This is a genomic window from Bacillus sp. ISL-39 (assembly GCF_018613295.1).
Classification (GTDB): Bacteria; Bacillota; Bacilli; order Bacillales; family Cytobacillaceae; genus Mesobacillus.
This window is the reverse complement of sequence record NZ_JAGGQM010000001.1, coordinates 249,758-338,505: the sequence shown is the minus strand read 5'-3', so window position 1 is coordinate 338,505 and position 88,748 is coordinate 249,758. Positions and strand designations below refer to the sequence as shown.

The window sequence follows — 88,748 nt, the reverse complement described above, 5'->3', positions numbered from 1 at the left end:
AAGTTTTGTCCGAACTTGGGCCTACTTGGGACAACTTTTCCTCTTCCACACGAAGTTTTGTCCGAACTTGGGCCTACTTCGGCCAACTTTTCCTCTTCCTCACCAAGTTTTGTCTGAACTTGGGTCTACTTCGGACAACTTTTCCTCATCGACACGAGATTTTGTCCGAACTTGGGTCTACTTCAGACAACTTTTCCTCTTCCACACGAAGTTTTGTCCGAACTTGGGTCTACTTCGGACAGCTTTTCCTCCTCGACTCGAGATTTTGTCCGAACTTGGGCCTACTTCGGACAACTTTTCCTCCCCGACACGCGATTTTGTCCGAACTTGGATCTACTTCTGACAACTTTTCCTCTTCCACACGAAGTTTTGTCCGAACTTGGGTCTACTTCGGACAACTTTTCCTCTTCCACACGAGATTTTGTCCGAACTTGGGTCTACTTCGGACAACTTTTCCTCTTCCACACGAAGTTTTGTCCGAACTTGGGCCTACTTCGGCCAACTTTTCCTCTTCCTCACCAAGTTTTGTCTGAACTTGGGTCTACTTCGGACAACTTTTCCTCTTCCTCACCAAGTTTTGTCCGAACTTGGGTCTACTTCTGACAACTTTTCCTCTTCGACACGAAATTTTGTCCGAACTTGGATCTACTTGGGACAGCTTTCCTCTTCATCACGAAGTTTTGTCCGAACAATTCCTGAACTACAAAAAAAACCAAAGGCATGCATATTTATGCCTTTGGTTTGATGGTTAAACTTCTTGTTCGATTTCTGGTTCTACTTTTTGGTTTTCGAACTGGACGCCGACAACGTGGATATTGACTTCTGTTGCATCAAGCGCGGTCATGTTCAATAATGCCTGGCGGATATTGTCCTGGATTTTTTGCGCAACCACAGGAATCGATACGCCAAACTTCATGACACAATACACGTCAACCTTGATTCCTTCTTCTGCAAGCTCGACTTTGACACCTTTGCCGTGGTTCTTCTTGCCAAGTCTTTCGACTACTCCAGCTGCAAAGCTGCCGCGCATTTGCGTGACACCTTCTACTTCGGATGCAGCGATGCTGGCAATGACTTCAATTACTTCAGGTGCGATTTCAACTTTCCCCAGACCATTCTCATCATGGCTCATTTCAAGTAAATGTTGCTGTTCACTCATGGCTAGACCCTCCTATTATTCTTCTGACATTACATCATACATTTCCAGGAATTTCGTATTGAACTGCCCTTCCACGAATTTTTCATGGTTCAGCAGCTTAAGGTGGAACGGGATGGTGGTGTGGATTCCTTCAACCACAAACTCACCAAGCGCTCTCTTCATACGGTCAATCGCTTCTTCCCGGCTGCTTCCATAAGTAATGACCTTCGCGATCATTGAATCATAGTAAGGCGGGATTGTATAACCAGGATATGCCGCTGAATCTATTCTAACACCAAAACCGCCTGGAGGGAGATACATTTTGATTTTGCCTGCCGATGGCATGAAATTTTTCGCTGGATTTTCTGCATTGATCCGGCATTCGATCGCCCAGCCGTTGAACTGGACATCTTCTTGCTTAAGGCTAAGCCTTTCGCCGGACGCAATCTTGATCTGTTCCTTGATCAAATCGACGCCGGTAACCATTTCAGTTACAGGATGTTCAACCTGGATGCGGGTATTCATCTCCATGAAATAAAATTTGCGATTGCGGTAGTCATATATAAACTCTACCGTGCCGGCACCGGTATAATCAACTGCCTTCGCAGCCTTTACCGCAGCTTCGCCCATTTCAGCCCTGATTTCCCCGTCAAGCGCTGGAGAAGGTGTTTCCTCAAGCAGCTTTTGCAGGCGCCTCTGGATCGAGCAATCACGCTCCCCCAGGTGGATGGTGTGGCCGTAACTGTCAGCAAGCACCTGAATTTCAACATGGCGGAAATCTTCAATATATTTTTCAATATAAACGCCCGGGTTGCCGAACGCTGTCATCGCTTCCTGCTGCGTGATGTTGATTCCTTTTACCAGCTCCTGCTCGGTCCTGGCCACTCGGATTCCTTTACCGCCTCCGCCAGCCGTTGCCTTGATGATGACAGGGTAACCGATGTCATTCGCCAGACTGACAGCATCTTCCGTGCTTTCAACGATTCCCTGTGAACCCGGTACAATCGGTACATTGGCCTGCTTCATCGTTTCCCTGGCAACATCCTTCGTCCCCATCTTCTGGATGGCTTCAGGAGATGGACCGACAAACGTGATATTGCACTCCCTGCAAAGCTCAGCAAAATCGGCATTTTCGGCGAGGAAGCCGTAACCTGGATGGATGGCGTCACATCCGGTCAGCTTGGCCACGCTGATAATGTTGGTGAAATTCAAATAGCTGTCCTTTGAAGCCTTTGGTCCGATGCAATATGCCTCATCAGCAAGCTGAACATGCAGTGATTCCTTGTCAGCTTCTGAATAAACAGCAACGGATTCAACACCCATTTCCCTGCAGGCACGGATGACCCGGACTGCTATTTCTCCTCTGTTGGCTATCAGTAATTTTTTTATCATCAATATCGCTCCTTATTCGGGCTTAACCAGGAATAAAGGCTGGCCGTATTCTACAAGCTGTCCATCTTTAACAAGTACTTCAACGATTTCCCCGTTGACTTCCGCTTCGATTTCGTTGAAGAGCTTCATTGCTTCTACGATACATACAATCGAATCCTTGCTTACCTTCGAGCCTGTCTTGACATATGCATCTGCTTCAGGCGAAGAAGATTGATAGAAGGTCCCGACCATCGGAGAGACGATTTTATGTAAGTTGGATGTGTCCTGTACTTCCTCCTGCTTCACTTCCTGGATCGCTGCTGCCTCTGCCTTTGGCTCGGTTCTTGGAGCTTCCTGTACAACTGGTGCAGTCTGTGGAGCTTGTGTTGGAGCCGATGCTGCCGGCTGCACGTGCTCAACTACAGATTTAACTCCTCCATGCTTCTTCATTTTGATTTTTGATCCTTCATATTCATATGAAAATTCGTCAATGCTTGATTGATCTACTAGTTTGATTAACTCTCTGATTTCTTGTACTTTTAACATCTTTGGGCACCCCTTGTCCATTTCAATTATTAAGACTAGATACTAATACTATACGATAATACCATGTAAAACTTCAACATGTAACAATGTTTCTTGTCTTCCTTCTCCATTTTAATATTTTCTGAAAAAAAAGTGAATTCATACGACAGGAATCCTAAAATTTCTAGCGAATATTACATTAGCTTGAATATGAGGAGAATACATTACATGAAAAATATTGAAGACATTAAAAAAGAGGATTTGGAAAGGAAAAATTCACTGATCGTCAAAGCCACTCTGGTATCTGTCATTTTAGCAGCAGTAGTTGATATTGCCATGCAAAAGGAACTTGCCGTAATCCTTTCAATCATCGTCGGCGGGGGTGCAGGCGTTGCAGCTGTCGCATTGCTCCACTATACCAAAAGGTTAACAACTTTCATTCCTTACCTTTCCGTTATCATTGTATCTGCCGTTCTGCTCTTGATTATGGAAACTAGCGTTTCGCCAACTGCCTATACCCTTCTTTATTTTATCCTTGCTGCTGCAGCAATCTACATGGACAGGAAACTGCTATACATGGCATCCGTCCTTGGATTCATGCTTATTTCACTGTTCACATGGCTGCATCATGATGTACTGCCACTGGAAACTAAAAACTATGTAACGATCTATCTATTGTACATGCTGGTCACAGTCATGCTTGGTTTCCAGTTTTCTATTGCCAAAAAACTGGCTCAGACAATTGAGTCAGCAAAGCAGGAAACAGATGATCTCTTAATCAAGGATTTAGAGACAAGGAAAGTCATTGAAAGTAATACAAGGAACATTGCAAAGCTGATTGATGAGGTGAAATTCAAGAGTAAGGAAAATTATCAATCTTCGAAGGAAATGACCCAGTCTGTGGCAGAGATAGCTGCAGGGATCAATATTCAGTCAGATTCAGTCGTGGACATTACTCAATCTCTTGAAAAGACAAATCAGGTCATCACCAGGACATCGTCCCTTGTCGAAAAGCTGCACCAGGACGCAATGGCCGCCGAAAACGTCTCAGATAAAGGCGATGAGCTGATGTCCAGTCTAATATCAGAATTGACAGCTTCCTATGAAAATATGCAGAATGTCAATTCACATATCTTATCTCTTTCCGCGCTGATCAAAGAAACAGCCAGGTTTGCATCAGATATCCAGGGAATTGCTTCCCAGACCAATTTGCTGGCATTGAACGCATCCATCGAGGCAGCACGTGCCGGAGACAGCGGCAAGGGGTTCGCCGTCGTTGCGGAAGAAGTAAGAAAGCTTGCTGACATCACCAGTCATACAGCGACACAGATTGCCGAAAACTTAACCAGCGTTATGAGTGACACTTCCAAAACAAAAGAAGGAGTCAACCTGACAGCTGAAAAACTTACAGAAAACCTCGAATTAGCATCAGAAACAATGGAAGCATTCGAAACGATCCACCATACTTTCAAAGTTTTAAAGAGTGACATATCAGAGCAGGATGCATTAACAAGGACGATCCTGGAATCGTCAATGGCAATCGAAAGTTCCATTACCGGCTTCAGCTCCGTCATCCAGCAGGCGAGCGCTGCATTGGAGGAAATATCATCAGCGGCAATTTCGCAGAGTGAACATCATGAGCAATTGTTTAAATCTGTTGAGGAAGCGCATCAATCTTTAAATAACTTAATCACACTTCAGCAAAAATAAAGGGAAGGCCACCGCCTTCCCTTTTGTACTTCCCTCTTATTTTACAGGCTCAAATTGTACTGCTACATGCTGCAGTGAGCCAAGTTCTGTACGGACCATCTGGATGATTTCGTTTGCGGCTGATGCTGAATGTTCCTTAGCTTTTACTGTGATTCTGACGTTCTCTCCGTCCGCACGGACAAGGGCGTCTTCATAGCCCATTGACTTGATCAATGTTTCAAGAGTGAATTCCTTTTGAGTTACTTCATCAAGCTCGTTCATCTTTTCAATTGCATCGCTGCGGTCTTGAGCAGGCAGGTCTGTAGATGCTACAATCGCCTGAAGGTCTTCCTTCATTTTAGTGCGCTGTTCTTCCAGCTTCATGCGAAGTGCCTCGAACTTTTCATCGCTTGCAATGCCGGAGATAACTGTCTTGCCATCTGTGGATTCAGTTGCTGCCGTCTCTTTTCCATCAGCCTTCTGCTCTTCGACACCCGCCAGATCAGCCTTTTGCTGTTCAGGTGAAGTGATATAGTAAACCGATAGTACCACTACAAGACTTAACATCGTTAACAACCACACTGTTTGCTTTTTCAATAACATCTATTATTCCCCCTTAGATTTTTTAGGCATGACTGCCACCCGATGGTTTGGTACATCCAAAGCCCTGGTGACGGCCTCGATAATCCATTTTTTCACTTGTATATTTTCGGCTCCCTTTGCTACCACGAGGACACCCCTGATTTCTGGCTTCTTTGTCTCAAGAACGATAGGAACCTCTTTTTCACCGTTACGGATGATGACCAGCTGCTCATCCTGTGAAGCATCCTGGACCTTGCGTTTGCCGCCTTCACGATCGGTTTCATCCGTTGTTTGTGACTGGATGACCGTGTTCTTCTCAAGAACCTTCTTATCAGTAGCATCCACGTTTACAAAAACGGTGACATCGCCGACGCCATTGATGCCTTCCAGCATCTCGGTCAATTGTTCTTCATAAGCCTCTTCATATTCGGAAATGACGTCATTCCCTGCTGTTTTCTTTTGCCCGAACACGGCAGCATCCTCTTGAGTCTCTGCCTCCTTAGTGGCTGTAACCGCCATATCAGGATTTTGGTCTCCTAGGATATTGCCTATGAGCATGATCGCTGCCCCGAACAGGACGACAATCATTAAGTATTGGTATTTGCCAGATTTCCTCTCTGGCGGCCCGTCTTTGCTGCTTATTTGTTTCTTAATCCAGCTAAGTGGACCCTTATCATTGTCCATGCTCGTCACTCCCCCCTTCTATCATGATTTGAATTGACTTTTCAGGAACATTCCATTTCTCTGACAGAAGAGAAGATATTTGATCTGTATTCTGAGAGGTTTGTTTTGATGGAAGGGGTGCGTTCGTATCAATTTCTACTTCTCTTACTACTGCCACAGTCTCTCCCTCATCTTCGGCTTTTTTCAGATGCACGATGACATACTCCAGGTTTTCAGGGAAAGGCCGCTGATCCTGATCATTTACTCCAAGCTCGATATTAGCGATCTCCATTCCTTGCTGCTCCATCAACTCCTCCTCTGCGGCTGTTTTCAGTTGGACAGCCATTGTTTCTAAAATATATGCATGCTGGGATGCTTGTATTTCTTTTTTCTGAAATTCTATTGAATTTTTTATCTTTTCGTCCTCAAAACTATTGAATTGGCCCATTGATGCGATCGCTGTTTCAAAATCCGAAGTAAATAGTTTCATGACGGGAGACAAGATGATGGCGATCAAAATTAAACCTGTGACGATCTTCGTATATTTCTGGAAGCTCGAATTAGGCAGGAGCATATCAATGACAGTAGCCAGGAGTATGAAGATAATAATATTGGTTATCCATTCTTTTAGAAAATCCATTTCTTCCCCCCTCACCTCACCATCATCGTTAGATTTCCAGCGGCAATAATGACCGTGATTGTCAGGAAAAACATCAAGGAAACAATCCCAAGCGCAGCAAAAACATAGATAATACTTTTGCTGATGATATCGAGACAATTTATGACCGGTCCCCCACCAAGCGGCTGGAGAATCGCTGCGGCAAATTTATAGATAAATGCAACCATCAGGATTTTTACTGCCGGAAAAGCTGCGATGATCAGCAGAATAGCGACCCCTGCAATACCGACTGTGTTCTTAAGCAGCATGGAGGCGCTGATGACCGTGTCCGTCGCATCGGTGAATACCCGGCCGATTACCGGGACAAAGTTGCCAGTGATGAATTTAGCCGTCTTGACGGTAACTCCATCCGTCACAGCTGAGGATGCCCCCTGAACCGAAATGACACCAAGGAATACGGTCAGCAAAATCCCAAGCAGTCCGACGCTCCAGTTACGGAGCATGCTGGCCAGCTGCGTGACCTTGTAATGCTCTGACAATATGCTGACAATACTCAGAAGTGTGGAAAGGAATAAGAGCGGAAGCACGACATATTGAATGAACATTCCGCTAGTGTTCATCATGAAGATGATGACAGGATGGAAAAAAGCTGCCGATATCAGGCCGCCGGATGTTGCCATCAGTGCAAGGAGCAGCGGAATCAAGGCAAGAATGAATTGAATCATTGTTCCAATTGCATCATTTGTGTAATCAACGACTACATGAAAGCTATTGAGCGCAATAATAACGAGAACCATGAACACAATGGAATAGGCTACCTTGCTGATGGTGCTTTTTTCAAAAGAATTTTGCAGGGCCTGAAGAAACATGCTAAAAACGGTTAGCAAAATCAAGGAACCCAGTAATTTCCCATTGACGATAAACTCGTGGAAAGCAAAATTCAGAATCCCTTTAAACCATTCCTTCAATGAAAACTTTTTTTCCCCGCTGATGAAATCATATAAACTGCCTTTCTGGCTTTCGGGTAAATAGCCATCATATTTATTGATAATATCCTCCCAGAAACCTTTGAGTTCATCGATATTCAAGTCCTCAAGCTGGGCTGCGGCGATTTGATCCGGATTGATCATTGTGTTAGTTTTCTCTTCGTCACCAACAGCTTGTACAACCGGTATGAAAAAAAATAACTGGATTAATAAAATGCCAAGTATGAACTGCAAACGCTGCTTCAACTATAGTCACCTCTTCCAAGAAAAGCGTAGGCGCCTCGATCAGCCCCGGCAGGCATAAGACGTGCGGCGAGGAGGCAGTTCCCAGCCAGGCAGCTGCCCCGTATCCTTCCCTGCAGCCTTGCGACGCGGCGTAAGCCGTGGGAGCAAATAGCTTCACAGAATGTACTTACACGCCGGCTTATGACCCGAGGGGCCAGGCGCTGGAGCTGGACAATTCTCAAATATTTAGTTTGACTCTTGCTTTAAGTAAAGGGCCGCGATCAGCCCGGAATCAAGCGAATGATTGTTTCGATCATGACAGTGAGAATCGGAATGGCCATGGCGAGAATAAGAATTTTCCCGCCTAATTCAATTTTTGAAGCAATAGCCCCCTGACCTGCATCTTTTGTGATTTGGGCTGCGAATTCAGCAATATAGGCGATTCCGATGATTTTCAGTATCGTTTCTACATAGACGAGATTTACCTTGGCATTAGCTGCCAGCTTCTGGATCATTGAAATGATCTGATAAATTTGGTCAACCAAAAATAAGAAGATGGCTGAACCTGTGAACACGATCAGCAAGAAAGCAAAGTTCGGCTTTTGTTCCTTGACAATAAGGGCCAGGAAAGTGGCGATCAGTGCTACCCCTGTTATTTGAAGGATCTCAATGGCAAAGCCCTCCCCTACCCTTGAAATAGGAATACTGATTTAATTTTTTGAAAGAGGTCGTCGACAATGGAGGCCACCATGAAAAGGATGTATATGAACCCAAATAAGGTTACCCACTGTGCATATTCCTTCTTTCCCACCTGATCGAGAATGGTGTGTAGAAATGCAACGACGATGCCTACCCCTGCGATTTTAAAAATAATATCCACTTCAAGACCCATCTTGTCCTCCTCCTAAACGCTACATCAGTAAGATGATTAATAATAAGCCTGATAAAAAGCCGATACTTTTCATCATTTTTTCGTATTTCATTTGTTTTTCGCAGGCATCTGCTTCTTCTCTTTCCAGATGGGAGATTGTCAGCAGGATCTGTTTTTGCTGGGAATGACGGTCATGCCTGCCGAGCGTCTCACCAAATTGTTTCATGATCTCGAACTCTCCCTGTTTGAAGGCGGTCATCTTCCAGACCTCTTTGAGGCTGTCTTCCCACGCGGCTTTTACGGTTGTATCAGACTCTGTCAACTTTTTGGAAAAAGCCTCGAAAAACCAGGATAAAGGCTTGGACATCTGGGCAGCGAGCTTTCTTGAGGCATCATGGAGCGGTGTGTGGCCGTACATGATTTCAGCCTCCAATGATTGCAGGGCAGACTTCAGGAGCCGAAGCTGCCTCGGCCGCTCACTAAGATGTCTTGAGGCTTCGAAACCTGTCCAAGTCGTGGCCAGAATAATCAATATAGCACCGATTATTTTGATCATTTATGTCACTCTCACTTTTTGGCGAACTTCTTTGCCATTTGCTTCCCTTATTGAGGTGATGGTTCCAGGGCCAGAACTTCTTCCAAGCTCCACAAATCTATCAAAAATCCCCATCTCCAAAATTGGTTTCAAAGTTGGCCTTTTTTGAATATCTTCCAGCGAATCTCCATGTGTAGTCATGATTAATTTAATGCCTGCGTTAACTGCTTCAAGAATCGCTTCCCCGTCTTCTTTTCGGCCTATTTCATCTACAACCAGGACATCCGGGCTCATCGAGCGGATCATCATCATCATCCCCTCGGCCTTCGGGCAAGAATCCAGGATATCTACTCTAGGTCCAAATGTAAGCTGTGGGACCCCCTTCACGCATCCTGCTATTTCTGACCTCTCATCCACAATGCCTGCTTTAAGAGGGGGGAGTTTTTTTTCAGGAACCCCGCTGGATATCATCCTTGCTATATCCCTGAGCAAAGTGGTTTTTCCAGTCTGTGGCGGACCAATGATGATCGTATGTTTCCAGCCATTCTCGTAAATATATGGAAGCAACGGTTCGGCAATCCCGATTTTTTCCCTTGCAATCCGGAAATTAAAGGAAGATATGTCCCTGATCGCTTTTACAAAGCCGTTTTCCAGGATCACCTTTCCTGCAAGTCCAACTCGATGGCCTCCGGCAATGGTGATATAGCCACGCTTTAATTCTTCCTCCAACGTATACATTGAAAAATGCCCAAGCTTGTTCAATAGCTGGACAGCATCCTCAGGCGGAATGATATACGGCAGGAATTGAGGCTTCCCTCTTACCGTTATTTCAAGCGGCCTGTTAATCCGTATCCGCACTTCTTCCATCCCATCTTGATCATTAGGAGGCACTGCATCCAGCAATTCGGCAATTCGTTTCGGCAAAAAAGATAAGATATCCTCCATCATTAATCCTCCTGACAATACGCTTACTTAATATGTATGCCTGCTTGGACACTTTATGACCGGCAGATTCGCGAATGGCTGAGAGGTGGATTTTAATTTTGTGTTTGCTTAAGGATGATTCTAGGATTTCGAATGTTAGGAACTGTATCGACCGAGAGGAAATAATATCGCTTTTAATCGAAAAGAATAGTATTGAAAGGAGTTGATAAAGATGAATGAGGATCACCAGAAGTTCCAGAAAGTACAGAGAGCCGACCGGGCTTCTTATCTAGGAGGAGGAAGAAGTCCTAAGGAATCGCCGACTAATGATACAAAGTACAACAATAAGAATAACACTGACAAAGCACCAGGAGCTGGCGAGTAAAATCTTTTATCCTTTATCCTTTAGTCCATTCTTTGCTTTTTCCTATGACCGTTATTTGTTCTTCAAGACCAACATAATTATAGGTAATAGAAAAAGCAGTGTGGAGGGATAATGGATGGTTAATGGATTGTATACAGGCTACCGTGACAATGGTATCGGGAATGGAAAGAAAATTACCGTTAGTGGAGAAGGTTCTGTGTTCGCTGCGCCAAACCAGGCGACAGCAACGGTTGGCGTGCGCACCGAAAATCAGAACCTGCAGAGGGCACAGGCTGAAAATGCGGAAAAATCTAATGCCATGTTAGCAGCCTTACGTAACCTTGGGATTGCAAAGGACGATATTAAAACGGCAGATTTCCGGATTGATCCAATTTATACCTATGAAGACGGCAAGCAGTTATTCCAGGGATATCGTGTTACACACCTGTACAATATCACGATCAGGAATATTGCCCAGGCAGGATTGATCATCGACACCGCTGTTGAAAATGGTGCAAACGAAATCATGAACATACAATTTTCAGTTGCAGAGCCTCAGGAGTTGTACAATAGGGCACTTTCAATGGCAGTGGTCGATTCATACAACAAAGCTCAAACAGTAGCCCGGACTTTAGGCCTCCAAACCTCCATTTCGCCCCTAACGATTACCGAAGAAACCCAGAAAGGTTCGCCCGGCCCATTCCTGGTTGCGTCTTTAGATACAAGCAGCGGGAGCGGGACTCCGATAGAACCGGGGAAACTGGAAATCAAGGCGACTGTCACAGGAACATATATAAGCTCCTAAATTTTCAAAAGGCAGGCTGATAGCCTGGCTTTTTTCTGATATAAAGAAAAAGAGTGGTAGTGTACCGATTATGTAAGCTTCTCCTGACACAATTTGTCTATATCCACTTGAATACTTTTAAGTTAAAATACCTATATACGTATTTTAAGGAGAGATCATCATGAAGAAAATATTTTCGGCATTTATGTTTATATTGTTGATTACCGGCTGTTCTGGAGGCGGTTCTTATACTGATGTTTCAGTCGATAAAGCAAAAGAATTGATAGATAGTGGAGAAGTTCAGGTTTTGGATGTACGTACTCCTGATGAGTTCGCAGCAGGACATATTCCCGGAGCCAAGTTAGTTCCCCTGCAGGTCATAGAGAGCATGCTTTCCGAGCTTGATCAAGACCAAAAATATTTGGTGGTCTGCCGCAGCGGCAACCGCTCCACTCAGGCAAGCGGAATCCTCGTGGAAAATGGATTCAAGAATATTTACAATATGACCGGCGGAATGAATGAGTGGAAATATGAGATAGAGCAATAAGAAAAGCGCAGGCACATTGTCTTTTCCAACAAGTGTTGCATAATTTAAGCATCTCGTGAGAAACGTGATGCTTTTTGCATGGCTCTTTTCTCAAACTTTGTTGCTATTTATTACAAAATAGGATTGAATTACCTAAGTTTCTTCACAAAATTAATGCTTATTATTAGAAAAGAGCTTGCAAACTAAGCACCGAGTTACAAAATGACTTTTATCACGTTAAAATCGGCTTTAGGATTTTAACAACAATCTTTACGAAAACATAAAAAAAACCTGCTTTTCAGCAGGTTTTTTTTATTAAGCACGTGATACATAAGATGCATCTGTTGTGTTGATAACAAGTCTGTCACCCTGGTTTATGAAGAAAGGAACCTGAACTGTAAGACCAGTTTCCAATGTCGCAGACTTAGTACCGCCAGAAGAAGTGTCACCTTTAATGCCAGGTTCTGTTTCTGTTACTTCCAATTCAACAGTGTTTGGAAGCTCGACACCAAGAGTTTCATGGCCGAATTGCATGATGTATACTTCCATGTTTTCCTTAAGGAATTTCAACTCATATTCAATAGAAGTGCCTGGCAATTCTATTTGCTCGTAAGACTCATTGTCCATGAATACGTGTTGGTCGCCGCTTGCATATAGGTATTGCATTTTTCGGTTCTCGATTTGGGCTTTTGCTACTTTCTCACCGGCGCGGAACGTTTTTTCCTGAATCGCTCCAGTACGAAGGTTGCGAAGCTTTGAGCGAACAAACGCAGCTCCTTTTCCTGGCTTAACGTGTTGGAAATCAAGTACACGCCAGATGCCATTGTCCACTTCAATTGTCAAACCTGTACGGAAATCATTAACTGAAATCATTATTTGTCCTCCTAATGTGTCCTATAATATGATGAGTTCCTTAGTAGAATGTGTCAGTGACTCATTATGGTCATTTGTTATAACAGTATCGTCCTCTATTCTTACACCGCCAAGTCCAGCTATGTAGATCCCTGGCTCAACAGTCACAACCATACCAGTTTCAAGAACGGTATCGGAACGGAAAGACAGACCTGGTCCTTCGTGTACTTCGAGTCCGATTCCATGGCCTGTAGAGTGGCCAAAATACTCTCCGTACCCTTTTTCAGTAATAAAGTTCCGGGTAAGAGCATCAGCTTCCCTGCCTGTCATGCCCGGCTTAATGCCTGCCATTCCGCGAAGCTGGGCTTCTAAGACGATATCATAGATTTCCCTAAGCTTGTCTGAAGGGCTGCCTACGGCTAATGTGCGGGTAATATCCGATACATACCCATTATAATAGGCACCATAATCAAGGGTTACGAAATCTCCTGTTTCGATCACCTTGTCACTTGCTACTCCGTGCGGAAGTGCTGAACGATAGCCTGAAGCTACAATAATATCGAATGAAGAGGATGTTGCTCCCTGTTTTCTCATAAAGAATTCCAGTTCATTGGATACTTCCAGCTCTGTCCTGCCCGGACGGATAAACTCAAGTATATGTGTAAACGCAGCATCTGCGATGGCTGCTGCTTCCTTTAATATCTTAATCTCTGAATCAGTCTTAATCAAGCGTAACTTTTCAATTTCGCCTGATACAGGCACTAATTCTGCTTCCACGCCTTTATCAAAGGTTTTATAAGCAGAATATGTAACATGATTTTCTTCAAATCCAAGCTTTTTGATCCCCAAATTTTTAGCCTGCTCTGCAACCTCGTCCTGAATCAGCCCTTTATGCAGGACAACTTCATAGCCTTCACATTGTTTCGCAGCCTGCTCAGTGTACCTGAAGTCCGTAATGAATAATGCTTTTTCGGCACTGATCAGCACCATGCCTGCAGAACCAGTGAACCCAGTCATATATCTGCGGTTGTAATCACTGGTGACCAGCATTCCATCGATTCCGAGTCTTTGAAAGCTCTCACGTAATTTTTGAATTTTCTCCATAAACCTATTCCTCCCCTTTTGCACCTCTTTTGAATGCTTCAAGCGCCAATTCATAGCCAAGAAAGCCTAGACCGGCAATCTGCCCAGCAGATACTGGAGCAATCACCGACTTGTGCCTGAATTCCTCTCTTTGATAAACATTTGAAATATGTACTTCGATAACGGGACAATCAATTCCTGCAATCGCATCCCTGATACCATAACTATAATGCGTGAAAGCCCCGGGGTTAAAAATAATGCCATCTATATCAGTGTCTTCTGCCTCATGGAGTTTGTCAATCAGTTCTCCTTCATGATTCGATTGAAAGCAAATAACCTCAACCTGGCTTTTTGCTCCCAGCTGGATCATCCGTTCTTCCAGATCCTTCAAAGTTCTGGCACCGTATATCCCTGGTTCTCTTTTTCCCAAACGATTCAAATTTGGACCGTTGAGCATAAGTATTTTTTTCATGGCAGGCTCCCGTAAAAAAAGAATGTTCAATAAGAACATTCTATCATAATTGATTTCCTTAAAACTACCTTGAGAGCCTTAAGAGGTAACTTCCTCCTGATTTTTCTCACTGTTGCGATTTTCATTTTCCTCATATGATATTGAATAACCAACAAACACACCATACAGAACATAAAAGCAAATCGATGTAATTAACGTATTCCTTGACAGGTCCCAGAATGGTTTAATTCCAGGAAACAGCGGATTGAGAACATAAAAAACAAGGAAGAACAGCACCAGGCCAAATGCTGCACCAGCCCAAATGGATTTTAGCTTTCTCATTGCTGCATAGTATACAAGTGCTGCGCCAGTTGAAAAAAGACCAATCGCAATAATGGATATTACTGTACCCAGCCATTGCTCCTTCCAATCTCCCAAAGCCCATGGCTCAAGGATGACATTTGGACGGATTTCTGTAAAGTTGAAAATATAAGCTAAATAGGCAAGCGAACTCCAAAAAATCCCTCCAAATAACCCGGTGATTATGCTCATCGTGATGAAAGACATTGGTTTTTCCCTTTGATTTTGTTCAAGGTTTTCATGATTTTCTGCCATTAGTTGCACCTCCACCGTTAGTATGTCCCGGACGGACCAATCAATTGCACTTCAGGAAAAATTGTTCAGGAAGGAACCTTCATATAGAGGTTTGTGCTAATTTTTAGTAAAATGAAACTAACAGAACAAGTGGACCGAATAATCATGAAAATGCAAATCGCTCGTTTAAAGCACTTTTAAAAAGGAAAAAGTAGCAGGAGAAGAGTATAAAATCGGAGAATTTGTATAAAGTAATCGTTGGCAAGTTTAAAAGCGGGAAAAATTGCTCATGATGCTAGTAGGGAGGTGGCTTTCATTGAATCGTGCTTCTAAGTATATTGTTTCAGGACTGATCGTTCTTGCAATCTTTGGTTTTGCCTTTCAGTTATTTACCGATCCTTTAAGTATCCTTATCATGCTTGCAACAATCGCCCTGGTTGGTGCCTTGATTTATTTCCTCGTGACCCGCTTGACAAGTTCAAGCTCAGGACGGCAACACCAGCGTGCATTTCAAAAAGCAGCAAAGCGGTCTAAAAAACGGTTCCAGACAAAAGACACTAATGTCTCCTCTAAACGTTCAAAAATAAGGTCGCTCGCATCCGCGCGCAACAAAAAGAAGGATGCGTCACATTTAACGGTCATAGACGGTAAAAAGGGCAGGAAAAAAAATCGGGCTTCGTTCTAAGCTCGATTTTTGTGTTTTATTAAGGCTCTTTTCGTAGCTATTCATTAATAACACCAGGATTTAAAAAACTTCTCCGCGCTCTTTTGGCCCAGATCGATCAATTCATGTTTCTTTTCATTCGAAAGCTGGAATTCAGTAGTCAAGTTGCCTTCTGTAGGAATGAAAATGATATTTTTTTCATGTTTCCTCGAGATATACCGGGAGTCATGGGCATCCTTCATCGTTTCAAACAAAGCTTCGAACATTTGAAGTGCGTTCTTGATTTTGTTGGTGGGCTGCTGGATCAAATTCTGGCTGAGCTTGATACCAAGTACAGGCCGGACTTTTTTCACATTATCCTTATCAAATAACCACATCGGGAAATTGCTTAACACTCCCCCATCCACTACAATATTAGATCCGACCCTGTCACGCAGCTTCACTGGTTCGAAGAAGAATGGGAGACTGCAGCTCATCCTGATTGCTTTTGCTACAGGAAAAGTCATTGGATCAACACCATACATCGGAAGATCATCTGGCAGGATTAACAGTCTTCCGTTGGTGAGGTCTGACGCAATGATCCTTAATGAATCCGGGGCGAGGTCACCAAAAGTGCGCAGACCCCTGGCAGCAAGCTTTTCACCTATCCAGCGCTCCAATTCGTCCCCTTTATAGAGTCCCAGCCGCCAGTATACAAAAAGCCATTTCGTCAAGGCTGATGGGATGATCGTTTTCCTAGAGTCGAGAAATTTTTTCAGGTCTAGATCATCCAAGATACCGGCCATTTCAGCGCTGGTATATCCAGCTGCAAGCAAGCCAGCAATCAATGAACCCGCACTGGTCCCTGCGACCCGCTTAAAACGGAACCCCCGCTCCTCAATTGCCGCACAGGCACCTACCAATGCTAATCCTTTAATTCCTCCGCCGGAAAAAACGCCGTCAATATACATATGAGCCACTCCCGTCGATGTAATCCCACCTTTACATCTTTAAGCGCTTCATTTGTAAATTAGTACGGCGTACAAGTTAAAAAATTTGTATTTATGTGAAATATTGAATCTCTGCTTCTGGAAAAAACGAATGGATATATCCCCGAATCGTTTCTTCAAGATCCTTCGCTTCATCCTTCTGGTAGACGTACTTACCAATGCCGTAACGTCCCCATTTATATTTTCGTTTTTCTTCATCCATCTCAAGCTTGGATTTAGGATATCTTTTTTGGATCACATTTTTAGCCGGCTTTGTAAAACGGTGCTGGATGAGCTCAAAGCTTAAGCCTGTCAGGTCGATTCCTTCAAGGGAATTGCTGAGTCTCTCAAATAATTCGTGATAGCCCTCTCTCCAGCCTTCATGGATATAAATTGGCGCAACGATGAAGCCAAGCGGGTATCCGGCTTTTGCCACCTTTCTGGCTGCCTCCAGTCTTTCATCAAAGGATGATGTTCCAGGTTCAAAGTTTTTTATCACATAGCGGGCATTGACGCTGAAACGGAACCTTGTTTTGCCATTATGCTTTGCATCGAGAAGGTGATCGACATGATGGTACTTTGTTACAAACCTTAATTGCCCATATTCCGACTCTCCGAAAAATTCGATTGTTTTCTTTAATGCGTGGGTTAAATGGTCAATCCCGACGATATCCGATGTACAGGCAGCTTCAAACCTGGTGATTTCCGGTTTTCTTTCGTCCATGTACTTTTGCGCCTGATCGAAAATTTCATCGAGATTTACATACGTGCGAATATACGGCTTGCTTCCAAGCGTCGTCTGCAAATAACAGTAATGGCAATGGCCCATGCATCCGGTAGCAAGCGGGATGGCATATTCGGCAGACGGCTTGGAGGTATCGAATTTCAACGTTTTCCTGATACCGACAACGAGAGTTGATTTAGCATTGCGGTACTGCTGGAGTTCATTATCACCGGGGATGCCGCGCACCTGGTTATGCGAAGTGGTCTCCCGGATTTCAAGATCCATCTTCTCGAACTTTTCCTTCAGTTCACGTCCAAGCGGGTATTCTAGAGCCCTGGGTTCAATGTATACAAGCTGTGGTACAAAAGCTTTCATCATTCAATTCCTCATTTCATTCCATTTGTCAGTATAGTTAGTATGGGCAGAAATAAAAAAAGAGGATGGAAAAAATATTTCCATCCTGTACTGTAACTGTACCTATACATTTATTTGGGTTAGAGGAGAGATGGCTCTGTTGATTTCCGTTCCAGTCGCTTCGCTTTCCGCGGGGCTGGCAGTGAGCCTCCTCATCACCGTTGGCGCCTGCGGGATCTCGCCTGTCCAGCTGATCCCGCAGGAGTCTACGCGACTTCCACTCCAATCAACAGGTCTTCAACATGAATCCATTTTATCTACGCAAGGACCCATCCTAATTTTTATAGTCCACACTTTAACTGTGCGTTACAGTTTGTGCATGTGTTGCAGCCGCCGATTTCTTTTACTTCACCTTTGCGGCAGACAGGACATGTATTGCCGACTTCAGAGCCAATCGTTACGTTGGTAGAACGTAATTCATTAATCGTGTCGACAAGTACCACATGCTGCTTTTGCTTTTCTTTCTTGTCGATTTCCTCTTCCATCGTGTTTTCTTCGGCTTTGAGCGTCAGTACCTGTGAATCTCGGGAGCCGTCTACATAAACGGTACCGCCCTTCGCTCCGCCTTTATACAAGCGCTCATATACCTTTTCAACCTGCTCTACACTGTAGCCCTTCGGCGCGTTGACCGTCTTGCTGATCGAGCTGTCAATCCAGCGCTGGATGACACATTGAACATCAGCGTGTGCTTCAGGCGCCAATTCCATCGCTGAGACGAACCAATTCGGCAGGTTCTCTGGATCAGCATCCGGATTGCGATCAAGATATTCCTGAACGATGTCCGCTTTCACTTCAATAAACTTGCCAAGACGGCCGCTTCGGAAGTAGGAGAAGCTGAAGTAAGGCTCAAGTCCTGTTGACACGCCAACCATGGTACCAGTTGATCCCGTCGGAGCAACAGTCAGCAAGTGTGAGTTGCGAATTCCGTTTTCAAGGATTGACTCGCGAATATCTTCAGGCATTTTTTTCATGAAACCAGTGTTCGTGAATGCCTGGCGAAGTCTGTTAGTTTCTTCTTCAGTACCGCCTTGAAGGAATGGGAAGCTTCCTTTTTCCTTTCCAAGTTCAACAGATGCACGGTAAGCCGAAGTCGCAATTGTTTCAAATACTTTGTCAACAAGCTGGTTTCCTTCTTCTGAACCATATTCTGTTTCACAGTAGATCAGAAGGTCATGAAGTCCCATGACACCAAGACCGACACGGCGTTCACCTAAAGCTTGTCTTTTATTATCTTCAAGGAAGTAAGGAGTCGCATCGATGACATTGTCCTGCATACGCACGCCAACTTCTACAGTACGCTTCAATTTTTCAAAGTTAACTGTCTTTGTATCCTTGTCCGCCATTTCCGCAAGGTTAACAGCAGCGAGGTTGCAGACAGAATTTGGTGCGAGAGGCTGTTCCATTTTGTTATCCTAAAGGCTTTTTATCCCTTAGTTCTAACGGTTCGTTTCCCGTTAGTTCAGCATATCTTTTCAATGCTTTGTGGCATTGTTGCGGCCTCGTGGATGGATTATATTCTGCTCTCACAGGTTCACCATCTATGCGTTGCCCCTGACCTGGTTTTTAACCAAGGCCTTCGGTTCGGATTCCCATCGCAGGGTTCCCGCTTCATTCCGCAATTTTTAACGTGAGGCAAACTAAGCTGCTCTACCACACGGGTTTGTCGCTACTACCTTCTGTCCATATGCCTGTGCGTTCGTCATATCATTGGCATTGTCGATGAAGAAAATGCCTGGTTCTGCTGAGTATGTCGCACAGATATTAATCAAGTTCCATAATTCTTTTGCTTTGATTTTTCTATAGGTGCGCACTTTGTATCCGAGCTCTTCCCACTCGCGGACGTCACCGATTTTATGCCATTCTTCGTTGTAAACCTTCATTGTCTCAGCATCATAGCTTTCAACATCAGGGAAACGAAGTTCATAATCTGAATCATTTTCAACTGCGTCCATGAAATCCTTTGTCAGAGTGACTGAAATATTTGCACCGGTAAGGAATTCTGAGTTATGGACGGTATAGGTTCCCCCTGTTGCAAGCTTTTCTTCAGCCGCTTTGATGATATCTGCGCTGAATCCGCCGTAACCTGGGATGCTCTTATAGTTAACGATTCCCTGGTACATTGCTTCTTCCTGCAAAGTCAGCGGTGTGAATTTCAACTTTTCCTTCGCCAGTTTCTTGATTGAGTCATCGTTGGTGCTTTCAATCAGGAAGCGAAGGATTCTTGGGTTTTGCATTTTGGAAATGATGAATTCTACAATGTCAGGATGCCACGTACCTACCGTTCCTTTCGGAATATTTCGCTGCTTTGCAGCCGGACTAGACTATATCATCACCCTCAGCATGGTCTGTTAGGGGTCGGGCGCTTGTGAGAGTTTATTGTTGGGACTCACTCTCTAGTCGTTGAACCTTCGCCATTACCTTTGCCCAATGACGCTTGGCTGCAGATTGTCCAATGCAAGCAATTTTTAGGCCCTCACGCTCACCGTTTCCAGTCACGTTGTGGCTTGCCTGCCTCTAAGGAGTTCCCTGCAATTCACCCGATTTTCTAATCGTTCATTTTCTGAACGACGCGGACTAATGCATCTATAAAGTTACTTTCTTTACCATAAGTTTTTTCATGACAGTTTCTACAGAGTGTGATTCCATTGTTTAAAAGAAATTGTTTTTCAGGGAAAGGCTTTTTGGGATAAATATGGTGAGCAGCAATATCTCTTGAACTCGAGTTACAACCAGGCATCTTGCACCTAAAGTTATCCCGAGTATATACTTTTTTACGCCATTCCTTATAGAGTGCAGAATCAGTTATATCAATTGTTTCCACTCTATTTTCTTTCAGGTAATTCTTATAACATGTATAAGTACAAAAGCTTTTACCTGAACTAGATAATCCTGAGCGTACCCTTTCAGTAGTTTGTCCACACTGAAAGCATTCAAAGTATACACGTTTCTTTATCCTAGTCGACTTTATTTTCTCTATGGAGGCTGGGGTATGTTTCGTTCCTCTCCTCGGAGCACCTTTATCAATTTCATCATGGCCCCTTAGCTCCCATCCAAAGAAAAGAATTCGATCTAAAATTGTTGTATAACTTACCCCTAGTTCATTAGCAAGTACAGTATATCCCTTTCTTTTAACAATGTATTCCTCATAGAGCCAATCACGATTATCGTATATCTCATTGCCTAGTTTGATTGGCTTTTTTCTAATACCAAATCTTCTAAGCTTTGATTTAATTGTCGTAATTGGCAGCCCTGTTTCTTCAGCTATCTCTTTTAAACTCATTTTGTCGTGAATATACTTTTGATAAAGAAATTCTCTGGTCAGATTCATGAAACGCCCTCCTTATAACGAACGTTTGTTCTCATGTTAATCTTACCAATTTTAACTTAGAATGTCATTTAGTTAATCCGCCAGCATGATCATCTGTGCACCACGTCTTGACCCGCCCTGCTCTACTAAATGCGTCAGCTTGGCAATGTCATCAAGCCATGAGACCGAACCGGATGATTTTCCGTTTACGCCCTTGGCAAGTGTGTTGCGCGGTCTTAGTGTCGAACCGTTCGTTCCTACTCCGCCGCCGCGGCTCATGATTTCCATTACCTGTTTGCGGTGCTCAGAAATTCCTTCGCGTGAATCTTGTACGAATGGCATAACATAGCAGTTGAAGTAGGTTACATCTGTTTCCGCGCCTGCTCCGTAAAGAACACGGCCTGCCGGGATGAAATTCATCGAGACTAACTCTTGGTAGAACTTCTCGAACCACTCCTGGCGCTTTTCTTCTGTTTTTTCAACGGCTGCAAGCCCTGTGGCATTCCGTTTCGCGATTTGCTCGTAAAATACTTCCAGCGGCTTTTCAATAACGTCCAGTGAACGTTTGATCACCCCGGTCGAAGCTTCTTCAGGATCATCAAGCACCCCGCGGAATTCTTCGTCTACAAGCACTTTGGCTGTTTTGTTCTCCCAATCAATATCTAGTATGAATCCAAGTCCACGAGCAGGAAATTTTGGATCCTCTTTGATTGTGAGAACGACGAAATCACCATTTGATAGGGTAATTTTTTCAGTGTCTTTAAAAGTATAGCGGTCCAGCATGACTAATCGGGAAACGCCTTTGTGTGTAAGTTTCATGTCAGATGTAATCGGGTGAACCTGCGGGAACAGCTTAATATCCTTGTTCAGGCTTTCTACATCCAGGCTCATTTTTTGTCCAATAGTTACAGACATTTCTACAACTCCTTCTAAGGTTTTAAATCTTTTCTCTAATGTATTACTAGAAGTATGTAATTCTAGCTGCATTTTTGAATTACCCTTACGTTATCATAACGAAACATCAAAAATCAATATATAGTGTATTTTAAATTTTCGACAACACTATATATGGTGTTTAGGTCAAGTAATAAAGATTTTGTCAAACATGAAAACTATTAAAAAATCGAGTTATTTAGAGAGAACGATAGAATATCTCCAGTAAATGATAAAAAACAACAAATTTCGAGGGTTGCACTTTTTCTAATTATCAAAAGCCTAGAAAATACTGGATAAAAACAAAAAAAGCGGGTCATCCGCTTTTTAAATTTTTTTATCTTTTAAAATTCCACTCATCAGATTCGTACTTATTTCTGGCCAGCTCATTTACATAAATCAGCTCTTCATCACTTAAAGTGTATGGCTCCAAAATAATTCCCAGGCCATCCTCAAAACCTTCCTTGAATGCTTTTTTCGCTTCTTCTAGATTTATTTTACGGCTGCTGATCTCATTGATCGCTACTGCCTTAGTCTTGAAGGCTCGCTGCATTCTCTCTTTGACTCTGTCATTCGGATACTTGAATAAGCTGAAAAGTTTATCCTCATCCAAATCGAGCAAAATGGAACCATGCTGAAGAATAACCCCTTTTTGCCGGGTCTGGGCGCTGCCGGCCACTTTACGTCCTTCAACAACAAGCTCATACCAGCTTGGTGCATCAAAACAAACTGCAGACCGAGGGTTTTTTAACGCTTCTTTATCAGCAGAAGTTTTCGGTACAGCAAAATAAGCTTCGAGACCTAACTTCTGGAAACCCTGTAATATGCCTTCAGATATTACCCTATAAGCTTCTGTTACTGTCTTTGGCATTTCTGGATGATCTTCAGTAACGATTACGCTATATGTAAGTTCATGTTCATGCAGAACGCCCCGTCCGCCAGTAGGTCTCCTTACAAAACCAAGACCATGCTGCTTCACAGCCTCCATATCAATTTCTCTTTCAATCTTTTGGAAATAGCCAACTGAAAGTGTCGCCGGGTTCCATCCATAAAAACGGACCACTGGAGGAATTTTTCCTGCACCATGCCAATCAAGCAAGGCCTCATCAAGTGCCATATTGAAGGAAGGTGAACAGTCTCCTGAATCAATAAATCCCCATACCTCTTTATTCATACAAATTTAACCCCATTTTAAAAATAGTATAAAGCTAAGATTTTTTTAGTCTAACAAAATAAATTTCAAAAGCAAAGCAAGTTGATTTAAAGAAATTTACTAATTTCCTTTGCTCTCTGACATGAAGGCTTATATAATTATAAGTGGCTCAGCTAAGCTTGAAAGGAGAAATATGTTTTGGATACACTTATCTTTTTAATCGTCCTGACAGTTGCGGTAATTCTATACTCTGTGTTTATGTATTTCCGCCAGAAGAAAATCCTCAAGACCCTGTCAGAGGAAGAATTCAAAGCTGGTTATCGTAAAGCGCAATTGATTGATGTCCGTGAACCTAATGAATTCGCCGGTGGACACATTTTAGGCGCCAGAAATATCCCGCTCACCCAACTTAAGACTCGCCTGAAGGAAATCAGGCCGGACAAGCCTGTCTACCTTTATTGCCAGAGCGGTTCCCGCAGCGGACGTGCTGCCCAGCTGCTATACAAAAAAGGCTATAAGGACCTTAATCATCTACAAGGCGGCTTCAAAAAATGGGGCGGCAAAGTTAAAGCTAAATAAGCATTCTTTCCATAAAATTACCCCTCAGCATGACTGCTGGGGGGTTTAGCTTTTCATTTCATAAAACAGATCGACTGCCTTCTGCCAGAACCAAGCAGAAGTCAACCTGGTTCAGACAAAATCTCGGCTTCTCCTCTTATTTTTGTCCGAACTCACACCAGGTTCAGACAAAATCTCGGCTTCTCCTCTAATTTTTGTCCGAAGTCTCATCAAGTTCAGACAAATTCTCAGCTTCTCCTCTTATTTTTGTCCGAAGTCACACCAGGTTCAGACAAAATCTCGGCTTCTCCTCTCAATTTTGTCCGAAGTCACACCAGGTTCGGACAAAATTTCAGCTTCTCCTCTTATTTTTGTCCGAACTCACATCAGGTTCAGACAAAATCTCGGCTTCTCCTCTAATTTTTGTCCGAAGTCTCATCAAGTTCAGACAAATTCTCAGCTTCTCCTCTTATTTTTGTCCGAAGTCACACCAGGTTCGGACAAAATTTCGGCTTCTCCTCTCAATTTTGTCCGAAGTCACATCAAGTTCAGACAAAATCTCAGCTTCTCCTCTTATTTTTGTCCGAAGTCACATCAGGTTCAGACAAAATCTCGGCTTCTCCTCTCAATTTTGTCCGAAGTCACACCAGGTTCGGACAAAATTTCAGCTTCTCCTCTTATTTTTGTCCGAAGTCACACCAGGTTCAGACAAAATCTCGGCTTCTCCTCTTATTTTTGTCCGAAGTCACATCAAGTTCAGACAAAATCTCGGCTTCTCCTCTTATTTTTGTCCGAAGTCACACCAGGTTCGGACAAAATTTCGGCTTCTCCTCTTATTTTTGTCCGAAGTCACATCAGGTTCAGACAAAATCTCGGCTTCTCCTCTTATTTTTGTCCGAAGTCACATCAGGTTCAGACAAAATCTCGGCTTCTCCTCTTATTTTTGTCCGAACTCACACCAGGTTCGGACAAAATTTCAGCTTCTCCTCTTATTTTTGTCCGAACTCACACCAGGTTCGGACAAAATTTCAGCTTCTCCTCTTATTTTTGTCCGAACTCACACCAGGTTCGGACAAAATTTCGGCTTCTCCTCTTATTTTTGTCCGAACTCACACCAGGTTCGGACAAAATTTCAGCTTCTCCTCTTATTTTTGTCCGAACTCACACCAGGTTCGGACAAAATTTCGGCTTCTCCTCTCAATTTTGTCCGAAGTCACATCAAGTTCAGACAAAATCTCGGCTTCTCCTCTCAATTTTGTCCGAAGTCACATCAAGTTCAGACAAAATTTCAGCTTCTCCTCTGAATTTTTCATATTTCACACCGGTTTCGGACTCGCAGTATTTTCCGAGGTCATTCCGTGTTCATAACTAAAAAACAAAGTCCTGCCAATAACAAACCGGCAGGACTTCTATCGTTCTATTCAGCTTTCTGGTAGCGCAGGATTGGCTTCCTTGCAGCTGTTGTTTCATCCATACGGCCTACTACTGTGGAGTGCGGCGCTTCCTGGACGATTTCTGGATTCTCTTCTGCTTCTCGAGCAATTTGGATCATCGCGTCGATAAAAGCATCGAGTGTTTCCTTCGATTCTGTTTCTGTCGGCTCGATCATGATCGCTTCTTCTACATTCAATGGGAAGTAGATTGTTGGCGGATGATAGCCGAAATCAAGCAGGCGTTTTGCGATGTCCAATGTGCGGACGCCAAGCTTCTTCTGACGCTTGCCGCTTAGGACGAATTCGTGCTTGCAATGTCTGTTGAAAGGCAGGTCATAGTACTCTGAAAGTCTTCTCATCATATAGTTCGCGTTTAGCACAGCATACTCCGTAACAGCTTTCAAACCATCTGGACCCATTGTGCGGATATACGTATAAGCACGGACATTGATGCCGAAGTTGCCGTAGAAAGGCTTCACCCTTCCGATTGACTGCGGACGGTCATAATCAAACTTATAAACGCCTTCCTGCTTTGTCACGATTGGCTTTGGCAGGAATGGAATCAAATCAGCTTTTACACCGACTGGGCCTGAACCAGGTCCGCCGCCGCCGTGAGGGCCTGTGAATGTCTTATGAAGGTTCAAGTGAACAACATCGAAGCCCATATCTCCAGGGCGTGCCTTGGACATAACAGCATTCAAGTTCGCTCCATCATAGTAAAGCTTTCCGCCTGCACCGTGGACAATTTCAGCCATCTCGAGAATGTTTTCTTCGAATAAGCCAAGTGTGTTCGGGTTCGTCAGCATCAGTGCCGCTGTATCTTCCCCGACAACCTTCTTAAGGTCTTCTAAATCAACCAGACCGTTTTCATCTGACTTTACAGTGATCGTTTCAAAACCAGCTACTGTTGCTGAAGCTGGATTGGTTCCGTGCGCCGAGTCAGGAACAATAACTTTCGTACGGTTGAGATCGCCGTTTGCTTCATGATAAGCACGGATCATCATCAAGCCCGTCCATTCACCGTGTGCACCGGCTGCCGGCTGAAGGGTAACTTCATCCATACCAGTGATTTCAATCAGGTGTTCCTGCAGATCGTACATCAATTCAAGAGCACCCTGGACAGAGCTTTCATCCTGCAATGGATGCAAATGGGCAAAGCCGTTGAATCGCGCCACATTTTCATTCATCTTAGGATTGTATTTCATCGTACATGATCCAAGCGGATAGAACCCGGAATCTACACCGTGGTTGCGCTTCGACAATGCTGTGTAATGGCGCATGATATCAAGCTCGGAAGCCTCAGGTAGTTCTGGCTCCTCTTCACGGAGGAATCCCTCAGGCAAAAGCTCTGATAAATCGGTTTCCGGAACATCCATCTCCGGAAGGCTGTAGCCGACACGGCCTGATGTGCTTAATTCAAAAATGAGTGGCTGATCTTCCTTATGCATTGATATCCCCCATTTCCTTTAAAAACGTATCGATTTCTTCTTTTGTTCTTAACTCCGTTACAGCAACAAGCATATGGTTTCCGAGGCTGGAATCATCACGCCCTAGGTCATACCCGCCGATGATGCCCTTTTCAAGCAGCTTTTGGTTCACTTCTTTTACCGGTTTATTCAGCTTGACGACGAACTCATTGAAGGTAGGTCCTTCGAATGCGATTTCAAATCCGTTCTCTTTGAAAGCCTTTTTCGCATAATGAGCTTTCTGGATATTGGCAACAGCCATTTCACGAACGCCTTTTTTGCCGAGGGCTGTCATCGCCACTGAGGCAGCAAGTGCATTCAAAGCCTGGTTCGAACAAATATTGGATGTCGCTTTATCACGGCGGATGTGCTGTTCCCTTGCCTGAAGCGTCAATACGAATCCGCGGCGTCCCTGATCATCCTTCGTCTGGCCGACAAGTCTGCCCGGAACCTTTCTCATGAGCTTTCCAGAAACAGCGAAGTATCCGCAGTGAGGACCGCCGAATGCTGTCGGGATCCCGAATGGCTGGGCGTCTCCGGTAACGATATCAGCTCCGAACTTACCTGGAGGCGTCAATGCACCCAATGAAAGAGGGTTGCTGGATACGACGAACAATGATTTATTTTCATGTACGATTTCTTCGATTTCCTTCATCTGCTCAATGCCGCCGAAGAAGTTTGGATACTGGACAATAACAGCAGCGATTTCTTCACTAGCCATATCCTTAAGTGCTTCAAGGTCAGTGACTCCATCCTTGTGAGGCACTTCCACGACATCGATGTACTGGCCCTTTGCATAGGCCCTGACTACATCCTTGTATTCTGGGTGCACAGCACTTGAAATCAACACTTTCTTTCTTCTCGTATGGCCTGCGCTAAGCATCGCAGCTTCAGCCAACGCTGTGCCGCCGTCATACATTGATGAATTGGCTACTTCCATGCCAGTCAGTTCACAGATCATCGTTTGGAATTCAAAGATTGCCTGAAGTTCACCCTGTGAAATCTCAGGTTGATATGGTGTATAAGCAGTGTAAAACTCTGAACGCGAAAGGACATGGTCAACGATTACGGGAATGTAATGATCGTAGACACCTGCGCCGATAAATGAAGAATACATTTTCAAATCAGCATTTTTCGAAGCCATCTGTGCCAGTTCTTTCATCAGTGCTGTTTCAGACTTGGCTGGTTTAATGTTGTACTCTCCGGCAAAACGGACTTTTTCAGGAATATCGCTGAACAATTCATCGATCGATGAAACGCCGATGCTTTCCAACATTGCGTTTTTATCACTTTCAGTCAGCGGTAAATAGCGATGCTTCATAACTTTTTCCCCTCTCCGGCTTTTACTTTTTATCTCTTTTATAAAAAGGTGTAGCTGAAACGGCAGCTTTTAAGCGCTTGCCGCGGATTTCAACTTCCACTTCATTACCTAACTCAGTTTCTTTTGCATCAATCAGCGCAAGCCCGATATTTTTCTTGAGCGTCGGGGATTGCGTGCCTGTAGTGACTTCACCAATCTGAGTGTCCCCTTTATAAACTGGGTACCCATGGCGGGGGATTCCGCGGTCAATCATCTCGATGCCGACAAGCTTTCTAGGCAGGCCATCTTCTTTTTGCTGCTTGAGTGCTTCTTTTCCAATGAAGTCTGCTTCTTTATTCAGCTTTACAGCGAAGCCAATCCCAGCTTCAAGCGGGCTGATTTCTGATGAAAGTTCCTGGCCGTACAATGCCAGATTCGCTTCAAAACGCAATGTATCCCTGGCACCAAGGCCGCACGGGATGACTCCCTCTTCTTTGCCTGCTTCAAGGATTTCCTTCCAAAGGCTTACAGCATCCCCGGAATCGCAATAGATTTCGAATCCATCTTCACCTGTATATCCTGTCCGCGATACAAGCGCTTTCTTTCCGTTCAGGTTGACTTCTTCGCTGAACTTGAAGAAACCGATTGTGCTCAGGTCATGATCCTTTGCAAGCTTCTGAAGGACTTCCTCAGCAAGCGGGCCCTGTAACGCCAGCTGCGCCATGCCTTCTGACAGGTTCTCGATTTTCACATTGCCTTCAAGATGGTCCTCCATCCAATCAAAATCTTTTTCGATATTGGAGGCATTCACAACAAGCAGGTAATGCTCATCCTCAAGTTTATAAACCAACAAATCATCAACAGTGCCCCCGGTCTCATAACACATAGCCGTATATTGGGCTCCGCCGTTTTTGAGTTTTGAAACATCATTCGTCATCATCTTTTGTAGATAGTCCAGACTATCGGGGCCTTTAACCTCTATTTCTCCCATGTGAGAAACATCGAATAGACCAGCTTTTGTCCTAACTGCTTCATGCTCTTCCTTAATGCTTGAAAACTGGACAGGCAGCTCCCAGCCCCCAAAATCAACCGTTTTTCCACCGTATTCCTTGTATACTTCAAATAGCGGTGTCCGTTTTAATTCAGTCATTATGTATCCCCCTTCGTCCTATAGCTAAAAAATCAGTTTGCGTCGTGTCTGATGAGGCAATTGCGATTGAACCCACAAAAAAGGACAGAGCACCCCCTCTGAATCTGAGAAGGTCTCTGTCCTTTCACCTGAAAGTTTACCTGTAAAGGCTTTCCCCTTTGGTGGCTCCCACTAAAAAAGCGCTCTCCAGAGATGCGTCAAACAAGAGTTCTTTTGCCTGAGAGATTCACAAAGTCTGCTTGCTCCTTCGGCGCTACTAAAGTAGTCTCTCCCCTTGTTGTCATCCGCATTTATATTATTTTCACAATTGGGCATGCTAGACGTTATTACACATGTCTGCAAAACTGACTATTTAAGACTATAAAATGACAAATTTCAAAACATTCAAAAGCTAACTTCATCCTACCATTAGAAAGCTAATTTCGGCAATATATTTATACTTTAAAAGAGGTGGATAAAATGACCGTGCAAATCAACTTTGATTCTTCCTGGCAGGACGAAATGGCTGAGAGAATTGATAATGACGGACCGTGGGGAAATTGGGAGCTGTACAAGCTTGCCGTGGAGATAGAAAAACATACCATCATACCGGAATTTGAGGGTCTTCAGGCACCGGCGCATCTTCCTGAACTTACCCCTCTGCCGCATCAGCTGGAGGTAGCGAAGCAGGTCGTTGAAAACATGAATGGAAAAGCCATACTTGCCGATGAGGTGGGCTTAGGAAAAACGATCGAGGCAGGTTTGATTTTAAAAGAATATATGATCAGGGGCCTGGTCAAAAAAGTATTGATCCTTGTGCCTGCTTCCCTTGTTTCACAGTGGGCCATGGAGCTGAATACAAAATTCCATATCCCCGCCATTGCCCAGAAGAAAAGCTATGTATGGGAGCAATGCGATGTTGTCGTATCTTCAATCGACACAGCGAAACGGGCGCCTCACAGGGATATCATCAACAACTTAAATTATGACCTTATCATAATTGATGAAGCTCACAAGCTAAAAAATAACAAAACAAAAAACTATGAATTTGTCCAAAATCTCAAGAAGAGATTTTGTCTTTTGCTGACAGCCACTCCGATACAAAATCGGATTGAAGAAATTTTCAACCTTGTATCACTTTTGAAACCAGGTCATCTGGGCTCTGAAACGGCTTTTTTTGATAAATATAAAAAGGACGCCAGGTCAGTAAATGATGACGAACACCTTAAAGAGCTGGTCAATAAAGTAATGATTCGCAACAGGCGCTCTGATACTGGCATCGAATGGACGAAGCGCCAAGTAGAAACCATCCCTATTCAGTTCTCCGATCAAGAACGGGTACTGTACGATTCAATTCAATCATTAAGAGGTTCCGAAAGTGGTCTCAGCTCCAGTCAATTCTCTTTAATGACGCTTCAGCGGGAAGCTTGCAGCAGCAGGGAAGCAGTTTTCTACACTCTCAGAAACATGCTTCAAAGACAGGAGAATCCCTCAGTCGGTTTACAGAATACAATTGCACAGCTAATTAAACGTGTTGAGGCAGTAACAAAGAATTCCAAGGCTGAAAAAGCGCTTGAATTAATCAAGCAGATTGATGACAAGGTCATCATCTTTACCGAATACAGGGCCACCCAGCTATATCTTCAATGGTTCCTTAAGCAGCATGGCATCACTTCTGTGCCGTTCCGGGGAGGATTCAAACGCGGCAAAAAGGATTGGATGAGGGAACTGTTCCAAAAGAATGTCCAGGTCCTGATCGCAACAGAGGCAGGAGGCGAAGGGATTAACCTGCAATTCTGCAGCCACATCATCAACTTTGACCTGCCCTGGAATCCGATGAGGCTTGAACAGAGAATCGGAAGGATTCACCGCCTCGGCCAGGAGAAGGATGTAAAAATATACAATTTCGCGACAAAAGATACAGTCGAGGAACATGTACTGAAGCTGCTTTACGAAAAGATCAATCTGTTCGAGAAAGTCATCGGTGAACTGGATGATATCCTGACAAAATTGGAGTTTGGCAATATCGAGGACCATTTGACCGATATTTTTGGAAAGTCGGCATCTGAAGGCGAAATTCGGATCAAAATGGAAAACCTGACGTCGATGATCCAGTTCGCAGAGGAAATGAAGGAGGGAAATCAGCGTGCAGCAACAGGAAATCCATAACTTTCTCGAAAAATATTTCACTGCAAATAACTGTGAATTGCTTGAAAATGACAAGGGGTATATGACAATCCAGCTGACGATCGATCTTGACAAGGAGCTGATGAACCGCCCGTTCTACTGGCATTATCTTGAGAAGACAGGCGGCGTTCCCAATCCGATGAAGCTGACCTTGATCACCAATAAACAGCAGGCGCCAGACGATATGAAAGGTGAGGTCATTCACTTTGGCTCACCGCGGCTTCATCAAATCTTTGCATCGACTAAAAACCTCGCCGGTTATATCCGGTTATATCAAAATAATCAATTTCCTGCCCAGACACCGCTTATACCCTGGATAGGGCTGAATATGAAAATATCGTATCAATGTGACAGAAAACGCGATGTTTTCCATTCAATCGGGCTGCAGCTGATCAATGGAAGGATGGAAGAAGACTTTCATGATAAATTATTGAAGCTTCCATTGAGTACAAAAATACCAGACTACGCCTATACACTTTCTCCATTAATCAAGCCAAAAAGCGGCGTTAACAGAATCCAGTCTTTTTTGAATGCAAGGGTTGAACAAGAGGACCATACCTGGGCAGAAGAGGCAAGAAAACGCTGGCAGAAGGATTTGCAATTGCTGCATCATTTCTATGAGAACGAAGAAGAGGAATCTGATAGCTATAAAACCGAAAAAGCTGCATTACAGGAACAATATGAACCAAAAATAAAAATCGAAATCGTCAACGGCGGATTGTTTTATTTAACAGAAAGTGCTTTATGATTTTGTACAAAAAACAAACCCGGCTCCTGTTAAAGCCGGGTTTTCCTGTTATTTCTTTTTCTTTTTGATACTCGACATCAGCATAAATGGCAGAATGCCAAACCACCTGAACATAAAAGTGGCTTCTGCGTCTTTTTTTGCCTGCTTCATCCTCTGGCGCTCTTCTTTGGGCTGATCAATATATTTTACTACGGTCTGGGTTAGGTATTTTACGTAATCATTTGTTTTCATGGTTACACCATCCTTCGCTCCTTATCAAGTATAACCATGAGTTATTTTTTCATACGCTGGATGATTTCATCGACAATCATTGAAACAGCTTTCCCAGAGGTATCCACTTCGATCGTAGCCGTATCTCGGTATAATGGCAGCCTGCTATGGTATAATGTTTCCGCAGCTTCTCTATTGGCTTTCCTTAATAATGGCCTGGTATCGTCATTTCTGAGCCTATCCATGATGATACGGATTTCAGCATGAAGGAAGACAACATTCGCTTTTTCCTTTAAGAACAACCTGTTCTTTTCTGCTCCAATAATTCCACCTCCAGTAGCGACAACGGCATCTGCTTCCGGCATTGAATACAACACCTCGGTCTCCAGGCGGCGGAATTCCTCTTCACCATCAATGGCAAAGATTTCATTGATCGTCTTTCCGGCCTTATGGACAATTTCCTGATCTGAATCGTACACTGATACTTCCAGTTTATTAGCCAATTCCTGTGAAATGGTTGTCTTTCCCGAACCCATAAACCCAATAAGATAGATAGCGTTCATTTCGTTAATTCACCTGTCACTTCTTTTCCCTCCATCTTACCATTGAGCCGGTATCCTTGTCATATTGGGCTATACCAAGAGTCTTTTCCCCGCTGGTGAGATTAAGGGTGAAGATGACTTCTTCCACTTTTCCTGACACCTCACGTATTTGAAAGGAAACATCTCCTGACCGATATTTCAGTATACCTGAAGCCGGCAAGGATCCCTCGCTCCTCATGGATTCCGTCTGTTTGACCGAACATAGCATATAATACTCCTGCAGCCGTATTGTCTCTGTTTCTTTTGCGAATTTTTTTCCGGCAACATAATTCTCAGTCAATATAAGCAAAGAAAATGACATCAATAGTAAAAAAATCATCGTCAGTGGATAGACAAAACCTTGTTGATTTATGGTTCCACACCCCCAGTTTGGTAAAATTGATGGATCCTGACCTGATAATCCCTTCCTTTTAAATCCCTTGCCTTAATCTCAACTCCATCAGCTATTTTTCCAAAACTGAAGCTTGAAAGGTTTTGTACCAGGATTTCATGTCCCTTGAAATCCACCCTTCTCCGCATGCTGGAATTATACTTCTCATAAAGTATAATTTGCTCATCAACCTTCATAAACAGTCTGTCTGGCTGAACAGTCATTTGCTGTGCTGAACGAATTTCTCTTTTTACCTGGCTGCTGAAGACCTCCCACTCCATTTTCCTCTCTAACGTCTCAGCAACACGCTGGTCAAGGATGATTTTCATACCTAAAGGCAGCATGGAGGCAATCATCAAAAATAGCATTACTGATAAAAGCATCTCAGCCATAGTGAAGCCTCTTTCACTCTGAAGAAGCACATTTTTTTTGATCATCATAATGGACACAAACCTCCCACAAAGAATCTCCCTCATTCTTTGTGACATTAATATAATACAGCTCGCCATTCTGCGTAATATTTTCTCTGCCAGAACTGGTTCCAGTAATTTTCAAGTACATCAGTTCGTCATATAATAAATGGCTGGCTTCCGCATTTCTTTCGGACTCCATTGTCTGGTTGCTGACATGTATGGCAATTGGAAGCAATATCGCAGCACCCATGAAAAACGCGGCCAATGATAGCAGCATCTCACTGAGAAAAAATCCATCATTCCTCCATAACATAAAATCTGCCCTTTCCTATCTGGATCATCATCTTATATTTCCTTGATCCTGCAGTGATATAAATAGAACCAAAGCTATCGATATTCCCATCCGGCTTATATTGGAACATTAAATTCAACGTCCCTCTTTCCACTTTGATGTCAGAAGAGTAATGTCTTTCGGCCAGAAACGGAGCATAATAATCCATTCTGTGGATATGGTAGGAATTATTTTCGGGCACGAAATGGAAAGTAATCGTCTCTTGATGGGACATCGCGTATTGCTGGCTGTACAGAAGGTCGGATTTCAATTGTGAAAAGAAAAGCTCTTTTTCGAGCATGTCTTTTTGGGGTGTAAACAGGAAAGCAGATGTGAGGGAGAGCATCAAGAATGCCGAAAGCACAATCAGCATTTCGACCATCGTAAAACCTCCAGAGTGGTTCATTGGCCGGTCGCAGCGAACTCTTCTTCCGTAAGCACCGCACCTTCAGTAGTAATCACAAGCCCAGTACCGTCTGGACATTTGGCCCCTGTGTTTTTCAGATATTTGCCCGTTTGAAGCTGTTCAAAGTTAGGAATCACCTTGTTGTCAATTTTGTATGCCTGTACCTGTGCCTCGACCATTTTTATATAACCTTCGCAGCCCTTCGTATTAATTTTCGAACTATGTGAAGATATATTAGGGACTGTAATAATCAGAAGAACAGAGATCACCAGCAAAACAATCATCATTTCTATCAAAGTAAAGCCCTTTTGATTTTTCATCATGCATTCTCCTTTAATTTTCCGCATTTAAAAATGCTAAATTCCTTTCATCATTTGAAACATAGGCAATAATATGGCTAGGTACAATGAAACGACAAGGAGGCCAATAAAGCTGTACAAAATCGGCTGCACTGCTTTCATTGCACTTTCTGTTTTTTCTTCGAGTTCTTTCAGGCAATGCCTGCTGTAAAAATAAAGTTCCTGATCCAGCTTGCCGTTCTTCTGCCCATGCCTGATGATCTTCGGCAGCTCTGCTTCAAAAAACAAATACTCTCCAGCTGCCTTGTCAAAATCCTGGCCAGCAGCCAACTTTGAAATCATATCCTTCCCCAATTCCCTTGAAAAAGGTTCATGCATGTTTTGCTCAAACACCTTCAATGCAGCTAGAACTGAAAGGCCGCCAGAAAACAAATAACTTAACTGTACTGAGAAATAGTGTGAGTAAAGAAGCCTGACAAATTTGCCGGCAACCGGAAGCTTCACAAGCATCATTATTTGTTTTAGAGGATGGATGTTCTTAAAGCTGATGAAGTAGTATAAAACGAGAAGTGTAATGGTACCAAGAAGGCCATATAGCAAGTATGGAAGAATAGAGGCTGCCGCCCCGATGGTTTGCATGAATATATTCGGAGCCAGATTCATGTCTAAAAATAGAGAGTTGAATTTCGGAAGCAAAATCTTGTTGACGAAAAATAATAAAATGAATGTAAGCATCAAGAGTAATACTGGATATCCAGCAAGCCTTCTTAATCTCTGGTAGTCCGCGTCCCGCTTTATGACCATGTCGCTGCCCTCAGTCAGGGTGCGGGCCAGCCCGCCATGCTGCTCGGCAAAATAAACATAGCTGACTAAGTCCCTTTTAAAATTCAATTCTTCAAGAATCAGATATAGGGGAAATCCTTCACGCAGCTTTCCTAGGCTTCTTTTAATCTCCGCTTTTCTGTTCTTCTCCAAATAAAAAGTCATCGATTCAATTGCTTCTGAGAGAGAATAACCGCGCGACAGCAATTCTCCCGTCCTTTTGAGAAACCTGGCCTGTTCGGCGACTGGCCACTTACTGTCCATCATTGAGAACCCACCTCTGGTACTCTGACTCCTTGATGTACCCCAGTGCGATTCCTTTCCGGATTGCATCTTTGAGAGTCTTGTATCGATAGTTTTGCTGTTCCCCCTTTGCTTCCTTCAGTACGGCAGATAAATCCTTCCCCGTAAGGATTTCGAAGATATTTCCTCTTTTGCCGCTGCCTGATGAATAGCAAAATGGCGAGCACGTCCCTTCACAATATGGACACGTAAGTTCAACGAGCCTTTGAGCCGTTACTGCAATCAATGTCTGTTCAATCTCAAGCCAATTGATCCCGAATTCAATCAGCCTGTAAATCGCTCCTCTTGCATCCCTTGTATGCATCGTCGTCAGGACGAGATGTCCTGTCAGCGATGCTCTTATCGCCGTTTCAGCAGTTTCTTTATCCCGAATTTCCCCAACCATGATAATATCCGGATCATGCCGTAAAATGGCTTTCAAGCCAGCGGAGTATGAAATTCCAGCGCGTTCATTGACCTGAACCTGCAGTACTGTGTCGCTCGGTTTTTCAATCGGATCTTCAAGGGTAATGACACTGCGATTGACTAAATCCGAGGTTTCAGAAAGCATGGAATAAAGGGTAGTCGTCTTGCCGCTGCCTTATGAACAGTGAGTGAATTGTATAAGTGGTTAAATAATAAATTGGCTTAGAACCAACTTAATATTATATTATGAATAGTGAGAATGATGTTTAAATGAATAGGAGTAATTTTAATAGATAATAAATGAATTTTAAGAGGACATAGCCTCGGTGCGAGGACAGCACTCCGCAGAACGTAGTTCGAGGACCTTTAAGATTTTTGGGGGTTTATATAATGATAATAAAGGACAGACAAACAAAAATAGGAACTTTATATGAAAGGTTTGATAGTGAAGGAAAATTAATTAAGCAAGTAGGTACACTAGGGTTTATAAAAGAATCAACAATAAAAAAACATAAATATTTTATGTTGTTTGATTTAAGAGGAAAGCTTATATATGAGGCCAATTACTATTTAAATTCTATACTAGAAAATGCTAGCTATAAAAACAGAGAACGCGCTTTTAATGCATTGAAATTATTTTACTCCTTTCTGGAGTTATTTCATATCAATAACCACAGTGAAGGATTAAATAAGGAAAATGCAGACCGATTAATTAGCTTTTTAGAAGGAGGATTTAAAGATGGAATATCTTTAAAATTAGACTTGAAGACTACAAGGAACAAAGATACTATTGCATCCTATCTAGGTATATATATTGATTTTTATGAAGCAATGTTCATAGTAAAAGACATTGAAATCTTAAAACGCATATTAAGTAAAAAAAGAAACTTTCAAAAGAGAAAACTTAAAAATAATCTGTCGCCCACTCTTGTCCGTCAGAACACTCCAAAATATATTAAGGAAAATGAATATAAAATAATAATGGAGATAGTTGAAATAAGTTATAGTTTGAGAGACAGAATAATCATTGATTTAATGTATCATTACGGATTACGTTTAGGAGAAGTATTAGGACTTACACTTGAGGACATAGAACCCATCAATAATGAAAAATCAAAACTCATAATACGAAACAGGCTATCCGATGCTCCATGGCAAAAAGCAAAAGGTGTGATAACTCCAACTTCAAAAGAGGATTACTATTCCCAAAATATGACGGCATACGGATATGGATTTCAAACTGTAATAATTGATAATGAACTGGCAGAGCTGATGGAAGAATACATTGATGAAACAAGAAACCCTAGAATATTAATTCATTCACCAATGAAAAAGGAAAATCTTAAATCTAAATCAACGGCCGACAAAATTAGTGCTATACCATTAGTAAATAATGAAAATCAATATATTTTTCTAAGTCACCAAAATTATTTCCCTCTCACGCAAGGGGGATGGAATTATGTGCTAAGAGGAATTTTTGATAAAGCCGGGATTCAAATAGACAAAGTGTCAAAAACCACAAACCTTAGTCATCGTTTTAGACATGCATTCGCTATGAAAAAAGTAAAGGACGGCATATTAATAATTCAGCTAGCAGAGTTAATGCGTCATCGAAACATTAATAGTTGTAAGGCCTACTATAATCCAGATGAAGAAGACCAAATTGAATTACAAGAATTATACACTAAAAACTCCAAGGAGAAATACAATTTTGAGTAACCTTTTAGCTTTAGAGGATTTAATGGATTTCTATGCAAAGCATGAAATTAAAATCCAAAACAAAGACTTGAATAATTTGTTACAAGATTGGCTTAAATCAGGTTCTTGGGTAGAGATTATATCTTCAAACAAGAGATTTATACAAAGGGGTGGTGAACAAAAGAGAATACTTTCTGTATTCTTTACTCTTTTGACAAATCACGTTTCTGTAGAAAAAGATTTAACATGGGAGAATTACTGTAAAATATTGTATGGGTCTAAGTTGTATGAGAAAGCTAATATAAATCCTTGGAGAAAATTGTTTAGTAATTTTTTTTCCTTCGCTGCCTTCAACGTCAAAAGCCCAGATGTGAAGTTATACCTAAAAAAATATAACCATATTTTTTTAGGAGTGGAATTCAAGTTAAAACACCTTCAAGATGTTACAGAATCCCACTTAACCCAAAATATCCGCACTAATTTCCCATTAATTTCTAAGCCGCATCAAATTGTTACATATGAATGTAATGGTATTGGTAAAACAACCTATTTTACCAATATTTTTATCAATACTGATAATGTTTTTTTATTTACCCTATTGAACACATTTATTAATAAATTAAACACTGAATTCAAAAACTCAGCATTTACCTCTACTTATTACAGAATATTATTTGTGTTTTTTGAAGAAAGTTTGTCTGCATTTGACATAAATAATTTAAATGATTTTAACGAATGTACTTTCAAGAATCAGTTAAGGTTTTTCGACCAATTGTATAAGAAATTTTCGCTAGTACCCTCAAATAAATGTGATTTCCCATATAATTTGCTAATTAGATTCTACAGATTTCTTGATCAATTTCATTATAATGAAAATGGGAATAAGCTATTTAATACAGTTTCTTTTAATACTGATATTTTTTTATCTATTCACCATAAGAACGCTATTTATGAGGATTATGAAATAATTCGTTTAAACGAATTAGAGGAAGTCCCCTTTTCAAACAAATGGCTCCTTTTAGGTAAGGATAAGGTTAAGTATATAGGGAACAAAGAAAATTCCTTATTGAATTTTGAAGTAGTAAAGGATATAGACTTGAGGAAAGATCTTAAAGAGTTTGTTTGGCGTACCAAAAGTAGTCATAGAATAAATAGATTTATACATTTAATTCACTTCCTAAATGAAGCAAATGAATTTTTTAATAATAGAAGGAAATTATCGTATGTAAACAAAGACACGACCGAAAAATTGTTTTCTAATGAATTTCTCTTTTATTTTTATACTAAACTGACCCTGCGAAGTGATTTAAAGGCAACAACTATTAATGGGATTATAACCATATTACGTTCTTTCTTAAATTATTTTCAGGAAAAATACAATATACCGACATTGGTAATTAATCAATGGCATGAAGTAGATGTAGAAAAATTCCAAGAAGGAAAACCGATATCTCAAAAAGATTTTGAAGTAATAAGGGATACCTTAAGGAATAAATGGTATTCAGATGAAGATCAACTATTGTTTATTGTGTTTCAATTATCCATGACAACTAAGTTAAGAATTGGTGAGATTCTAAGTTTACAGAGGAATTGTGTAACAAAGGCGGATGAAAAATTCGGAAAGATAACATACTACAGCAAAACTTCGAATGGCACTCTAATTACCGATGTTTTTACGATTGATAAAATCCGACTAATTGAAAGGGCAATAACTCTGTCGCATACAATTTACGAGAAGGCATACGGAGATTTAAAGACGTTTATTTTCATAGGGCTGAGTAGGAATATCAAAGGACAAGTGGTTAGTCTCCATCGTCGCTATAATAAAGAGTTCACAAAAATTATTACCGAACTATACAACTCAACAATGATTGAAGAAAAATATGCACCTTATTCTGCTAGAGATACTCATATTAACAATGCCTATGAGTTGGTCGAAAGTGGACAAATTTCAACATTACAAGTTTCTACACTTACAGGTAATACAGCAAAGATAGCACAAAAACACTATCTTAGTAAAAAAAGAAGAGCAAGGGATTATTTAGAAGCTCTTCATGACGTTTATATAGGTGAAAAGGAATCAGTTGGTAGAGTTATTACAGATGACGCTTCACTTAAAGAGCTCCCCCCCGTTCAAAATGATGCGGGAAGTTGTTCTAGTAAAGAGTGCGTAAAAAGTTATGGTAAGGAAGAATATGAAGAAAGTTTTTATAAATGTCTTACTTGTAGATACTTCATCACCTCCACAGAACGTAATTCTTTATTTGAGACAAGAATAAAAAGGTTTAAAGACTCCCTAGAGAATGCTTCATCAAATACTGAACGGAATTATTACAAAGCATTGATTGAACTATATGCAACATATTTAGCTGAAATGTATGCTTTGATGGAGGATCAAAATGGATAATTTAATTTTAAGAGAAGACATTGATTGGTGTGTAGAAAACGTTGCAAGAATATGTAGTAGAGAGAAAAACCAAATCAATGATGGATTTATAGAAACAGATGAATATATTACTGGAGAAATAAGATTTTCGGATAATTATTGGGATTTTTCAAGCAAGAAAAAAGTTCATCAAACTTGGGATTTTAAATATGACTTTGCTCAAATAAACTCACAGTCATTTCGTGTAACACTTAAATTAGTAATAATTCGCGAACTATTACTAACAAACAATAGGTTTCCTACGACAAAAAAATATCACTACCAAATTAGTCGTTTTATTAAATATTTAGAATCAGAAAAATACATTTTCCATGTAAAACATATTACACCGATTTTAGTTAAAGATTATCTTAAAAGATTTGAAAACAAAACTAAAGATTATAAATTCAAAATTATTACTGCTATAAAAAGGTTTATTGAAGAGCTCGAAATTGGTGGCTATGAAATGGATTATCATCTCTTTCAACCAATTTTCAAGAGCATTTCAAGAGCAGAGATAAGTGCAGAAAGCAGCGAAGGCAAAACCGCAAATATACCAGAAGCTTTATTTAAGCAAATTATAAAATGTGCAATAGAGGATATGGAAGATGAAACCCTTGTATTATTTAATCGAATAGTTGCATGTTTAATCGTTATATTGGCACATACTGGCATGCGTAGAAGTGAACTCCGTTTGTTAGAAGCAAATAAATTAGAAGAAATATCTATATTCAACGGAAAAGAAAAGGCTTATATTCTAAACTTTTTCACATATAAGACTACTGGAACAAAAGAAGGACGGTGGACAAAAGCAAAAGCATATCCTGACACGGTAAAGGCATATAGATTACTTGAAAAACTAACAGAAGAACAAAGAAGAAAATTCAAAACTAATAATATGCTACTAACTCAAACTGGAAACGTGTATGGTAATACAACCCTATATAACAGACTAATGAATTTTTTTCATAGAAACCAAGCAAAATTGAAAATAGACTCTCTTACAGATTATGAACGGCTGGCACTCAATGAAATGGAAATGTCTCTTTCCAGATTCAGGGAGTATGGTGAATACAAAAGTAAAAATTGGATAGGGCAAAAATTTTATACCGTAAGCCCTCACCAATTCCGTGTAGCAGTAGCAAACATTTTAAAGGACCGCGTTACAATAGAATGGATTAAAGAGCATATGAACCACATATATGAGGACATGACTAAACATTATTTTCGTGATGATGAAATAATAAAACAAACTATTTTGTATCGTGCTTCAAATGATGGAAAGAAATTAGAGCCAAATAAAATAACAGAAAATGAATTATCTGACATAGAATTGAAAGAAGCATATGATACAATCAATAAGTTTCTTAAAAAGAAGAAGTTCAATATATATAAGGATTTAGAAGAAATACTCTTTATATGGAAGAATAATCCATTACAAGAGTCACTAGTTGGGTTATGTAGAAAAGCCGTAAGTCAGTTGTGTGAGCGGCAAGATAGACTTGCCACTTTTGAAAAATGGTACTATCTCTCTCCACAATTTCCAGATTTAAAGTCCTTCGACTTTACCTTGAAGCGGTTTATGGAAAAAGCAAAAATTGTTGAACATAATAAGTCTCTTTTTGAATCTAATGAAATATATGAACGAGCATATCAGGTAGAATTTACAGCATTAAAAAAATTCGTTGAAAATCGTTTAAAACCTGAATATACCTTGTTAAAATCCATTTTAAATGAGTATGGTCTAACTTATGTTATGACAAATTATCCAAATTTAAAAGGTATTGTTAATCGACTAAATACGATTGATAAGGAGGTTGAAGAATGGATCAGCAAAGTAAACTTAAAGGATTCGTTGAAGAACGAGCTAGACACTATGGTATCGGCGAATTTAGCAATCAACGAACAATCATTCAAGAACAGCTAATGCAAATTGAAGATTACTTTCAAAAAATACTATTTGAACAAAAACAAACTCTAAAAAAAATAAAAGTGTTAACTAAAATTAACGTTAGTAGCGTTTCGTCCGCCACTGGTATTCAGAGAAGCACAATTTACAACAACTCAAATACTTTACAAGCCTACATTGATAAACGTACCGCAGAAATAATAAAAGAAGATATTTTAGGGGTTAACAGAACTCAAAAAATTAAAATTAAAAATAGTGATTTCGATAATCTATTTGACGGACTACAGCAACAATTGGTGGATAATTTTGAATTAACTATACAAATCCAAGAACTTGAAAAAGAGTTGAAATCTTTATTCCAACAAAAAGAAGATGATTATAAAAATATATTCAGGTTAGAACAAGAAAACAACAAGCTACGAAGACTATTAAACAATCCAAACAAAGATACAGTTGTGCCACTTAGAAAAGATCAATGACGTATATACCTTAATGAGGTTCTCTGAGCCCTTTTTTTCTTATGACGATTCACCTTTTTCCCCTGCAATACAAGGATTATAAAGACTGTTAAATATAAAGAGAATACAATATAATTCGAATCAAAAATCCTAATAAAATTAGACCTTGTAAATAAAAAATTCAATACTATAATACCCCAAAAATGCTCAGTGAATAAAAACCTGAGCATTTTTTCAATATATCAACTTTTAGATAGTTATAGAAGTGTTTCGGTACCTTTCATCATGTTTTAAATATATGTATCATTTTTTAATTGAAATTGATTTCGGCCATAAAAATGTACCACTGCTGCCATGTTTTTTAATTAATAACCAACTTTTTAAAGTACATATATTACAATGAAAGTTTTCAAAATTGAAGAATCCTACCAAACGGTTCAAGATTTACGTATCCAACAATCCAAGTCATCACCCAGAATCCATCGTAATGCGGAGAGCTTACCGTTAATCATCCCAACTAACTTATATCCTCTCTCTGTAACTGTAGGTTTAACTCCATAATTTTAAGCTCAATTGTTTATTGCTTGCCTGCAAGGTCCAAGCTACACTTTGTTATTACATTATTAACCAAAAATTATGATAGACTAAAAGGGGGAACTTTAATTGTATTTTATAAATATCATAGAAAGGATTAATTTTCTTGAAACCTTTGAATTTATTATCATTAATTAACGCCAAAAAAACATTAGATTTACAAGTTTTCGAATTATACAAGAGTAATTTTGAAATTAAAATAAAAGATAGTGAATTAGAAGATTTAAATTCATTAGTATCTAATCTTATAAAAATCTTAAAAGAAATATATATGTTTGAGGGTTTTTATGTAGGTTTTACTATTAATCAAATAGGTAAGGAGTTCGATTTATTACGATTCGGTGAAAATAGTATTATTAATATTGAACTTAAAAGAGAAAATACTGGTGAAAAAATAAAGAAACAGCTTATAAAAAACAAATACTATTTAGGATTTCTTGGTAAAAGGTTATTAAACTTTACTTATGTTTCTGGAGAAGAGCAGCTATATTACTTAAATGAGCAAGAAGAATTAGTAGAAGCTGATTTAGCTTTTTTAATTTCTGAATTAAACGAACAGAAATTAAGCCCAATTGAAGATATCGATAAGTTATTTAATCCTTCAAATTATTTGGTTTCTCCTTTTAATTCAACAGAAGCTTTTTTAGAAGATAAATATTTTTTAACAGAACACCAAGAAATAGTTAAAAACAACATATTAAAATTAAATACTGAAACTGGTCCTTGCTTTATCTCTCTTGAAGGCCAAGCCGGAACTGGTAAGACTCTTTTAACCTACGATATTGCTAAAGAATACCGAAATAACTCAAAACGTGTTCTTATTTTTCACTGCGGAACATTAAATGATGGGCATATTAAATTACGTGATGACCACTCGTGGGAAATCTCAGGAATTAAATACCACGAATCATATAATTTAAATAAATACGATCTAATCATACTGGACGAAACACAAAGAATTATAAAGTTACAATTGGAAGTATTTTTACAAAAGGTAATGAAAACGAATGCGAAGTGTATTTTCAGTTATGATTCTCAACAATGTCTTGCGAGTTGGGAAATAAAGGCAAACATTCCACAATTCATTACTAATGAAGTTTCTCCTAATCATTTCAAATTAACCGAGAAAATTAGAACAAATAAAGAGATAGCATCATTTATAAAAAACTTATTTGATTTGTCCAAAAGAAATCCCACCCAAAAATACACTAATATATCTCTGCACTATTTCTCAACCCCACTTGGGGGGAAAAAATATTTAGATATACTTAAAGATGAAGGTTGGAAAATTATAAATTACACACCTTCTAGATATACAGATTATCCTTATGACAGATTTCAAACCTACACTGAAGATAGTGCACATAAAGTAATTGGGCAAGAATTTGATAATGTTGCCGCTGTCATAGATGAACACTTTTATTACTCAAAAAACGGAAAACTTTCTACTAAAGGTTGGCAAACAACCCCCTATTATCATCCAACAAAAATGCTTTTCCAAATGGTAACTAGGGCCCGAAAAAAACTCAACATTATAATTATTAATAATGAAGCAGTTTTGAGGGAATGCTTGAAAATTTTAAAAGAGTAAAAGCTTGTTTCAAAGCACTTTATTAATTGCTAATTTTGTGTATGGTTACCCAGAATAAGGAGTTGATTAAATGTCGTACACCTATCTAACTCTAGAGCGAGCAAAAAAAGAAGTAAGAAAGCTACAAGCCTATATTCAGTTGGTAAATTATTATGAAGTAGATTGTACAGAAAAGTGGGTCATAAAGGAATATGCAACATGTAGTAGCATTAGTAAGATAATAATCAAAGCTAATAAAGACGGAATTGTTAATAATGGTTTTCCCTTGGATAAAGAATTTATTGTATCTGTAATAAATGGAAAGCCAAAGGACGAACTACATAGGATTATTAGATCAACCTATAGAAAAAAGATAAAAAAAACACAGAAAACACCTTAGTATAAAGGTGTTTTTCGTTTATTAAGCTACAATAAAAAAGAATCATTATGTCTTCAGATTGATTTATTATTTACTAAGAATTTAGTTTTTACTTAACCTTCTTTTTCTGGTTCATTGAGTTCAATCGATAATAGATTAGTTGTATTTTCCAGTTTTGCATAAATTCTGATGGTTTCATTCCAAATGCATAAGCAACATTTTTAAATCCAATAAATCCCGGATAATTCACCTCACACTCTAGTGCGCTTATTGATCGCCTATTTATTTGGCAATTAAAATATGCTATAAACGGCAGTATCTATCAATGTAAAAGGAGCCAAAATAGGCAAGTAAAGTAATGCATAAACACTAGCATATTTTCGGCTCTTTATTTTTATTCCTTATTGTGCTAAAGCACCCTTTACTTTATGCGTACAACTTCACAATCAGCTGACAAATGTAATATCTGTACTCGGATTAACATCTGCAAACCAACGTAATACTCCGTTATGATGATTTATAATTTGTTGCGCAGTAATATCTTGTGAATCCCAAGTACTGTGTGTATCCGAAGCTAGAGTAACCTTATATTCCATACTAAAAGCTCTTCTACAAGTTGTATCAACACACGCTTCTGTTTGAATTCCTGCAATTACTAAATGTTCAATCCCTTGTTTTTTCAGTTCTTCATCCAAAGTCGTATTAAAAAATGAATCAGGAGTAGTTTTTTGAATGATTACATCTTGAGTGTTAGGACTAATTTCAGGATGAATCTCCCAACCCTTTGTGCCATATTCTAAAGGTTTACCAGCAGGTGCATTATGCTGTATATAAAAAATTGGTGTTTTATTAGAACGTGCTTGAGAAATTAGATTCTTTAAATTTTGAAGTAACCCATCCCCTTTATATACAACATTACCTTCTTGAAACATACCATTTTGAACGTCAATAATTAGTAGTGCTTTCTTCAATATTCTCCCCCTCAAATTTAAACATAAATGAATACTAATCGATTGACTTATTGTACAATCATGCATCTTATGTTGAATAAGAATATTCTACAAAAAGAGCGTTAATCCTTCTCGATCAACGCATACGCTAGCTAAAGAAGATCTATTTAAAAAGTTGCTCATTATACATGCTAATTGAGTGTAATTTCTCTTTTAGTAAGTTATCAAGTATTTGCTTAATAACAATTGGTTCCCGCAAGTCTTTATTATCAAATGTTACAAAATCACTCACTTTTATCCACTTGCTATCAGAAATTTCATCTTCTTCGAGATATAAGGCACCTCCAGTAATCACACCAATAAAGTGAAATAAAATAATCTGGCTATTCGTACTACTGATAAAATTATATACCCCAGTAGTACCAATCAGTTTGACGTCCAGCCCTGTTTCCTCTTTAACTTCCCTTTTAGCTGAATAGAGGATGTCTTCACCATATTCAATACGTCCACTTGGAAAGTTCCATTTATCAACAGCATTAGGTTTATTCTCTTTTATTATTAAGACTTTATCATTACTAAAGATTGATACACTTGCCACTAAGACAATTCCATCTTGGGACATATTTTTCCTCGATTCTTTTGAGAATAACATTTATCGCTATGGTCATCTAATTACTCTCTTTTTCACTAACCTGCTTACTTTCTCATAAAGCGTCAATCCATTCTTTGAATCAACCCTCTAATAGGTTTAAGAAGATGTTAGTTCTATAAATTCTTCTGCATCTTTGACGCACAATTCCATTCCTTTTTCCCAGAATTCCTCAGAAGTAATATCTTCTCCCAAATGTTTCATAACTAACTCTTCCACAGACATACTTCCAGAATCACGAAGTAATTTTAAATAATCTTTCTCAAAATCTTTTCCTTTCTCCTTTGCCTTTGCATAGATGCCTAATGCAAATAAATACCCAAAAGTATATGGGAAATTATAAAAAGGCGATTGAGTAATATAGTAGTGTGGTGTCCAAACCCAAGAATAAATTGAAGGTTGTTCTAGGGAACCAGCATACGCCTCATTAATTGATTCTTCCATCAACTGATTTAGTCGATTGGCTGAAACAATGCCTTCATTACGTTCCTTGTAAAATCTCTGCTCAAATAAGAATCTCGAATGAATATTCATAAAGTTCATTACACTACGTTTTAATTTTTCATCCAGAATAAATATTTTTTCTTCTCTTGAATTTGCCTTTTTCATAGCAGCATCAAAAATAATCATTTCAGAGAAGGTTGAAGCAGTTTCAGCAATGCTTAACGGATAACGTTTATTCAACCCATTAACAGACTTCATGGCATGATTATGGAAAGCATGCCCCAGTTCATGAACAAGAGTTAACATATTTAACAGAGTCCCGTTAAATGTCATAAAAACCCTCGATTCACCTGTGAGTGGAAAACCAGCGCAAAACGAAATTGCGGACTTATTGGGACGATCTTCCGTCTCTATCCATCCTTCATAGAAAGCCTTCCTAACGAAGCCCTCTAACTCGGAACCAAATTGACTAAAATATTCTGTAATAAGCGTTGCAGCTTCCTCAAATGTTATCACACGATTACTTTTTATGGCGGGAGCCCAAAAGTTATAAGCCTTCATACCAGTTCCGTCTATCATTTCAGCTTTTCGCTCCAAGTAACTTGAGAAAGGTTGTTTATATTTACTAATCACTGTCCACATCGTATTCAGCGTTTTTTCCTTCATTCTGTTCTTTTTCAGTGGATCTTCTAATATACTTTTAATCCCTCGTTTGTTATTTACCTGTATACGAAAGCCGGCAATGTTATTTATTATTTTACTAAATAATTCTTCTTTCTCTTTCCATATAGACTCTAGTACATAATGAGCTTCTTTACGCACTTCTTCATTATGATGCGACCGCAAGTTAATGGCTTGTCCAACTGATAGATTTTCTTCTTTTCCATTAATTTGTATATTTACGTTTATACTACTTACTAGATTATTATAGAAATGTCCCCAAGCATGGTATCCATCAACCATCAAGTCTGAAATTAAATTAATCTCTGCTTCTGACAAATTCTTATCTGCATTTTCCCGCCATTCATTAAGAATAAATCTATATTCTTGTAATTTTTCGGTTTCTAGCATGCTTTCCCAAACATCTTCCTTTGTGTATGTAAATATCTTCTTTACTTTCGATAATTCTTTTTCAAAACGGGATTCCTCTTGAGCAACTTTTCCTCGTAAAGTCGCAGCTTCTTGGTCCCTTGGATTTTCTGCAAGGAGACAAGTGATAAAAGAATTAGCTTGCGATAAGTACAAGCGAATGGTGGCGATGTTTTCTATTAAAGGGACCACTTTAATTACTTCATTTATTGAAAGTGGTGTAATTAATGATTTAATACTACTTTCTAATATATTTACAAGAGCTACTAATCGATTCATATGTTCTAAAAATTGACTTGATTTGCTTCCCCCTATAAAAACTTTATCTAAATCCCAAACTCTTGAATAGCTTATTTTTTCCATTAGTTACCTCCCCAAAATATTTATATCGCAAAAAACGAACGTGCATTCTTATCTTATCATATATTACAGGTAAAAAATTCCTACAAAAACAAAAGACATTGACTTTTCAGATCAATGTCTCTATGTTTAACTGCCTCTTTAGTCTAAGAAGAAAAATAATAACCAATGTAAAGTTTAAATAAATATAGCCATTAAAATTAAATCTTGATAACAGTCTTCCAACTTTACACCTTTTATTTTTCTTCCTTCCTCAACAAATCCCATCTTTTTATATAAATTTATAGCTCCAATGTTACCATCCATTACTTCTAGGCAAACTTTTTCAACTTTACTATTATTTTTGGCCCAATTGATTAATGTTGTTAATAATGCTCTTCCAATACCGTAATTACGATACTCAGGGAGCACTGTCATTGCAAAAGAACCTTGATGGCTAATTTTCTCTTTATCACCGCTTTTAAATTCAATAGCACCTACCAGTTCACCGTCAACTTCAGCAACAAATTGGACATAGTTCGAGTTTTGGACATAAGTCTTTAACAACTTCTTCATATCTTCAACAGTAAGCTTCTGCATGTCCTCGGCTGTACTTAGCATAAACGGAGCATCCTTTAATGCTTTCGATCCAGCAAGTAACATCCTTTCTGCATCCAATATGGTTACTTCTCGAACTGTGACTGTTTTTTTATTCTTAGTATAGTAAGAGATAGCAGACGCGATAATAGCTCACCCTTTTCATAAAGTAATGATACTTATGTATTTTCCCCATTAAGTCCTAATTTCTATAAAACAGGCAATAATTCCTTTTAGTATCCAATTAAATGAGAGGGAACTTATTATTGGTGGCTTATATTTGTTCTTTTATATTCAAGATAAACTAATCCTTATTTAACATAACGCCCCGTTAGCTAAATAAAATATTTAATTGATCTGTAGAGTACATAATTGTATTTCGAATAAGAAACTATCCAAAAATCGCAAACTCACCATTGATTTTAGGTTTACAGTTGATTTTGCAACCCTAATCATGTATTAAGAACTTAGTCACAACAACACTTTATCTCATGAAGGAACACAGCAATATTCACTTTCAATTGTTAATTGCCTTCATCATGATTTTTCATTATCCGAACAACAATGTTATCGTTTAGAAAAGCACGTGTATCAGCCAGACCTGAAAATGGTGTTATATCACCAATATCAATATCTAAGTGGTCTTCAGTATCCTTGTCTAATACGACAATACGGAATTCCTTTTGATATGCAATTAATTCATCCTTAGTAAAGAAGATCATAGGGTTGTTACCTTCTTCGAAATATTGTAAACGCTTGGAGTGGTTAATATTGTAATCGTAATAATCCACTTTACCCTGACCATATACAAGACCTTCCTCTTCAAAAACTTCTTTAATTCGGTCCAAAAAGTTCCCAGCCGACATCACTAATACCGTGTCTCCAAATTCTGAAGCCATCTCTTCTTTTAGTTGATCACTAAATTTTATTTTTGCTTCATAGTAATTGTCGGTTTCATTTATGACTTCAAGGTCTTCGCCTGAGATATATGTCATGCAAAAAACGGGTTTAGTAAGAACTGAATCATCTCTTAATTGAGTTCTTGCCGAATAAATTTCAAAAAAAACCTCATCTGTTTTAGGACTTCGAAACTGCATTCTAACGTCATTTAAAACCATAGCACCTTCATATTTATCGCCTCTACCTTTCTTAGCCATCTCTTCTTCGTATGAAATAAAGTATTTTAGATTTTTCATATGTAAATTACCTTGTTGTAGTAACATCATATATTTCCTTTGTCCAAACTTTAAAAAAAAGTATGCTTTGTCTTTCTTTATCATCCTATATTCCTCCTTACCCTTATTGCACTAACCTGCTTCGTAGTTAAACTCGAAAAGTGCCTAAATGACCGCTCTGAACCTCAACTAACTACTTGAAAAAATGTGAAATGGTCATACATCAATTGATACTCTTTGTATACAATTCATTACAGTGTCTCCGAAAGACCTAACATCAGATAGATAATCATATCCTTCAGGTGAGCCAAAACTATTAAACATACGGACTGCCACCAAATTTTCCTGTGGGATCACCAATAAAGTAACACCTGTATAACCTAATATCTGGTATGAACCTTTTGGAACTTCAGCCCCGATCTCTGATTTCTTAGCAAGTAAATCTTTTACAAACCACAAGAAACCATTTTGCGGTAGGTCTTGATGAAGCGTTGGAGGGCTATGTACAGATGTAGTCAATTTTATGATCTCTTTTGGAACAACTTGTTTTCCATCCACCTTTCCTTGTTTGAGGTGCAAATAACCCCAATAGGCTAATTCACGTGCCGAAACATACATATTCATCTTGTCGCCTTCTGTGCTTTCACTTGTTTTCCAATCCCCATCTTCCTTATAACGCAGGATTACATCCGCAAGTTTTTCGTTTTTTTGTGCATACCACTTGGATTCTGAAAAACCTAATGGCCTAAATACTAACTCGTGAATAATATCAGAAACTGTTTTAGAAGTAGTCTTTTTAACAATTTGTGTTAAGACATTTATGCCGATCTGACGATATGTCCAGTTCTGCCCAGCAGGAAACTCACGAATAACAATTTCCTCCTTTTGATGTAAACCGTGAGTATGTGTTAATAAATGTCTGATGGTTGTGGCTTTCCAAATAGTCTCATTAAGCTCTGGTAGATACTTCAATACTGGATCATCTATGCTTTCTATGTAACCGTAATACACAGCATATGCTACAGCAAAGCCAATATAGCTTTTTCTTACCGAAGCTACGTGAAATTGAGTATCTTGCTGCACTATTCTCGCGTCATTTTTGTTGGATTGCTTTCCTATATATTTTTCTAAAACAATGGTGTCATTATGAATAACAAAAACGGAAGCTCCTGAACAAATTACTTGATTGAAGGTGTTATTTACGTGATCTAATATAGAAGAAAAATTATGATTTCCTTTATGTGTGAGAAACAAACTACTTTGCCCTCCAGTCACAGTGATATAACAATATTAGTTCGACTTTTTGATTATTTATCCTCTTTTATAGCGTTATAAAATAATTGTTTCAATCTCCTAATTCTTTCTAAAGCTTTTCCGATTTTAATTTGATCTTTCATAATAAAACTCCTCTTATAACTTCTTAAAATAAAAATGATATAATTAATAGGAAATTCATTCCATCAGAATATTAAAAATTTTTTATTTAACTTACCTTGTTATTTATAGCCTATTAGGAGGTAAATATGAAATTGATGTCTAGCTCTCTCCCACAAATTTATCAACATATAATTAAGATGAGACAAAAATACGGTGATTTAAAAAAGTGTGAGATTCACCTTCACACACCAGCTTCTTATGATTACTCACTTATCGAAGGAGAAAAATATAAAACACTAGAGTTAGAAAAAATATTGGACTATTGTCAACAATACGGTTATCTAAACCAAATACAAACAAATACGATTCGTTTGGGTATAGAGAATGGAGATTATGATGGGCTCAACTATATAGAACAGCTTAGAGAGAAGAATATACCCTATAAGAACTTTAAAGAATACCTCTCATATATGCTTATAGCTCATAAGCTTTATTCTGAAAATATTGAAGTGGTTTTAATTTCCGATCATAATACTATTGCTGGTTATAAAAAACTAAAGTTTGCCTTAGATGAGTATTTCAAAACGAATATAAAAAACACAAATAACCGAAATAGAAAAGCAATTTACTTACTGTTGGGTATTGAGATTACTTGTTCTGATAAAAATCATGTAGTCGGCATTTTTAAGGAATCTTTATATTCTGATCTCCAGAAATTTATTGACCAATTTATTTATTCTATAAAAGAAGGCACCATTGAGACAGGTTTAACTATAATAAATGAAATAACCAAACTAGGTGGCATTGGTTACATTGCTCATATTAACAGTTCTGATTTTTTAGGTACAGGGCTATATAAACAAAACCTTTTTTCTAATAAAATACTAGGATCAACTAATTTAAACAGTATGCCGCAAACTTTAGAATCACAGATTTATCCTTTTGTTCATACCAAAGACTTCTGTATTTTACATGAAGGTGATTCTCACTATATTGATGCAATCGGACGCAGGAATAGCTGGATAAAATTCAGTGATTTTAGCTTTTCCGCTTTCAAAAAAGCTATAATTGACCATGATTTTTCCGTATATACAGAAAAACCACCTACAACAGATAAATTTATAAAAGGAATATATATTAACCCAGGTAAAGAAGGATATATGAGAGGAAGAAATGAAACTGAAGATTTTTTTGTGGTCGATTTCTCAAAAGATCTAAATTGTATTATTGGCGGAAGAGGAACAGGCAAAAGCACCTTGCTTAATATAATTGATACTATCTTCTCTAGAACATGCCTTAATAAGCAACAATTAAGATTTATTTCCGATCATAAATATATCGTAATAGTGTTTACTTATCTAGGCATTGACTATTTAGTAAGATTTGTACCACAATTAGATCCAGACAAAGAATATTACCAAAAAGATTTTTTCTTAGAAAAAGCTTTTAAAGAAGCAATTCACAACAAGAATGAACAACTCCTGTTATCGGATCACTGGCTAGAATTATACAAAGTAGAAGATAAACAAACTATGAAGTTCGTTAAGATTATTGGTGATGAAAAAAATAACATTCTTGATACTGTATATCGTAATAGATACTCAATAAACAATATTATCCAAAAAATCGATAAAGGGGAAATCGGTGATTTCGTTAAAGACGTTATTTTTGATGGTCTCCCTTCTCAAGAATTAAGTAGGTTTTTACAAGGGTTAAACAATACAAACCAAAAAACAGTAAGAAATTATCTTAAAGACCAATTCCCTATTGTTCTATCTGAATTGGAAGACCGTAAAAGATTTGTCGGTAATGAAATAGATAAATTTAATGAAGTATATAAAGATTTAATTAAAATAGAATATGGGAGTAATCAGGAATCCCACCATGATTATATTGATGAACTGCTGTTTAATATCAATCGGAATGAAAAAATCAAAAACACACTTTTAGACTGGGCTGGTGTTGAGAGATATCTTTATCAAATAATTAGGAAGGTTGACTTTATTACTTTTCTTGATTTATTAGTATGGCACCGGTTTTCACAACTCGAAAAAATCTTACCGTTATCACCATTTGCCCAAAGTATGAATTCTCGTTCTGAAAGAGATATTTTTGAGGGATATGCAGCCATAACTCAACAAAATATTGCTAATATTTATCGCAGTATTCTAAAAAAAATTGTTTCTAATATAAACAACTTGCATTACTCCCTTAAAAGATACTTAGAGGTAACTCAAAACTTTAATATATTATTTAATGTAAATTCTAAAGAATCTACCCCTAATCAAGGTGTATTACTTAAACCAATTGAAACTTTATCACTAGGTCAAAAAGTTGCAGCAATATTAACGTTTATATTCAAGTTTGGAATCCATGCAAAAGATAATACCCCACTAATTATTGATCAACCAGAAGACAATTTAGACAGTCAGTATATTTATAAAAATCTTGTGAGCAGTTTAAGGGAAATAAAAAATGCAAGGCAAGTTATTATTGTCACTCATAATTCAACTATAGTAACTAATGCTGTTGCAGAACAAGTAATTGTGCTTAATTCTGATAATCAAAAAGGTTGGGTTGAATACAAAGGTTTTCAAGGAAATCGACGAATAACGCAATTGATATTGCAATATTTAGAAGGTGGAGAAGAGTCATTTTTCCATAAAATTAAAACTTACGACACTATTCTTGAATTACAACACCGTCAGAATATATAAATTCTAGAAATTATAAACAGTCGCTCTCATTTTAAAATAAAGTATTTAAAATTACGGTTATACACTATTGACGAGAATGTTTGTTGTTCAAAAAGCAGCTCTGAATTTATAAAAGCAGCCAAAATAGCAGAGTAATCCTGTTTGAATTGCTCTGTTTTTTTAATTAATTTTTTCGATTAAATTTATATTAATACCACACTCAAGTTTAAACAGTAGACACAGCAAATGGAGTGTTCTTATTGAAGAAAAGGACACCCAATTACTAATAGGAATTAATCAACAATTTGATAATTACCCTCAAAATCTTTTCTGCTAAAAATAAAATTCACTTCACCCTCTTTAGGATTATCGGTTAACCGTGAAAAATGTTTTTTCACATTATAAACCGGTCTCATAGCTTTATATTTTTTAGCAAACAAAATAGAAATTAATTGAGGGAAAATTACCATACAGTCTTCAAATGCACTAATAAAATGTGGCTCTATCTCATAAATGAAATTAGCATCGTGTATTAATTTATGTCTATATTCGAAACCTTGTTCCAATACAGTATATAACTCTTGAGAAATATCTCTTTCTTCTTGTAACCAATATAATAAGTAATTGGGCTCTGCAAAAACAACATCCACTAATGATCCTTCTATGAAGTCAGTAATCCGATTTTTACTATCATTTAACAAGAAGTTTAAAGCGTTGCAAGTGTCATTTAAATCTTGAAAATTATATTGTTTACTTCCATAATCACTTAGACTTAGCTGTGCCTTTTCTAGTTCTTGTGTAGATATTCCCTTCTCGATGATAAAATCATTAATTTTGTTTTTTTTATTAGGATCTTGATCTACAACATATACAAATATATCTCTAAAATAGGTCTCCCAACACGTTACCAAAGAAGAGATATATTGACCTGCAGCAATGTAAATACTATGTTTATTTTTTCTTAGTTCCTTATCATTTAAAATATGATGCATTAAATTATACCTTTTACTAACATTCAATAAATAAGTTACTGAAAAATCGTTAAAATTAGTTCTATGGTTTTTTAGTTCAGAAAGTTCTTTAAGTAAGTTGGGCTTTATTTTCTTTTTTATTTTAAATTCCATCTTATTGCCTCCCTTTTTTCAATCAATAACATATCCCTTGAGATAATAGTAACAAACATCATAAATCGTAACTCAATTACCAATCTACATATTAAAGAAGGTTAATGATCTTCCACTTCATTTGGCTTACTATTTGATAACTAAAAAACGACAGATAACTGTCGTTTCAAGAATGAGGCAAATAAGTGAGTTCTGAAGGAAAGGACAAGAGGTTTTCGCTTGATAATCCTACCTGCCATGAAAACCGCATCAAATCAAGATTCTTTAAAGAATAAGTTGAAGTATTTACTTTGTTTCTTAACCTATTTCTTCATATTCTTTAAATTCCTTATAAAATATATATTCAGCTTTAGAAAATACAGCTCCTTGTGTTTATCATTTAACATTATAATAAGAAAATAGGTAAATTTCACTTTATTCTTTATTAACTAATTTGTAAATGATGAGAAATTATTGTTTTGAAGTTTTCTAATGCAAATTGAATATCCTTTTTGTAAGTTGCTTTACCACTATCATGTGACAGGGTATTTAATGTAAGTACAAACTCTTTTGGAATATCTAATTCAATATTAGTTGACTTCTTTGATAACTCCCCTAGGGTTACATGCCCATAACTATTTAGTAAATCGTTATAAGTAGACTGTAATTTTTCAAAATTTTCATCTCCAAACACAGTATTACTTAATATATAGTATTTTAATAATCTTTCCGTTTCAGTGCGTATATCATTACCCATGTTTTTTATTTTTCTTTCGTCTTGGTAATCGACTAAATCTTCGATTTCTTCACACCAATTTAGTAATATTTCTTCAAATTCTTCCACGGCAGCCAAATGCATTATTTTTCTAGTAATAGAATCATCTAATGGATTTTTCTTTTCTTGAATTAGTAATGCATTTATAGGGAACGGTATTAACTGACAACTATGAGTATAGTAATTTAAGTCTGTAAATATAAATTCAACATAATGAGGTGTATCAATCTCAACGATATCATTCTTACCGATTCTATATTTATTGGTAAGTTCCTTAATGAGCTCTCTTTTTGAAAAGTAACGACAATTAATAATAATATAAACATCATAATTATATTCTTTGAAAATAAGTGATTTTATATTTAAAGCTTGATAAATATATATATGATTCCCAAAAATAGCTATTTCCTCCGCCTCGGATTCAGTTAAACTTCTTCCATGACGTACATATTTCTCGAAGTTTTTCCAATATAAATAAAAGTATCCTCCTTCTTTTTTTACTGAGTAGATATTATCTGAATATCCTCCGGCATAATAATCTGTATTTAGGTTTCCATTTGTAACAATAATTATTTCCTCTAAGAATTGTAGAATTTGTTCAGGATGAACAATAGAATCAGGGCATCCATATCTTTCCCAAACCTCGTATAAATCTGATTTTGATCTCTTTAAACTCATTTAATATCTCCTGTTTTTTATTTTTTCCAGAATATCAGCATATCTTCTAAAATCCTTATAAACTTTTTACTCCTTGAAAATAATGATTTCACTTCTGAAACTATTAATAGATGGTAATTAATTTAATTGAACTTCTCCCTTGTACTTCCCTACTCCTTTTCGTGCAACAGTAACTTTACTTTTATCATCACTAGGATTTAGAATGGTTACATCTTAATCTTTTTATTAATTTTCCGGCTCCTAATTAGAATAATTTAAAGTAAGAACATCACTTTTGTAGACGTCAAGTCGAATTTTACACTTTATGCTCGTTTACTTTTTACACTTCTGCTGAAAAAATGCTTTTTCGGTTTTTCATCCGATGACTTTCCTCATCCTCGCCACCATGTACTACTTCCACACGATGAAGTAAGCGGTCCAAAATAGCTGTTGTAATACCTTGATCTCCAATTAAATTACCCCATTCATCTGGACTTTTATTTGAGGTAAGGATAATCGAACTTCGTTCGTATAAATGATTAATTAAATGAAAGAATAAGTTTGCTTCTCTCTGATCCATGGCCATGTACATCAAATCATCGATAATCATAAGATCTGCATTTCTAATCCGTTTGAGTTGGACTTTAGATTTATTCAAGTATTCTTCTGTCTTTAATAGCTGCACCAGCTCACCCATTGTAGCGAAGTAAACATTGAATCCTTTGTTAATGGCTTCGAGCCCAAGTCCAATTGCGATGTACGTTTTTCCAATGCCAGGTGGCCCTAATAGAATTAAGTTGTATTGTTGTTCGAGCCAGCTTAACTCTCTGAGTTGTTTTAACTGTCGTGCTGTCAGAACGTTTTGACCTTCCAGCTCAAACTCATCTAATGATTTAACGAAAGGGAATCGTGCCCATTTCATTCTTTTTTCTAGGCTTTTTGCTTCACGTTTTGCTAATTCATAACGCGTTAGAGATTCTAAGAATTCTAAGTAAGTCCATGATGCTTTTTCAGCTTCGCGAAGAAGCTGTGGCAGCTCCTCCGCAGTCTCAGATAAGCGTAACTGACGAAATTGATCTTGTAATTCATGCACCGTCTTGTTCATTATGCTCGACCTCCTAAAATGCTGGTATATGCATTTAAAGAACGGATAGAGGCCTTGATATGAGAGTGTTTTGCTGAATTAGGATAAAAGGATTGTACCTCTTTAATCGGTTCATCACTTAATGTATCAAGGTGATAAGCGATATCGCGAAAATCATTCGCATTGTATAATTTCTCTGTCATGCACTTAATCATCACAGTATCGATTAATGCTGGGTACTGTTGAATCACCTTGTGGATGATCGCAAACTGGTCTCGACGATACCTCGGGTATCTCTGGCTGATTTCATCAAAATAAACAGCTGCCTGTGTCTGATCTTCAAAGTTAGAGATTAGACGTTGCTTAAGCTCTTCAATCCCTTTTGAACGATCCCGGGTATGATGGCGGTTTTGAATGAGTTTTCCTTTTTCTGAGCTAATAATGTGTTCGGCAATGATTTCACCATTTACTTCTTTTCGGATTACAAGCGTACGATTTTCGTCGCCTTTCACTTCAACCCAAACAAGATTTTCAGTCCTTGTTTGATAAGTCCCTAGTGGGACGGAATAACGATTTGACTTATAACGGATTGTGTTGTCCTTGCTTACACTTCTTGTTATACTTTGGTTATTGGTACTTTCAAATGAAAGTAACGAAGAGACTGGCTGTAAGTGTTGCTTTTCGAGGAGAAACACTTCTGCTGGTCTTTTTTTCGTTGTCTGGTGAACCTGATGGTTCCCCGTACGTTGAAGCCACTGTATTGCTCGATTATTCCAATCTTCTATGTCGCTAAACACTCGACTGTCTGCGAAATTGCCTTTTATGTATTTCACTACATTTTCAATCATGCCTTTAGATTCAGGATCAGCTCTTCTACACAAGTGAACTTTGAATTTACGCTCATTCACATAGCTTTGAAAATCTGCTGTTAAAAGTAGATGTCCTGCATTTTCACTCACTGTGATTAAGTGGTCCTGATCATAGACGATCTCTTCTGTTCGTCCTCCGTAGAATTGGAATGCATTTTCATGACACCTGATCGCATCTCTTGTAGTAAATGGACGCACCTGCCATTCCATATATTTATGTCTAGAGTGAGCGAGTACAAAGGCAATAAAGTACAGTTTGATTTCTTTGTTGTTTATAGTCTTCTGTTTTGTTTCACCCCAGTCCACCTGAAGTTGTTTGCCCATTGGTTGTTCAGGAACTGCTTCGTATTGACGAACGATGACCTTTTTCTCAATCTGATAGACTTCACGAATATTTTTCACATAAGATCTCACAGTACTTCCACCGACCAAGAGGTCGGGATATCTCTCCAAAAGCCAATCGTGAATTTGAGCACTACTCAGGTGAGGATACTCTTCTAGCCAGGCAAGTATCCAATCTTTATAATGATCCAATTTTTTCTTCTTCCCCAAAGGTTGTTCCGTATACACTCTTGCTTCATCAAATGACATATCTAAATACTTATAGACAGTTGGTCTTGAGATCTTAAGCTCCTTAGCAATTTGTGCTACTTTAAATTTTCTTTTACGTAGTTCATGAATTTTTACGTATAACACTAACTTCTCCTCCAAAAACCCTAACCTCCAGTAAAATAACGTCACTATCTATTTTACTAAAGTAGTAGGTTGATTGAGCACAAGTGTAAAATCTGATCAAGCAAAAACTGTCAACTTAATTCTAGCGTTCACAACTTTAATTCCTTACATCATTTTCCATACCAATAGTCTTTATATCGGATATATTTTATGACTCTAAACAAAAAGTTTTATCTTAATTATATTTCTAAATCTTCAGGTATAGAGGGGAGAACATTTCATGGATTATTTAAAAACTGGAGTTTATTTTAATTTAAGGGTAATTAAGGAAGAGAAAGAGTATATTTGGAAAAAATACAAAGAATACTTCCTAGATGTGGAAATTGAAAACGAGGAAGAAGTCTACTTGAACTTTCTAGCGGACAAAATAGATGGTATAATCCTTTTTAATTTTTTGACAGATTGCTTACCAGATAAAATGCGTTTTCCTTAATAAGTGTAAATGTTAAAATACGATTATTTTTTATCTCCAAATAAAATGATATAAATAAACTTACAGTTTTCCCTTCAGGATGAGTCTTTACACAAATTAAATTGAAAATTGAAGACAATAGTAATTTTGGAGAGTAAAAAGGTAAAGCTATTTTCAGTAGCTGTTTCAACAAATAATTAAAATGTCCCAAGTGGCTATATCACTTGGGACTTAAATTTTACCTGCCCTGCCTCACCTAACAAAACCTTACCGAACCGTACCACGCCCCACGCGACCATACCGGAGCTAACCGTATTATAGTGTACCATTTCTCATCAGTGGTTAAGTTGGTACAAATCTTAACCAGACTAGGTTTATCTAGTTTCGATTACTTATTATTTATTACTTATTACTTATTACTTGTTCATCCCAAGTTAAATGCCTCCAATTAGGGGGAACGATACCTTTTTCAACGGCCTTAGCAGTAAGGCCCCTATGTAAAAAGCAAGTCCTTAAGGCGTGACAAGAAAAACAAAGGGTTCGTAAATTAGAGATTTTATTAGTACCTAATTTCCCAGCTAACTTATGATCTATATGGCATTTATTTAGAGGAATTTTTTTATTACATCGGGCGCACCTCATACCATCTCTCATCCAAACAGTAGGACGTATGTTGTTCATCCAAACCTCAAAAGGCGGTCTACATTTAGGCACTTGAGGATTTCCTCACCTGTGTGACTTTAAAAGAAAGCACCTTAAATCGACCAAACCCATTAGTACGATTATCTCCTATACCAACAAACAATCCAGCATCATGACAAACACTTTCTAAGAGTTCTTTGTTAATTAGAGAACTTTCCCAAATTATTATGAATGAGGTCCTCCAACCAACAGATGAAGCTAATCTGTAACGTATATGTCTTGAAGATGTTTTAGCCATTTTCACACTTCGTACGTCAATATAAACATCTTGAGTGGAATCTGTTGTTATTTTATCTAGATCGGTAACCTTCCGATTTTCCAAGATTAGTTTCTCTGAGGATGTTTCAAGAGTCGCTGCTAAAGTGCTCTGTAGCCCCCTTTTTGTGAACTTTGCAGCATTAATAAGACATCGATGAATGTAACTTCCGTCAACGTACAGGAAACCCTCCTTTGTAGTTTTAAAACTACTCTTCCATTCTTCAGGATTATTCCCTGCTACTCCATTTTTTTCCTTTCTCTCTAATGGAATACTTTCTGGAGAAAAACAGTTAAACAGGATTGGTCTTGTTCCTATAATTTCTACCTCTGCTTTATAAATTGCCATTGTAATCACCTCGTTTATTACTAATAGTAATATTATATCACTATAAAATATTACTATTCGTAATATAAGAAAAAACTTATTGCTTAGCAAGGTGCATAGAAGTTAGTTTTAATATATAAATTATTTTTAAAGGTGATTAAATGGATTGGGGAACTGAAAAAATAGGTTTAAGAATTTCTGAATTAAGAAAACAATTCAAAAAAACATCAGTAGAACTTTCTGAAGCTATACAAATTTCTCAACCATATCTTTCACGTATTGAGAATGGTGATTTAGCTGTACCAATAGAAGTTTTAATTAAGATTTGTTCTATTTTCAACATTACACTTTCAGAATTTTTCTCTGAGGAACTCAATCTGGATGTAAATATCAAAAACTTGGTTATATCCGCAGAGAAATTAAATAAGGAACAGATTGAAGCTTTGCAAAATTTTTTAGATACATTAAACATTAAATAAAAAGAAAAGGGACCTTGAACAATTAATTACTCAAGGTCCCTTTTCTTTATGGAATTATGTTAATAAGACAATTACTTGCTTTTCTAGCTATCTTTGGTCATCGTAGTACGAAACTAGTCTTTGCAAAAATTAATCGTAAAGGTTGACCATCATAACTATATCATCAATTACAGATTGCAACTCTTCAAGTGAAACAACAAACCATTCTTTAGGAACTAACATTTTTCCATTTGCGCCTAAAATAGATACGTCCAAATTCTTAGAAGCTAATGCGTGATGAATTGCTGTTTCAAATTTGCTCCCATTCATATTGAAAACTTGATAAGTAGATATAATCTCAACTGGAGCATAAAGATACGTTGATTCGTTCATTGCATTTCTAATGCGGTTATGTACTAAACCAGTAGTAAATCCTATTTTGTATAAATTTTTAATCGAACTAATTTTTGGATCGGTACTAAGGGATTTCAGTACATATATATAACCTGTTGAAACATCTTCTATAACAGTATCTAACAATGCTTCTTCATTATCAGTTACACGCCTACCATGTTTATATAATTCAGCTGATAGCGAACGCAGCAACATATCTGATTCAGTTCCATTTTCAAAAATACAACGGAGTCGTGCATTAACTTTCCCCTTAATCTTTACCCGATCCCCGACATTTTCCACATAAAGGAGAACTCCTTTTAGTACGTAGAAACTATTAGGGTGAATATCCTGTTCATTTTTGAATGGAACAATCCTTCTTTTACCCTCTGTTAGTTCCCTGTGACACTTCTTAAACAATCCCTCATACTTAGCAAAATCTTTCATCTTCTTACGTTTTGCCACGTATTCAGGCATTGTGGTAACCTTTTGAAGCGAACTTATATCAAAGATTGAAGAAGCCGTGTTTTTATCTCCGAGCAACTCAGATGATCCACTATTTATTATATCATCAATGGATGTAATTTTAGGAATTATGATTTCTTTTTGATTTTTTTCAAGTAATCCTAATTCGTCAAACTGTCTGAGTTGTCCTAGTCGTTCAGGGTCCTTGCGTATCCCATTTAATCGACTAGCCAGAGTTCTTTCAGTTAAGTTTGTTGGTATTTTTTGAGGTTCCCGCCCATGTTTTTTAACGAAATCAACAATTTCTAAAAACTTTTCAACTTCAGGGTTATATCGAAGTGTTGGAGCTTTTTTAGATGGTGTTGTAATTTCAGTGAATAGCAGACTGTCCATGATTTCATCAATCGAATGGTATCTATTTGCCATTTTCACGTTTTCTCCTTAAATCTTGCATATAAATTACAGCTTCTCCCATACGCCGTTCTATCGGGTCATCCGATTTTGAATCTGGTCTTCTTCCTGTTGATTGATAAAACTCTTCAACCTTTGGCCATATGAAGACAAGTTCATCTTCATCAAATACAATACGTTTTGCATCAATTGTTTCCTGTATTAATTTCAAAGTTGGTGAATTTAAATCTTTCGAAATGATTTCGAAAGCCTTTTGAAATGGATTGATTGAATCAATTAGGTTTATGTCTAAGTCCTCAATTTTTACAAACTTATCTGCCATACGAATAAATTCTCTGTTCCCAACGACTTCTGACTTAGCACCTTTAATCACAGTATCTAATACAACATGTTGTCTAACTTCTTCAATTTCCTCATCCGACAGGTTGGGGTAAACCTTTTGGATTACTTTAGGAATTAATACTTTGTTCAAAACTTTGGCATCTACTTCACCCGTAAACGTTTTTTGAACTTGCGAATCTTGCATGATTTTTGCTTTTAAATCATTTATATCATTTTCAATAATCTTTTTCACCTTTTCGGTTGATGGCTCTTTCAACCCCTTAACGAGCAATTCACCCGTCCTAGAGGACGTATCGCTATCATTACTTCTACGCTTAAATTTAAATTCAGGTGTAAGTACCTGTTCCATTAATAATGAAGCGGATATAGCTTTAAGCATTGTATTTACTGTATACGTGACTTCTTCATCTTTTGCATCGGGCTTAGCAATTAAATTTGTAAATTGAGCATGGGTTTTGTTATAACTATCCCGAGTACAACGACCAATTATTTGTACAATTTCGGTTAGCGAGCCTCGATAACCCACTGTTAAAGCATGTTCACAGAATGGCCAATCGAAACCCTCCTTCGCCATCCCAAGAGCAATAATTAGATCTAAGTCATCAAGCTCCTTAACATTGCGTAAATAAGTAACTACATTTTCACGTGCAGCTTGGTCGTCTACAAGATCGGCAATCTTCAACACTTTTCCGTCACCATGTCGCTTCACAAAGAGAATTCCAGTTTCATCATCTTGATAATCAACTTCACCTATCTTATCAAGAATCTGATTCACTTCATCATATTTATCCTTTGTTGATTCACCAGAATTTACGTTTGGAATATGAATGATTGTCTTCAAATTAGTATCCAAGACTTCATCAATTGCTGAGGTGTACTTTTCTTGATAGAAATGATACCCAATCCCAAAATCCTTTAGAAAATCATAACCGTCAAGTTGCTCATAGTACGAATACGTTACCTTTTCGAACAAATCCTCATCTTCGGGTAGAAGAATCGGAACGGAATCTCCTCGAAAATATGAGCCAGTCATCGCGATAATGTGTGCTGAAGAATTCCGCATTATACTACGGAGTAACTCCCCTAAACGAGAGTTATCATCCGCAGAGACATGATGAAACTCATCAATAGCAAGCAAACAGTTATCAAATGCTTTATCGTCAATTTTTTCGAAAGCAAACCGTAAAGTTGAGTGAGTACATATCAACACATTATCTTCGCATTCCATGAAACGAACAAAAGCATTAACTTTCGAACTATTCCCACCAGCAGCAGTTAAGTTATTTCTGGGCTCAACTTTCCAATCTGCAAAAAAACCATAACTCTTCAAATCCGTATTTTTAAAAGAAGAGCCGATAGAGCGTTCTGGAACCGCAACTATGACTTTCTTCATGCCTTGATTAATCAATTTATCTAAACCGATAAACATTAATGCTCTCGATTTCCCTGATGCGGGTGGTGCTTTAATTAACAGGTACTGTGAATCGCGTTTTCCAAATGCTCGTGCTTGCATTTCACGCATACCGTACTCATTTGTTTTTTTGCTTTGGCCAGTTTGATGATATTCAATATCTACTATATTCACCATACTCACGCCTCTCGTTCAGTCATTTGATACATTTTAAGCAAAAGTTCTAGCCGTTCCTCATCACTCTCAAAAGCTCTTTGACGATATGCTCGTTCTATAATTCCGTCTAATTTATCATGGGCTACTTTTAAATCTAAAGGCATTGTTTCAGGATTATATAACTCTGCTAATGTACCACCATGCTCTTCACGAATATCAAGAATTTCAAGTATGGTTTCTTCTATTTCATTCTTTCTCCGTGTTGAAATGGCAGGAAAAGGAAATGTATTGTAGCACAAACCAGCAGAATATCTATAATCGGTCTTTAATCTTCCAGCAACCGTTTTTACCCAAACCATATGCATCCTTGACATCAAGACACCTAATAAAAAAACTTCCGCATCATAAATCGCATAAACTGCATTAGTAAGTATTTTTTCCGAATCAACAATTCCCATTGGGATGTAATATCGATTTTCCGAAGACGTGGACGGAACAACTATTGAGAAGTTATGTGTTTCATTAATGTCCCTGAAACGATATGGCTGGTTTGCTATTCTATTAACAGAAGAATCAGTGCTTTCTTCTCTGATTTTTGTAATGTATTCCATTCTTGCATTTATAATAGGGTTTTCTTTTACCTCTTCATACTGTTGCTTATTTATCCAAAGACAGTATCTATATCCACCATTAATAAATTCAACTGCTCCGATTAATTTTTTAAAGTAACCAATTAATTCAGGATACTTAGCGATAGTATTCTCGTATTCCTCAATAGAAAAAATTAGGCCGCCTTTATCGTTTGCCTTATTTCCATATGACATTTTAGGCCATCCATTTACTGATTTGTTTTTTTTCTCAACTAAAATATTTTCTCCCTCTGCCAAGTACGCATTAATATTGTCAACAACCTTAAATCCAGTTTCTGAAAAGATTTTTTTGTTATTAACTGGTTGATAACTAAGACCAATTATTACAACGGTTACACCAGCATTATTCCTTGCACTATTTTTCCATTTGAATGAATTATATGAAAAGATGATTTCTACTTTATATTTAAAGATCTCTTTCCACAAGGTTGCTACTTGATCACCTTGTGATATAGAATTCGTAGTAACAAAAGCCAACTTCACATTGGAATTTTCTATATATCTTGCACCTTGAACAAAAAACGCTGAAATATAGTCTAGTATTTTATATCCTTTTATTCCTTTAAAAACATTAGCCATATCCTTTTTGTGTTCTGTATTTTGTCGATAGGATCCTAAATATGGAGGATTTCCAAAAACGTACACTTCCTCGTTTTTACTGTGTGGACAAATCTCATTCCAATTTATTTGTAAAGCATTAGCACAACGTATATCACCAGCAGATTGAAGCGGAAGAGTAGGACGAACCCTATCATTAAAGACTTCTTCTAACTCCGTATTCATCTGATGTTCTGCAATCCAAAGGGATAACTTTGCAACATCATGTGCAAAATCATCAATTTCAATTCCATAAAACTGATCAAGTGTTACCGACGGAAGGTACCAAATTGTTGGTGACAATTCCCTCTGTCTTAATAATATTTTTATTTCTAATCGTCTGAGCTCTTTATAAGTAATAATTAAAAAGTTTCCTGAGCCACACGCTGGATCAAAAAATTTTATCTTTCCAATACGATCATAAAGCAGGTTAAGTTTATCCATACTATCATAGGACTTTTCAAAAACTTCATACAAATCGTCTAAGAACAACGGTTTGATAACTTTCATGATATTTGGAACACTCGTGTAGTGCATACCTAAATGACTGCGGCTTTCATCCGTTGCAACAGCTTGAATCATTGAACCAAAAATATCAGGATTTATTTTACCCCAGTTTAACAATTCACCACATTCAATAATCAGCTTTCTCGATTTTGTTGAAAATTGTAATTCTTCATGACGTTCGGTGAATAACTGTCCATTTACGTAAGGAAATTCTTTAAGATAAGTTGGAGTTTCCTTCCTATCTGTCTTATCCAGCACTATAAACAAATCGGTAAAGAATTCATTTAAATCTGAACCATTTTCTTCAGTCAATGTTTTAATTGAATTCGTAAAACTGTTTCGTTTGAATATCTCGGTATCTTCAGCAAATAAACAGAAGAGCAAACGAATAAGAAACATATCTAAGCCTTTATCGCTTTCAGTAATGTTGTTCTCGTTACGAAGTACATCATATAGGCGCGCAAAGCGTTCAGCTGCTTTTATATCAGCCGGGTTTTCTTTCTCAAACTCTACTTTTTCAATTCCTTTCCAAGCAAGGAAGAAGTCGAAGTATTGAGGGAGCTCCTCAAACTTAATATCAAGAGCCTCCTGTGTCTTTGTGTCTTTCGCCAATATTCCTTCGTAATCAGTAACAAAAATGAAGCGAGGCTTGGCAGATATTTGACCCACTTGTTGTTCTACTTCAACAAATCCATTAAAAAGCTTTCCACTCATTGTTTCCTTAAACCACACCTTATTCTTCAAGTGGACCTCACCTGCTCGTTTAGCAAGATTCTGGTTCCCATTTTTCAGGCGGGTAATAGTAGCTCGAGGAATATCATAAACTTCGAGAAATTGATACAAGAAATCCGAACGATTTTCCGGTTTCACTATTTCAGCAATCTTATCTTCTAATTCAATAATCGCCATTTGATTTTTCCTCCGGCCTTACTTGGTTTAATATAATAAATAAATCTCATTTGTTAAATACTAAGGCTTATCAAAATAAAACAAGAAAGCTGTTTGAAAGACCTAACCTAACTCTATTTTTCCATGAAAAAATAAATATAATTATAAATATAATTATAACATTGGAATGACTATTTTTGGTAAGCTATATTGTTTCAACGTATACAAACCCAGTTTGATTAAAACGAAATTCAATCCTTGATTCTAATATAAAGTGTCTATTAGTTAACCTTTTATAAATAATTACTCAACACAATAAGCATTAGGTTTTTCCCTTATCATAAATTACTACAGAAAGTGTCCTTACGTGAAACTGTCTATTTTTTCAAATAAACTATCGACATGAAAAACTTCAGTGGAATTTTTTTTTCATCAATTTTTGTCCAAGTCAAAATCAGATATTTTATGTATAAAAAATCAATAACTTCAAAGGATTGTACTACTTGTACAATTAATCCACTGTTCATAAACATCCCGTCGGTCCAGTAAAAATGATCAAACCATGTGCGTGCTTTAAAAGGGAAATCAGTTTTTTTGATGTGGATGGAAATAATGAAATTTGGAAAGAAGGAGATTGATTTTGTTCGGGAAGGAGTCGAATGACCATGCTTTCGCTCTGGTAGGCTGGAAGCGTGGAGATCCTTAAGCCAATCTTCATTTCTTGGTATCGATAGGTAAAAGCACCGCTTTGAGGCCGTCTTTTTTCACCAATATCCATCGAAGCTGTGAATTTAAAGTGGGAAATGAGCCGCTCACAATCAGCCTGTTCAAGCGTATAACGGGGGAGTAGCTGATTGCCTAGCCTGAATTTAATCAGTGTGTCTTTCTCGCGAGGAATGATATGAATATCCGACGCGCCGCTTCGTAAAGCATCTTTCAAGACATTTTCCGCTAGCTGTTCAATTGATTTGACAATAATCATGCACCACCTTTTTAGTTATAGAAAAGGAATTCGCCAAACCCTCTTCTCTTCCTGCAAAAAATCGAACTTAAATATGTATAAAAAGTGACAATTCTATTTATAATAACTACCGTAGCGTTAACAAGTTATATCAGTGGGCTATAGCCAAGCGGTAAGGCAACGGACTTTGACTCCGTCATGCGTTGGTTCGAATCCAGCTAGCCCAGCTAACCTAAAAAAACGGAAGCCCTCGCTTCCGTTTTTTATGGTTTTGTGGAAATGGTTTTATTAATCCAGCTCGAGCGCTTGTCAAGCTGACCAAGGCGCTTGCGCTTTTCTTGTTACCTCGCTATTTTTTTCAAGGCATCAGGGTTAAAACCGACAATTAGCTTTTTCCCATCTGTTAAAATCGGCCGTCTAAGCAGCTTCGGTTCCTCAATGACAAGTTTGATTACCTCTGAAAGTGGCAGGTCTTCCATATCCATTCCCAGATTTTTATAGGTTTCTCCTCTTGTGGCAAGCAGTTCATCCAAGCCTTCAGTCGTCAATGATAAAATCTGCAATAATTCTTTTTTCGATGGAGTATCTTTGAACATATGACGTTCATTGAATTTCACGCTGTTAGAGACCAGCCACTTTTTTGTTTTACGGCATGATGTACAGCTAGGATAAGAATAAAACGTCAGCTCTTCCATTTAAGTTACCTCCTGGCGAACATAATTATCTTCTATACATATTGTATAACTTTTGTATAACATTTGTATACTTTTTTGTCATCATTTCGCCATTTAGTTGTGAACATTTTCTAAACATATAGTGTAAACAGTGTAAACCTTATTTTCCCCTGTATTATAATGAAGGCAAATTAGTGGGCTGAGGTGAACTAAGGTGGAGCAAACATTAAAAATTACAAGTGTTTTGTCTGACCCAACGCGTTATTATATTTATCAATACATCACAAAAAGGCATAAGGATGTTACTGTACAGGAAATCTCCGATAATTTTGATATCCATCCAAATGTAGCAAGGCTGCATTTATCAAAACTCGAAGATGTGAACATGCTGATATCCGAGACAAAAAAAACCGGCAAGGGCGGCCGTCCAAGCAGACTGTACCGCCTTTCAGATGAAGTGATCCAGCTGCACTTCCCATTCCGTGATTATCAGCTATTGTCAAAAATCGCAATGACGACAATGATGTCGCTTGGAGAAGCTGGAAAAAAAGCATTGTACATGACAGGAAAACGCTTTGGTGAAGAACTGATGGATCAAGAATTATCCCGCCATCCACAAATGTCAGCTGAAATGAAGTTTGAACATAAATTGAATTCAATCAAGAATGCTGCGACTCTTGCTGGTTTTTATCCAGAATTCGAACCTAACAGCGAAAAGACCAGGATTTACTTCCAGATCTTCAATTGTCCTTTTAAGGAAGTAGCAATGGAGCATACCGAAACAGTCTGCAATATGCACTATGAATTCTTGCGCGGAATGTTCGAATCCCTCTTTGGTGAAATCGAGCTGATCGAAAAAGAGAATATGTTCACAGGCTGTGGCTCTTGTTCATATCAGGCTGTTATTACACAATAATCAATCCTTGTTTACTTTTCACTCCACTTTACTTTATAATATGATAGTGATGGACTTGTAGGGTAAAGGAGGGATATCTTTGGATCGTATGTACAGAGTTTTAGGATTCTGGACGGGAATCTTTGCTGTCATGTTTTTCTTGGGTGACATGTATACGACGTCCTTGATTTTCTTTGGTCAAACTGGATTTTTCTTGCTATTAAGTTACTTGAAACTGTCTGAGCGTATGTACATTTACGTCTTCGGCGCATACTTAACGATTTTCTTTGCTGGATTTACTTACTGGTCAACATTTATGATGCCATTAGGCGGAACTGGACATTGATCAATTGTTACGCTCAAGTAAGAAAAGCGCAAGCGCCTTGGTCAGCCCCGACAAGCGTTGGAGGGCCGACCGGGGAAGTCGCTCTTTGACTTCATCGGGCGGACCGAAAACGAAAAGCGGTGGCGACTGCCCAACTCCGACAAGCGCTGGAGGGCCTGACAGTGAAGTCGTTCTTTGACTTCATTGGCAGGACCGAAGCGACTCGAGGAGTTAGGAGCCGCAGCTAGACAAACGTCTCGAGGGGCTAGGCGCTGGAGCTAGACACTAATCTAAGTGGAAAAATTTATACTTTCTTATGCAGTAAAAAAAGCGATGGTTATCCATCGCTTTTTTTATTTGCTTTCGCAAATACTAAAATAGTTTTTCATCCAGGCTGCCCATACCCTTTGCCTGGAGAATGACATCAAACGACTGGCTGATCCCGCCTGGGAGAATCAGGCTCCGAATTGCACGATTGCGCTTGCTGGCTTCAGAAAAAGGATTGGGATCGTGGTGTTCCGCGAGCTCATCCAATATCCCTGCAGCCATCAGGAACTCATCCTGTCTCATCTTTCGCACGAAGCTCAGGCCGTATTTTTCACCAGTGGATTTAAGCGCATCAAAATGCACATGACTTGTCAGATCCATCTCTCCCGGATGCTGCAAAACATCATGAAACATCTGGTGCTGGTAATATCCCCTCAAGCTGCCGCGCCTGCGCGATGGGTGCATCCACTCTTCCTTCGTATAACCGTAATCTACAGTCATCATGATCCCCTTCGAGAATTGCTCTGCGATCGATTTCAGGAATGGTTCATACGTAAGCGGTACCTCCATCCTTTGCCCTTCAGCCAGTTCAATTCCCTGGTCGTTTAAAAAAGCGGTAATTCGATGATCCATCACCGGAATCATGATCTCTTTTAATTCACCATTATCATGGCCAACAAAAACTTCTTTTATAACACTCTCGCTTTTTTCGACGACATGAACAGGAAAAGCATCAAATAATTCATTAGAGAAAATCAGCCCTTGTTCCATGCCTGTTCCCTCATATGCATCAGCATGAAGGACGTTCACATTTTCCAAGCCGTCCAATTCCGCTGCTTGAAGTTTTCGATGATATGGACTCGCTTCAACAATCCAATAGCTAAGCCGTTCATGACTCAGTTCATTCCAGCCTTGTATAAATGACCGGGCAAAGCGCCCATTCCCAGCTCCTATTTCACAAACAGACGGTGGCAAGCCTAGGGTTCCGGAGTTTTTCGCAAACCATTTCCCGATCAGCTTGCCAAATACATCAGCTACATTGCTCGATGTATAAAAGTCTCCCTTTTTGCCTATTTTCTGACGTTCTTTTATGTAATATCCTTCCTCCGGATGATAAAGGGCAAGCTCCATATACTCAGCATAAGAAATCATTTTTTCCGGGGAGGCTTCAATATACTCTTTGATTATTCCTTTCATAATAACTCCTTGAAAAAAAGTTTTCACTATTGACATAGTGTTTTCAATATTATATTGTTTTAGTAGTAGCTTAACTATATCCCCTCCCATGATATGAATAGAACATCCCCCAGGAAAGCCCTTCTCTTTGAGAAGGGCTTTCCTAGTTTCCTTAATCATTCTGCTCCCTTTTTAAAATCCATTTAAAAAAGGATTGGAATCCATTTCTGAACCAATGGAGGTTGTTGGTCCGTGTCCGGGAAGCACCTCTGTTTGTTCCGGCAATACAAGGAGCTTATCATGTATGCTTCTGATTAATTGATTATGGTTGCCACCTGGCAAATCCGTCCTTCCGATGCTTCCATTAAACAATGCATCTCCTGCCAGTACAAATTCCGCGTCTGGAAAATAAATCGATATACTTCCTGGAGAATGTCCAGGGGTTTCAAACACTTCGAATTTAAAGCTGCCAATTGACATGACACCTTCATCTTTTATCAAGTGGTCAGCAGGACGCACTTTGATCGGTTCATTTAGCATGAAATGCCTGGAACCATTCAAGGCAGGGTCCGACAGCCAATCCTTTTCTTTTTCATGGATATATACCTTGATTCCGTATTTATCCCTAATTCTATCCACCGCGCCAATATGATCGAAATGAGCGTGTGTCAGCACAATTGCTTCCGGTTTTAGCTCAAGCTGTTCAATCACTGTTGCCAGCTTTTTCGGATTGTCACCTGGATCGACAATCAGGCAAGATTGTTTTTCATCATATACAATATAGCAATTTGTTTGTAAAGGACCTAGGGGAATCTGTTTCCATTTCATCAAAAATAGCCTCCAGCTTCTAGTGGTATTATTCATATATTTATTTTACACTATTGTCAGGCAAGTTTTCAGGATTTGCGAATGAAAAGCTTATGAGCCTTGGTGAACTTAAGGCAAGGGCTTAAGTCGAATTACGGGATTCTGAACATATATGTGTTCTTCAATAAAAAACGGAGGAGGTTGTAAAGTGCAAATTTTCATTGGAATTGAGGCCAACTCAATACTTTCCGAACTGACTGAATTTGAACAATTTCTTCAATCAGCCGTCCCTCCGCATCTTGTCCATGGACATATTTATATTTACGGGCAGCAAAAAATGGCAGATGCAGCTTCAGAATTACTGTCAGAAGCCGACCTCCTTGAAGAAACACATCAACTGATAAAAGTGAAAGGAACAGCTGGTGCCGGTTTTTACGATTATGGATTCTCTGCAGGACCTGATACTTATTTGTACTCTAATGATCTGTCAGCCTTCAGGTTTACAGCAGGCGGTAACACCCAGATTGAAATGGCTCTTATTCAGTTGGAAGAACATCTTGTTTATACGTCCGCAGAAGGGATTTATTTTACGATAGACCATTATACTGACCTTGTGATGGGTATAGTAAAGGCATATAAGGTGAAAGTTGAGTTTTTAGACCTCGACAAATGGTGTAAAAAAATATAAAATATAAAACGAGTGTATGCTTGTCATTACATAACAGGCTGCCGCCTAAATTTCAATCAACTAATTCAACAAACAGGCTTAATGTCTGCCTAATTATGAAGGGGGCTTTATCATGGGATTGGCAATTATCTTCGCTTTAGTCACACTGCTTGCCGGTTATGCAACTTTCTCGGCGCTTAAAAACAAAAACATTCTTGGAATCGTCTTTGGTGGAGGAACTTTCTTAGTTATTGGCTGGTTCACAGTCATGACGGTCCTTAACTCTGGATTCCCTACAGCGCACTAATTTGAGACACGGAAAAAGACCACCCATGGGTGGTCTTTTTCATTCACTTCTATTTCAATAATTCATTTACCCTGTCTACCTTATCCTGCATCCTTCTTTTCACATCACGCCTGTCGTCAATCCGGATATTTGTGGCTACTCTCTGGATCCCGGCATTGAAAGGTGCTTCGTGGATTGCCTGGATCACCTCAAACAAAACGGGCAGTTCTCCTTCAATCAAAGTGTTCATTGGCGTAAGTTGATATTGGATTTCGCCCCGTTCCTCATACTGCTTAAGAATTTTTTGGATATCTGCTACATAAGAACTCACGCTTGGCGTCTGAGTTCCGATTGGTATAACTGTTACATCGACGATTGCCATTAAAATCTCTCCTTGCAAAATCAATTAGTAAGGCTCATTTCGTTAGCTTCATTGCTAGCTCAACCCGCTACAAAGGCAATTATTATTAAAAAGTTCCTTGAAAAGAAACCCGGTACCTTTAATAAAGCGACAACTGGAGCATGTGCTACATAGCAAAAACAAAAACAGCCATTAGTAAACGAGGTTAAAAATCTCGTTTGTCTTGATATTCAAGACTTTTTCGAGCTGGAAACCATAAAGGCACATCTCCCCGGAAGGTGAGCAGGAAAGTGGTTCATTGGCCAACTCGTTAAACACAACTTCCTCTTTTTTGGTATCTATATGATAACGCATCAAGTTAAATCCACCCTCATAAAGGTCAGCATCTCCCTGACTGTCTGCTCTCAAATAGATAAAATCCTTCCCATTTCCCATTAAATCATAAAAAGGAACGACCCATCCAGAAAAAGAGGTTAACAGCGGCGCTGTAAATTCTGCGACCGGTTTGCCTCCATCCCTGATGAATGTATACAATCCCTCTTCCGCATCATTCACTTTGACAGTCATTAAATACGGCCCAAAGGAATCGAACTGGTATACATCTTCATGCAAGGTTACAATCTTATTTTCCTTAAGAGATAACGAATTTAATGGTGCCGTAAGAGACATCCCTTCTTCTTCCCATTCCTGATAGACAAGAACATCCTCGGATATCCATCTGACAAAGGGCTCGGGAAGTTCGACGTCTTTGAGCTTATTGTTCCTTAAATCAAGCAAATAACTGCTGAAATCCCAATCTGCCGTAAAAGAAGAGATCATTAATAAATTTTCATCGAATGGGTTCCACTCAAAAGTTATATCATATGATTGAATGCTGGTAGAATACATCTCTTCACCTGACAAATCAATAATAGTCAGGAGTCCTTCTTCTGATGCACCGCTATGGATCAGCACCTTGGTTCTTTCTGGACTTGGTACCGCGTTAATGATTGGCTGCGCACTTGTATATAGCAATGTTGCCTTTCCAGATCCAAGATTGTAGGAATATAATAAGGAAGTACTTTCTCCTTTATTTGTAATATAGAGGATTTCAGAATCACTAAGCCAGCCTGCTGATTTATAGAATTCCTCCTGCTCGCCAATACGAATCGGAATCACATCCACTCCCAAAAACGAAGGAGCAGGGAGTTCCTTCATCCTTTTCAAACTATGACCAGCTCTTTCATGCAATGAACCTTCAAGTTGCTGAGAGCAGCCAGAAAATATTGATGCAGAAGTGATGATGATCATCATCACCCAAATAACATAAGGTGTATGATATGTACTTACCTTATTGCTCTTCACCTCTACACCCCCATTTTTAACCATGTATATATCTGTACGTTAGAAACCTGTAAATGTTTCAATGAATTATGAAAAATCAGCAAAAACAATCATTATACATTACCCTCTTTTTTTAAAAGCCAAAAACCAGCTATTATGCACTATGTAATATCTCATTGATTCAGGCAAATTACTACTCTTATTTTATAACTTCCATAATAAAAATCCTGCACCCATAATATTAAGGTGCAGGTTTTACAGAATTTCACTTATTGGATTTAGGGGAACCATTTTCTTTGTTTGCATCTTGCTCGTCATAAAATCTCAGCAAGTCTCCATAAATGATTTTATCGGAGAACTCAAGCTCGTTCTTTGCTTGTTCAAAGAAAGGCTCACAAGCTGCTTTGTCAGTCGGCTCGCCAGTTGTCTTATCGTAGCAAGTTTCTCTTGTGAATACATAATCCTTTGTGATGAAGCTGCCATCTCGCAAAACAGCGAAATCACGTCGATTCTTCGAGAATAGATCGGACCCAAAATCGATGTTATTTTTAGTGTCGATTCCCAGCAGGTGAAGGATGGTCGGCTTTAGGTCAATCTGTCCGCCAACCGTAGTCATTGTCTTGCCCTCATGGCCAGGAATGTGGACGATCAGCGGCACTTGCTGCAGCTGAGTGCTTTCAAAAGGCGTAATTTCCTTGCCTAGATATTCACCCATCGCCTTATTATGATTCTCCGAGATCCCATAATGGTCACCATATAAAATGATGATGGAGTCTTCGTAAAGTCCCTCATCTTTCAAATCTTGTATAAACAGCTTAAGAGCCTCATCCTGATAACGAACAGTTGGGAAATAATTATTGACTGTCTTATCATTTGACGTATATGGTTCGATAAGGCGGTCTTCCTCATTCAGTTCGAATGGGAAATGGTTCGTCAATGTAATGAACTTAGAATAGAATGGCTTCGGCATAGCCTTCAAGTGGTCAACGGATTGTTGGAAGAACTCAATATCTTTCATGCCCCAGCCTACTGAATTTTCTTCTTCCACTTCATAATCAGGCAGCGAATAGAAGCGCTCGTATCCCAGTGATTGGTACATGATATCACGGTTCCAGAAGCTCTTGTTATTCGCATGCAGAGAAGCAGTGAAATATCCGTTTTCATTCAAAATTTCTGGTGTTGCTGTATATTCATTTCCGGAGTGCGTAAAGAATACTGCACCTCTGCTTAATGGATACAGTGAATTCTCAACCAGGAATTCAGAATCTGAAGTCTTTCCCTGACCAGTCTGATGATAGAAATTGTTGAAGTAATAACTTTCTTTTATGAAATCGTTCAGGAAAGGTGTAATTTCTTCTCCATTTACAGTCTGGTCTATGACAAAATCCTGTGTGGATTCCATGGAGATAAGTATCACATTTTTCCCTTTTGCAGCACCAAACATCTCATCGTCCGGGGGTAAATAATTTGCACGAACATAGTTGTCGATGTCAGCGAGCTCACTGCCATCAGCCATTGCTCTCTGTGCGGATGACTTCGATTGAAGGAAAGCATCATATAAGTGGTAATTGTATGTTCCGATATTTTTTACCAGCATTTCTCTGTCGAAAGTTCTCGTTAACAGCTGCGGACGCTCAGTTTCAGCCATTCCAAGATTAAAGAATGCAATCGCGATCGCCACAAGGAAGAAAGCTCTGCGGTCCACTTTGGAGTACTCGCGGAATACTATTATATTTGGCTTGATTTTTAATAAAATGGCCAACACGAGCAAATCAGCAAAATAAAACAAGTCACTTATATTGATTAATTCGGTGACACTGCTGCCCAAATCACTCATATTACTCGTTTGGAAAAGCACAGGAATCGTCAGGAAGTCATTGAAGAAACGGTAAAATACTACATTAGCGAACAAGACTGCGGAAACTATGAAACTTGTTATCAAAATGTAGCGTTTCTGGGCCTTTTCCTTCATGAACATGCTGATTCCCAGGATGACCATCAAGAAGCTTAAGGGATTCATGAGCAGAATGATTTCCTGTCTCCAGTTTTCAATTTTTATATCAAAGCTAGTTTTATAGGCAATATAAGTCTTTAGCCAAAGCAGGATTGTCGCAATCGCAACAATAGATGCTTTAGTCCAGGTATTTTTCTTCATTTGCTTGTTACCTCCCTGTCAAAAATAACAGATATGGGAATTTTTAGGTTATTTTTTCCACTTGCTCAAGAATCAAAGATAATCTTAATACTTTTTTTTCTAAAAAGCAAACAAAATCAAAGTAAAAAACCATAGACCAATTACTGTGATTTTCCACTATTTTAGACGAAATAAACCTATAAAAGTTTCAGGAATGTCCAAATTCCGAAAATTGAAACTTTATACACATAAAAAAACAGGGAGTATTCTCACAGAAAACTCCCTGTTACCAGTTATTCTTGCCCAATTTTGTTCTTGACCAGCCATGCTGCGCCAATCACACCTGCATCATTTCCCAATGTGGCGATACTGATTTCAGTTGATTGTGCTACTCGAGGAAAAGAGTTGCGCAAAAATTGTTCTTTTATTGGATTGAGAAGGATATCACCAGCTTTTGAAACTCCGCCCCCTAGCACGATTTTTTCCGGATTCAGGGTATTGGCGATATTTGCAAGTGCAATACCTAAATGCAAAGCCACTGAGTCAACGACCTTCAGCGCCAATGAATCGTTTCTTTTGGCAGAATCGAAAACATCTTTAGCTGTAACATAGCCTGTCTCCTTATAAACTGCTGCCAGTTCTCCATTTGAAGCTTCTTTGTTCAAGGCTTCAGTGGCAATCCTGACAATTCCAGTTGCGGATGCAATTGTTTCAAGGCACCCTGTTTTACCGCAGTTACACGGCGCTCCACCTTCAGCCAATGAAGTGATATGGCCTATTTCACCAGCCGCACCGCTTACCCCGTGAACGATATCACCATTCGTGATCACACCGCCGCCTACCCCTGTCCCCAGGGTGACACATACAAGATCCTTGGCGCCATTTCCTGCACCTTTCCACATTTCCCCCAGTGCCGCACAGTTAGCATCGTTATCGATTACGGCCGGAAGCGAGGTTTCGACTTCAAGCAAGTCTTTCAAAGGATAAGGTTCTTTCCATCCAAGGTTCACTGCTTCAAAAATCACACCAGTCGCAAGATCCACTGGACCAGGAGCACCCATGCCGATTCCGATGATTTCACTCTTTGAATGACCTAATTCCTCGAGTTTCGCATCAATCGCCTTAGCAATATTAACGGTAATATTCTTCCCTCCGTCTGAGACATCTGTTGGGATCTCCCATTTATGCATAATTTCACCGTACATGCTTATGACAGCAAGTTTGGTTGTTGTACCTCCTAAATCTACACCTACAAGCCATTTCTCAGCCATTTTCTGTCACCTTTTCTCATTTGCGTTTTTTTTCTGTTTCCATCCGGATTTCCTGGCGTAAAAGCAAAATCGCAGTCTGGTAGTCTTTTGTCTCAATCAATTGGGAATTATAAAGTTCTTTCAGTTCGGCGGTCATGAGTTCTAAATCCGCCACTCTGTCACCTATGTAAATAATTGTCCCGAATTTTTTCAGGAACTGCTGGATGTCATAAATCGTTTTCAATGTAATCCCCTCAATGTTTGTGAAAATTAGAGCATGTTTCCATTACTTAAGTATAAAGGATACTCAATGCCTCCTCAAGTATGCTGGAGAAGATTTTATGACAAATACGAAAGCGTTTTATGCGTTTGTTAAGATTTTCGAAATCATGCTTAATATGATTAGCACCGAATGTACCTTATGTGTTTGGATTACCCTTCATAAGGGTACGATTCTCGCTTAATTGTACCCTTATAGACTGTAATTGCCCTTCATAAGGGTACGATTCTCGCTTAATTGTACCCTTATAGACTGTAATTGCCCTTCATAAGGATACGATTCTTGCCTAATTGTACCCTAATAGACTGCGTTTGCCCTTCATAAGGGTACGTTTCTCGCCTAATTATACCTTTATATACTGCGTTTGCCCTTCATAAGGGTACGTTTCTCGCTTAATTGTACCCTTATAGACTGTAATTGCTCTTCATAAGGGTACGATTCTCGCTTAATTGTACCCTTATCGAATGGGCTGCACCTTCATAAGGGTACGATTCTCGCCTAATTGTACCCTTATCGAATGCGTTTGCCATTCATAAGGGTACGATTCCCACATAATTGTACCCTTATAGACTGTAATTGCTCTTCATAAGGGTACGATTCTCGCTTAATTGTACCCTTATAGACTGCGTTTGCCATTCATAAGGGTACGTTTCTCGCTTAATTGTACCCTTATCAAATGCGCTGCACCTTCATAAGGGTACGATTCCCTCCAAATATAGCTCTTTTTTTCGATAAATAAAACACCTGACAATGCTGTCAGGTGTTCAGATTGTATACAAACTCTATTGAAATGTACAAGTGCTGCTCTTCTATCTTACCGATCTGGATCCTGCGGTTTCAATATCCGCGGCCTTCTATTCTTTAGTGGAATGGGTGACCGGACGAGGACGTCGCGGAACGCCCTCGGGTTGAAAGGAATGAACGGCCACAAGTAAGGTACACCGAAGGATTTCATTCTTGCGAGCAAGATGATGAACAGCACGATCCCAATCAGGAATCCGTATAGTTGGAATGCTGCAGTCAATATAAGCAGGAATATCCTTACAAGCCTGTTTGCCAGGCTCATTTCATAACTTGGAGTTGCGAAGGTTCCAATTGCCGCGATTGCAAGGTAAAGGATGACTTCATTTGTAAGAAGGCCAACTTCGACCGCCACTTGCCCAATCATCAAGGCAGCGACAAGGCCAAGCGCCGTTGCCAGGGAGGTCGGTGTATGAATCGCGGCCATCCTGAGTATATCGATTCCAATTTCAATTAGGAAAAACTGTAAAAACAAAGGGATTTGACCAGGATCATTCGGGCCAATAAAGGCCATCTTTTCAGGCAGCAAATCGGGTTTGACTGCGAACAGATACCATAAAGGAAGCAAAAACAAAGATGCCCAAACAGCCATAAACCGTACCATTCTCAGATATGCACCGACAAGCGGTTTATTTCGGTACTCCTCGGCATGCTGCAAATGATGCCAAAAGGTTGTCGGAGTAATCAGGACACTGGGTGATCCATCAACAATGATGCAGACATGCCCTTCATACAAATGGGTTGCCGCAGTATCTGGCCGCTCTGTATACCTCACTGTGGGAAATGGATTCCAATGCTGTCCCGAGATAAACTCCTCGATTGTTTTCTCCCCCATCGGCAATCCGTCCGTATCAATCTTACTGATGGAGTCCTTTACTTTCTTGACCATTTCGGGATCAGCAATATCTTCTATGTAACAGACCACTATATCGGTTTGCGACCTCCTGCCTACCTGCTGATACTCCATTCTTAAAGTGCGGTCACGGATTCTCCTTCTTGTAAGCGCAGTATTGAAGACCAATGTCTCCACGAACCCGTCTCTCGAACCTCTTACTACCCTTTCTGTATCTGGTTCCTGCGGTCCTCGGACAGGATAGGTTCTTGCATCGATCAGGATGATTTCCGCGACTCCATCTACCGCTAGTGCCGTTGGGCCGGCCAACACCATATCCGCTACCTTATCAAGATCGTCAGTCGTTTCTACCTCTACATAAGGTATGTACGTCTTGACCAGCTTCTTGAGGGTTTCCACGTCCAATGCTCCTGGCTCAAGCTTCGCCAGTAATTGCATGATATAGAGCAGGATATCATCTTTTACAAATCCATCAACTAGAAACAATGCCATTTCTCTGCCAGCGTACTCGACGTCCAGCTGGATGACATCAAAACTTTTGCCAATTCCGAGTTCTTCTCTTAAAAACTTAATATTTTCTTTTAGGTTCTCATGTACGGGATGCGTTACTTTTTCTGCCATATTAACCAAACACCTTTCATTATGGCTCTTTTATAAACTTTGTTGTTATATCCAAAGAGCTTATCGCAGAGCTTGATCAGGAACGAATTGAAAAGAGAACTTAGCAATTATTGCGTGAGCAGTCAGTCAAATAAAAGCTGCCCAGTATTTTCCTGTCCACTTCTTTCACCATCTTAGACAAATAAAGAGAAAATCATACTTAATTGCATGTGTTCAGGACAAGTATCATATAGTGGTTATACCGACTCCTGACAATATTGAAAAGGGTGAGCTGATGAAAAAGTTTTTATTTTTGGGTATTAGTGCACTGGCTTTAGCAGTCTCTGCTTTGATGATCCAGCTTCAGAATATTAACAGTACGGAGGAGACCATCACTTTCTTCCCATTGAATGATGCAGTAAAGTATAAAAGCGCAAGCACGTCGTTAACGTTACAAAAAGATAAAAAGAATAATAAACATGTAGTTGATTGGAAGGTACAGTCAACTTTGGACCAGGATGCATACTTGAGACAGGATATGGGGCTCTTGTTTGTAAATGGTCTATTGAAAGGAAAGTTTGCCAAGTGGGAGCAGGAGACAGCGGATTTAGAGCAGCAAGATTTCATTTCACACGGGGAAAGCGCAAAATATGACGCCATCACTTTTCATTATTCGGAACTTCATGGTGACGGGGATAGAATCACAAGCTCGCAGAGGATGTCTGATGATATGCTATATGTAATTGATTCTCCTTTCAGCCCACTTCAGTCCTTTTCGGTCGCTAAAAGCAAACAGGAGAAAGAATGGAAGAAAGTTCTTGACCAGAGCGTAAGTAACACTCTTACTAAAAGCTTAAGCAAGGCAGAAAAAAAGTATAAGTTCAAAGCAGTGAATTATATAACTGTACCGCTCGATACAATCAGACAGTACGAAGACCAGCCTTTAAAAGGTTTTACACAAAAGGAAACTGCCAATATTCTCGGGAAGCTCTGGGAAGGATTATATAAAAATTATTACCTGGGCATAAAAAAAAGCGATGGCACTGTCGTTGATCCGTTTGACAGTACCATGCCTATGATTCTGGTTTCAAGAGATAAAAGCCATCTGCTGGTTGTGACACAAACTGCTACTGGTGAGAGCATCGTACTTAAGCAGCTTCTTCAAGGTAGCGATTGATCTGCTCAAGTGTAGTACGGTAACTTTCCTGCCCTGGATTTAACTCTACCGCTTTTTCAGCATAAATTTTGGCTTCCTTCAGGCTTTTTTCATCGAAATAAATCAGGGCCAAATTATAATAGGCTTCGTGGAAATCAGGAGCCATTTCAATCACCTGAAGAAGATTGCTTTTGGCATTCTCAAGCCTGGCCAGCTTGATTTCGGTATAGGAAAGCATAAATAAGGATTCGGCCGAAAGTGTTTCCAGCTGGCGATAATCTGTAAGCAGCTCATTGGCCTGCTCATACTCTTCCTCTTTTATATGCTGTTGTGCAAGAACCAATATTGATCTTTCATCTACTAAATTAGCTTTGCCGCTGAAACCATACTGCAATGATAAAAAAATGGCCGCAACGGAAATAACCAGGAATGCTCCTTGAAGCATGGGGCGTTTCTTCTTGGGAAGGTGGAAAATACCTGCCGAGGCAAACCCTCCAACAAGCCCTCCTATATGGCCTGCATTATCGATTCCGGGAATGGTAAAGCCAAAAGCAAGGTTGATGCCAAGGACTACAAGAATATTCAGTCCCAATGTCCTCCAAAAAAGCCTTGGCTTCGCGACACCAAAATAAAGTAAAGCGCCAAAGCAGCCAAAAATCGCACCGCTCGCTCCTGCAGAAAGATTCGGGCTGAAGATGAAGCTGGCCAGCACACCGCTAAAGCCAGAAAAGGTATATATAAACAAAAACCTCAAATTGCCGTAAAGCCGTTCAACCATCGTTCCTAAATAGTATAAAGCGAGGGTATTCATGAACAAGTGGAGCAATCCAATGTGGATGATAATCGGTGTGAAAAAGCGCCACCACTCTCCCTCAAGTATCAGCGGGTTGAACTTCGCACCGAATTTTATCAATGTTGATGTATCTGTGCTTCCTCCTGCTGCCTCAAGAACCAAGAACATCAACACCTGCACAATAATAAATAGGTAGGTAAAAAAGGGCTTTCCATAATTAAATACGGATTGCTCTTCTTTAGCTCGGCCAACTGCACTGGAGAGGGCATTTTTTTTAGTGGACTCTACATCATTAACAGAAAATTCCTCTGCCAGCTCAATCCCTATAGCACCATCAAACCGGTTTTCTATTTTGCTTATTGCTTCAGACGCATTTGCTCGTTCTACTACTATGGAATCGACCGTTACCTTTCCATTTTCCGAAAGGACCGGTTCGGCGATCCTGAACTCATAATCATCTACTGGGGGATACGCACTAAAGTAAAGATTAAGAATCTTCAAGTTTCCTTTAGCCAGTTTCCTGCGGATTCTGTCACCATTCTCCGCAGCCATTCCGATATCGCGAAGCAGCCAGTTGCTCCAATCAAGATTATATTGCAGCAGGCGAACAACCTGCGAATGCTTGTTTTCTGTTTTTTCCAGCCACAGCTCTCCATGTTCCTGCGATAGCTGGAGGATACGATACTCCTTCTTCACAATCAGGAATTCCGCGACCTTCCAAAACAAATACTCTTCCAAAAAAGCCAACTTCTCCCCTACTTTCCTGCTCCGGTCCCAGCCGTTAATATGTATTTTATCTTTCCTCTATATAATGATTATAAACTAAAGCTTCATCACCAAGATATTAATAGCCCTCCGAAACAGAAAAAGACCCGACAAGGTCTTTTACTGAGGCTCTTTTCGTAAACGTTGCAGCTTTCTCAACAAGAGTAAAAAAACCGGCACCTGGGTTTTTACAAGTATGACCGTAAATTTCCATTAGAAATATCCTCGAAATGAGCCCCGATACCTTTATTAATTCGAATACTTGTATAGGTTCGAAAAGCAACAATCAATGCGATAACAGCCTTTACTGAAACTCTGAAGGTCCTGAGAATAATGAATCCATCATTTTGCTTCTAATACCAGGCATGCCCATGATTGAACCCACAGCCACCCGGCGTAAAAACCTGTTGCCAAGTAGCATATTCATGAGCCGGTACCTATTCTCAAAAACAAAATATCCTGCCAGTCCAAGCATGAAGATAGAGACCATTTTCCTTACCATATAAATCCCTCCCTTTTTATTTTGGCAATATATCCAACTATTTATCCACCCGTCTTTAAAATACTGCATCAAAAGATGTATATATAATAGAAGAAAGCGGTTACATAACAGTGAATAAAATAATGGGCTGCAGTAATCAGCAGCCCATTTTTCTATCCTTTTATGACAGGCTCCATGACTTTCCTTAACACTTCTACAGAATGGGCAAATTTCTTTTGTTCATCTTCATCCAGGGACAGTTCGACAATTTCCCGGATGCCGTTGCGATTGACGATAGCTGGAACTCCGATATAGATATCTTCATGGCCATATTCACCGCTTAGGTGTGCTGAAACTGTCAAAATCGAGTTTTCATCCTGGAGAATCGCTTTAGTCAACCGGACAAGACCCATGGCAATTCCATAATAGGTAGCACCTTTACGCTGGATGATATGATAGGCAGCATCACGTACATTCGTAAAAATTTCCTCGAGGTCATCGTGCTTATAATGCTCCTGGTCTTTCATCATTTTGGCGATCGGCTTACCGCCTATGTCAGCATGACTCCATACAGGCAATTCCGTATCACCATGTTCACCTATGATATAGGCATGGACGTTCCGGGTATCTACTTTGAAATAGTCTCCTAGCAAGAAGCGGAATCTTGCGGTATCCAGTATTGTCCCTGAACCTATTACGCGTTCTTTTGGCAGGCCGGAGTATTTCCATACAGCATATGTGAGGATATCGACAGGGTTAGTTGCGACAAGAAAAATCCCGTCAAAACCGCTGGCCATGATTTCATCGACAATGCTTTTAAAAATTCTAGAGTTCTTTTCCACAAGATCGAGCCTTGTTTCTCCTGGTTTTTGATTGGCTCCTGCACATAGCACAACCAAATCTGCATCTTTGCAATCAGCATACGAACCAAACCAGATTTTCGTCTGGGAAGGAGCAAACGCCATACCATGGTTTAAATCCATTGCGTCCCCTTCTGACTTTTCCTTGTTAAGGTCAACAAGCACTAACTCTTCAGTTACTCCCTGATTGACCATCGCAAATGCGTAACTTGAACCAACGAAGCCTGTTCCAACCAGGACAACACGGTTTACATGATTTTTCATCTAGATACCACCTTGTTTAATTTACTCGTTAATTAGATTGTACTTTTTCTTTGCAGCTGAATATAGGGCTAATAATCTTAGTAAACGTTATCATTATAAACATTTTGTTACATTTCAATTCTATAAGTTTAGCCTTGATTGGAGCTTCTATGTCTGGATCACTTCATAACCAATAAACCAGAAGAACGAACAAAGTTTCTGATTGTTTTAAAGGATGTTATATAATGCCATTCCCATAATAGCCACAGTAAGACCTGAGATAAAATTAACAGCGTCGTTGTTTATTCTGCTAAAGCCTGATATCTGTTTAGTTGGAATGGAGCAATGGGTCAATTTTTCAGTAGGCAAATGACAGCGGACACATTGGAATCCTGCCTGAAGGTAGGCACCAAGCAATGTATCCAGCAACGACCCTGCCAATCCGAAAATAAATACCAGGATTACCCAGACAGGTTCCACACTCAACATGTAACCAGCGATTAAAGCGATTACCAGGGAACCAGCTGCAGATGCTAATGTTCCATATCCTGAAACTGCACCCGAGGTTCCACTTGGCACCCTTTTAAAGGATTTGATCGATACTGGCTGCTGTTTGCTTAACACGCCCAGTTCTGAAGCCCATGTATCTGCATTGGCACTGGCGATGGAGATTGCAAGTACCATGAGCCAAACCGGGTCGGGTGCAATAAAGTTTGCAAGACCCGCTAATGCTGCAGTTCCCCCATTGGCAGCTACCTGGGCCCAATCCCTTGCCGACCCTTTCTCATGCAATTCACCCAGGTGTTCCTTTCGTTTGCTTTTATACCTTGACAGCAAGCTCGAGGTAATAAAGAAAGCCCCCATCAATAGAAGTCCCCTTAAACCGAAACCGGCCCATATGAACAATCCGGTAAAAAAAGCGGCAAAAGCTCCCGATGGTTTCAAAAATTTAAAATATCCTGAAGATGCCGAGAATATTGCGATAAATCCAATTACCAAGAGCTGGTCAGTCTCCAATGATGATAACTCCCTCGCTGGTGATGATTTTTTTCACAGCGATATCATGGCTTTCAACGGGAACTTGAGAAAGAATCTGGTCTTTAAACGCCAGAGAAACCGTTTTTCCCCGATAGTTTGCCAGAAAACGGTCATAGTATCCTCCACCGAACCCAAGCCTATAGCCGTTCTTTGAAAAAGCGAGTCCTGGGACGACCACTAAGTCTATCTCATCAGAGTCTACTGGATTCGTTTCGGAAACAATCGGCTCCAATAAACCATAGTAGACTGATTCAAGTTCAGAAAATTGCTTCAGTTCCCTGAAATCCAATTTTCGTGACTTCGGTTCGCATTTTGGAACGACCATCCTTTTCCTCTGCTCCCAGCCCTTCCTGATGATTTGAAACGTATCTACTTCCGGAGCTTTCGAAACAGTAACCGCCACTGTTGAAGCTTCCATCCATTCGTCACTTTTAAATAGCTGCTGTGCAATCTTGTAAGACTGGTCTTCATATTGAGGCAGGCTAATCTCTGATAACATTGCTATAATGTTCTTTCTCAGATCTTTTTTTGCATCCATTCATGCTTCCCCCCAAAGGTTATAGGCTATTTTATGTATTGATCTCTGCACATCTGTATGAATTATATATTTTAACAATACCATTCCTGCCAGCATCGGAGAAATGATTTATAGGTTTTTAGACAAACAAAAAAGCAGCTGGGAAAAATCCCGCTGCTTATTTTGTTTCGCGATGTGTAGTCGCGCGCTTATCTCTAGAGCAGTATTTCTTAAGCTCAAGACGATCTGGGTTGTTACGCTTATTTTTTTTAGAAATATAGTTGCGCTCTCCGCATTCTGTGCAAGCTAATGTAATATTTACACGCATGTAATTTCCCTCCAAACTATTCGAGCTAGGTTCGTGCATACGACTTTTCTATAATATCACTTTTTGTCGTGAATTGCTAGTGTGTTTTTTAAAAGCATTGCATTCAAATGAACAACTGTATTTTTTTCATTTCCTTCGATCATCCAGCAGCTGCTTTTTTGTGTTTCACGGGGGTTCATTTTCAAATCGAGCGAAAACAGGCTTGCTGCAGTTCCCTTTGCCATTGGCTGATAATTAAGCTTACCTGATTTCCGGCAATTCCAAAGCCGTTCTGTGCTCACATTCCATATCGGCTGAACTGTACACTGCTTCATACTCCCATTGCTATTTAAACCATTTACGAGATAAACCCTTTTATCTGCAAAATGGAAGATGACATTTTCATTTGGTGAGACAAAGCTGAATTGTTCATTGGCGCTTTCTGCATGGCGCTGCATCAGGATTAACCTCGCTTCTTTGCCAACTTTGGAATGATTCGTCACATAAAGATCGAAAAAATCAACCCTTGAATGAACATTTGCCTGTTTGATTCTTATCGACAAATCTTCCTGCGGCAGGAGTTTCTCCGTCATATTCCCAAGCCAATACACTTTTCCATTCACCCATATGCCTGGACTAAAAATCAATGGTTTCCTGCTCCGTCCGAAGTTCTCTTCATTATCGATCTGGAGATAAGCATTCATCTTCATTTAATACCCTCCTTTTGGCAATTTTTTGATAGCGCTCTTATATACAGTGTATCTGTAGCCCTTGCATTTTGTGCCCAACTAAATTTTTCATTGATTGATTCCAAAGCGTTTCGGCCGATTTCCTCAGAACAGGCTTCATTTTCAAGAATCCATTCGATAATGCGGACAAGATTTTTTTCATCCCCTGGCTGCATATAAAAACCTGTTTTATAATCCTCTATCAATGTTTGCATGCCCCCGGTTTTTGCCACGACTGTCGGGACACCTGCAGCAAGTGTCTCAGCAGCTGCAAGTCCAAATGGTTCATAACTGCTGGCAAAAACAGCGATATCAGCTCTCATCATCAAGCTGTTCCGGATATCTTCATTAACGAAGCCGATAAAATGGACAAACCCATCCAGTCCCAGCTCCTTAACCTTTTGCCTGTACCATTCTAATAAGGGCCCATTACCTGCTACCACAAAACATAGATCCTCGACCTTCATCTTCAAGAGGTCTGCAGCCGCAATCAAGGTTTGAAATCCTTTTTCCTTAACGATTCTTCCTATGGAGTAAACCATTTTCTTTCCTTTTAAAAACGGATATAACTCTTCAATATCTAAAGGGGGCTGCTCCAATTTTTCTGACATTGCCCCATTCGGAATGACCGAAATCTTGTTATTGGGGACTTCAAATAAAGAGAGGATCTCAGCTTCCATAAAGTCACTGCATACAATAATTTCATCTGCATCACGGCAGAGTTCC

The 88,748-nt window shown here is 39.0% G+C and carries 85 protein-coding genes, 1 tRNA gene, 4 pseudogenes and 1 riboswitch (1 of these 91 cut by a window edge); of the genes and pseudogenes, 23 read left to right on the top strand and 67 right to left on the bottom strand.

Annotated features, from left to right (window positions below; all coding sequences use genetic code 11):
* Positions 1-748: 748 nt before the first annotated feature.
* Genes J7E37_RS01660 through accB form a run of 3 tightly spaced genes read right to left on the bottom strand, consistent with a single transcriptional unit; the run spans position 749 to position 3,055 of the window.
* Positions 749-1,159 (bottom strand): Asp23/Gls24 family envelope stress response protein, encoded by a 411-nt coding sequence (locus tag J7E37_RS01660; protein ID WP_192470733.1) that lies wholly within the window; start codon positions 1,157-1,159, stop codon positions 749-751.
* Positions 1,160-1,174: 15 nt separating this feature from the next.
* Positions 1,175-2,530 carry an acetyl-CoA carboxylase biotin carboxylase subunit gene (accC, locus tag J7E37_RS01655; RefSeq protein ID WP_214778415.1) on the bottom strand — a complete coding sequence of 452 codons (1,356 nt, stop codon included), beginning with the start codon at positions 2,528-2,530 and terminating at the stop codon, positions 1,175-1,177.
* 12 nt (positions 2,531-2,542) lie between these two features.
* Entirely contained in the window at positions 2,543-3,055 is a 513-nt protein-coding gene (accB, locus tag J7E37_RS01650; protein WP_214778413.1) for an acetyl-CoA carboxylase biotin carboxyl carrier protein, read from the bottom strand.
* A gap of 189 nt (positions 3,056-3,244) precedes the next feature.
* On the opposite strand from accB, the gene J7E37_RS01645 reads away from it, so the two are divergent.
* Positions 3,245-4,744: a methyl-accepting chemotaxis protein gene (locus J7E37_RS01645; protein WP_483297190.1), complete on the top strand. Its 1,500-nt coding sequence runs from the start codon at positions 3,245-3,247 to the stop codon at positions 4,742-4,744.
* Between the two features lie 36 nt (positions 4,745-4,780).
* Here the strand turns inward: J7E37_RS01645 and J7E37_RS01640 are convergent, their stop codons facing one another.
* The 8 genes from J7E37_RS01640 to spoIIIAA form a co-directional block, all read right to left on the bottom strand.
* Positions 4,781-5,326, bottom strand: a complete 546-nt coding sequence (locus tag J7E37_RS01640) for a SpoIIIAH-like family protein (RefSeq protein WP_214778409.1) — start codon at positions 5,324-5,326, stop codon at positions 4,781-4,783.
* A 3-nt stretch (positions 5,327-5,329) separates the two neighbouring features.
* A complete protein-coding gene (gene spoIIIAG, locus J7E37_RS01635) occupies positions 5,330-5,989 on the bottom strand; it encodes a stage III sporulation protein AG (RefSeq protein WP_215022012.1) in 660 nt (219 codons plus the stop codon).
* Entirely contained in the window at positions 5,979-6,608 is a 630-nt protein-coding gene (gene spoIIIAF / locus J7E37_RS01630) for a stage III sporulation protein AF (RefSeq protein WP_215022010.1), read from the bottom strand. The genes spoIIIAG and spoIIIAF overlap by 11 nt, the downstream gene beginning before the upstream one ends.
* 11 nt (positions 6,609-6,619) lie before the next feature.
* Positions 6,620-7,819, bottom strand: coding sequence for a stage III sporulation protein AE (gene spoIIIAE, locus J7E37_RS01625; protein ID WP_214778403.1), 1,200 nt, complete (start codon positions 7,817-7,819; stop codon positions 6,620-6,622).
* Between the two features lie 260 nt (positions 7,820-8,079).
* Entirely contained in the window at positions 8,080-8,469 is a 390-nt protein-coding gene (gene spoIIIAD, locus J7E37_RS01620; protein ID WP_173401223.1) for a stage III sporulation protein AD, read from the bottom strand.
* A 14-nt stretch (positions 8,470-8,483) separates the two neighbouring features.
* Entirely contained in the window at positions 8,484-8,690 is a 207-nt protein-coding gene (gene spoIIIAC, locus J7E37_RS01615) for a stage III sporulation protein AC (RefSeq protein ID WP_009794945.1), read from the bottom strand.
* 19 nt (positions 8,691-8,709) lie between these two features.
* A complete protein-coding gene (gene spoIIIAB / locus J7E37_RS01610) occupies positions 8,710-9,225 on the bottom strand; it encodes a stage III sporulation protein SpoIIIAB (protein WP_214778401.1) in 516 nt (171 codons plus the stop codon).
* Positions 9,226-10,149 carry a stage III sporulation protein AA gene (gene spoIIIAA / locus J7E37_RS01605; RefSeq protein ID WP_215022008.1) on the bottom strand — a complete coding sequence of 308 codons (924 nt, stop codon included), beginning with the start codon at positions 10,147-10,149 and terminating at the stop codon, positions 9,226-9,228.
* A gap of 211 nt (positions 10,150-10,360) precedes the next feature.
* Here spoIIIAA and J7E37_RS01600 point away from each other — a divergent pair, with 211 nt between their 5' ends.
* From J7E37_RS01600 to J7E37_RS01590, 3 genes are all read left to right on the top strand, one after another.
* Positions 10,361-10,513, top strand: coding sequence for a hypothetical protein (locus J7E37_RS01600; protein WP_214778397.1), 153 nt, complete (start codon positions 10,361-10,363; stop codon positions 10,511-10,513).
* 115 nt (positions 10,514-10,628) lie between these two features.
* Positions 10,629-11,297, top strand: a complete 669-nt coding sequence (locus J7E37_RS01595; RefSeq protein ID WP_214778395.1) for an SIMPL domain-containing protein — start codon at positions 10,629-10,631, stop codon at positions 11,295-11,297.
* Between the two features lie 160 nt (positions 11,298-11,457).
* On the top strand, positions 11,458-11,823 hold the full coding sequence (locus J7E37_RS01590; protein WP_215022007.1) for a rhodanese-like domain-containing protein: 366 nt from the start codon (positions 11,458-11,460) through the stop codon (positions 11,821-11,823).
* Between the two features lie 294 nt (positions 11,824-12,117).
* Here J7E37_RS01590 and efp read toward each other — a convergent pair whose 3' ends face one another.
* The 4 genes from efp to J7E37_RS01570 form a co-directional block, all read right to left on the bottom strand.
* Positions 12,118-12,675, bottom strand: coding sequence for an elongation factor P (gene efp / locus J7E37_RS01585; RefSeq protein WP_214778391.1), 558 nt, complete (start codon positions 12,673-12,675; stop codon positions 12,118-12,120).
* A gap of 21 nt (positions 12,676-12,696) precedes the next feature.
* Complete coding sequence (locus J7E37_RS01580; RefSeq protein ID WP_214778389.1) at positions 12,697-13,758, bottom strand: M24 family metallopeptidase; 1,062 nt, start codon at positions 13,756-13,758, stop codon at positions 12,697-12,699.
* A gap of 4 nt (positions 13,759-13,762) precedes the next feature.
* Positions 13,763-14,209 (bottom strand): type II 3-dehydroquinate dehydratase, encoded by a 447-nt coding sequence (gene aroQ, locus J7E37_RS01575; RefSeq protein ID WP_214778387.1) that lies wholly within the window; start codon positions 14,207-14,209, stop codon positions 13,763-13,765.
* Between the two features lie 78 nt (positions 14,210-14,287).
* On the bottom strand, positions 14,288-14,803 hold the full coding sequence (locus tag J7E37_RS01570) for a YqhR family membrane protein (RefSeq protein WP_214778385.1): 516 nt from the start codon (positions 14,801-14,803) through the stop codon (positions 14,288-14,290).
* Between the two features lie 295 nt (positions 14,804-15,098).
* On the opposite strand from J7E37_RS01570, the gene J7E37_RS01565 reads away from it, so the two are divergent.
* Complete coding sequence (locus J7E37_RS01565) at positions 15,099-15,467, top strand: SA1362 family protein (RefSeq protein ID WP_251009389.1); 369 nt, start codon at positions 15,099-15,101, stop codon at positions 15,465-15,467.
* A 44-nt stretch (positions 15,468-15,511) separates the two neighbouring features.
* Here J7E37_RS01565 and J7E37_RS01560 read toward each other — a convergent pair whose 3' ends face one another.
* From J7E37_RS01560 to J7E37_RS01530, 7 genes and pseudogenes are all read right to left on the bottom strand, one after another.
* Entirely contained in the window at positions 15,512-16,396 is an 885-nt protein-coding gene (locus J7E37_RS01560; RefSeq protein ID WP_214778383.1) for a patatin-like phospholipase family protein, read from the bottom strand.
* Between the two features lie 91 nt (positions 16,397-16,487).
* The gene (gene splB / locus J7E37_RS01555) at positions 16,488-17,516 is read right to left on the bottom strand and encodes a spore photoproduct lyase (protein WP_214778381.1); all 1,029 of its coding nucleotides are present in this window, start codon (positions 17,514-17,516) and stop codon (positions 16,488-16,490) included.
* Between the two features lie 317 nt (positions 17,517-17,833).
* A pseudogene (locus tag J7E37_RS01550) lies at positions 17,834-18,952 on the bottom strand (vitamin B12-dependent ribonucleotide reductase); the annotation flags it as partial.
* Positions 18,953-19,204: 252 nt separating this feature from the next.
* Positions 19,205-19,822 (bottom strand): annotated as a pseudogene (locus tag J7E37_RS01545) (vitamin B12-dependent ribonucleotide reductase); the annotation flags it as partial.
* A 275-nt stretch (positions 19,823-20,097) separates the two neighbouring features.
* The gene (locus tag J7E37_RS01540; protein WP_214778374.1) at positions 20,098-20,880 is read right to left on the bottom strand and encodes an HNH endonuclease; all 783 of its coding nucleotides are present in this window, start codon (positions 20,878-20,880) and stop codon (positions 20,098-20,100) included.
* A 75-nt stretch (positions 20,881-20,955) separates the two neighbouring features.
* Positions 20,956-21,774 (bottom strand): annotated as a pseudogene (locus J7E37_RS01535) (ribonucleotide reductase N-terminal alpha domain-containing protein); the annotation flags it as partial.
* A 355-nt stretch (positions 21,775-22,129) separates the two neighbouring features.
* A complete protein-coding gene (locus J7E37_RS01530) occupies positions 22,130-22,966 on the bottom strand; it encodes a lipoate--protein ligase family protein (protein WP_215022005.1) in 837 nt (278 codons plus the stop codon).
* Positions 22,967-23,203: 237 nt separating this feature from the next.
* Between J7E37_RS01530 and J7E37_RS01525 the strand changes: the two genes are divergently transcribed.
* Entirely contained in the window at positions 23,204-23,524 is a 321-nt protein-coding gene (locus J7E37_RS01525) for a rhodanese-like domain-containing protein (protein WP_214778715.1), read from the top strand.
* Between the two features lie 1,396 nt (positions 23,525-24,920).
* Here the strand turns inward: J7E37_RS01525 and gcvPB are convergent.
* Genes gcvPB through gcvT form a run of 3 tightly spaced genes read right to left on the bottom strand, consistent with a single transcriptional unit; the run spans position 24,921 to position 28,852 of the window.
* The gene (gcvPB, locus tag J7E37_RS01520) at positions 24,921-26,384 is read right to left on the bottom strand and encodes an aminomethyl-transferring glycine dehydrogenase subunit GcvPB (RefSeq protein ID WP_215022002.1); all 1,464 of its coding nucleotides are present in this window, start codon (positions 26,382-26,384) and stop codon (positions 24,921-24,923) included.
* On the bottom strand, positions 26,377-27,723 hold the full coding sequence (gene gcvPA, locus J7E37_RS01515; RefSeq protein ID WP_215022000.1) for an aminomethyl-transferring glycine dehydrogenase subunit GcvPA: 1,347 nt from the start codon (positions 27,721-27,723) through the stop codon (positions 26,377-26,379). Before gcvPA ends, gcvPB begins: the two co-directional genes overlap by 8 nt.
* Positions 27,724-27,745: 22 nt before the next feature.
* Positions 27,746-28,852 carry a glycine cleavage system aminomethyltransferase GcvT gene (gcvT, locus tag J7E37_RS01510; RefSeq protein WP_215021998.1) on the bottom strand — a complete coding sequence of 369 codons (1,107 nt, stop codon included), beginning with the start codon at positions 28,850-28,852 and terminating at the stop codon, positions 27,746-27,748.
* Between the two features lie 195 nt (positions 28,853-29,047).
* A riboswitch (glycine riboswitch) is annotated at positions 29,048-29,136 on the bottom strand.
* Between the two features lie 175 nt (positions 29,137-29,311).
* Here gcvT and J7E37_RS01505 point away from each other — a divergent pair.
* Positions 29,312-31,000, top strand: a complete 1,689-nt coding sequence (locus tag J7E37_RS01505; RefSeq protein ID WP_215021996.1) for a DEAD/DEAH box helicase — start codon at positions 29,312-29,314, stop codon at positions 30,998-31,000.
* On the top strand, positions 30,978-31,766 hold the full coding sequence (locus tag J7E37_RS01500; protein ID WP_215021993.1) for a YqhG family protein: 789 nt from the start codon (positions 30,978-30,980) through the stop codon (positions 31,764-31,766). The genes J7E37_RS01505 and J7E37_RS01500 overlap by 23 nt, the downstream gene beginning before the upstream one ends.
* A 48-nt stretch (positions 31,767-31,814) precedes the next feature.
* Here the strand turns inward: J7E37_RS01500 and J7E37_RS01495 are convergent, their stop codons facing one another.
* The 9 genes and pseudogenes from J7E37_RS01495 to J7E37_RS01455 all read right to left on the bottom strand — a co-directional run.
* Positions 31,815-31,997, bottom strand: coding sequence for a YqzE family protein (locus tag J7E37_RS01495; RefSeq protein WP_214778360.1), 183 nt, complete (start codon positions 31,995-31,997; stop codon positions 31,815-31,817).
* A gap of 41 nt (positions 31,998-32,038) precedes the next feature.
* Positions 32,039-32,539: a shikimate kinase gene (locus J7E37_RS01490; RefSeq protein WP_214778357.1), complete on the bottom strand. Its 501-nt coding sequence runs from the start codon at positions 32,537-32,539 to the stop codon at positions 32,039-32,041.
* Between the two features lie 16 nt (positions 32,540-32,555).
* Positions 32,556-32,879 carry a competence type IV pilus minor pilin ComGG gene (gene comGG / locus J7E37_RS01485; RefSeq protein WP_285290284.1) on the bottom strand — a complete coding sequence of 108 codons (324 nt, stop codon included), beginning with the start codon at positions 32,877-32,879 and terminating at the stop codon, positions 32,556-32,558.
* 47 nt (positions 32,880-32,926) lie between these two features.
* On the bottom strand, positions 32,927-33,388 hold the full coding sequence (gene comGF, locus J7E37_RS01480) for a competence type IV pilus minor pilin ComGF (protein ID WP_214778353.1): 462 nt from the start codon (positions 33,386-33,388) through the stop codon (positions 32,927-32,929).
* Complete coding sequence (locus J7E37_RS01475) at positions 33,354-33,674, bottom strand: hypothetical protein (protein WP_214778351.1); 321 nt, start codon at positions 33,672-33,674, stop codon at positions 33,354-33,356. Before J7E37_RS01475 ends, comGF begins: the two co-directional genes overlap by 35 nt.
* Positions 33,658-34,074, bottom strand: coding sequence for a competence type IV pilus minor pilin ComGD (gene comGD / locus J7E37_RS01470; protein WP_251009388.1), 417 nt, complete (start codon positions 34,072-34,074; stop codon positions 33,658-33,660). Before comGD ends, J7E37_RS01475 begins: the two co-directional genes overlap by 17 nt.
* Positions 34,075-34,094: 20 nt before the next feature.
* Complete coding sequence (comGC, locus tag J7E37_RS01465) at positions 34,095-34,418, bottom strand: competence type IV pilus major pilin ComGC (protein ID WP_214778347.1); 324 nt, start codon at positions 34,416-34,418, stop codon at positions 34,095-34,097.
* A 36-nt stretch (positions 34,419-34,454) separates the two neighbouring features.
* Positions 34,455-35,486, bottom strand: a complete 1,032-nt coding sequence (gene comGB / locus J7E37_RS01460; RefSeq protein ID WP_214778345.1) for a competence type IV pilus assembly protein ComGB — start codon at positions 35,484-35,486, stop codon at positions 34,455-34,457.
* Positions 35,473-36,102, bottom strand: a pseudogene (locus J7E37_RS01455) (ATPase, T2SS/T4P/T4SS family); the annotation flags it as partial. The pseudogene J7E37_RS01455 and the gene comGB, both read right to left, overlap by 14 nt.
* 215 nt (positions 36,103-36,317) lie before the next feature.
* On the opposite strand from J7E37_RS01455, the gene J7E37_RS01450 reads away from it, so the two are divergent.
* The 6 genes from J7E37_RS01450 to J7E37_RS01425 all read left to right on the top strand — a co-directional run bounded on the left by J7E37_RS01450 (position 36,318) and on the right by J7E37_RS01425 (position 44,981).
* Positions 36,318-37,646 (top strand): tyrosine-type recombinase/integrase, encoded by a 1,329-nt coding sequence (locus tag J7E37_RS01450; protein WP_215021988.1) that lies wholly within the window; start codon positions 36,318-36,320, stop codon positions 37,644-37,646.
* Complete coding sequence (locus tag J7E37_RS01445; protein WP_215021986.1) at positions 37,639-40,032, top strand: hypothetical protein; 2,394 nt, start codon at positions 37,639-37,641, stop codon at positions 40,030-40,032. Before J7E37_RS01450 ends, J7E37_RS01445 begins: the two co-directional genes overlap by 8 nt.
* Positions 40,025-41,977 carry a hypothetical protein gene (locus tag J7E37_RS01440; protein ID WP_215021984.1) on the top strand — a complete coding sequence of 651 codons (1,953 nt, stop codon included), beginning with the start codon at positions 40,025-40,027 and terminating at the stop codon, positions 41,975-41,977. Before J7E37_RS01445 ends, J7E37_RS01440 begins: the two co-directional genes overlap by 8 nt.
* Positions 41,875-42,438, top strand: coding sequence for a hypothetical protein (locus J7E37_RS01435; protein WP_215021982.1), 564 nt, complete (start codon positions 41,875-41,877; stop codon positions 42,436-42,438). Before J7E37_RS01440 ends, J7E37_RS01435 begins: the two co-directional genes overlap by 103 nt.
* 679 nt (positions 42,439-43,117) lie before the next feature.
* Complete coding sequence (locus J7E37_RS01430) at positions 43,118-44,602, top strand: DNA/RNA helicase domain-containing protein (RefSeq protein WP_215021979.1); 1,485 nt, start codon at positions 43,118-43,120, stop codon at positions 44,600-44,602.
* A gap of 70 nt (positions 44,603-44,672) precedes the next feature.
* Positions 44,673-44,981 (top strand): hypothetical protein, encoded by a 309-nt coding sequence (locus tag J7E37_RS01425; RefSeq protein ID WP_215021977.1) that lies wholly within the window; start codon positions 44,673-44,675, stop codon positions 44,979-44,981.
* A 425-nt stretch (positions 44,982-45,406) separates the two neighbouring features.
* Here the strand turns inward: J7E37_RS01425 and J7E37_RS01420 are convergent, their stop codons facing one another.
* From J7E37_RS01420 to J7E37_RS01395, 6 genes are all read right to left on the bottom strand, one after another.
* On the bottom strand, positions 45,407-45,931 hold the full coding sequence (locus J7E37_RS01420; RefSeq protein WP_215021975.1) for a cysteine hydrolase family protein: 525 nt from the start codon (positions 45,929-45,931) through the stop codon (positions 45,407-45,409).
* Positions 45,932-46,073: 142 nt separating this feature from the next.
* Positions 46,074-46,532, bottom strand: coding sequence for an NUDIX hydrolase (locus J7E37_RS01415; RefSeq protein ID WP_215021973.1), 459 nt, complete (start codon positions 46,530-46,532; stop codon positions 46,074-46,076).
* 126 nt (positions 46,533-46,658) lie between these two features.
* Positions 46,659-48,455 carry a M3 family oligoendopeptidase gene (locus J7E37_RS01410; protein WP_215021970.1) on the bottom strand — a complete coding sequence of 599 codons (1,797 nt, stop codon included), beginning with the start codon at positions 48,453-48,455 and terminating at the stop codon, positions 46,659-46,661.
* 174 nt (positions 48,456-48,629) lie between these two features.
* Complete coding sequence (locus J7E37_RS01405) at positions 48,630-49,094, bottom strand: GNAT family N-acetyltransferase (protein WP_215022027.1); 465 nt, start codon at positions 49,092-49,094, stop codon at positions 48,630-48,632.
* 458 nt (positions 49,095-49,552) lie between these two features.
* Complete coding sequence (locus J7E37_RS01400; RefSeq protein ID WP_215021969.1) at positions 49,553-50,308, bottom strand: hypothetical protein; 756 nt, start codon at positions 50,306-50,308, stop codon at positions 49,553-49,555.
* 111 nt (positions 50,309-50,419) lie between these two features.
* Positions 50,420-51,457: a serine hydrolase domain-containing protein gene (locus tag J7E37_RS01395; RefSeq protein WP_215021966.1), complete on the bottom strand. Its 1,038-nt coding sequence runs from the start codon at positions 51,455-51,457 to the stop codon at positions 50,420-50,422.
* Positions 51,458-51,726: 269 nt separating this feature from the next.
* Here J7E37_RS01395 and J7E37_RS01390 point away from each other — a divergent pair, with 269 nt between their 5' ends.
* On the top strand, positions 51,727-54,297 hold the full coding sequence (locus J7E37_RS01390) for a Spaf_1101 family AAA-like ATPase (RefSeq protein WP_215021964.1): 2,571 nt from the start codon (positions 51,727-51,729) through the stop codon (positions 54,295-54,297).
* A gap of 272 nt (positions 54,298-54,569) precedes the next feature.
* On the opposite strand, the gene J7E37_RS01385 is transcribed toward J7E37_RS01390, so the two are convergent.
* The 4 genes from J7E37_RS01385 to istA form a co-directional block, all read right to left on the bottom strand.
* Positions 54,570-55,400: a hypothetical protein gene (locus J7E37_RS01385; RefSeq protein WP_215021962.1), complete on the bottom strand. Its 831-nt coding sequence runs from the start codon at positions 55,398-55,400 to the stop codon at positions 54,570-54,572.
* Positions 55,401-55,824: 424 nt separating this feature from the next.
* The gene (locus J7E37_RS01380) at positions 55,825-56,832 is read right to left on the bottom strand and encodes a hypothetical protein (protein WP_215021960.1); all 1,008 of its coding nucleotides are present in this window, start codon (positions 56,830-56,832) and stop codon (positions 55,825-55,827) included.
* Between the two features lie 319 nt (positions 56,833-57,151).
* The gene (gene istB, locus J7E37_RS01375; protein WP_215021958.1) at positions 57,152-57,916 is read right to left on the bottom strand and encodes an IS21-like element IS643 family helper ATPase IstB; all 765 of its coding nucleotides are present in this window, start codon (positions 57,914-57,916) and stop codon (positions 57,152-57,154) included.
* Positions 57,916-59,460 (bottom strand): IS21 family transposase, encoded by a 1,545-nt coding sequence (gene istA, locus J7E37_RS01370; protein WP_215022025.1) that lies wholly within the window; start codon positions 59,458-59,460, stop codon positions 57,916-57,918. Before istA ends, istB begins: the two co-directional genes overlap by 1 nt.
* A 259-nt stretch (positions 59,461-59,719) precedes the next feature.
* Here istA and J7E37_RS01365 point away from each other — a divergent pair, with 259 nt between their 5' ends.
* Positions 59,720-59,932 carry a hypothetical protein gene (locus J7E37_RS01365; protein ID WP_215021956.1) on the top strand — a complete coding sequence of 71 codons (213 nt, stop codon included), beginning with the start codon at positions 59,720-59,722 and terminating at the stop codon, positions 59,930-59,932.
* A 381-nt stretch (positions 59,933-60,313) separates the two neighbouring features.
* Here the strand turns inward: J7E37_RS01365 and J7E37_RS01360 are convergent, their stop codons facing one another.
* Both J7E37_RS01360 and J7E37_RS01355 read right to left on the bottom strand, forming a co-directional pair.
* Positions 60,314-60,553, bottom strand: coding sequence for an HNH endonuclease (locus tag J7E37_RS01360; RefSeq protein WP_251009405.1), 240 nt, complete (start codon positions 60,551-60,553; stop codon positions 60,314-60,316).
* Positions 60,554-60,617: 64 nt separating this feature from the next.
* Positions 60,618-61,217 carry a hypothetical protein gene (locus J7E37_RS01355; RefSeq protein ID WP_215021952.1) on the bottom strand — a complete coding sequence of 200 codons (600 nt, stop codon included), beginning with the start codon at positions 61,215-61,217 and terminating at the stop codon, positions 60,618-60,620.
* 140 nt (positions 61,218-61,357) lie between these two features.
* Between J7E37_RS01355 and J7E37_RS01350 the strand changes: the two genes are divergently transcribed.
* Positions 61,358-61,675 (top strand): helix-turn-helix domain-containing protein, encoded by a 318-nt coding sequence (locus J7E37_RS01350; RefSeq protein WP_215021950.1) that lies wholly within the window; start codon positions 61,358-61,360, stop codon positions 61,673-61,675.
* 129 nt (positions 61,676-61,804) lie between these two features.
* Here J7E37_RS01350 and J7E37_RS01345 read toward each other — a convergent pair whose 3' ends face one another.
* The 4 genes from J7E37_RS01345 to J7E37_RS01330 form a co-directional block, all read right to left on the bottom strand.
* Positions 61,805-62,938, bottom strand: coding sequence for a GIY-YIG nuclease family protein (locus J7E37_RS01345; protein ID WP_215021948.1), 1,134 nt, complete (start codon positions 62,936-62,938; stop codon positions 61,805-61,807).
* Positions 62,928-64,853, bottom strand: a complete 1,926-nt coding sequence (locus J7E37_RS01340; RefSeq protein ID WP_215021946.1) for a DEAD/DEAH box helicase — start codon at positions 64,851-64,853, stop codon at positions 62,928-62,930. Before J7E37_RS01340 ends, J7E37_RS01345 begins: the two co-directional genes overlap by 11 nt.
* A gap of 2 nt (positions 64,854-64,855) precedes the next feature.
* A complete protein-coding gene (locus J7E37_RS01335; protein ID WP_215021944.1) occupies positions 64,856-67,495 on the bottom strand; it encodes a class I SAM-dependent DNA methyltransferase in 2,640 nt (879 codons plus the stop codon).
* Between the two features lie 502 nt (positions 67,496-67,997).
* A complete protein-coding gene (locus J7E37_RS01330) occupies positions 67,998-68,456 on the bottom strand; it encodes an ATPase, T2SS/T4P/T4SS family (protein ID WP_215021942.1) in 459 nt (152 codons plus the stop codon).
* A gap of 134 nt (positions 68,457-68,590) precedes the next feature.
* Here J7E37_RS01330 and J7E37_RS01325 point away from each other — a divergent pair.
* Positions 68,591-68,662 (top strand) — tRNA-Gln (locus J7E37_RS01325).
* 114 nt (positions 68,663-68,776) lie between these two features.
* On the opposite strand, the gene J7E37_RS01320 is transcribed toward J7E37_RS01325, so the two are convergent.
* On the bottom strand, positions 68,777-69,130 hold the full coding sequence (locus tag J7E37_RS01320; protein ID WP_215021940.1) for a Spx/MgsR family RNA polymerase-binding regulatory protein: 354 nt from the start codon (positions 69,128-69,130) through the stop codon (positions 68,777-68,779).
* Positions 69,131-69,323: 193 nt separating this feature from the next.
* On the opposite strand from J7E37_RS01320, the gene J7E37_RS01315 reads away from it, so the two are divergent.
* Positions 69,324-70,025 (top strand): helix-turn-helix transcriptional regulator, encoded by a 702-nt coding sequence (locus tag J7E37_RS01315; RefSeq protein WP_215021939.1) that lies wholly within the window; start codon positions 69,324-69,326, stop codon positions 70,023-70,025.
* Positions 70,026-70,104: 79 nt separating this feature from the next.
* Positions 70,105-70,350, top strand: a complete 246-nt coding sequence (locus J7E37_RS01310; protein WP_023627332.1) for a DUF2626 domain-containing protein — start codon at positions 70,105-70,107, stop codon at positions 70,348-70,350.
* Between the two features lie 351 nt (positions 70,351-70,701).
* Here the strand turns inward: J7E37_RS01310 and J7E37_RS01305 are convergent, their stop codons facing one another.
* On the bottom strand, positions 70,702-71,793 hold the full coding sequence (locus J7E37_RS01305; RefSeq protein ID WP_214778337.1) for a class I SAM-dependent methyltransferase: 1,092 nt from the start codon (positions 71,791-71,793) through the stop codon (positions 70,702-70,704).
* Between the two features lie 171 nt (positions 71,794-71,964).
* Positions 71,965-72,600, bottom strand: coding sequence for an MBL fold metallo-hydrolase (locus J7E37_RS01300; protein WP_215021937.1), 636 nt, complete (start codon positions 72,598-72,600; stop codon positions 71,965-71,967).
* A gap of 187 nt (positions 72,601-72,787) precedes the next feature.
* Here J7E37_RS01300 and J7E37_RS01295 point away from each other — a divergent pair, with 187 nt between their 5' ends.
* Positions 72,788-73,267, top strand: a complete 480-nt coding sequence (locus J7E37_RS01295; RefSeq protein ID WP_215021935.1) for a hypothetical protein — start codon at positions 72,788-72,790, stop codon at positions 73,265-73,267.
* Positions 73,268-73,379: 112 nt separating this feature from the next.
* Positions 73,380-73,553, top strand: a complete 174-nt coding sequence (locus J7E37_RS01290; protein WP_192470898.1) for a DUF2759 domain-containing protein — start codon at positions 73,380-73,382, stop codon at positions 73,551-73,553.
* A gap of 49 nt (positions 73,554-73,602) precedes the next feature.
* Here J7E37_RS01290 and J7E37_RS01285 read toward each other — a convergent pair whose 3' ends face one another.
* From J7E37_RS01285 to J7E37_RS01260, 6 genes are all read right to left on the bottom strand, one after another.
* Positions 73,603-73,914: an MTH1187 family thiamine-binding protein gene (locus tag J7E37_RS01285; RefSeq protein WP_214778331.1), complete on the bottom strand. Its 312-nt coding sequence runs from the start codon at positions 73,912-73,914 to the stop codon at positions 73,603-73,605.
* 171 nt (positions 73,915-74,085) lie between these two features.
* Positions 74,086-75,237, bottom strand: a complete 1,152-nt coding sequence (locus tag J7E37_RS01280) for a YqgU-like beta propeller domain-containing protein (protein WP_214778329.1) — start codon at positions 75,235-75,237, stop codon at positions 74,086-74,088.
* A 244-nt stretch (positions 75,238-75,481) separates the two neighbouring features.
* Positions 75,482-77,371 carry an LTA synthase family protein gene (locus J7E37_RS01275; protein WP_214778327.1) on the bottom strand — a complete coding sequence of 630 codons (1,890 nt, stop codon included), beginning with the start codon at positions 77,369-77,371 and terminating at the stop codon, positions 75,482-75,484.
* Positions 77,372-77,643: 272 nt separating this feature from the next.
* Positions 77,644-78,621, bottom strand: a complete 978-nt coding sequence (locus J7E37_RS01270; RefSeq protein WP_215021933.1) for an ROK family glucokinase — start codon at positions 78,619-78,621, stop codon at positions 77,644-77,646.
* A gap of 16 nt (positions 78,622-78,637) precedes the next feature.
* Positions 78,638-78,844: a YqgQ family protein gene (locus J7E37_RS01265; protein WP_214778319.1), complete on the bottom strand. Its 207-nt coding sequence runs from the start codon at positions 78,842-78,844 to the stop codon at positions 78,638-78,640.
* Between the two features lie 850 nt (positions 78,845-79,694).
* Positions 79,695-81,155 carry a spore germination protein gene (locus J7E37_RS01260; RefSeq protein ID WP_214778317.1) on the bottom strand — a complete coding sequence of 487 codons (1,461 nt, stop codon included), beginning with the start codon at positions 81,153-81,155 and terminating at the stop codon, positions 79,695-79,697.
* Positions 81,156-81,429: 274 nt separating this feature from the next.
* Here J7E37_RS01260 and J7E37_RS01255 point away from each other — a divergent pair, with 274 nt between their 5' ends.
* Positions 81,430-82,311 (top strand): hypothetical protein, encoded by an 882-nt coding sequence (locus tag J7E37_RS01255; RefSeq protein WP_215021931.1) that lies wholly within the window; start codon positions 81,430-81,432, stop codon positions 82,309-82,311.
* Here J7E37_RS01255 and J7E37_RS01250 read toward each other — a convergent pair.
* The 8 genes from J7E37_RS01250 to J7E37_RS01215 all read right to left on the bottom strand — a co-directional run.
* Positions 82,283-83,821, bottom strand: a complete 1,539-nt coding sequence (locus J7E37_RS01250; RefSeq protein ID WP_353049968.1) for a rhomboid family intramembrane serine protease — start codon at positions 83,819-83,821, stop codon at positions 82,283-82,285. The two genes, J7E37_RS01255 and J7E37_RS01250, sit on opposite strands and share 29 nt — an antisense overlap.
* A 331-nt stretch (positions 83,822-84,152) precedes the next feature.
* Positions 84,153-84,350, bottom strand: a complete 198-nt coding sequence (locus tag J7E37_RS01245) for a hypothetical protein (protein WP_214778312.1) — start codon at positions 84,348-84,350, stop codon at positions 84,153-84,155.
* Positions 84,351-84,502: 152 nt separating this feature from the next.
* A complete protein-coding gene (locus J7E37_RS01240; RefSeq protein WP_214778311.1) occupies positions 84,503-85,453 on the bottom strand; it encodes an L-lactate dehydrogenase in 951 nt (316 codons plus the stop codon).
* Positions 85,454-85,660: 207 nt separating this feature from the next.
* Positions 85,661-86,449: a DUF92 domain-containing protein gene (locus J7E37_RS01235; protein ID WP_215021928.1), complete on the bottom strand. Its 789-nt coding sequence runs from the start codon at positions 86,447-86,449 to the stop codon at positions 85,661-85,663.
* The gene (locus J7E37_RS01230) at positions 86,439-87,008 is read right to left on the bottom strand and encodes a 5-formyltetrahydrofolate cyclo-ligase (RefSeq protein ID WP_214778307.1); all 570 of its coding nucleotides are present in this window, start codon (positions 87,006-87,008) and stop codon (positions 86,439-86,441) included. The genes J7E37_RS01235 and J7E37_RS01230 overlap by 11 nt, the downstream gene beginning before the upstream one ends.
* Before the next feature lie 157 nt (positions 87,009-87,165).
* A complete protein-coding gene (gene rpmG, locus J7E37_RS01225; RefSeq protein ID WP_192470885.1) occupies positions 87,166-87,315 on the bottom strand; it encodes a 50S ribosomal protein L33 in 150 nt (49 codons plus the stop codon).
* Positions 87,316-87,371: 56 nt separating this feature from the next.
* On the bottom strand, positions 87,372-88,004 hold the full coding sequence (locus J7E37_RS01220) for a hypothetical protein (protein ID WP_215021926.1): 633 nt from the start codon (positions 88,002-88,004) through the stop codon (positions 87,372-87,374).
* A protein-coding gene (locus J7E37_RS01215; protein ID WP_214778303.1) for a glycosyltransferase family 4 protein crosses the window boundary here: on the bottom strand, positions 88,001-88,748 show its 3' portion. Its footprint extends 467 nt past the window's final position; the window shows 748 of its 1,215 coding nt (coding positions 468-1,215); the start codon falls outside the window, past its right edge — the gene reads right to left on this strand; it ends in the stop codon at positions 88,001-88,003. The genes J7E37_RS01220 and J7E37_RS01215 overlap by 4 nt, the downstream gene beginning before the upstream one ends.

Coding starts and splice junctions, on each gene's coding strand:
- J7E37_RS01660 (WP_192470733.1), bottom strand. CDS start 1,159: ATGAGTGAACAGCAACATTTACTTGAAATGAGCCATGATGAGAATGGT.
- accC (WP_214778415.1), bottom strand. CDS start 2,530: ATGATAAAAAAATTACTGATAGCCAACAGAGGAGAAATAGCAGTCCGG.
- accB (WP_214778413.1), bottom strand. CDS start 3,055: ATGTTAAAAGTACAAGAAATCAGAGAGTTAATCAAACTAGTAGATCAA.
- J7E37_RS01645 (WP_483297190.1), top strand. CDS start 3,245: ATGAGGAGAATACATTACATGAAAAATATTGAAGACATTAAAAAAGAG.
- J7E37_RS01640 (WP_214778409.1), bottom strand. CDS start 5,326: ATGTTATTGAAAAAGCAAACAGTGTGGTTGTTAACGATGTTAAGTCTT.
- spoIIIAG (WP_215022012.1), bottom strand. CDS start 5,989: ATGGACAATGATAAGGGTCCACTTAGCTGGATTAAGAAACAAATAAGC.
- spoIIIAF (WP_215022010.1), bottom strand. CDS start 6,608: ATGGATTTTCTAAAAGAATGGATAACCAATATTATTATCTTCATACTC.
- spoIIIAC (WP_009794945.1), bottom strand. CDS start 8,690: ATGGGTCTTGAAGTGGATATTATTTTTAAAATCGCAGGGGTAGGCATC.
- spoIIIAB (WP_214778401.1), bottom strand. CDS start 9,225: ATGATCAAAATAATCGGTGCTATATTGATTATTCTGGCCACGACTTGG.
- spoIIIAA (WP_215022008.1), bottom strand. CDS start 10,149: ATGGAGGATATCTTATCTTTTTTGCCGAAACGAATTGCCGAATTGCTG.
- J7E37_RS01600 (WP_214778397.1), top strand. CDS start 10,361: ATGAATGAGGATCACCAGAAGTTCCAGAAAGTACAGAGAGCCGACCGG.
- J7E37_RS01595 (WP_214778395.1), top strand. CDS start 10,629: ATGGTTAATGGATTGTATACAGGCTACCGTGACAATGGTATCGGGAAT.
- J7E37_RS01590 (WP_215022007.1), top strand. CDS start 11,458: ATGAAGAAAATATTTTCGGCATTTATGTTTATATTGTTGATTACCGGC.
- efp (WP_214778391.1), bottom strand. CDS start 12,675: ATGATTTCAGTTAATGATTTCCGTACAGGTTTGACAATTGAAGTGGAC.
- J7E37_RS01580 (WP_214778389.1), bottom strand. CDS start 13,758: ATGGAGAAAATTCAAAAATTACGTGAGAGCTTTCAAAGACTCGGAATC.
- aroQ (WP_214778387.1), bottom strand. CDS start 14,209: ATGAAAAAAATACTTATGCTCAACGGTCCAAATTTGAATCGTTTGGGA.
- J7E37_RS01570 (WP_214778385.1), bottom strand. CDS start 14,803: ATGGCAGAAAATCATGAAAACCTTGAACAAAATCAAAGGGAAAAACCA.
- J7E37_RS01560 (WP_214778383.1), bottom strand. CDS start 16,396: ATGTATATTGACGGCGTTTTTTCCGGCGGAGGAATTAAAGGATTAGCA.
- splB (WP_214778381.1), bottom strand. CDS start 17,516: ATGATGAAAGCTTTTGTACCACAGCTTGTATACATTGAACCCAGGGCT.
- J7E37_RS01540 (WP_214778374.1), bottom strand. CDS start 20,880: ATGAATCTGACCAGAGAATTTCTTTATCAAAAGTATATTCACGACAAA.
- J7E37_RS01530 (WP_215022005.1), bottom strand. CDS start 22,966: ATGAATAAAGAGGTATGGGGATTTATTGATTCAGGAGACTGTTCACCT.
- J7E37_RS01525 (WP_214778715.1), top strand. CDS start 23,204: ATGTATTTCCGCCAGAAGAAAATCCTCAAGACCCTGTCAGAGGAAGAA.
- gcvPB (WP_215022002.1), bottom strand. CDS start 26,384: ATGCATAAGGAAGATCAGCCACTCATTTTTGAATTAAGCACATCAGGC.
- gcvPA (WP_215022000.1), bottom strand. CDS start 27,723: ATGAAGCATCGCTATTTACCGCTGACTGAAAGTGATAAAAACGCAATG.
- gcvT (WP_215021998.1), bottom strand. CDS start 28,852: ATGACTGAATTAAAACGGACACCGCTATTTGAAGTATACAAGGAATAC.
- J7E37_RS01505 (WP_215021996.1), top strand. CDS start 29,312: ATGACCGTGCAAATCAACTTTGATTCTTCCTGGCAGGACGAAATGGCT.
- J7E37_RS01495 (WP_214778360.1), bottom strand. CDS start 31,997: ATGAAAACAAATGATTACGTAAAATACCTAACCCAGACCGTAGTAAAA.
- J7E37_RS01490 (WP_214778357.1), bottom strand. CDS start 32,539: ATGAACGCTATCTATCTTATTGGGTTTATGGGTTCGGGAAAGACAACC.
- comGG (WP_285290284.1), bottom strand. CDS start 32,879: ATGTCATTTTCTTTGCTTATATTGACTGAGAATTATGTTGCCGGAAAA.
- comGF (WP_214778353.1), bottom strand. CDS start 33,388: ATGATGATCAAAAAAAATGTGCTTCTTCAGAGTGAAAGAGGCTTCACT.
- J7E37_RS01475 (WP_214778351.1), bottom strand. CDS start 33,674: ATGTTATGGAGGAATGATGGATTTTTTCTCAGTGAGATGCTGCTATCA.
- comGD (WP_251009388.1), bottom strand. CDS start 34,074: ATGGTCGAAATGCTGATTGTGCTTTCGGCATTCTTGATGCTCTCCCTC.
- comGC (WP_214778347.1), bottom strand. CDS start 34,418: ATGAAAAATCAAAAGGGCTTTACTTTGATAGAAATGATGATTGTTTTG.
- comGB (WP_214778345.1), bottom strand. CDS start 35,486: ATGATGGACAGTAAGTGGCCAGTCGCCGAACAGGCCAGGTTTCTCAAA.
- J7E37_RS01450 (WP_215021988.1), top strand. CDS start 36,318: ATGATAATAAAGGACAGACAAACAAAAATAGGAACTTTATATGAAAGG.
- J7E37_RS01440 (WP_215021984.1), top strand. CDS start 40,025: ATGGATAATTTAATTTTAAGAGAAGACATTGATTGGTGTGTAGAAAAC.
- J7E37_RS01435 (WP_215021982.1), top strand. CDS start 41,875: ATGGATCAGCAAAGTAAACTTAAAGGATTCGTTGAAGAACGAGCTAGA.
- J7E37_RS01425 (WP_215021977.1), top strand. CDS start 44,673: ATGTCGTACACCTATCTAACTCTAGAGCGAGCAAAAAAAGAAGTAAGA.
- J7E37_RS01415 (WP_215021973.1), bottom strand. CDS start 46,532: ATGTCCCAAGATGGAATTGTCTTAGTGGCAAGTGTATCAATCTTTAGT.
- J7E37_RS01410 (WP_215021970.1), bottom strand. CDS start 48,455: ATGGAAAAAATAAGCTATTCAAGAGTTTGGGATTTAGATAAAGTTTTT.
- J7E37_RS01405 (WP_215022027.1), bottom strand. CDS start 49,094: ATGTTACTTGCTGGATCGAAAGCATTAAAGGATGCTCCGTTTATGCTA.
- J7E37_RS01400 (WP_215021969.1), bottom strand. CDS start 50,308: ATGATAAAGAAAGACAAAGCATACTTTTTTTTAAAGTTTGGACAAAGG.
- J7E37_RS01390 (WP_215021964.1), top strand. CDS start 51,727: ATGAAATTGATGTCTAGCTCTCTCCCACAAATTTATCAACATATAATT.
- J7E37_RS01385 (WP_215021962.1), bottom strand. CDS start 55,400: ATGGAATTTAAAATAAAAAAGAAAATAAAGCCCAACTTACTTAAAGAA.
- J7E37_RS01380 (WP_215021960.1), bottom strand. CDS start 56,832: ATGAGTTTAAAGAGATCAAAATCAGATTTATACGAGGTTTGGGAAAGA.
- istB (WP_215021958.1), bottom strand. CDS start 57,916: ATGAACAAGACGGTGCATGAATTACAAGATCAATTTCGTCAGTTACGC.
- J7E37_RS01365 (WP_215021956.1), top strand. CDS start 59,720: ATGGATTATTTAAAAACTGGAGTTTATTTTAATTTAAGGGTAATTAAG.
- J7E37_RS01360 (WP_251009405.1), bottom strand. CDS start 60,553: ATGAGGTGCGCCCGATGTAATAAAAAAATTCCTCTAAATAAATGCCAT.
- J7E37_RS01355 (WP_215021952.1), bottom strand. CDS start 61,217: ATGGCAATTTATAAAGCAGAGGTAGAAATTATAGGAACAAGACCAATC.
- J7E37_RS01350 (WP_215021950.1), top strand. CDS start 61,358: ATGGATTGGGGAACTGAAAAAATAGGTTTAAGAATTTCTGAATTAAGA.
- J7E37_RS01345 (WP_215021948.1), bottom strand. CDS start 62,938: ATGGCAAATAGATACCATTCGATTGATGAAATCATGGACAGTCTGCTA.
- J7E37_RS01340 (WP_215021946.1), bottom strand. CDS start 64,853: ATGGTGAATATAGTAGATATTGAATATCATCAAACTGGCCAAAGCAAA.
- J7E37_RS01335 (WP_215021944.1), bottom strand. CDS start 67,495: ATGGCGATTATTGAATTAGAAGATAAGATTGCTGAAATAGTGAAACCG.
- J7E37_RS01330 (WP_215021942.1), bottom strand. CDS start 68,456: ATGATTATTGTCAAATCAATTGAACAGCTAGCGGAAAATGTCTTGAAA.
- J7E37_RS01320 (WP_215021940.1), bottom strand. CDS start 69,130: ATGGAAGAGCTGACGTTTTATTCTTATCCTAGCTGTACATCATGCCGT.
- J7E37_RS01305 (WP_214778337.1), bottom strand. CDS start 71,793: ATGAAAGGAATAATCAAAGAGTATATTGAAGCCTCCCCGGAAAAAATG.
- J7E37_RS01300 (WP_215021937.1), bottom strand. CDS start 72,600: ATGAAATGGAAACAGATTCCCCTAGGTCCTTTACAAACAAATTGCTAT.
- J7E37_RS01290 (WP_192470898.1), top strand. CDS start 73,380: ATGGGATTGGCAATTATCTTCGCTTTAGTCACACTGCTTGCCGGTTAT.
- J7E37_RS01285 (WP_214778331.1), bottom strand. CDS start 73,914: ATGGCAATCGTCGATGTAACAGTTATACCAATCGGAACTCAGACGCCA.
- J7E37_RS01275 (WP_214778327.1), bottom strand. CDS start 77,371: ATGAAGAAAAATACCTGGACTAAAGCATCTATTGTTGCGATTGCGACA.
- J7E37_RS01270 (WP_215021933.1), bottom strand. CDS start 78,621: ATGGCTGAGAAATGGCTTGTAGGTGTAGATTTAGGAGGTACAACAACC.
- J7E37_RS01260 (WP_214778317.1), bottom strand. CDS start 81,155: ATGGCAGAAAAAGTAACGCATCCCGTACATGAGAACCTAAAAGAAAAT.
- J7E37_RS01255 (WP_215021931.1), top strand. CDS start 81,430: ATGAAAAAGTTTTTATTTTTGGGTATTAGTGCACTGGCTTTAGCAGTC.
- J7E37_RS01245 (WP_214778312.1), bottom strand. CDS start 84,350: ATGGTAAGGAAAATGGTCTCTATCTTCATGCTTGGACTGGCAGGATAT.
- J7E37_RS01240 (WP_214778311.1), bottom strand. CDS start 85,453: ATGAAAAATCATGTAAACCGTGTTGTCCTGGTTGGAACAGGCTTCGTT.
- J7E37_RS01230 (WP_214778307.1), bottom strand. CDS start 87,008: ATGGATGCAAAAAAAGATCTGAGAAAGAACATTATAGCAATGTTATCA.
- rpmG (WP_192470885.1), bottom strand. CDS start 87,315: ATGCGTGTAAATATTACATTAGCTTGCACAGAATGCGGAGAGCGCAAC.
- J7E37_RS01220 (WP_215021926.1), bottom strand. CDS start 88,004: ATGAAGATGAATGCTTATCTCCAGATCGATAATGAAGAGAACTTCGGA.